Source organism: Nocardia brasiliensis IFM 10847 (assembly GCF_000710915.1).
Classification (GTDB): Bacteria; Actinomycetota; Actinomycetes; order Mycobacteriales; family Mycobacteriaceae; genus Nocardia; species Nocardia brasiliensis_A.
Genome location: NZ_BAUA01000046.1, coordinates 1 through 115,343 on the forward strand (window position 1 = coordinate 1; position 115,343 = coordinate 115,343).

Genomic DNA, 115,343 nt, shown 5'->3' on the forward strand with positions numbered 1-115,343 from the left:
CGCGCGCGGCGCAGATCGAGCACGCCCGCCACACCGCCGTCCAGGGACTGTGCTGCCATTTTCGCACGTAGTTCCCCGGGATCCACGCGTGCCGTAGTGTGCCCTGCCGCCTCGAAGCGTCGGTTGCGGCGCGATTGCGCGGCCACCGCGTTGACCGGAGGCTCGTCGTAGGCCATGCCGCCCGGGTGCGCCACGTGATAGGTGCAGCCACCGCGCGAGAGCCCGGTCTCGGCATCGATCAGGTCGAAGACCAGGGGCACGTCGACGGTGATCGACGGATGCAGCGAATTCGGCGGCTGCCACGCCCGATACCGCACCCCCGCCACCTGCACCCCGGCCTTGTCGGTGGCCAGCAGCGGGATCGGCATGCCGTTGCAGGTCACCACGAACCGTTCGCGATCCGCGCCGACCACCCGCACCTGCAACCGCTCCACCGACGAGTCGACGTAGCGCGCGGTACCCGCCGCGGTGGCCTGTTCGCCGAGGGTGTGCCACGGTTCGATGGCGCCGCGCAGTTCCAGTTCGACGTCGCCGAGCACGACCGTGCCGATGCGCGGAAAGCGGAACTCGGTGAACGGATCCAGCCAGCTGACGTCGAAATCGATACCGTGCGCTCGCAGGTCGGCGGCCACCTCCGCGATATCGGCGAGCACGAAATGCGGCAGCAGGTACCGGCCGTGCAGATTCGCGCCGTGCCGAATCAGCGGGGCGCGCAACGGTTGTGCCCAGAAGCGCGCGACCAGCCCGCGGACCAGCAGCGACTGCACCATCGCCATCTGGAAGTGCGGCGGCATCTCGAAACCGCGCAGTTCCACCAGACCCAGCCTCCCCCTGGCGGTTTCGGGACTGTAGAGCTTGTCGATGCAGAACTCGGCGCGATGGGTGTTGCCGGTGAGATCAGTGAGCAGGTGCCGCAGCGCGCGGTCGACGTGCCAAGGCGCGTGGAACCGGCCACCCGGTCGCGTGAGCCGGGCGATCTCGGCGAACGCGATCTCCAGTTCGTACAGCGCCTCCGCACGGCCTTCGTCCACCCGGGGCGCCTGCGAGGTCGGCCCCACGAAACGACCGGCGAACAGGTACGACAGCGCGGGATGGCGCTGCCAGTACGTGAGCATCGACACCAGCAGGTCCGGCCTGCGCAGCAGCGGCGAGCGAGCGGGCGTCGCGCCGCCCAGCGTGATGTGGTTGCCGCCGCCCGTGCCGCCGTGGGTGCCGTCGACCTCGAACGATTCGGTGCTCAACCGGGCCAGCCGGGCTTGCTCGTACAGCGTCGACAACAGGTCGGACTGCTCGGCGAAGGAGACCGTAGGCGGCACGTTCACTTCGATCACGCCCGGATCCGGGGTCACCGAGAGCGTGCGCAGCCTGGGATCGGCGGGTGGCGGGTAGCCCTCGAGCACCACCGGACGGTCGAGCGCGACCACGGCGGCTTCCACACGCCGGATCAGATCGAGGAAATCGTCGAGTTGTTCGGTGGGCGGCAGGAATACGTGCAGCCTTCCGTTGCGCACCTCGCCCACCAGGGCGGTGGTCGGTTCCCACGCGGCGGCCTGCACCACCGCGGGCGGCTCGGCGGGCGCCGGTGACCGCGGCCCGACGAACAGCGGGTCGGCATCGGGGCGCGGGCGCGGCGGATGCCAGGACACCGAGTCGAGCGGCAGGCGCAAACCCGCCGGAGAATCCCCGTCCGTCAACACGATTCGCCCCGCAGGCTGATCCGCGCACATCCCGCGGCGCAACCGCCAGTCGGCGCTCGCCCAGCCCGCGCCGTCGTCGCGGCGGTACAGCGACAGCACGTAGGCGGCCGGTTCGGTGACCGCGGCGTCGAGCCGCGCGAGCAACTCCGCCCGGGCCCGCACCGAGTCGTCGGCGGGAGCGATATCGTCCTGGGGTGCGACCGGAACACCGTGCGGCGCGCGGGCTTTCCCGGACAGTCGGAGCAGCGGATCCTCGTACGCGGGACGGACCTGGGTGTCCGGCAAGCCGAGACCGGCGGCGACGTGCGCGATCACCGCGCGTGCCGAATCGGGCCGCGCCGGACCATGCGCCCGCGGACGCATTCCCGCCTGCGCGTTGGCGGGCTGCACCGGCGACACCTGCGCTCCGGCAGCCTTTTCCCCTCCGGGCTCGACGGACTCGACTGACGTCGCAGACGTCACGGACGTCGCAGAGGCCACGGACGTCGCAGGCGTCGCGGAGGCCGCAGAGGCCACGGACGTCGCGGGCGTCGCGGAGGCCGCAGAGGCCACGGACGTCGCGGAGGCCGCGGGAGGCATAGGGGGTACGGGCGTCGCGGAGGCCGCGGGCGTCAAGGACGTCGCGGGGACCACGGACGTTGCGGGGACCACGGGGACCACGGGGACCACGGGGACGACGGGGACCACGGACGACAGTGCGGCATCGTCCACGCGGCGTTGTTCGCCCTCCGTTGAGTCGCTGCCGCCGTTCACCGAAACATTCGACAGCTCGGCATCATTCGCCAACGCGATGGCGCCCGTCCCGGAGGCCGAGGCACCGCCGGGGGCGGGCGCGTCCGGCTGTGGCCACGCGGTGCCGACCGGTGTCCACGGGTCGGCGAGCAGGTCCTGCCGCGTCCACAGCGGCGTCCCGTCTGCCTGCCAAGCCACCGCGATCTCCCAGCGCGGCAACGGTTCTCCCGGATACCACTTCCCCTGCCGGTACTGGGTCAAACCGGTCGGCGCGTAGATCCGCCGCAGTCGGTCGGCGAGGTCGACCGCACGTTCGCGCTTGTGCGCGCCGTCGGCCTCGGTGGTCCATTCGGGCGCGGTCTGGTCGTCGATGGAGACGAAGGTCGGTTCGCCGCCGACGGTCAAGCCCACCTCGGCGGCGGCCATCCGTGCGTCCAGCGCGGCACCCGATTGCTGGATCCGCTCCCACTGAGAGCTGGTGTAGGGCAAGGTGACCCGCGGATCCTCGTGGATACGCCGGACGGTGTTGCTGAAGTCCATGGTGGCGCCGGTGGGCCCGGTCGCGCCGGTGATCGGCGCGGCCGACATCGGGTGCGGCGTCGCCGCGAGCGGGATGTGGCCCTCACCGGCGAACAGGCCCGAGGTCGGATCGAGCCCGACCCAGCCCGCGCCGGGCAGGTACACCTCGGTCCAGGCGTGCAGATCGGTGAAGTCGGCCCGCGGGCCCGACGGGCCGTCCAACGACGGCATGTCCTGGGCCAGCTGCACCAGATAGCCGGACACGAACCGCGCCGCGAGCCCCAGCTCGCGCAGGATCGACACCAGCAGCCAGGCCGAATCACGACACGACCCGAGCGCGGCCCGCAGCGTCTGCTCGGGCGTCTGCACGCCCGGTTCCAGCCGGACGGTGTAGCCGACGTCGTGCCGCAAGGCCTGGTTGACCGAAACCAGGAAGTCGATGGTGCGCGGCTGCGCGGTGCTGGTGTGCGCGCGCACCCAGTCGCGGACCGGCGCACCTGGCCCCGACCCCGGCTCCGCCTCGTCCACCGGCCGCAGGTACGGCTCCAGATCCGCGATCAGGTCCGCGCCGTAGCGGAACGGGAAGTGCTCGGCGTAGTCCTCGATGAAGAAGTCGAACGGGTTGATCACCTCGAGGTCGGCGATCAGCCCGACGGTCACCGACAGTTCCCGCGCGGGCTCCGGAAAGACCAGCCGCGCAAGGAAATTGCCGAAGGCGTCCTGCTGCCAATTACAGAAATGCCCGGCCGGCGTCACCCGCATCGAGTAGGCTTCGATTTTGGTGCGGGAGTGCGGGGCCGGGCGCAGGCGCACCACATGCGGATGTACCTCGACCAGCCGGTCGAAGGTGTAGACGGTCCGGTGTTCGAGCGACACCTTGATGCCCATGCAGCAAGTTCACCACACCTGGCCGCGGCATGGACGTGGAGTTTCGGCGAGAGTCGCCGCACCGAGACCGCCGCGACACACGGCACCGACGTCCCCCGCCGCGCGGCTCGGGAGTGCTACACACGAGAAGACGGACCGATCTCAGCCCTTCGTCCCCGCTGCGAGGTAACCATGCGCGAGCTGGACTGTTCATGCTGCGAATCCGCGATCGACCACTGTCACGGCACCCTCGTCGTGCACTCGACCAGACGCACCGAATGCACCGAGGACGGCTGCGTCGATCTCGATTACGCCCGGCACACGTTCGTCGTCGACTGCGGCGACGTCGCGGGCGGCTGTCCCTGCGCGGAGCCCGACGTAGCCCGTCGCCGCGCCTGAGCAGACCCGTACCCTATTCGGGTGAGCTATGACCACGTGTTGTTGCCGTCCGGTGTCGCGTCATCGATCCCCGAGGTCGACGCTTACCTGAGCACCCAGCAGGGAGTGCAGGAGTCGGAGGTGGTCGCGCAGATCGCGACCGAGCTGAACAAACGCAACGACGAACTGCCCGCGGACGACAGCTTCCTCAGCAGTGCCCCGGTCGGCGGCGCCGCCACCGGCGCGGCTTTGCAGGTGTCGTGCCCCTACGACGCGATCGGCTTCGTGCGGCAGTTGATCTTCTCGGTCGCGACCCCGCTGGACTACGCGGTCTACGATCCGCAGCTGGCCTGGCTGATCGACCCGGCCGGGCACGTGCCGGCCACGGTCACCCACGGCGGCGCGGGCGAGTTCCCCTATTTGACGAAAACCCTGGCCGACCAATGGGTTTCCGAGCTGGCCCCGCCGAACCCCTACCTGGTGGTGGAGCGCGACGACCAGGTCTACATGCAGACCTACCGGGAGAAGACCGGTGCGTTCACCCTCGAATACCGGGACGGCTCGGCCGAGAAGCACTTCGGCACCACGGTGCTCGACGCCGCCACCGTCTCCGCGCTGATCTGGGACTGGGCCACCGACAATCGCGACCGCATGCAGACCCTGCCCTGGTCGCGCGTGGAGCTCTGACTACTGGTTCTGCACCGCGAGGCGGCCCGCCAGCGCAAGGAAGGAAGCACCGAACACGCGTCGCATCCAGGTGACCACCACCGGGCGGGTGATGACGTGGTTGCGCAGCGCGGCCGCGCAGACGCCGTAGATCGCGAACACGACGAACGTGGCCAGCATGAACACCGCGCTCAGTTCGAGCATGCGCGCCAGCGCGTTCGGTGAACCGTTGGGCACGAACTGCGGCAGGAACGCGAAGGCGAACAGGGTCAGCTTAGGGTTGAGCAGGTTGAGCAGCACCGCCGACACGATCACCTTGCGCGCCGACTGTCCCGTCTGCTCGGGCCCGTCCGGCACGGCGAGCGCGCCCTTGTCGCGGAACGTGCTCCACGCCATGTAGATCAGGTACGCGACACCGAAGTACTTCAAGGTCTGGAAGGCCATCGCGCTCGTGTTGAGCAGCGCGGCGAGTCCGGTGATCGCCGCGAGCAGGTGCGGGACGGTGCCGAGCGTGCAACCGAACGCCGCGACCAGGCTGGCCCGCGTGCCCCGGGAGAGCCCGGCCGCGAGGGTGTACAGCGCGCCGGTACCCGGGGTGACCACGATGACGAGCGTGGTCAGCAGGAATTCGATGCTCATTTCCGACACAGTAACCCGCGCCACAGCGAGCGCAACCCCCGGTGATTCGGGGCTGGACCCGCCGGTCACGGGCTGGATCGGCCGGCGGAAGACTAGAGCGCGCGGCGCCCCGACAGCGCGCGCCCCAGCGTCAGCTCGTCCGCGAATTCCAGGTCGCCGCCCATCGGCAGACCCGAGGCCAGCCTGGTCACGCTGAGCCCGGGGAAGTCGCGCAGCATGCGCACCAGGTAGGTGGCCGTCGCCTCGCCCTCGGTGTTCGGGTCGGTCGCGATGATCACCTCGCTGACGTCCACGCCGTCCTGCTGGTTTCCGATGCGCGCCAGCAGTTCCCGGATGCGCAGCTGGTCGGGCCCGATGCCGCTGAGCGGGTCGAGCGCACCGCCGAGCACGTGGTAACGCCCACGGAACTCCCGGGTGCGCTCGATGGCCTGCACGTCTTTCGGTTCCTCGACCACACAGATCATGGTGCGGTCCCGACGCGGGTCGGCGCAGATGCGGCACAGTTCGCCATCGGAGACGGTGCCGCAGGACACGCAGAACTGCACGCCGTCACGCACCTTCTGCAGGGCAGCCTGTAGCCGGTCGATCTCCGGCGGCTCCACCTGCAACAGATGAAAAGCGATGCGCTGCGCGCTCTTCGGACCGACGCCGGGCAGCTTGCCCAGCTCGTCGATCAGATCCTGAACCGGACCCTCGTACAACGGCTACGTCCTCTTCGCCTCTGCGGCGCTCGTCGTGGTGATCAGAAGTTCGGCAACCCGGGCATGCCGCCGCCCGAAAGCGGGCCGAGGCGCTCGGCCGCGAGCTGCTGGGCCGAGGCCATCGCGTTGTTCACCGCGCCGATCACCAAGTCCTGCAGCGTATCCACGTCCTCGGGATCCACCGCCTTCGGATCGATGGTGAGCGCGACGATCTCGCCGGTCGCCTTGACGGTCACCTTGACCAGCCCGTTGCCGGCCTGACCTTCGACTTCGGCCTCGGCGAGCTCGGCCTGGGCTTCCATCACTGCCTGCTGCATCTGCTGCGCCTGGGCGAGTAGCTGCTGCATGTCGAACTGACCACCGGGCTGCACGGCATGTCCTCTCTGAAGAAAGTGTCACTGATCAGCCTAGTGCCTGAGTGCGGGGCGGGCCGGAGCGCATGACAGGTAACAGGTTGGGTAGTTCCAGCTAAACCGGATCAAGATCGACCTAACATCGGAGGCAGGTCGGGAGACCGGTGCGGCAGTTCTGGAGAAAAGCTATGCACGCGATCCGAGCACGTTTCCTGAGCACGCTGGTGCTCTCGCTGGGGGTTCCCGGCATCTTCCTCGGCGTCGGCGGCCCGGTGGCCGCCGCCGATCCGGGTGTCACCGAGGCGGCCGCCGACTACGGCGGCGGCTGCGCCCTCTACCCGGACAACCGGGCCGCCACCATCGACGCCCTGCGTTTCCGCTGCGGACCCGAGCAGCAGGACGCGATCTTCCGGGACGCGCCGCGCGGGGCGGTGCCGACGGGCGTGAAAGACGGCTGGGTCACCAGACCGCCCTCGATCCAAGGCATTTCGTCCGCGTTCTGGATCGGCAAGATCTTCTACACCGGCCCGGACGGCGGCACCCTGACCAACCGCGTCACCGGCGCCGGCTACGAGGCCTGGCCCGCGTACGTGTACACCGCGCCCGCCCTGCTGGACGGCAACCCGGCCTGGGCACTGGACTACGCGCCCGCCCCGACCCCGCAGGTCTACGACGAGATCCGCGAGGTCACCCCCGGCGTGTGGTTCGGCTACTCCTGGTGGCGCGGCGGCGTGCAGACCACGATGCTGCTCACCTTCGTGCTGACCTGACCGATCCGGTACTGCTTGACTCTCCCCCCGCTGGAGGGTGTTCGCTGAAGGCATGACAGCGACCGTCGCCATCGGGGAGTTCGCCCGGCTGACGTACCTGACCGTGAAGACGCTCCGGTACTACCACGACATCGAACTGCTGGCGCCTGTCTCGATCGACACCGGCTCCGGGTACCGGCGCTATTCGATCGATCAGGTGCCTCAGGCGCACCTGATCCGCAGGCTGCGCCAGCTCGACATGCCGTTGCCCGAGATCAAGGCGGTGCTCGACGCGGCCGACGAGGACGCCCGCAACGCCGCGCTGCGCGCCCATCTCGAACGGATGGAAGCCGAACTGGCCCGGACCCGTGACGTGGTGGCGTCGCTGCGTTCGCTGCTGACCCCGCGCACACCGCTCGCGGTCGAATATCGCTCGGAACCCGCGTTCGCGGCACTGGCCGTCGCGGAGGTGGTCACCAGGACCGGCATCGGGCCGTGGTGCGAAGCATCGTTCACGCTGCTGCACCAGACACTCGGAGCGGCCGGGCTCGCGCCGGACGGTGTAGACGGAGCGACGTATTCGACGGAGTTCTTCGCCGACGACGTCGGCGAGGTGGTCGCCTTCGTTCCGATCCCCGCGGACGCCGAGATCGCACTGCCCGACCGGGTCTCGCGCATCGAGCTACCGGCGCGCCGGTTCGCCGTGGCCCGGCACGACGGACCGTTCGACGATTTCGACCGCACCTACGGCGCGCTGGGCAGCCATGTCGCCGAACACGACGAATCGCTCGACGAGCCGATCCGCGAGCGCTACCTGGTCTGCCCGGAGAGCACCGACGATCCCGACACCTATCGCACCGAAGTCTGCTGGCCGATCGGCCTGCTCTGAGAAAGTGGAGAAGCCCATGACACTGTCGCTCGCGAGCGTCACCATCGACTGCACCGACGCCGCGGCTCTCGCCGGATTCTGGTCCGAACTGCTGGCGGTCCCGGTCGACGACGAGGCCTCGGCCGAGTTCGCCACCGTCGGCCGCGCCGCGGGCCACGCGCCGATGCTGATGTTCCTGCGGGTCCCGGACAAGACGCCGGGCAAGAACGTGATCCACCTCGACCTGCTCGCCGAGGACTGGAAACAGCACGTCGAACGCGCGATCGGCCTCGGCGCCAAGCACATCGGCGACTTCGACGAGTACGGCCAGCAGTGGAGCACCCTGGCCGATCCGGAAGGCAACCTCTTCGACATCGGGGCCAAGTAGACCGAACAGACGACGGAGCCCGGCACCGCGAGGTGCCGGGCTCCGTTCGTCGGTGCCGGTGTGTGCGTCGGCGCCGGTGCGTCAGGCGAGTTCTTTCTGCAGGTTGCCGAGCACCTCGGCCTGGATCTTCTTCAGGCCCAGCGGCGCGAAGATCCCCTCGAAGATGCCCTTGACCCCGCCCGCCCCCTGCCAGGTGGTGCGCTGGGTGACCTGCGAGCCGGTGCCGTCCGGGGTCACCGTCCAGGTGGTGACCAGGGTGGAGTTCGAATCACGCTCGGTGACAATCGAATCGGACACCGTCACGACGGCGTGCACGTTGCGCGAACGCTTCTCGGTGGCCTGCAGCGTCCACTCGGCCACGGTGCCCGCGCCCTTGCCGCCTTCGACCACCTTGTAATCGCGGTAGTGCGCGGACAGAATGCGCGGCCGCACCGTCTCGTAGTCGGCGATGGCTTCGAGGGTGCGCTGCGGGTCCGCCGCAACGGCGATCGAACTGCTGGCGCTGACCTGTCCCACAATGAGCTCCTTGTCCGGGTACGGTAACTCGACCGGTGTACATCCTGCCCTGTAGCGGCCGCCACGCCGTATACCGGTGCAGCCGTGTGGCGAACTTCTCTACCCGGGCCGATATTCCGGTTCGCAACATATGCGTGACATTTCTCCCCGGACCCCGCCCTCGCGGTGGTCTGACAATGCGGTGCGTACTAGCGTCGAGGGGTGGCAGTGAGTCTGTTGGGCAAGGCCGGACGCGCGCCGGTCGCACGCGAATCCGGGTTTACCGCGCACCACGCTGGGGTCGAGCGACTCTTGGCGAGTTATCGCGCTATTCCCCGGAACGCAAATGTCCGTTTAGCGAAGAAAACCTCCAATCTCTTCCGAGCCAGAGCCAAGAACCCCGCGCCGGGACTCGACGTCTCCGGCCTCACCGGGGTCATCGCGGTCGACCCGGTCGCGAAGACCGCGGACGTGGCCGGCATGACCACCTACGAGGACCTGGTCGCGGCGACGCTGCCCTACGGCCTCGCGCCGTTCGTGGTGCCGCAACTCAAGACGATCACCCTGGGCGGCGCGGTAACCGGCCTCGGCATCGAGTCGACCTCGTTCCGCAACGGCCTGCCGCACGAGTCCGTGCTGGAGATGGACATCCTGACCGGCGCGGGCGAGATCATCACCGCCACGCCGGACAACGAGCACGCGGATCTGTTCCGCGGCTTCCCCAACTCCTACGGCACCCTGGGCTATTCGGTCCGGCTGAAGATCGAGCTGGAGACGGTGCAGCCCTTCGTGGCCATCCGGCACCTGCGCTTCCACGACCTGCGTGAGCTCGAGCGCACGCTCGCCGAGATCGTCATCGCGCGGTCCTACGACGGCGAGCGGGTGGACTACCTCGACGGCGTCGTCTTCACCGCAGACGAGAGCTATCTGACGCTGGGCCGGCAGACCGACGAGCCCGGCCCGGTCAGCGACTACACCGACATGGACATCTACTACCGGTCCATCCAGCACGACGACGCCGCCCCCAAGCGCGACCGGCTGACCATCCACGACTACCTGTGGCGCTGGGACACCGACTGGTTCTGGTGCTCGCGCGCCTTCGGCACGCAGAACCCGAAGATCCGCCGGTTCTGGCCGAAACGCTACCGGCGCAGCAGTTTCTACTGGAAGCTCATCGCGCTGGACCACAAGTTCGACATCGCCGACAAACTCGAGGCGCGCAAGGGCAACCCGCCGCGCGAACGGGTGGTCCAGGACATCGAGGTGCCGGTGGAACGCACCGCCGACTTCGTCGAATGGTTCCTGCGCGAGATCCCGATCGAGCCGATCTGGCTGTGCCCGCTGCGCCTGCGCGACACCGGCGACACCTCCGGCAGCACGGAACGCACCTGGCCGCTGTACCCGCTGGAGCCGAACCGGACCTACGTCAACGCCGGGTTCTGGTCGGCCGTGCCCACCGTCCCCGGCGAGCCGGAAGGAGCGGCCAACCGGGCGATCGAGCGCACCGTGACCGACTTCGACGGACATAAGTCGCTGTACTCGGATTCCTATTACGACAAAGATGAGTTCGCGGCGCTGTACGGCGGCAATACCTACACCGAACTGAAAAAACGCTACGACCCGGACCAGCGGCTGCTGGATTTGTATTCGAAGGCGGTGCAACGCAAATGACGACATTCAAGGACCGTTCTGACGTCTTAGCCGATCTCGGGACCAAACTCAGCATTGCCGAGATCTTCGAGACGCTGATCGAGGGCGAAGTCCCGATCCGGCTGACCGCCTACGACGGCAGCACGACCGGCCCGGCGGACTCGAAGTACCGACTCGACATCAAGACTCCGCGCGGCATCAACTACCTGGCGACCGCGCCCGGCGATCTCGGCATGGCGCGCGCCTACATCGCCGGCGACATGACCGCCGAGGGCGTGCACCCCGGCGACCCGTACGACATCTTGAAGGCGATGGACAGCCTGAAGTTCCGGCGTCCGTCCGCGCTGGCGCTGCTCGCCATCGCCCGCTCGCTCGGCTGGGAACGGCTCAAGCCGATCGCGCCGCCGCCACAGGAGACGCTGCCGCGCTGGCGCCGGATCGCACTGGAAGGCCTGCGGCACTCGAAGACTCGCGACGCCGAGGCCATCCACCACCACTACGACGTCTCGAACACCTTCTACGAGTACGTGCTCGGCCCCTCGATGACCTACACCTGTGCGTGTTACGAGAGCGAGGAGCAGACCCTCGAGCAGGCGCAGGAGAACAAGTATCGCCTGGTCTTCGACAAGCTGCGGCTGAAGGAAGGCGATCGGCTGCTCGACATCGGCTGCGGCTGGGGCGGCATGGTGCGCTACGCGGCCAAGCGCGGGGTCAAGGTGATCGGCGCGACGCTCTCGGCCGAGCAGGCCGAATGGGCTCAGGCCAAGATCGCCGAGCAGGGCCTGTCCGAGCTGGCCGAGGTGCGGCACTCCGACTACCGCGACATCCCGGAATCCGGCTTCGACGCCGTGTCCTCGATCGGCCTCACCGAGCACATCGGTGTGCACAACTACCCGTACTACTTCGAGTTCATCCAGAGCAAGCTGCGTGACGGCGGCCTGTTCCTGAACCACTGCATCACCCGCCCGGACAACACCAGGACCACCAAGGCGGGCGACTTCATCGACCGCTACGTGTTCCCCGACGGCGAACTGATCGGCTCCGGCCGGATCATCTCCGAGATCCAGAACGTCGGACTCGAAGTGCTGCACGAGGAGAACCTGCGCGAACACTACGCGCTCACCCTGCACGAATGGTGCAAGAACCTGGTGCAGAACTGGGATGCCTGCGTCGCCGAGGTCGGCGAGGGCACCGCCAAGGTGTGGGGCCTGTACATGGCCGGTTGCCGGCTCGGCTTCCAGCGCAACGTGGTTCAGCTGCACCAGGTCCTCGGCGTCAAGCTCCCGCCGGACGGCGCCTGGACCGTGCCGCTGCGCCCCTGGTGGACAGCTTGAGCGCGACGAAACTCCGCTGACGCGGGGATGAATTGCCCGCCCTAGTCCAGGAGTTCGTCCAGGAACCGGGCGGGCAGTTCTATGTCTCCGGTATGCGCTGCGGCGGAGGGCATTTCGGCGCGCAGCACGCGCAGGATGGACACCACGCCGGGCCCCGCGTCGAGCAGTGGCCTGGTCCAGCCGAGTTCGGCGCAGGTCGCGGCCGCGGGCAGGAGCAGGCCGGTGGCCTCGCCGACCCACCCGGAAGCGGCGAGACATTCGGCGAGCAACAGCGCCGCGTCCAATTCCGCACGCGGGCGGTGCTTGTCGACCATGCGGGCATGCAGGGCGCGTGATCGCCGCACCGCGCGATCGTCCGAGCCGAGGCTGCCTTCGGCCAGCAGCGTGCGGATGGCCGCGATCTCCTCGGCCTCGGCGGCGAGCACGGCGGCGCCGGTCATCCGGTGGCCTGGATGCAGTGCTCCCGCAGGTGCTTGCGCGGACTGGCCGTCGCGCTCCAGCTCGAGTCCGAGGCGCACCCGTTCGGCGCGGATATGCGCGCCGAGCCGGGTCAGCCGGTTGTCGGCGGCGATCCGCGCGCCCTCGTCGAGCCGGGCCGCGGCCGTGAACAGGTCGCCCAGTACCGCTTTCACCCGCGCGCCGACCACGAAGGTCGCGATGAGGAAGTCCACCGGGCCGACCCGGGCGACCAGCTGGTGGCTTTCGTCGAGCAGCTGGTCGGCCACGTCCAGATCGCCGCGGCGATAGTTCAATTCACCGAGCAGCGCTGCCGCGACCCGCACCGCGTGCGAGCGCGGGCCCGAGCGCGCCTTCGCGACCTCCCACGCTTCCTGGAAACACTGTGTCGCCGTGGCGATGTCGAGCTGCTCGTAGGCGGCCGCGCCGCGCCCGCACAGCCCGAACACCGCACCGAGCGGATCCTTGGACCGCGCATGATATTCCGCCGCCCAGTCCTGGATGGACCGCGCGCCGTCGAAGTCGAACTCGCACAACCGCACGAACGAGGTCAGATTCGCCGCGGTCGACACGGTCCAGGCGGGCAGATCCTGCGGGCTCTGCAGGCAGTCCGCGACCCGATCGAGCACGCCTTCGGTGCGGTCCCTGGCGATCTGATCGGCGGCGCCGAGCACGGCGGCCTGGCAGCGCTGCTGCTTGACGTCCTCGTCGGTGGCCGCGCCACGCGCGAGCAGATTCGACAATCGGCCCAGCGCCGTGCGCGCCGCACCGGACTGCTGCAGATTCACATTCGCCCGCGCCACCGCCATCAACAGCTTGGACCGCGAAGCCACCTGCTGCATCGGCAGTTTCGAGACCGTGCCGAGCAGCGTGGCCAGCCGAGACCGGTCGATGAGGTCCATGCCGCCGACCTCGAGCAGGTCCAGCGCCATCTTGAGGTCGGTGGCCGCCAGCGCGTGATCCACCGATTTGCGCAGCAGCTGGTGTTCGGCGTACCAGCGGGAAGCCTTGCGGTGCAGGGTTTTCGACTTCCCCGGCTGCGCGCGCTCCAAGCGGGCGCGCAGATGTTCGGCGAACAGCGGCTGCATCCGGAACCATTCCGGATCGTGCTCGATCCGGCGCAGGAACAGTTCCCGCTGCTCGGCCTGGATGAGCAGCTGTTCGGCGTCCTCGTCCTCCGACAGCGCCGAAGCCAGCGAACCGCACACCCGCTCGGTCACCGCGATCGACATCAGGAAGTCGAGCATCCTGGGTTCCAGTGTGTCCAGGACGTTTTCGGCGAGATACTCGCGAATGCCGTGATTACCCCCGGACAGTTGCGCGAGCAGCTGCACCGGATCGGTCTTGCCCCGCAGGGACAAGCTGACCAGCTGGATGGCGGCGGGCCAGCCGTCGGTGGTCCGATGGATCTCCGACACCTGGCTGTCGGTGAGCGCGAACCCGTGCCGCTGCACCAGGATCTCCCGAGTCTCCGCCGCGGTCAGGCGCAGTGCGGCGGAACCGATTTCGACCAATTCGTCGTGCACCCGCATCCGGCTGGTGGGTAAGCCGGACTGCTCCCGGCTGGTCACCACGAAGCGCAGATGGTGACAACCGTTGTCCAGCAACGCGTCCATCGCCCGGTGCGCGCCCGCGTCGGTGACCCGGTGCCAGTCGTCGACCACCACGACCAGGGTGCTGCCGCTCGCGTGGATCTCGTCGATCAGCGTGGAAATCACGAAAGCGGCTGCGTCGGCGGGCCTTTCCTCCAGCACCTGATCCAAGCCGGTGCCGATACCCGGGCGAACCCGGCGGATCGCCTGGATCAGATGGGCGAGAAACCAGATCTCGTTGTCGTCGCCGTGATCGACCCCGAGCCAGGCGACCGGGATACCGCGCTCGGTCAGGTCGGTACGCCACTGCGAAGCCACCGTGCTCTTGCCGAACCCGGCGGGTGCGTGGATCACGGCCAGCCTGCGCCTGCCGCCGGCCCGCAGCACGTCCAGCAGGCGCGACCGGGGCACCGGTTCCCGCGCCGGGGTCGGCGGCCGGAACTTCGTGGCGGCGGTGGGCGGAAGGGTCGGCGCCTGCCGTCCGCTTCCGGTGTGCTGAGAAGCCGCGGGCCGCAACGTCAACGGCCAACTGCGCCGGGCGGTCACCGCGGGCCGCGACGACGAGGTCTCCGCCGGACGATCGATCGGCTCGGGCGCGGCGACGGTTTCCAGCAACGCCATCTCGTCGGGCATGTGGTCGTGATCGCGCTGCACCGAACGCAACAGCTGGCCGAAGTCGTAGGCCGTCGTGGGGCGATCGGCGGGATCGGTCGCCATCGCGTGCTGGATCACCTCGGCCACGTCGGCGGGGATGTCGTGCTCGCGCAGATCGGGCACCGGCTGGGTGGTGATCCGCAGAAACTGCGCGACCACCTTCTCCCCCGCCTGCCGCTCGAACGCCGCATGGCCGGTGAGCAGTGCGAACAGCGTGGCCCCCAGGCCGTAGACGTCGGAGCGGATGGTCGGATCGTCGCCCTTGAGCACCTCCGGCGCGGTGAACGCGGGCGAGCCCGTGATCATGCTGCTGGAGGTCTGGAAACCGCCGGGGATGCGGGCGATCCCGAAATCGGTCAGTTGCGGTTCGCCGTAACCGCTGAGCAGCACGTTCGCCGGCTTCACGTCCCGGTGCAGGATCTGGGCCCGGTGCGCGCTCTCGATCGCGCCCGCGAGCTTCACCCCGGCCCGCAGCGAATCGGCCCAGGTGAGCGGGCCCTGATCGCGGATGACCTGCTCGAGCGAGCCGCGGGTGCAGTACGGCATCACGATGAACGGCAAACCGCTGGGCGTGACATCGACCTGCAAGATGTCGACGATGTTCGGGTGCCCGGACAACCGGCCCATGGCCTGTTCCTCGCGCAGGAAGCGCTCGCGGCTTTCCACCTCGATCTCCGAGGAGAGCACCTTCACCGCGACGACGCGCTCGAGCGTCCGCTGCACGCAGCGGTACACCACGCCGAATCCACCCCGGCCGATCTCCTTCGCCTCGGAGAGCCCCATCGTCTCCAGCTCGTCGGCGATGCCGAGCAGCGGGTGGCGCTGGGTGTCCGAGTCGGCAGGGGTCGAGTCGGGACCGACCTCTTCCGAACGCGTCCGTGGATTCATGTGACCACCTCGAACTCACATCGAATCGGCGTCACCGGCGACCAACTGGCGCGCCGACCGCGGACAGCACGAGAACCCTCGCGATGTCCGATATGTCTGCGCATACTCCAACGTAGCGCGGCCCGGCATCGGTCGGCAGAAGTTTCGAACCCGCATGATTTCCACCACCACCCTCCGGATAATTCTGCCCAGGTCAGTGCCACGCGGTGGGGACTCGCTTCCGATGCGCACAGAAACGAGAGCCGCTCCATTACATTCTGACCCCTGGCGTGGGGTGAAGCGCGGTCATCCGCTGGCGACCGGCGGCGCGCCGAACAGCTGCCGACGTGCACTCTGCATGAGTCGTCACGCACATCCCGTCACCCCCGCGCGCGTGTCAGCCGATCGACACGCGCGCGGTACGAGACCTTGCGCGGCACGCGCGCGAACCGGGCAGCGCCTAGCGGACGGCGAGGGCGATCAGCTGGGTGATCTGATTCGCTGCGAAGTTGTTGTCGCTCACCAGGACCAGGGTGCGCTCGCCGGAGGGCAGGCGCGGCCCCCAGGTCATGCCCTCGACATTGTCGATGGCGGGCAACCCGACGTCGGCCAGATCGACCAGCAGCCGCTTGGTCACCGGGCGGGCGTTGCCGATCGGGGCGTCGAGCACATTGGTCGCGCCGCCGAGATCGGCCTCGTAGATCCGGATCTTGTTGCCGACCCCGACCACGAAGGCCCGTTCGAGCACCAAGATCTTCGACGGATCGTAGAGATCGGCCGCGAGGATCGACGCGATGCCGTTACCGCCCTGGCCGGGCGTCGGCCTGGACTCGGCGAACACCGGCTCGAGCGGGTACACGTACTGGGCCAGCAGCGCGCCGGTCCTGGCCTGCACGGTCAGGCGGGCGGGCGCGCCCGCGGTCGTCGTCGGCTCCGGGCCGTCCTGCAGCAGCGGGGCCTCCACCGAGGTCACGAACAGCGCGCCGCCGGCGGCGAAGGTCGCGCCCTCCAGCACGCTGTTCTGACGCGGACCCGAATTCGGTTGCATCCGTTCGTTGTCCGGGATCGGCAGCTCGCCCGCGAAGCTGCCGTCGGTCCGGGACACCCGCACCGAGGGGTCGGCGAGCACGGTGGCGGTGCGCTCCCCCTCCTGTGTCCAGAAGTAGTTGCCGGTCCACGGATCGACCCGGATCTCCTCCGGATCCACCGACTTGGGACCGTAGGGTGCGCCGTTCGCGGCCAGCAGCGGGCGGGTGCCGGTAAAGCTCACCGGCCCCAGGCCGTCGGGGCCGACGGCGAAACGGGCGGTGTAGAAGCGCGCCGGATTCCGCTCCGAGCGGTCGTCGCTGATCAGCACGTAATCGCCGGTGCGCGAATCGAAGTCGATCCCGGACAGGCCGCCGACCGCGGTGCCCTGGAAAACCAGGTCGTTCGGTACCACCTGCGCGCCGAGCAGCCGCACGGACCCCGCGCCGGACCCGGCCTCCGTCTCGGGCACCGCCCGCGCGGCAGGCACCGCACCGAGCGCCACCGCCAGCGCCGCGATCACCAACGTCTGCCCGCGCACTACCCGTCGTCCCATTCGCATCACGCTAATCACCGCACGGTACCGGCGGGTGAACACCGCACAAACCGGCGAATTCCGTTATCGCGGTGGTCTTTCCGTCGCCTATTTGCGGTGCACCGGGCAACGCGGACCCGTCAAGCCCCGAAGACGGCGAAAGCCCGCCACCGCGAGTTGCGGTGGCGGGCTTTGCCATTCGTACTACTTGCGCAGCGAGGCCGGGACCTCGAAACGCTCGCCGTAGGTCTTGGCGAGGTAGTCGGCACGCTCGACGAACGCCGCCTGGCCACCCGGGTAGCCGACGACGAACTGGTGCACACCACCGGTCCAGGCCGGGAAACCGATGCCGAAGATCGAGCCGATGTTCGCGTCGGCGGTGGTCTCGAGCACGCCCTCGTCGAAGCACTTCTGGGTCTCGATCGCCTCCGCGAACAGCATGCGGTCGATCAGATCCTGCAGCGGCACGGTGAAGTCCGCCGTGGTCTTGAAGTGCTCACGCAGGCCCGGCCACAGACCGGTGCGCTTGCCGTTCTCGTCGTACTCGTAGAAGCCCGCCTTCTCCAGGCGACCCGGACGACCCTCGCCGACCATGTAGTCGATGACGTCCTGCGCCGGATGCCGCTTCTTGCCCATCGTGGTGTCGCCGTGCTCGGCGGCCTCGATGGTCTCCTTGGCGATCTTCTGCATGAGCTTCATGTTCAGCTCATCCGACAGCTGCAGCGGCGCGGCCGGGTAGCCCGCCTGCAGACCGGCCTGCTCGATGGTCGCGGGCTCGATGCCCTCGGTGAGCATGGCGATCGCCTCGTTGACGAAGGTGCCGATCACGCGCGAGGTGAAGAAGCCGCGGCTGTCGTTGACCACGATCGGGGTCTTCTTGATCGCGAGGGTGTAGTCGAACACCCGGGCCAGCGCCTCGGGCGAGGTCTTCTCACCCTTGATGATCTCCACCAGCGGCATCTTGTCGACCGGCGAGAAGAAGTGGATACCGATGAAGTCCTCTTCGCGCTTGACACCCTTGGCCAGGCCGGTGATCGGCAGGGTCGAGGTGTTCGAGCCGAGCAGCGCGTCGGGGGTGACGATGTCCTCGATCTCCTGGAACACCTTGTGCTTGAGCTCGGTGTTCTCGAAGACGGCCTCGATCACGAAGTCCACGCCGTCGAAATCCTTGGCATCGGCGGACGGGGTGATCCGGTCGAGCAGCGCCTTGGACTTCTCCTCCGTGGTCTTGCCGCGGGAGAGGGCCTTGGCCTCGATCTTCTCGGAGTAGTTCTTGCCGCGCTCGGCCGCCTCGATGCTGACGTCCTTCAGCACGACCTGGTAGCCCGCCTTGGCGGAGACGTAGGCGATGCCCGCGCCCATCATGCCGGCGCCGAGCACGCCGATCTTCTTGATGTCCTTCTTCGGTACGTCCTTCGGCCGCGAGCCACCGTTGTTGATGGACTGCAGGTCGAAGAAGAACGCCTGGATCATGTTCTTCGCGACCGGGCCGGTGAGCAGGTGCACGAAGTAGCGCGACTCGATCAGCGACGCGTTGTCGATGTCGACCTGCGAACCCTCGACCGCGGCGGCCATGATCGCCCGCGGGGCGGGCATGTTCGCGCCCTTGATCTGCTTGCGCAGGTTCGCCGGGAAGGCGGGCAGGTTGGCCGCGAAAGCAGGGCTGGACGGGGTGCCGCCGGGGATCTTGAAACCCTTGACGTCCCAGGGCTGCACGCCCTTGTCCGGGTTCGCCTTGATCCACGCCTTGGCGGCCGGAACCAGCTCTTCGACGGTGCCGACGACCTCGTTGACCAGGCCGATCTCCTTGGCCTTGGCCGGCTTGTTGCGCTGCCCCTGCAGCAGCACCTGCATCAGGGCGTTCTGCAGACCGAGCATGCGCACGGTGCGGATCACGCCGCCACCGGCGGGCAGCAGGCCCAGGGTGACCTCGGGCAGGCCGATCTGCGAACCCGGCACGTCGGCCGCGATCCGGTAGTGACAGGCCAGCGCGATCTCCAGGCCGCCGCCGAGCGCCGCGCCGTTGATGGCGGCGACGACCGGCTTGCCCAGGGTCTCCAGACGCCGCAGCGCGCCCTTGATGGTGCCGAGCTCGTCCATGACGCCCTGGCCGTCTTCCGGGCCGACCTTCATCATGTTCTTGAGGTCGCCGCCCGCGAAGAAGGTCTTCTTCGCCGAGGTGATCACCACGCCGGTGATGCTGTCCTTCTCGGCTTCGAGCCGCTCGACAGTCGCGGTCATCGACGACTTGTACAGCTCGTTCATCGTGTTGGCGCCCTGGTTCGGGTCGTCCATCGTCAGTACGACGATGCCGTCCGAATCCTGCTCCCAACCGATCATGTTGGTTTCGGTGCTGGTCACAGCTCTGTGTCTCCTTGTACTTTCAGCTGCCGGTTGGGATTAGACGCGCTCGATGATGGTCGCCACGCCCATGCCGCCGCCGATGCACAGGGTGATCAGGGCGTAGCGGCCGTTGCGGCGCTCCAGCTCGTCGACCATGGTGCCGGTGATCATCGCGCCGGTGGCACCCAGCGGGTGGCCCATGGCGATCGCGCCACCGTTGACGTTCAGCTTCTCGTCCGGGACGTTCAGGTCCTTCTGGAACTTCAGCACCACGGAGGCGAACGCCTCGTTGATCTCGACCAGGTCCATGTCTTCGATGGTCAGACCCGCCTTGGCCAGCGCCTTCTTGGCGGCCGGGGTGGGACCGGTGAGCATGATGGTCGAGTCGGCGCCACTGGTCGCGGTCGCGACGACGCGGGCCCGCGGGGTCAGACCGGAAGCCTTGCCCGCCTCCTCGGTGCCGACCAGCACCAGCGCGGCGCCGTCGACGATGCCCGAGCTGTTGCCGCCGTGGTGCACGTGGTTGATCTTCTCGACGAAGTAGAACTTCTGCAGCGCGACGGCGTCGAAGCCGCCCATCTCACCGATCACGGCGAAGGACGGGTTCAGCTTGGCCAGATCCTCGGACGTGGTGCCCGGACGCATGTGCTCGTCCTTGTCCAGCACGACGATGCCGTTCTGGTCCTTGACCGGGACGATCGACTTGGCGAAGTAGCCGCCGGTGGTGGCCTTGGCGGCCAGTTCCTGCGAGCGCACCGCGTAGGCGTCCACGTCCTCGCGGCTGAAGCCCTCGATGGTGGCGATCAGGTCGGCCGAAACACCCTGCGGCACAAAGTAAGTGTCATAGTTGGTGGCCGGGTCCAGCGCCCAGGCGCCGCCGTCGGAGCCCATCGCGACCCGGGACATGGACTCCACGCCACCGGCGATCACCAGATCGTCGAAGCCCGAGCGCACCTTCTGCGCGGCCAGGTTGACGGCCTCGAGGCCGGAGGCGCAGAAGCGGTTCAACTGGAAGCCGCCGACGGTGTCCGGCAGGCCGGACACGGTCACGGCGGTGCGGGCGATGTCCATGCCCTGGTCACCGACCGGGCTGACGACACCGAGGATGAGGTCGGAGATCCGATCCTCGTCGAGGTTGGGGAAACGGCCGCGCAGCTCCTGGATGAGACCAACAGTCAAGTCGATCGGCTTGACCGAATGCAGCGAGCCGTTCTTCTTGCCGCGGCCGCGCGGAGTGCGGATGGCCTCGTAAATGTAGGCCTCTGTGGTCATATCGGAGTGTTCCTTCCTTAAAGGTGCGGCGGCCGGACGTGGTCCGCCCGAGCGCTCTGTGCGCCTACCCCGCGCTATGCGGCGTAGGCGCGGGTAACCTCGCCGACCGGTCCTGCGACCGACCGTCCTGACGCTGTACAAAACGCGGCATGCGACGGCGGACGCAGGTTCCGATCGCCCATACGCCTGGGCTTACCATAGAACCTCGTCGTACCGGAGCTCACGGCCACCCGTTCATATTAGCGTGGCGTGCGAACTCCGGTTAACTTAACGTCGTGACGGCGGTGGTTGTCAACCACTCAGGCGTGTGGCCCCCAGCTCACTCTTCAGCAATTCGAGGGCGACCTCGTCGGGGTCGCGGCGATCCTCGGGCGCCACCGGCACCGCCGCGGCGCGGATCATCTCCTCTTCGTCCTCGGGGGTGTCGACGGGTACCGCTCGGTCGGCGGCCCAGCCGTCCCCGCTGCCTGTGTCACTGCCGGTCGGGGGCTGCGCCGATTCGGCCGGCGCACCGTCAAAAGGGCCGGGATCATCCGGTAGATCGGGGAAGTCCGGCGGCGGAATATCGTCGTCGCCGAACGACCGTGGCCGGTTCGCGGCCTTGTCCGCGGCGGCGTTCTTGGCCTGGCTCGGCCGGGAGAAACGCGGCGGCGCGGGCGCGTCCGAGCCCCGCCCGCCCGCGGCACCGGCCTCGCGACCGGCCGATTGACCCGCCGCCCGCTGCGGTTTCGCCTGACCCGTCGCCCGCTGCGCGGCCGCGGGCCGGGTCGCGGCGCCTCCGGCCTCCCAGCGCACATCCAGCTCACGCCCCAGCACCGCGCGCACCGCCGACCGCACCGCGTCCACGTTGCGCGGATCGGACAGTCGCTGCGCCAGCGGCGCATGCTGATGCGCGAACACGATGACATCGCCTTCGATCCGCGCCACCGAAGCCCCCGCCAGCATCGCCTGAACGGCGGCCCCGAACTCCCGCACCTTGGCCCGAATCTCCCCCCAAGAACTTTCCACCTCCCGCAACAGATCCCCGTCCTGCCCGGTCTGCGCGGCATCGGCTGCGGGTGCGGCGGATGCGGACTGCGCGCCTTGCTCGTTCGACGCAGCCTGCGCGGTAGGTGCTGATGCCTGCGCGGCGGCCGCGGTAGGCCCGGACTGCGCTGCGGATCCGCCCGGAGCGGTGGGTGCGCCGGATACGGACTGCGCGTTCGGCGCAGCCTGTGCGATAGGTCCTGATCCCTGCGCGGCGGCCGCGGACCGCACAGAGGGCCCGGACTGTTGTGCGGCCGATGCCGCCTGTGCGGCAGCTGCGGACTGCGGGTCATCCGCGGTGGGCACAGCCTCCGCATCCGATGCGGCATGCCCGCCGTGTGCGGCGGGACCGGACTGCGTAGTCGGCGCCCCCTGCGGGGCTGATGGCGGCTGCGCCGCGGGCCCGCCTTGCGCTACCGACGCGGCCGACTCGACGGGCGCACCCTGTGCGGTCGGCGCGGAGTGGCCAGCGGACGCGCCCTGTGCGGCCGGCGCGGCTTGGCCGGAGACCCCTTCTGCGGAGCCGGACCGCGCACCTGACCTGTGGGGTTCGACAGCCCCGCCAGGCTCCCCCTGGGCACCGTGCGAAGACGCATCGCGACTCTGTGCAGCAGCCGGCCCCTCGGCACTGCCGTCGATATCTGCCGGAACCGAGCCGGCACTCGTGACATCCGTCGAGTCGGCGACCGCGCCAGACGCGGTCGCAGCTTCGTACACCGCACCGCTCGAGTTCTCGCTTTCGGCACCACCGACGTCAGCGACCTCGCGCCCATCCGTCGCGCTCTGCGTAGACACCCCGTCGCGCGAACCCACCGACTCATGCGGTCCGGCAGCACCATTCGATGCGGTACCGCTGGGCGCACCGCTGTCGGTATCGGCGACCTCGCGCACGTCCGCAGCACCCTTGCCTGCGGCTTCGCGGCGGATGGCGGCGAGGGCTTCGGCGCCGCGGCGGCGGTTCGATTCGGGGCCGGAGCCGGGGGCGGGGATCGGGGCGGGGGCTGGAGCGCCGGCGGCGGGGGCGGGGGCGGCGCTTGCGGTAGGAGGCGCGGGCGGGACGGCTCCGCCGGCGAAGCCGCGCTCGAGGCGTTCCAGGCGTTGCAGGGTGGCCGATTCGGCGTCGGAGACCGAGGGCAGCAGCATGCGGGCGCAGACGACCTCGAGCAGCAGACGTGGGGAGGTCGCGCCGCGCATTTCGCCGAGGGCCTCGTGCAGCAGTTCGGCGTAGCGGGTGAGGGTGGCGGGCCCGAGCCGTTCGGCTTGGCCGCGCATGCGGTCGAGGACGTCGCCCGGCCCGGAGACCAGGCCGCGATCCACCGCGTCGGGGACGGCGCGCATCAGGATCAGGTCGCGCAACCGCTCGAGCAGGTCGACGGCGAAGCGGCGCGGATCGTGCCCGGCCTCGACCACTCGATCGACGGTGCCGAACAGCGCGGCGCCGTCGTCGGTGGCGAGCGCGCCGATCGCGTCGTCGATCAGCGCGACGTCGGTGACGCCGAGCAGCGAGACCGCCCTGGAGTAGGTGACGCCTTCGGGGCCGGCGCCGGCCAGCAACTGGTCGAGCACGCTGAGGCTGTCGCGGGGCGAACCGCCACCGGCGCGAATCACCAACGGGTACACCGCTTCTTCGACCGGCACCTGCTCCTGATCGCAGATCTTGCCGAGCAGGCCGCGCATGGTCGCGGGTGGCAGCAGCCGGAACGGGTAGTGGTGGGTGCGCGAGCGGATGGTGGGCAGCACCTTGTCCGGCTCGGTGGTGGCGAAGATGAAGATGAGGTGGGCGGGCGGCTCTTCGACGATTTTCAGCAGCGCGTTGAAGCCCGCCGTGGTGACCATGTGCGCCTCGTCGACGATGAACACTCGGTACCGGGATTCGGCGGGGGCGTAGAAAGCGCGGTCGCGCAGTTCCCTGGTGTCGTCGACACCGCCGTGGCTGGCGGCGTCGAGTTCGATCACGTCCAGGTTGCCCGGGCCGCCCGGACCGAGCGCGACGCAGGAGGGGCAGGTGCCGCACGGTGTGGACGTAGGCCCCTCGGCGCAGTTCAGGGAGCGCGCGAGGATGCGCGCCGACGATGTCTTACCGCAGCCGCGCGGCCCCGAGAACAGATAGGCATGACTGATCCGCCCGGTGTCGAGGGCGGTGCTCAGTGGGTCGGTGACGTGCTCCTGACCCACTACCTCAGCGAACGTTGCCGGTCGGTACTTCCGGTACAGAGCCACGGGCAGAGGTTACCGGCGTGCACCGACAAAGAACATTCCCGCTCGTCGTGGTGCTCGGCGCGGCGGAAACCCGACAGCGCAGCGCGATATATGTGATCTAACTCACAAGATTCCGTGACCCCCATTAGACCCCTTCGACCCACGATGAGATTGGCAACGTACCGGCAATCACGGACGCAATACCGGTCGCGACAGGGATACAACCGCCCAATTCCCCCAAGTAGACCGGAAAATAAGACTCATCCCCCGATTTACCGCAGGTTTATGGAGATAACGAAAGCGTCAACAAAGATGACATCGACGCAATCGCCTGGCTACCGTGGCAATCGGCAACTTCGGTAGCCAAACCTTCATCAGGTTGGTTGCCCCGGCCGGTCCCTCATCCCGACCGGGGCACAACCGAAGTGCACAGTTCAGCACCGCCAAGGTTCCAGCGCCACCGAGTGCCACGTCCATCGGAGGAACTGCTCACCGTGTCGCCCGACGACATCGCCGCCGCGTTGCTCGCCAGCACCGATTTCGCAGGCAATCGATCCGCCGTAGACCTGTTGAGCCGCGCGATCAGCCCACAGGACTTCGCGATCAAACGCGATTCGCTCCCGGTGACCGCCGCGGCCGATCCCGCCACCTCCACCGCCATCCTCGAACTGCTCGAGCGTGGCCAGGTGCCGACGATGGCGGCGATCCGCACCCTCACCGCACAGAACGAGATGCGCCGCGAGGCCGAACGCATCGAGCGCCTCGGCCGTCGCGCCCAGCGCAGCATCGACGATTTCGGCCGCGCGCTCGCCGTGTTGGCCGACGCGCACTGGACCGCGCACGGCATCGGCCCGACCCGGCGCGACGTGCTGTCCTCCGACGAGGTCATGTCGCTGATCCGAACCCGGATCGGCGATATCGCGCCCTCTGCCGTCAAACACCTGTGGCTGATCGAGCGCGCGCAGCGGGCCGGCTGGATCGCCTCGAACGCCAACGCCGGTTCGCTGTGCGCGGGCCGCCGGTTCCACGCCGATCAGTACGGCAACCGGGTGTCGTTGCGCCCGGTCAACATCATCGGCACCGCCGTGGCCGCCTACCTCGCGGACTACCGGACCGAGCACGGCCGCGCACCGCGCTGGTGCACCGTGGCCCAGGAGTTGCGCGACGACCGGGGCCGCCGGATCTTCCACAACACGGCCGACGCCCGGGCGCAGGAGCTCTGGCTGACCACCGCCGACTGGGTCGCGCTGGAGGACGAACTGCCCGTGCCCGGCAAGCGCGGTCAGCGCGCGATCGCCCGTAGATCCCGCGCGTCCTGAGCCCTACCGACTGGTAGCAAGAGCGGCCCCGATCCCACAGTGCGGTCGAAACATCCCATGTCCAGAACCGCTCGCAATACGCGGACCAGCGCATATCCGGTGGTGACCGTTCGGTAATTTCCTTGCAACGCATCCTGCGTGGAAGGAGCTACCGTGCCCACACCCCTCGATCCCGCGGCCACTGCCTGGCTGCTCGTCAGCACCGCCCTCGTGCTGCTGATGACCCCGGCGCTCGCGCTGTTCTACGGCGGCATGGTGCGCTCGACCGGCGTGCTCAACATGCTGATGATGAACTTCATCGCGATCCCGCTGGTGACCGTGGCCTGGCTGCTGCTCGGCTACAGCATGGCCTTCAGCGACGACGCGGGCGGCGGCCTGATCGGCAACCTGGACCACTTCGGCATGGCGAACATCGATCCGGGCACCGTGCGCGGCGCAGTGCCGGAACTGCTGTTCGCCACGTTCCAGCTGACCTTCGCGATCCTGACCGCGGCGCTGGTCAGCGGCGCCATCGCGGACCGGGCGAAGTTCGCCGCGTGGATGGTGTTCGTGCCGGTGTGGGCGCTGGCGGTGTACGCGCCGATCGCGCACTGGGTGTGGGGTCCGGACGGCTGGCTGGCCTCGTTCGGCGCGCTGGACTACGCGGGCGGTCTGGTCGTCGAAATCGCTTCGGGCGCTTCGGCACTCGCGTTGGCCCTGGTGCTCGGTCCACGCATCGGCTTCAAGACCGACGCGATGCGCCCGCACAACCTGCCCTTCGTGCTGCTCGGTGCGGGCCTGCTCTGGTTCGGCTGGTTCGGCTTCAACGCCGGCTCGGCGCTGTCCGCGAACGGCATTGCAGCAGCGGTCTTCTTGAACACGCTGGTGGCGGGCTGCCTCGGCATGCTCGGCTGGCTCGCGGTCGAGCAGATCCGCGACGGCAGGCCGACCACGTTCGGCGCGGCCTCCGGTGTGGTGGCCGGTCTGGTCGCGATCACTCCGTCCTGCGGTTCGGTGAACACGCTCGGCGCGCTGCTCGTCGGGCTCGCCGCGGGCGTGGTGTGCTCGTTCGCGGTCGGCTGGAAATTCAAAGCGGGCTATGACGATTCGCTCGACGTGGTGGGCGTGCACTTCGTCGGCGGCATCGTGGGCACGGTGCTGATCGGCCTGCTCGCCACCCAGGTGATGACCGGCGGCGTCGACGGCCTGTTCTTCGGTGGCGGTTTCGCCCAGCTCGGTAAGCAGTTGGTCGGCGTGCTCGTGGTCGCGGCCTACGCGTTCCTGGTGACGTTCGCGCTCGGCAAGCTCATCGACCGGGTCATCGGCTTCCGGGTGAGCAAGGAGGACGAGACGGCGGGCATCGACTTCGCGCTGCACGCCGAGACCGCCTACGCCGAGGGCGTGCACGGTCACGCGCCGCGCCGATTCGGCGAGGGCGGCCACTTCGGCCACGGCAATGCGAGTGACCGGGATCACTGACCCGGTACCGGCTCCCTCTGTCGGCGCCGGGTTAACGGCGTTACGCTAACGCCGTTACCTTACTGCGCCGAGCGAGGGAGCCGCGCATGCTGATTCGGATCGCACAGCTGGTCACGCGGTATCCACGCGCCATCCTGATCGCGGCCGCCGCGCTCGCGATCGCCTGCGGCGCGTTCGGCGCGACGGCGGCGTCGCACCTGAAATCCGCGGGCTTCACCTCGCCCGACGCCGACTCCTCCGAGGTCACCCGGCTGCTCGCGGACAATTTCGACGGCGCGGCACCCAACTACATCCTGTTGGTCAGTTCCGATGCGGGCGCCGACGCACCGGCGACCCGCGCCGTCGGCACCCGCCTGGTGGACGCGCTGCGGGCCCGCCCCGACGTCAAAGGCGTGCAGTCCTACTGGACCGCGCCGCCCGCTGTGGGCTCCGCACTGCGCAGCACCAGCGGCAAGGACGCGCTCGTGCTCGCCTATCTGACCGGCGACGACACCGAGGCGCAGCGCACCGCGGGCGAGCTCACCGAACAACTCGCGGGCAGCGCCGACGGCATCACCGTCCGCCAGAGCGGTATCGCGTCGGTCTTCCACGACGTGAACAAACAGATCACGCACGACCTCGCAGTGGCGGAGGGGGTGGCGATCCCGATCTCGCTGATCGTGCTGATCCTGGTGTTCGGCAGCGTGATCGCCGCCGCCCTGCCGCTCACGGTCGGCATCTTCGCGATCCTCGCCACACTGGCCATCCTGCGCATGTTCACACTGATCACCGACGTCTCCATCTACGCGCTGAACATGACGACGGCGATGGGTCTGGCGTTGGCGATCGACTACAGCCTGTTCATCGTCAGCCGGTACCGGGAGGAACTGGCCAACGGCCTCGATCCGGTGCGCGCCACCATCCGAGCGGTGCAGACCGCGGGCCGCACGGTGCTGTATTCCGCACTGACGGTGGCGCTTTCGATGTCCGTGCTGAGCATCTTCGACATCTACTTCCTGCGCTCGTTCGCCTATGCCGGTGTCGCCGTGGTCGTCGCGGCCGCGGCGGCGGCCATCGTGATCCTGCCCGCCGCGCTCGTGCTGCTCGGCCATCGGGTGAACGCACTGGATATCCGAATTCCGTTGCGCCGCATGTTCGGTCGCCCCGCGCCCGATCCGTTGAAGAGCCAAAAGCCGGAACAGAGCTGGTGGTACCGCACGGTGACCTGGGTGACCAGGCGTTCGGTACCGGTGGCCCTACTACTGGTCGCGCTGTTCTTGGCCCTCGGATCGCCTTTCCTCTCAGTGAAATTCGGCTATCCGGACGACCGCGTGCTGCCGACCTCGGCGGCGAGCCGTCAGGTCGGCGATGTGCTGCGGGCCGAGTTCCCGGCGGCCAACTCCGGCAACAACACCACGATCGTGTTGGACGGATACCACGGCGGCCCAGGGCCGATCGGCGAATATGCCACGGGTCTGTCTCGGGTGGACGGCGTGTCGGCGGTGTTGTCCAGCGCGGGCATCTACATCAAGGGCGCCCGGATGGCGAGCGGTCCGCCCGGAATGGCCAACAGCACCGGCGAATACGTGAGCGTAGCGACCCGGCCGGACCCGTTCTCTCCCGCAGGCAAGGCACAGCTGCTCGCGTTGCGTGACGTGCCCGCCCCCGGCCCGACCCTGTTCGGCGGTGCCGCCGCGGTGAATGCCGACGCCCTCGATTCGCTGAGCAAGCGGATGGTGCCCGCGGTCGCCCTCATCGCGCTCGCCACCTTCGTCGTGCTGTTCCTGTTCACCGGTAGCGTGCTGCTGCCACTGAAAGCCATTGTGCTCAACACGCTTTCGATGGCCGCCGCGTTCGGCGCGATGGTCTGGATCTTCCAGGACGGTCATCTGTCCGACCTGCTGGGGTTCACCGCGGTGGGCTATCTGACGCCGACCACCCCGATTCTGATGTTCTGCGTCGCATTCGGCATGTCGATGGACTACGAGGTGTTCCTGCTGTCACGGATCCGGGAGGAGTGGCTGGCCTCGGGCCGGGTCGTCGACGGCGTCGTCGTGCGCACCGCCGAGGACAACGTGCACGCCCTCGCGGTCGGCATCGCGCGGACCGGCCGGATCTACACGGCCGCGGCCGTGCTCATGGCCATCGTGATCGGCGCGATGATCACCTCGAAGGTGTCGTTCATCCAGTTGATGGGCCTCGGCCTGACCTTGACCGTGCTCGCCGACGCCACCCTGATCCGCACCATGCTCGCGCCCGCGCTGATGAAACTGATGGGCACCGCCAACTGGTGGGCGCCCAAGCCGCTGGCCCGGCTGCACGCCCGGATCGGCTTGCGCGAGGACAGCGATCCCACCGAACCCGTGCTGGCCGGGCACAAATGATCCGTGCCGGTCGATCCCGCTCGGCCCGCGGTGCCGGTGCTCAGCTACGAACCGAAATCCTGGACGCCGCAACAGAATTGCTGACGCGCACCGGCCACGCCGATGCGGTGTCGATCCGCGCGATCAGCCAGCGGGTCGGGGTCAGCGCGCCCTCGATCTACCGGCACTTCGCCGACAAGGACGAACTCATCGGAGCCGTCGTCGTGCAGGTTTTCGAGAATCTGGACGCCGCGATCGTGGCCGCGACCGATCCCGCCGCCACGCCGCTCAACCGGATGCAGCAGCAGGGGTTGGCCTACGTCCGGTTCGCGCGGGAACATCCGGAGCAGTACCGGCTGGCGACCCTGCCCACCGAATCGAGCAGTGCGATCGATCAGGTGATGACCAGCGGTGCGTTCCAGCACTTTTCGCAGACCGTGCAGGACTGCATGGACGCGGGCGTGTTCGCGCCCGGCGACACCCTGCCGGTCGTGCTCGACCTCTGGGCGGCCGCGCACGGCATCGCCTCGCTGCTGATCGCCAAACCGTTCATCCCGTGGGGCGATACCGAGGAGGTGGCCAATCGCGTGCTGCGCGCGGCGTGCATCGGCCACGTGGTGGTCGACCTGATCGGCGCGGATCCCGCGCCTGCGGACCTCATGGATTGGCTGGCCGGACAGCGCCGGTCGCCCTGACGTCGCCAGTTGGAATCTGCCTGCGTTATTCCCTCGTTCTCCTGCGCATTCTGCTCGATGCTTCGCCAGGAGAAACGCACATCGAGATCGAGGGAATGCAGTAGATGAGGATGAGGAAGCTGGCCGTGGTCGCCGCGTTGGTGACCACGGCGACCGGAGTGGCCGCGGGCACCTCCGTCGCCGCGCCCGAAACCGCCGCGGGCCCGGTGAATTTCACCGCGCGCACCACCGACACGTCATCGATCATCGAGACCGACGCCGGCTCGCTCGTGGCCGAAGACGGTGCCTTCAAGGTCAAGGCCGCCGACGGCACCACCGTGGCCGCCACCCCGCTGACGCTTCGCATCGACGAGTTCGAGTTCCCGATCGCCGCGCAGATCTCGCAGCGCACCGCGACGCTCACCCCGCAGCTCGACCAGGCGCACGCCGTCTACAAGCCGGTCGCGCTGCCGTTCGAGGACAAGGCGCCGTGGAAGAGCGAGTACGACCGTGAGCAGGCGGCCTGGAGCCGCTTGACCAGCACCATCAGCGCGGGCGCCACCATCGGCACCCTCGTCGGCGGCATCGGCGGCGCGGCCGTCGGCTGCGTGCTCGGCGGCATCGCCGGCGCCACCGTCGCCTCGGCCACCATCATCGGCCTGTTCGGCCCGTTCATCCCCGCGGCCGCCATCGGCTGCCTCGGCGGCATCATCGCCGTCGGCGCCCTCGGCACCGTCGCGGGCCAGATCTTCGTGACCGCTCCGGTCGCCATCGGTGCGGCGATTCAGTACTTCACCACGATCAATCAACCGTTCGTGGCCCCGCCGAAGTAGTCCACAACCGCTCCGAGAAGACCCCGCCCAGCCACGCTGAGCGGGGTTTTCTCGTAGCCGATGGACAAATCGACCACCGGCCACCCGGCACACCCTCGTGACCTGCGAAAACAGTGTGTGTGAGAACACAGCGGCAGTTTGAGGCTTGGTGAGTCGCGCCAACCGGTGTTAATTTCTTTTACATGTCTGCCAGCCGACCGACCGCCCTGCGGGTCACCTATGTGACCGCCGCGCTCGGGCTCCGGCTGCCCCTGACACGCGAACTGTGTTATCGCCCTTGCTGCAGCTGAGCAGCCTTTTCGGCTCGTTCACTGCCCAGTCGCCCACGTAGGCACGTCCCGCCCCGGTGCGGGACCTCGGCAAGGAATCTGCACTATGTCCCTCCCTACCCTTGAACGCTCCACCGCCAGGGTCGCCAACGGTCGCGTCCGGGTCCAGCGCCCAGTCGTCGCACCCGAACTGCGCATCGGCGACAACCCGGCGGCCGCGGTACTGCGCGCCGCGACCGGCGGCCCCGTCTCGCGCGACAATGCCGCGCGCACAACGGGTTTGAGCATCGCGACGGTCAACCGCCAGGTGTCCGCGCTGCTCGCCGCCGGTCTGCTGCGCGAACGGCCCGACCTGACGGCTTCGGGTGCGGTCGGACGCCCCCGGGTGCCCTTCGAGATCGATCACGAGGCGTACCTCACCCTCGGCATCCACGTCGGCGCCGCGGTGACCAAGATCGTGGCGGCCGACCTGCGCGGCCGCATCCTCGGCGGCCTGGCCATCGCCACCCCGCAGACCGGTCAAGAATTCGCGACCACCACCGTCGCCCGCAGCGCCAAGGCGTTCCTGCAACGCTGGCACCGGCGCAAGCCGCTCTGGGCCGGCGTCGCCATCGGCGGCCGGGTCGACCCGGTCTCCGGCGTGGTCGATCATCCCAAGCTGGAGTGGCAGGGCGCGCAGATCGGCGCCGTGCTCGGCGAGGTGCTGGAGCTGCCGGTCTCGGTGGCGCCGCACGTCGAGGCGATGGCGGCCTCGGAGTTGTTGCTGCCCACCATCGAATCGCGCGACGCGGCGGCCGGCCGCACCGCGGGCCCTGAACGCGGCAGCAGCCTCTACTTCTATGTCCGGGAAACCGCCGGTGTGGCAGTGACATTGGACGGTCGCGTGCACACCCCGAGCAACGGGCCCGGCTCCATCGCGCACTTGCCGACCGGCTCCGATGTGGAATGCACCTGCGGCAGGCGTGGCTGCCTCGAGGTCACCGTCGGCGACCGCTCGCTGCACTCGCGGGCCGTCGGACGCGGAATCATCCCGGCGCACAACGGAACCGCAGGCTCTACTATCGCCGATCTGTACCGGGCCGCCGAGGCCGGTTCCGAGCCGGCGCGCGAACTGCTCGCCGAGCGCGCCACCATCCTCGGCAACACCGTGGCGATGGTCCGGGACATGCTCAACCCCGACCGGGTGATCTTGGGCGGCCAGGCCTTCACCGGCTACCGCCCTGCGGTCGCGCACGTGGCCCGCGCCTTCAACCAGGGTTCCAGCCTGCCGCCCACCGATATCCGGATCAGCGGATTCGGCGGCAAGGTCCAGGAATTCGCCGCCGTGGTCACCTCGTTGAGCGTGCTCTACGCGGACCCGCTGGCGGCGATCCGGCGAACCACGCTGGCCGACTGAGGATTTCGGCCGCTCGTTTCCCGTCTCTCGGGTGTGGGAAACGAGCGGTCGCGCTCAGCGCTCCGGTGCGAACAAGCCCTCCAGCGCGGTGATGAAGAACGGGAAGTGCCCGGCGAAGCGCTGCAGGTTGCGGTCACGTTCGAAACCGCCGAACCAGTACAGCCCGGGCTGTGCGTCGGCAGACGGGTTGAGGTCGCGGAAGGCCCGGATCCAATTGTCGGCACGGCTGCCGATCACCATGAACGGCAACGCACGGGAGAACACCGTCTCCTGATCGATCGGCGGAACCTGTTCGCGGCGAGTCGCTTCCAGCCCGCGCTGCAGCGCGCGGATCTGCCCGGACAAGGCGAGACCGTGCGCGGTGCGCACCGGCAGATACTTCGGCAGCAGCACCGTGGCGATACCCGCGAGCGCGATCGCCACGCCGACCAGCGCATGTCCGGCGGTGAGCGCGAGCCCGATCGTGGCGGCGATACCCGCGACGATCAACGCACCGCCGAGCCAGCCGGCCAGCCCGGGCCGCCGCCGGTCGGCGAAGGTGCCGCGGGCGACCGCGTCGTCGAGCAGTGCGGTGCGCACCGGACCGGACTGCACCCGTCCGGGCGCGCGCAGCTCGGTCATCGTGACCGCGTCCGTGCCGTCGGGCAGCAGGGCCAGATAGACCGCTTTCTCGTAGCCGCGCAGCTGGTCGTCGGGCGTATTGACCCGGGTGATCCGCCAGTCGGTATCACTGAGCGGCTGCACCCGGATATAGCGGCGCACGGCGAGATCGACCACCGTAGCGGCGATGTCGACTGGGTCGACGTGCTCGTCCAGCAGCAGCCCGGCCTCGCCGGGCAGCACACCGTCGGGCGAGACGAACTGGACCCGTTCGCCCTCGCGCAGCAGCGGATCGAGGGTCTGCGAGCCCGTGCCCGCCGCGGCGTTCTGCCGCCGGGCGCGCAACGCGAAGGCGACCAGGCCGATCAGCGCGAGCACCAGCACACCGAACGCGACCAGCACCGGCGTGGTGAATGCGAACGGGCCCGCGGCGCTGTCGTCGCGCACGTCGGCATTGCTCGGCACCGTGTTCGGCGGCAACTGCAGGGTGAGGTCGATCGCGTCGCCCTTGTGCAGATCCGTCTGCTCCAGGTAGAGCACGCCGTCGACCTCGGTCTTCACATCGGCGCAGGCCCTGGTGTTGCCGGGCGGGCCGAGTTTGCAGTCCACGATGCCCATTTCGAAGCTGGGACTGATCAACGTGGCGCTGATCGCGGCGATATCGCTGCGCATCACCCCGATCCAGTTGAACACCTGGCTGCCCGGGGCATCGCTGACCAGGTTGTGCACCGAGTAGGTGAAGGTCGACGTACCGGGCTTGGCCTCGATGGTGAACTGGTCGTTGGCGACCGTCGCGGTGCCCGCGCCCTTGGTGTCGACGTCGGTGACCTTGAAGCGGCGCTCGACATCGTCGCGCACCTGCAGCCGCAGCGGCAGCGACATCTGGAACGTGCCGTCCGGCGGCACCTCGACCTGCTCGACCACCTCGAGCACGCCGTCGCGGTTCAGCTTCAGATCGGCGGTGATGGTCACACCGCTCGGGGCGGGCTCCGGGTGCGCCGCCGGGGCCGTCGCGAACAATCCCGCGGACGCGAGTAGCAGCGCGCCTAGGGCGGCCCCCCGAAAAGTCAGCATGGCAGCCTACTTTAGACAGCTTGCTATTCTGCGTCATCGGCTGTCGGCGATCACTGAGACGAGGGGGTACGGGGGCGTGACACAACCACCGTACGGATACGGGCCGGTTCCGCCTGGTGGGCGACCGGTTCCGCCCCCGCCCGGCTACGGCCCACCCCCGGGGCAAGGTCAGCCGCCGCCCGGCTACGGTCCGCCACCGGGCTACGGTCCGCCACCCGGATACGGTGCGCCACCGGGCTATGCCCAGCCGGGATACGGTCCGCCGCCGGGTTATTCGGCACCGCCCGGCTACGGTCCGCCGCCCGGCTACCGCGCACCGGCGCCGCCGCCGATGCCGTACGGCCCGCCCGGCCGTCCCCCGTACCCGCCGCGCCGGCGCTCCGGTGGCGGCGGCGCGTGGATCGCGCTGCTGGTCGTCGTGGTGTTCCTGGTGGTGGGCGGCTTGGTCCGCAACGCGATCTCGGTCGGCCGCAACGACAGCAGCCCGTCGACGGTCACGCCGAGCCTCACCTTCTCCCCCGACGGTTCGACCGGCCCGGCCGAGACCGGCGCGAACCCGCTGCTCGCCGACCCGAGCGCGACGCTGATCCCGGCCCGCTGCCCGTACTCGCCGTGGGGCACCCAGGTGGATGCCGCGCGCAAGTTCTTCGAGAGTGCCGCGTCATGCCTGGAGGCGGCCTGGAAACCGGTGCTGCAGAAGGCGAATCTGCCGTTCCAGCCGCCGACGCTGAACGTGAGCGCCACCACCACCGGTATCACCACCCCGTGCACCGGCACCACCAGTAATTTCGCTGCCTTCTACTGCCCGGCCAACAAGACCATCTACATGCCGGTCAGTCAGCTGCAGACCGATTTCTTCAAGGACAACTGGGTGGTCTACCTGTCGGTCTTCGCGCACGAGTACGGCCACCACATCCAGGCCATGTCCGGGATTCTGCGCAAAGCCAACAGCGAGCGCGCCGACGCGGGTCCGCGCAGCACCCGCGGCCTCGAACTGTCGCGCCGAGTCGAGTTGCAGGCCAACTGCTTCGACGGCATGTACATCGCGTCCTCGTCCGGCGGCGGTTCGCTGACCAACTCGCAACTGAATGTCGCCCGCAAGGACGCCTACGGACGCGGCGACCAGGCGGGCGACATGCGTGACCACGGCACCGCCGAGAACGGTGGCCAGTGGTTCGAGACCGGACTGGACAAGAACCGTGCCGCGCAATGCAATACGTTCACGGCACCGGCGAGTTCGGTCAACTAGCGCAGGCTCACGCGCCGTCGGCTAGGGGCGGCTGGAGGGGCCGGGCGTAGGTGTACTCGGGCGCGACGGTGATCACGTCGCAGATCTGGACTAGCTGTTCGGGCACGCCCCCCTCGAAATGCGCTGCGCCGGGGACGATTACCGCGTCCACCCCGAGTCGCTGCGCCACCGTGGTCAATCTGTGCAGCACGTCGTCGGTTTCCGCACCGAAGACCACGGTCTTCGCCAGGTCGTACCCGAATCGCTGGGCCAGGCTCCGGATCAAAACCTCGTCCCACTGCTGCCGGGCACCGGATACATCGCGGCGCAGATATCCGATCGCCGCCGGTCGTCGCCTCATCGAAACCACTCCTTTCCGCCCAGAACAATCCCGGTAGACCACAGTCCCCGGCAATGCCCGTTCGCTGCCAGTTCCCCGCCACTGGCTCGGAGCGGCCCGGCCTACTTCTTGGCGGCGGCCTTCGCCTGCTTCTTGAATTCCCGCACCTGGGCCAGGGTTTCGGCGTCGGTGACGTCGGCGACCGAACGGCGCGATCCTTCGTCACCGTAGGCGCCCGCGGCTTCGCGCCAGCCCGCCGGCTGGACACCGCGCTGCTTGCCGAGCAGGGACAGGAAGATCTTCGCCTTCTGCTCCCCGAAACCGGGCAGGTCCTTCAATCGGCGCAAGACCTCCTTCCCGTCCGGCTTGTCCTTCTTCCACAGGTTCTCGGTCCTGCCGTCGTAGTTCTCGATGATGTAGCGGGCGAGGTCCTGGGCGCGGCGCGCCATCGAGCGGCCGTACCGGTGGATGGCGGGCGGGGTGGCGCAGAGGTCTTCGAACTCCTGCTGATCGGCCTCGGCGATGCGGTGGATATCGAAGCCGCCCATCCGGTCGGCGATCTTCTTCGGGCCGCGGAACGCGTGCTCCATCGGATATTGCTGATCGAGCAGCATGCCGAGCAGGGTGGCGAAGTGGTCCTCGGTCAATAGCTCGTCCGCCTCGACATCCTGTGCCAGGCAAAGCTTGCGACTCATCGCCGTTCCTTCCCACCGTTACCGAAACTGCTCGGACGGCTCGATCATCTCATTAGTGCCGACGGCCCGGGCGCACACTGTTCATCGCACGCGCACCCACCCGTTAGTGAGTCAGGTCACAGGGGTGCAGTGCGGGGTAATACGGCCGCGCGTAGGCTCCAGCGCATGCCTCAGACGACGGCAGTACCTACATCGGCGCCCCACACGACGGGGTCCGCCAGAGATGGAAACGGGAGCATGGACACCTACACGTTGCGCCCGGATCGGTTCGACCGAGCAGGCCAGGACCAGCTCGTAGACGTACGCGATCTGCAAGCCGCACTGCCCGGAATCCGCAGGTTGCGGACCTGGGCCCAGGACGCGCTCGCGCTGCGTCCCGGCGAACGCGCGGTCGACATCGGCTCCGGCACCGGGTCGGAGGTGCTGGCCTTCGCGGACGCGGTCGGTGCGGACGGTATCGCGGTCGGCGTCGAGCCCGACCCGAACCTGCTCGCCTCCGCCGAACGCCGGGCGGCCCAGGCCGGCTCGATCGCCAAGTTCCATTCCGGCGATGCCTACGGCCTGCCGTTCGGCGCGGACAGCTTCGACGCCGCGCTGTGCGAGCGGGTGTTCCAGCACCTGACCGCCCCCGCCCGCGCCGCCAACGAGATCGCGCGCGTGCTGCGGCCCGGCGGCCGGGTCGTGGTGGTGGACAGCGACTGGGGCACGGCGATCGTGCATCCGGGCGAACGGTCGGTGGTACGCGAGGTGATCGACACACTGGTCTCCGCGACCACGAACCCGTTCTCCGGCCGCAGGCTGCCCGGTCAGCTGACCAAGGCGGGGCTCGTGATCGACGAGATCGGCTCGCACGCCCTGGTGCAGGACCGCACCGTGGGCGCGGGCTCGCTGGTCAACCGCATTTCGGCGATGGCGGTGGCGCGCGGCGTGATCACCGAGGAACAGCGCGATCGGCTGCTCGAGGATCTCGAGGCGGGCGCGGCCAGCGGCGACATCCACCTGTCGGTGACCATGTTCGCGGTGCTCGCGCACAAGCCCGAATAAGCGCACAGCGGGGCGCGTACCGCAGTACGCGCCCCGCTGTTCGGGCTACTTGCCGAGCAGCTTCTCGGTGGCCGCGAGCAGCACGCAGGTGGCCAGGCCGTCCATCGCCTTTTCCAGCTCCGGCAGCTTCGGGAAGCTCGGCGCGATCCGAATGTTCTTGTCCTCCGGGTCATTCCGCAACGGGAACGCCGAACCCGCGGCGGTGAGCGCGATACCCGCGTCCTTCGCCAGCGCGATCACCCGGCTCGCGGTGCCCTCCAGCACGTCGAGGCTGACGAAGTAGCCGCCCTTCGGCTCGGTCCAGGACGCCACCTTCGAGGCGCCCAGCCGGTCCTCCAGAATCCGCAGTACCGCCGCGAATTTCGGCTCCAGGATCGCGCGATGCTTCTGCATGTGCGCGCGCACGCCCTCGGCGTTGCCGAAGAACCGCACGTGCCGCAGCTGGTTGATCTTGTCCGGGCCGATCGACTTCTTCGACAGGTGCTGCAGATACCAGTCCAGGTTCGCCGTCGAAGCGCCCAGGAAACTCACTCCGCCGCCGGCGAAGGTGATCTTCGAGGTGGACGCGAACACCAAGGGCCGGTTGGGGTTTCCGGCCGCGGCGGCGAGACCGAGCACGTCGAGCACCGGGGCCGCGGTATCGGTCAGCGGGTGCACGGCGTAGGCGTTGTCCCAGATCAACCGGAAGTCCGGCGCCGCGGTCGGCATCGAAACCAGTTCCCGGACAACCTCTTCGGAGTAGTTGATGCCGCTCGGGTTGGCGTAGTTCGGCACCACCCACATGCCCTTGATCTGCGGGTCGTGCGCCACCAGCGCGGCGACGGCGTGCGCGTCCGGGCCGTCGGGACCGAGGGGCAGCGGGATCATCTCGAAGCCGAGCGTCTCGGTGATCGAGAAATGCCGGTCGTAGCCGGGGCTCGGGCACAGGAACTTCAGCTTCTCCTCCGCGGCCCACCGGCGCTCGGAGTCGTTGGTGCCGTGCAGCATCGCGAACGCCAGCACGTCGTGCATCAGCTCGAGGCTGGCGTTGTTGCCGGCGATCAGGTTGTCCACCGGGATGCCGAGCAGTTCGCCGAAGATCGCGCGCAGTTCCGGAAGACCCTGCAGGCCGCCGTAATTGCGGCAGTCGGTGCCCGCGGCGTCGCGGTAGTCGCCCTCGCCGGGCAGGGCGAGCAGGGCGGCGGACAGGTCGAGTTGTTCCGGAGAGGGTTTTCCGCGCGTCAGGTCCAGCGTGAGCTTCTCGGTCTTGAGCGTCGCGTAGTTCGCGTTCTGAGTCTCGTGCTCGGACACGAGTTCCTCGTGGCTCATCAAACCGATCTGCGTTTGCCGGGGCATCCTGGGCAGCCTTTCGAAGCTTGCGGGGACGTGGGGTGTCGGCCGGACGATGTGCGGCGGCCGGGCATTCGATCCGTCTGGCGCGTGCGCAGACGAACCGTGTTCACGTTACCCGTGTGTTGCTCGGAATTGGAGGCGTTATCCGACAGCCGGACGAGGTCCGTGCGCAGCCCCGAAAATATAAGGGGACCCCGCGCACCCGGCAGAGCCCATTGACCCTTGCTGCCTTCCGGCCCTGGGGGAGTTCACAGGATGCGCGCCGCGCGGGATCCGTCGGCCAGTGTAGCCGCTCCCGCGCCCACCGTGGTCCCCCGGGGTCGGCGAACCCGCCGAAAACAGCCCCAACAGGCACTTCCGCCCTCCCGCCGCCCCCATTTGGCGTCCGGCCTCCCCCTACCGGTATGCTGCTCCACGGAGGATTCGCCTAGTGGCCTATGGCGCTCGCCTGGAACGCGGGTTGGGTTAACGCCCTCAGGGGTTCAAATCCCCTATCCTCCGCCATCGAATGGCCCTGACCAGCCCACGCTGGTCAGGGCCATTCGTTTTGTCTTCTACATATTTGGTGACGGATGTGTTCATGGGCGTCGTCCGTCTGTCCGCCGAACTTCCCACCGTCCGTCAGGCACCACAGGCACATCAGGATGAGCCCCCGCGGTTGCTCAGACAACACGCGCTCTCCAATACCTCCCGGCATCATCGACAGGCACCTTGACCACACACCCACAGCAGGCTGGCGGTCCTGGTCCGCCACGGTCCAGCCGAGGCGCGGAGCTTCCGCGCCGAAGCCCGGAACGAGGCCGGCTCCTCGGCACTGCCGACCATCCACGACACCTTCACCGGGATCATCGACAGTATGACCAAGGTCGAGCCAGGTACCCGGCGTCGCTGCCGGCGGGTGCTGGTCCATGACATCGAGCCGTTCTCCGGAGCCAAGTCTTCGGTGACAGTATTCTTCGAGACGGTGATCGGACGCTGGATCAACCACCTCGCCGAGAACGTCGGCAACGCCGCGGAAACCATTGCGAACAAGCACGGTGTGCTCTTCGGCATCCCCGAGAGGCTCGCGCGCCGGGGCGTGACGCCGTCCAACTCGTGCGAACAGACTGGGCGTGCATCGTGACGGTGCTGGTCACCCTGCGCGGCAACTCGGCCTCCGGTAAGTCAACGGTCGCCGCCGCTGTCCAGCGGCGCTTCGAGCGGAGCAGGTGTGCGGTGGTGCCCCAGGACGTGGTGCGCCGACAGATGCTGCGCGAGTCCGACGAGCCGGGTGCCTTCAACGTCGAGCTGATCGCGCAGATCGCTCAGGCGTGTCTGACCAGCGGTCGCGTGGTGATCGTCGAGGGCATCCTCGACGCGCACCGGTACGGGCCGATGCTCAGTCACCTGACCACCGAGGCTCCCCGCTCGCTGCACTACGGATTCGATCTCACCCTGGCCGAGACCAGGGCACGCCACGCCGGGCGCCCACAGGCCGCGACGATCCCCGAGCAGATGCTGGCGCAGTGGTACCACGGCTGGCAGCCGCTACCCGGCATCGACGAGGTTCGCATCGACGCCACATGGACCTGCGAGCAGATCGTCGACCGGATCTACAGCGACGTCGTCACCGCACAGCAGCATCGCTAACGCGTTGCCGATTACCTTATCCGCGCGCAGGATTCGTGGTTATCGCCTGAAAGACACAGTCATCGTTCAGGTCGTGCTCATCGCGTCGTACCGATCGCAATTCGATTGTTGACGATCAGCCGTAAGCCTTCTGCCTTGCCAGATGGGTCATGCCGATCGTCTTGCCCCACTGGTTGCTTCCCTCGTGACCAACCCTTCCGGCCCTGCCGCAATTCTCACGCGATAGGGGAAGCAACCGTGTAAACCAGTCTGATGCTGGACTCCCAACTTTGAAACCCGGTTCTCGGTAGCACTTTTCCTTCCAACGTCGGCTGCGCCTCGCCGATGCCGTCGACGTTGCCCACATAAAAATAGGCTTGACCGCCCGAAACGGATATCAAGGAGCTCGGCATACAGGCGATCTCGATGCCGTAACCTGCGGAAGAATTTACGCGCGGAACCGATCCCACAATAGTACGAACCTTTGGCCCGTGCATTTTCTCGGTTGATATTCTCAGGTCGAGATCTTGTTCGACAACAAGCAGCCCTGTGTTTCCTTCGTCAATCTGAAGCGCGGTGCGCAGGTCCAGAAGCATGCCGACCGACGAAATATGAGACATATAGCGAACATCTATAATGCACGCTTCCAGCAGCAGATCCTCGGTAGTGAGCGGATTCCATTGAATTACTTCTGGACTGCGGCCATGGTCGCCCGAAAGGAGCGATTCGAGTCGTACCACCCGAGCTTCGTTATCACCGATCAACTGAACCTACCTAGGTGAGAGTTCAATGTGAGCGTATGGATCGAAATTTGAGCTAGGGGATCGGATACTCGAAACCCCATAACCGTTCCTGTTCACAGCGCGAAGGCGAGTAGGACGTTGCCGGGCATTCCGGTGGTGATCTGGCGGCCGTAGCCGGAGTTGGTGAACAGCATGCCGTTGGCGATCACGGCGCCGTGGCCGTTGATGCCGCCGCCGACGCCGGGGACGCCGTTCACGGTGTGGAAGAAGCGGGCGGTGTTGTATTCCCAGAGGATGGCGCCGGTGTCGGCGGCGAAGGCGCGCATCTTGCCGTCCATGCTGCCTTCGAAGACCAGGCCGGGGGTGGTGGAGACGGCGTTCGGCATGGCGAGCTGGCACAGCGGCAGCATCGGCAGCGGTGGTGGGTCGAACAGGCAGCCGTGCGCGGGATTCGGCGTGCTCCAGAGGACGTCGCCGGTTGCCGGATGCAACGCGAACAGCGTGCCCGGCGTGCCCTGATACGTGGCGACGTACAGCCGTCGGCCGTCGTAGCTGGCACCCCACTGGATACCTTGCAGCGACTCCGAACCCGGGATGGGCAGCACCGGGACCGGCGTATTCAACCTGGTCTGCCAGATGATCTCGCCGGTGACGGCGTCGAGTAGATGGAACACCCCGCTCTTCTGCCCGGCGCCGACGACCAGCCGGTCTCCGATCTCGAAAATATTGGGCTGCGAACCGAAGTCGAAATCGTGGCCGGGATCCGGGCAGTTGCCGCCTGGCGGCGGATACGTGCAGCGGCCGTTCCACGGCGCGTCCCCCGGCGTCATCCGGCGCACCCAGCGGGTGGTCCCGGTGTCGAGATCGAGGGCGCCGATCGCTTCCGCCCCTTCGGGATAGCCGGTGTAGGGGTTGCCCGCGGTGTAGTACAGCGTGCGCGACTCCGGGTGAATCGTGGGCGACGACCACACCGGCGCACCGCTGGGCGCAAACGGCGGCGACCCGCTCGGCGTCGGCTCCGCCGGCGGGATGGTGTAGTGCTGCCATCGGATGCCACCGGTCGCGGCGTCGAGCGCCGCCACACTGCCGCGGAAAGTGCAGCACGGGTAATTGTCGAGGGTGGCACTGCCGAGTTCCTGGCTGGAGACGCCGACGTAGATGTGACCGTCGAAGGCCAGCGGCGAACCGGTGATGATCGCCAACCGGTGCGCGTCCAACTGGCGGACCCAGCGCAGGGCGCCGGACTGCGCGTCGAGCGCCCACATCCTGGCCGAGTTGTCACCGAAGAACACCATCCCGTCCATGACCGCGGGCCCGTTGCGCAGCCCATAGGTCGGCAGGTTTCCGCCGAGCGGCGTCTCGGCTCGGAACGACCACCGTGTCGCGCCGGTGTTCGCGTCCAACGCATAGAACGTCCCGTTGCGGCCGCCGACATAGACGGTGCCGTCCACCACGGCCGGCTGACTGGACGCGGCGATCGTGTCGGGAAACGCGAAGGCCCACTTCAGTTTCAGCGATCCCACCGTGGCCGGGGTCAACGCGGTCTCGTGCGGGTTGTAGCGCGAACCCGCGAGATCGAACTGCCACATCGGCCAGTCACCGTCGGCGCTGTCGGCGCCAGCAGGCGGCGCCCCGATCAACAGCAGCACAGCCGCGCTGATCAAGACCGTCAGGCGCAGCCGCGCACCCCTGCGAACCCTGACCCCGCAGCCGGCAACGATCTTCCAATCCATAACCGAGCCCCCGTCCCTTGACGACCACCAAGCGCCGCCGAAGTGTGACCCGAGTTACATTACGCGCCACCGACCGTCGCCGTCGCCACTCGATTCCACCAACCGAAACGCCTCGGGGTCTCTCGTGCTGCGAGTCTCCACAGTTGCCCGAGACCGTCCAGCCCTGCACGCGGAGTGCAGCAATCGCGCTCCTACGGCTTCAACTGTCGGGGACACGCGAGGCGGGATGACGACGCCGACGCGCATTGCGATGGGGGTACATGAGGCAGGCAGTCTCAGGTAATGCCAGGTCAATCCGCATCTTTGCTGGTAAAGCGGCGATCTTCGTAGGTGGAGTCGTGCAACCTTCGGCGTGAATCGACATCAATCCGTCCGAGACGGACTATTGCCGGGGAGCAAACACCGGGGTAGGTTCGGCTCAGATGTGAGTCGGTGCGGTCTCACAATTGGTTAGGGAGATGGCCGTGTTGACGAAGTGGTCTCGGCGGTTGGTTGTGCTGGCGGTGGCGATCACGGCGTCGGCGGCGACGTTGCACGCCGGTGTCGCGGCGGGTGCGCCGGAGAGGGCGGTGCCGGTTCCGGTGCAGCCGGCCGCGCCGGTTCCGGTGCCGCCGGAACTCGATCCAGGGTTCTACCGCCCGCCCGCCGAGGTGGTCGCGGCGAAGGCGCCGGGTGAGATCATCGCGGCGCGGCAGGTCAATGTCGCGAACGCGGGGCTGATTCCGGTCAATGTCGACGCTTGGCAGGTGTCGTACCGGTCGAACAACAGCCGCGACGAGCCCATCCCCGCCGTCGCGACGGTGCTGAAGCCGCGCGGGTCGGCGCCGGACAAGCTGGTCTCGATGCAGATCGCCGAGGACTCGCTGGCTGCGTATTGCTCGCCGTCGTACGCGGTGCAGCAATGGTCGCTGGCCACCTTCGTCGGGCAGATCGTCGCCCCGCTCGAATTCGTCATCGCGCAGGGCGCGCTGCAACAGGGTTGGGGCGTGGTCATTCCCGATCACCAGGGCCCGGACAGCGCGTTCGCGGCCGGACCGCTGGCCGGCCGGATCACCCTCGACGGAATAAGGGCCGCACGGGATTTCGGCCCCATGCGACTGACACCGGACGCCCGCATCGGCATGTACGGCTACTCCGGCGGCGCGATCGCGACCGGGCACGCCGCCGAGCTGAAGCAGACCTACGCACCCGAACTCAACATCGTCGCCGCCGCAGAGGGCGGCGTGCCCGCCGATTTCGGTGCGGCGCTGGAGAACGGCAACGGCCAATTGTGGGCGGGCATGATCATGGGCGCCGTGCTCGGCATCGGACGCGAGTATCCGGAGTTCGGCGCGCTGCTCAACCGGGACCTGGATCCGCTCGGTCAGGTGCTGTCCGTGGTCAAGGGCGGCCTGTGCGTGCAGTACAACACCGGCCTGTTCCCCTTCGCGAATCTGAAAGGGATGCTGCGAGTTCCGGAAGGCGACCCGATGCGCAACCCCGTGGTGCGCGACACCCTGGACAAGACCCGCATGGGTAAAGCAGTGCCCGACATGCCGATGTTCATCTACCAAGCCAACCCGGACGAACTGATTCCGGTCGGCCCGGTCAACACCCTGGTGGACACCTACTGCCAGAGCCCGAGCGCGCAGGTCCAATACGTGCGTGAACATCTCGGCGAGCATGTGACCACGGAGGTTTCGGGCGTCGCGACCGCGCTGCTCTGGCTGCGCGACCGACTCGACGGCAAACCGGCCGCCCCCGGTTGCAGCACCTCCGATGCGGGCTTCATGGCCTTGAATCCCGAGGGCTTGGCGCTGCTCGCGCAGACCTTCGGCGAGACCGTGGCCTCGTTCTTCGGCAAGCCGATCGGCGTCAAATAGGCACACAGCACGCTACACGTGCAAAATCGAACCGGCCGTTGCTTCCAACGGCCGGTCTCGGTAACCCTCGGGTCCAGTACGCACTACGCGTCCGGACTGTGAGGAGGCGGTCATGCCCGACCACGAACACTGGTACCTGGTCTACGAGCGCGACGTGCTCGGCGAACCCGGCAGGCCCTGGCCGACCCGCCCGCGATCCAGACCGCAGGTCGAGGAAACGACCCGCTCCGCTTCCCGACTCCGGATCCTCCGCACACTACTGTCCCGCCACCGTACCGAAGAGTGAAGCGCCCCCGAACCTTTCGCGTTACCGCTGTGGTCGTCACCGACCAGACCTTTGAACGCGCAGCCCGCGATCATGGGGCCGGGGTTTCGAAGCGCAGGGGCAGGGTGAGTGGGCCGGTAGGGCCCAGGGTGGGGCCGGGTCGGCTGGGGGCGGCGAGAACCGGGTGCGGGAGCCGACGGGCCAGAATCGGGAGGGCTTCGGCGATCTCGGCGCGGGCCAGGGGTGCGCCGAGGCAATAGTGGATACCGCCGCCGAACATGAGGTGTGGTGCGGGTCTGGTTGCGGTGATATCGAATTCGGCGGTACCGAATACGGCGGGATCGGTATTCGCGGCATTGGTGAGCATGTTGATGAAGCTGCCCGCCGGAATGGTGAGATCCTCGAATTCGATGGTCTCGTCGGTCATCCGCCAGATCGTGTTCACCGCAGGCGCGACCCGCATGATCTCCTCGACCGCCCGAGGTGCGATCGAGGGATCCTCGGCCAGCAGCCGCCACTGCTCCGGATACTCGAGGAAGGTCTGCATCGCCAGGCCGATTTGCTGGCGGGTGGTGTCCTGTCCCGCGAAGAGCAGCGCACTCGTCATCGAGCGCAATTCGATCGGTGAAAGACGGTCGCCCGCTTGCTCGGCCGCGATGAGGTCGGTCAGCAGATCATCGGACGGGGTGGTGCGGCGCTGCTCGATCAGTTCATCAATCGCTTCGTGCAATGCCGCCAGGGCGGTCTCGATCCGATCGAGATTCGCGACCGCGGAAACACTGAACATCAAACCGATTTCGCTCGGCAGGCGGCGGAAGTCCTCCCATCGTTCACGTGGCACACCCAGCAGCTCACACAGAATCCGTGCCGGATAACGGTCGGCGAAGTCCGCCATGAACTCACACTCGCCCGCCGCGGCGATCGGTTCGACGAGTTCCGCTGTGACGGAACGCATTACCGGTCGCAACCGGTCCACTGCGGCCCGGTTGAACGCCTTGCTCACCAATTGCCGCAATCGGGTGTGATCGGCGCCTTCGACGCTCGGCAGCACCGAGCCGATCCAATCCACCGCGGGCCCGGTGGTAATTCCCTGCGCGGCCAGGGATTCCACGCCACCCCAGCGCACACGGCGGTCCGCGAGCAAGGCCGCGGCCTCGCGATGCCGCAACACCGCGAACCCGATCGGCGTGCGGGCGTACCAGTTCGCGGCGCGGGCGGCGGCGACCTCCGCTGAATCCGGCCGGAACGCCGGATCGAGCACATTCAACTCGACGACTCCGCCCGCGGAGCCCACCTCGTGTCCGGCCATCGACATCCGAAATCACCCTTCCCACCGGAACGGTCCACCTCCCGGGACCTGGTGCAAAGGACGCTACGGACGGCCGCGGGCCCGGCCTATCGCAGATTTCTCGTATTTCCTAGTCGCGCCCGTACAGCAGGCCGGTGAGCTGGCGTCTGCTGCGGATGCCGGTCTTGGCGAAGATCGCGGTGAGATGGGCCTGCACGGTCAGCGGCGAGATGAACAGCCGTTCGGCGATCTCGCCGGTACTGCAGCCCTGGACGACCAGCTCGAGGACTTCCCGTTCGCGTGCGGTGAGCCCGAAGGCGGCGTAGAGCAGCGGCGCGACGACGCCGGGATGCGCGGCCTGCAGGACCAGCGCGACCTGGGTATCGGTGGCCGACGCGTGCAGCGACACCCACCGCCCGGTGCTCCCGCGCACGCGGGCCGATGCTTCCTGTTCGGTACGCGCCCGCTCGGCCAGGGCGAGCACCGCGAACGGCAGTGCGTCGTCGGCCGAGCCCAGTTCGGCCAGCCAGGACCGCGCGGGTTGGGAGATCGAGCGGATCTGCCCCGCCGCATCCAGCACCAGCACGCCGGGCCACCGCAGCTCGTTGCCGGGCGCCGAACGCGCGAGCACGCCCGCGGTGCGCAAACCGCGGCCGAGCACGGCGGCGAGATCGTGCGCGAAATCGCGTTCGTCGGTGGTGAAGTCGTGCGGCCGCTCCCGGAACAGCGAGATATTGCCCCAGCAGGCACCGTCGATAACCAGCGCGGTGCGCAGCTCGCCGGTCATGTTGTTGGGGCGCAACAGTTCTCGATATCGAATGCTGCGATCCAGCTGTCCACCGGTCTCTTCGCTCAGCACCCCGCTGTGCCGTTCGCCGAGCGCCAGGGCGACGAAGGAGTTGTAGTCGTCGGGCAGGTACGCGAACCGAGCCACCTCCGCATCGGGCGGCGGCATATCGAACGATCGGTAGCCCGTCTCGACCATGCTGTCCGGGTCGGTGGTGTGCCAGCAGCCGGAGTCGTGCGGCACCGCCGCGGCCAGCAGCACCGCCGCCTCATCGATCAGATCGGCCGTGCTCAGGCTCGCCGCGGCCAGCCCGAGCATCCGCTCATACGTTCGCTCCCGGAGGCGACTGCTCACCTCCCCAGTGTCGCGCGCAACCCTCGCGCAGCCAACCCCTTATCGACCTCAGCGGATGGCCGCCACCAACGCGTCGGTGACCGAGCGCCAGATCACGCCCGCTTCGAGGAAGCCCGCTTCACGCAATTCGGTGAGATGCCATTCGACGGGATGCGTCTCGCCGGTGACGTGGGTGCTCAGAATTTCCCGGCTGGCGGCGACGTCGGCGGCGAGCTGCGGGTCGGCGGCCGCGGCCACCCACCAATCCGCCCAATCCAGCGTGCCGGCCTCGGTGACCCGCTGCTGATGCGCCTGCTGCACCGCCTCGTCCAGAGCGTTCAGCAACGGTGTGCCGGGGTCGGGCATGTGGTCGGCGTTGAGGAAGATGCCGCCGGGACGGAGCAGTTTGCCGAGGTCACCGTAGAGACGGACCAGCGGTTCGGCCTTCAGCCAGTGCAGCGCCGTCGCGGTCACGATCGCGTCGAACGGTTCGTCGGGCAGCTGCGACATCCAGTCCGGCGACTTGATGTCGGCGGTCACGAACGTCATCCGGGTGTCGTCCGCGAAGGTGCCGCGCGCGATGGCGAGCAGGGCCGGATCCCGATCGATGCCGACCGAGGTCGCCTCGGGCAGCCGCGCGAACAGCCGCCTGCTGATGGTCGCGGTGCCGCAGGCCAGGTCGAGCACCCGCGGCGCCGGTCCGGCCACGGCCTCGACCATGTCGAGCATCACCCGGAACCGCTCCTCGCGGTCGGGCAGGTAGAACTCTTGCTGCCGGTCCCAGCTTTCCTGCCACTGCTCCCAATCCATGACGCCTCCGAATGAGTAGGAACTGTCATCGCGTATGCGCTCGGCAATTGCGCTGTGCCGGAATATGCGGAGAATCACGGCGGGCGATCAGGGCACTGTTTTCCGGGAGACAAGCAGCCGAGGGAACGATACCCGCTGGACACCGGGATATTGATGAACGACGGCAGGGGCCGATTCCGGAAACAATCGCCGGAATCAGCGCTCGGTCAGCTGAAAGCGGGTCAGGCGGGTTCGATGCGGAACACCGCGATCCGCTCGGCCGCCTCGGCCAGGACCGCCGGGCTCGCCTCCGCGACCAGTCCGGTCTTCACGAACCATTCGTCCAACCGCGCCGGGCCGTTCGCGATATGGTCACTTAGCAGCGTACGACGTTCCGCCACAGGCAATTCCACCATCCGCACCGCCGAAGAACGCCGGCCACGGGACAACGTGACGGTGGACGCCGCGCGAACATTGGCCACCCAAGCGGACTTCCCGTAGGCCTGGAACACGTAACGCTCGCCGGCGATCGGGAGCACGGACAGCGGAACGGTCCGCAGTGCGCCGGTGCGACGGCCGGGGACCGTCAGAATATGCATGTCGCTGAACGAGATTCCCAGTTTCTGCAGCAGCTTTACCAGGCTGTTGAGTTTGTTGATCCGACGACGGAGCCGCACGGGGTCCTGAGCCATGCCGTCCACAATAGTGCCGATGCGGCGCCGTCGGTGGCCAGGACCGCGCGCTGCTGTCACGATGGTGGACAGTCCGGGGAAGGGGAGAAATGCGAATTCTGGTGCTCGGCGGTGCGGGACAGATGGGGCGGGTCACCGCTGCGGTCCTCGCCGGTGACGACGCGGTCGAGCGTGTGGTGGTGACCGACCTCGACGAACGCAACGCACGCGCCGTCGCGGATCGGTTGGGGCCCAAGGTATCCGGCATCGGCCTCGACGTACTGGACGAGATCGCGCTGGCCACTGCGCTGCGGGACTGCGATCTGGTGGCCAACGCGGTCGGGCCGTTCTTCCGGTTCGGCGTGCCGATCCTGACCGCGGCGATCGCGGCGGGCCGCGACTACGTCGACATCTGTGACGACTGGGAACCGACCCTGCAGATGCTCGAGTTGGACGACGCGGCACAGCAGGCCGGGATCACCGCGCTGGTGGGCATGGGCGCGAGTCCGGGCATCGCAAACCTGTTGGCGTGCACCGCAGCCCGCGAACTCGACACCGTGGACGACATCATCACCGGGTGGAACATTGCCGGCTCCACGCCACCGGCGGCCACCCCCGGCACCCCGAACGCGGCTGTCGCACACGGGATCCACCAGATCACCGGCACGATCCGGGTGCTGCGCAACGGCAGGATGGTCGATCGGCCCGCGTTGGAACAGCGCAGGTTCCACTACCCGGGCATCGGTCCCGCGCGCGGCTGGACCTTCGGTCATCCGGAGGCGGTCACGCTGCACCGCGGCCATCCGCACGCGCGGGAGAACGTCAACCTCGTGATCGGTCAGCGTTGGACCATCGCGTTGCTCGCGGCCCTGCGCTACAGCGTGGATCACCGGCTCCTCTCGGCGAACGGCGCTGCCCGCATCGTCGAAGCGGTGGAACGACGCGCGCCCGCGCGCCCGGCGAGCGTCCTGCGCCCGGGTGCGCCACCGCCGATGTTCGCGGTGCTCAGCGGCACCCGCGCCGGGGTCCCCGCTACCGCCGCGACCGCATTGGGGCAGGTCCCCGGCCTGTCGATGGCCGAGATCACGGGCGTCCCGCTGGCCGTCGCCGCGCGTATGCTGCCCGCCTCGCCCGGTGTGCACACCCCGGAATCCCTGCTCGACCCGGACGCCTTCTTCGCCGCACTCGCCCCGCACTGCCTCGGTGCGCCCGCGCCGCACGCCATGACGATCACCACGCGCTCGTGGGTCGACGATCACACCAATACCGAAAGTCTTTCCGCGGCTTTGCTCACCGCACTCTTGGTGCCGCCACGGCCGTCGGCGTAGCGGTTGTTGCGGATGCGTGGCGCCGCGCCGCGCAGTACTGTCCAGCGCGGCAGACCCGCCGCCGACCGACTCGGAACCCGGTTCTCCTGACCTCGGCGCGGCCGCAGTGCAAACGATTGGCGCCCCATGACCACCCCACCGCACGCCCCGCAGCACCCGCCGGCGAACCGGCCGCCGCGACTACCGACCTGGCTGTGGGTGCTGCTCATCGTGGTGACGCTCGTGGTCGGCGGCGGCGTGGCCACGGCCGCCGTCGTGGCCTCGAAGGACGCGAGCGGTTCCGCCACCGCCGCACAGGCGACGTCGCAGGCCGCCCGCCCGACGACGGCGCCGCCCACCGGAACCCCCACTGGGCTGCCCACCGACCCGAAAAGGGTGCGCTACGAGGTCATCTCGTCGACCGGAACGGTGCCGCGGCTGCACTACATCGACGACGGGGGTCCGCATTCGGAGACCAAGGTCGCCTCGCCGTGGTCCAAGGAGGTGCTGACCTTGCAGAAAGACGTGCTGCTGACGCTGACGGCACAGGGCGGCAAGGACGACGACCTGATCTGCCGCATCACCGTCGACGGCACGGTGCGCACCGAACGGGCGGCGAAGGCACCGCAGGCCAACGCCATCTGCACGCTCGATTGACCTGCCGACGGACCGCGCACACCGGTGCGTGCGCGGTCCGATTCGCTATGTCAAGTACACCGGCAACGTGCGGTGGCCGTTGGAGATGAAACTGCCCACCGGTTCCAGTTCGGCCGGGTCCACGGCGAACCTGAGCTTCGGGAACCGCTCGAACAGCGCGGGCAAGGCGATCGTGGCCTCGAGCCGAGCCAGCGGCGCGCCGATGCAGTGATGCGCGCCGTGGCCGAAGGACAGGTGCTCCTTGTTCACCCGGTGCACATCGAAGGTGTCGGCCGTCGCGCCGTGCACCTGCGGGTCGCGGCCCGCGCCCGCGTAGGACGCGAGAATGGCCTCCCCCTTGGGGATTCGGATCTCGCCGAGCTCGATGTCCTCGACCGCGTAGCGCAGCGGCAGGTGCGCTACCGGCGCCTCGTAACGCAGCGTCTCCTCCACCAGATCCGACCAGGGCACCCGGCCGGCCAGCACGTCGGCGCGCTGGTCATCGTGCGTCAGCAGCGCGAAGATCGCCTGATCGAGCAGGTTCACCGTGGTCTCGTGCCCGGCGTTGATCACCAGCATCAGTGTGTCGACGAGTTCCTTCTCGACGAGTTGCGAACCGTCCTCGTCGCGGGTGGCGATCAGCACGCTGGTCACGTCGTCGCCGGGCGTGGCCCTGCGGTACGCGACCAATTCGCTGATCAGACCGTACATCTCGAGGTAGTTGGCCTGGGCCTGCTCGGCGGTGAACGAGGAGTCGAAGAAGCCGTCGACGCATTTGTGCAGGCTGGGGCCGAGATGTTCGGGCACACCCATCATCTCGGTGATCACCTTGATCGGCACCGGATACGCAAAACGCGCACGCAGATCGACCGATTCGCCCGGCGGTGTCGCCGCGAGCGCGTCGATCAGCGTGGTGGTGATCTCCTCGATGCGCGGGCGCAGAGCGGTGCTGCGCCGATGCGTGAACGCGGGCGAGACCAGTCGGCGCAGCCGGCGGTGGTCGGTGCCGTAGGCAGTGAACATGTTGTCCACCGCGACCCACGGCAACAGCGGCCAGGCCTCGGTGATCTCCCCGTTGATGAACGAAGACCAGTGCCTGCGCGGATCCTTGGAGACGCGCGGATCGGCCAGCAGGGTCTTGAGCAGGACGGCATCGGTCACCGACCACGCGGGCACGCCGCCGGGTAATGCCACCAAGGCGACTGGTCCACGCGCGCGAATCCTGGCGGATTCGCCCTGGATGTCGACACCCGTCGTGTCCAGGACCAGTGGTTCGTGCTCCATCGGACGCTCCTTACATCATGTTCAACGGAGGGGACTTGGGGAAAATGACCGGAAGCGCCGCCAGCGCGCGGTGGAAAGGCCCGGGCCGCCAGCTCAATTCGGAGACAGGGACGGCGAGCTGCATCTCGGGAAGCGCGTCCAGCAGCTGATCGATGGCGTCCTGCACCACCAGGTACGCGACGGATTTCGCGGGGCACGCATGCGGCCCCGCGCTCCAGGCGAGGTGCGAGCGGTTACCGGTACGGTCCCCGCCGCGAATCTCCGGATCGTTGTTGCACCCCGCGAGGCTGATCAGCACCGGCTGATGCGCGGGCAGCCAGTTGTTGTCGATCAGGATCGGCTGGCGCGGATAGGACGTGCAGAAGTTCGCCATCGGCGGATCGTTGAACAGCACCTCGTCCAGCGCGTCCCGGGTGGACAGGCTGCCGCCGAGCACATCGCCGCCGAAACGATCGTCGGTGACCATCAGCAGCAGCGTGTTGATGATCAGGTTCTGCTGCGGTTCGATACCCGCCCCGTAGAAGCTGATCAGCTGCGACAGCATCTCCACATCGTCCAGCTCGGCCGGATGGTGCGCCAGCCGGGAGGTGACGTCGTCACCGGGTTCGGCCCGGCGCAGCTGGATCAGCTCCATCAGCGCCTCGCTGAGCATCTGCATGCCTTGCGCGGCATTGACGGTGTCGAAGAGCGCGGCCATCCCGGTCGCCACCCGCTGGCCCAATTCCGCCGAGCAGCCGACCATTTGGTTGAGCACCTCGAACACGAGCGGAAAGGCGTACTGGGTCACCAGATCCGCGGAGCCCGCCTGACAGAACGTGTTGATCAGCGGGATCGCGATCTGCTCGACGGTGGAATGCAGTGCGTGCAGGTCGATTCCGTCGATGGCCGCCGTGTAGGCGTGCCGGTAGCGGGCATGCGCCGCACCGCTGTTGCGCAGCGCGTTCGGGTACCACTCCATCATCGGCTTGACCGGCGAGTCCTCGGGGATATTCTGCTGCCAGGTGCGCGGGTCGGCCGGAAAATGCTCCGGGTCGTTCAGGATGCGCAGCGCGGTTTGATAGCCGACCACGAGGGTCGCCGGGACGCCCGGCGCCACCTCGATCGGCACCAAAGAGCCGTAGCGCTCACGCATCTCGGCGTAGGCGCGGTGCGGGTCGGCGGCGAACTCGGCGGTGTGCAGCAGCACCCGGGGGCCGTCGGTGTCGATCGGCGATCCGTGCTGCACCGGGCAGGCGCCCGGCAGTGCGGGGGTGGTGGCTGCGGTGTTCTGCGACGTGGTCAAAACAGTGAGCTCCATACGATGTAAGGCCGGTCACGCACCTCGGTCACATGCGGCGGAAAGGTCAGAGGTGTATCAGGTTCCAGCCGACCATAAGTGACTATATGTGGATGATGCACATCGAGGGACGGAACCAGGTGTGGCGAAGGTGGATTCGCCGTGGTCACCGCACAGTTATTGCCCAGCACCCGTTTTCGATCGGGATAGTGCTCGGTTTGCCGAAGTTCAGGAAGCGGTCCCGGCCCACCGCGGGTCGCGGCCGGTGACAGCGACGATTCGATCGATCAGGGCGGCATCCTCGGAGGTGTCCACGGCGGGTCCCCACAGTTGCGGGATCGGAGCCTTCGGCACGAAATCGACTACGTGGTCCAGGCACGCCCGCAAGGTCGCGGTGGGCAACTCCAGCGGGCGACCGGTCGCCCTGGCCAGGTCCCAGCCGTGCACCACGAGTTCGGTGAGCACGATCCTGCCCCAAACCTCGTTCGGCAGTGCCACATCCGGGGACAGCGCCGTTGTGCCCTGCCAGGCTTCGGGTGAGTCCCAGGCCAGCGTCAGCGCGTCGACCAGCTCGGCTGTCTCGCGACGGCGTGCGGCGTCGACAACGGTCGGGATGCCGGCGGGATCATCCGGCCGATCGGAATCCTTGCGCGCCATCGCCGCGAACCCGACCGCAACCTCACGGATATGCCCGATCAGTTGCGCGACGGTGTACTCACTGCACGGCGTAGGCCGGTCCAGCTGCTCGTCCGTGGTGGCGTTCAGGAGCTCGATCACGGTGGCACCGGCCGGTTTCAGGTCGAGCACGATGGTCCTCCTCCGGGTCGCCGCGGGCAGGGGCCCTCTTCCGTGCAGACGATGCGGCGCACCGGAATTAATCGGTGCCGGAGTCAGTCGACCTTGTAGAGCCAGATGTCCGGGACAGCCGGTTCACCTGTCGCGGTCCAGCGATAAGTGCGCGCCAAACCGGTGCCGTCGTAGTTGTGCAGGTAGGTGAGAAGTTTCGGCCTGGTGTCCTGGCCCGCGGCGATGCCCTTCAGCACGATGGTGGTCAGGTCGTAGGCTTCGGCGGAGCCAGGGCCCGGGAGCTGACCGTTGAGTGCCTCGTAGTCGGCGGCGAACCGGCCGACCACCGGCGCACAGGAACAGGAGATCAGCGCACCCGCCGCCGAATCACCCGCCGCGGCAACGAAGTCTGCGGTCACGGTGCTTTCGGCGGAGACGAAAGGTGCCGTGACACCCGCTCCGCGCAGCTGTCGCAGCAGTTCGGCGGCTTCTTCGTACCGTCCCGAATAAAAGACCGCGTCGGGTCGCGCGGCGGCGATATCCGCCACCACGGTGGCGAAACCGCGGTCACCCCTGGAGATTTCCGCACCACACTGCGCGTCGGCTGCGGCGCCGATGCCGGCGACGACGCTGCCCGCCAAACTCCTGCCGTACCCCGACTTGTCCTCGACCACGCAGATCTTGCGGAAATGCGCGGTGCCGACCAGGTACTTCGCCAATGCCGCGCCCTGCACGTCATCGGCGGCCAGAGCGCGGAAGAAGCTGAACCAGCCGTTGGTGGACAGCGTCGGGTCGGTGGCCGACGGAGTCAGGAACGGTAGTCCAGCGTTGTCGAAAACCGCGCCTACGGTGCGGATTTCATCGGAGATCATCGGTCCGATCAGCGCGACTGTCGACTGGTCCTGCACGATCCGTCCCGCCGTCAGCGCCGCCGCACCGCCCGCGGTGTCGACCTCTCGCACCGTGACCGTGCACCCCGGATTCGCTCTTGTGAACCGGTCCACCGCCAATTCGACGGCACCGTAGGTATAACGGCCCGGCCCGGTGGGCCCGGTCGCCGCGATAGTGACGGGCGCGCAGGTCGCCTTGCCGTCACCGGCAGGGTCGGCGGCCGTTGCCGGCTTGGGCAGTTGCCGGCCCTGCACATCGATCTGTGCCAGCGGCGCAACGGTTCTCGGCGCACCGCTGGTCCCCGGCGCGATCGCACCGGCCCACTCGATGGCCGCGGTGGCACCGCCAGGAGTTTTATGCCCGCCATCGAACCCGCCGAAAGCCCACACCGCCCCCACCACCGCCGCGGTGGCGACCACGAGCACGGAGCCACCGATGCCCGTCCGCCGCAGTGCGCGACTCGCCACGGGTCGTGCGGGTCCGAACTCGTTCGAGGACGACGTATCCGACGTCTGTCGCGGGGGACCCGAACGTGCGGATCCAGCTGGGATGTCCTGCGGTTCCGGGACGGCCGCGGCGTCAGCGGCCACCACGTCAGCCGCCGTCGCTTCAGCCGCGGGACCGGGTCGCGTGTCACGCGCTCGCGACGCTGGAGACGCGTTCTCGGACAGCGGCGCCGGCCATTCGGCGGGACGGGTTTCTGGATGTGAGCCTAGCGCTGATGCAATCCGAGTTTCTGGAAGCGTCGGTCCAGATTCCTCGCGAGGCCCAGGTATCGCCGAGGTTGAGGCGTCCGCTGGCTTCGCTGTTCGAGTTTCCGCCTGCACGTCGCCTGCTGACCGCGTTGCGGGCGAACCGGCTTGTCGCTGTGGCGATTCCGCGGGCCGCACCCAGGCCTGCGGGGTGGTCGGCGGAGCCGAGAGTTCGTTCACCGCAGGGTCGGAGATGGCGTGCAGAGCAGCGGTGGCGAACTCGGTACAGGAGGCGAACCGTTCGTCAGGGGTCTTCGCCAATGCCTTGGCCAGCACCGCGTTCAGCGCGGGCGGCAAGCCTGGACGCCGGTCGCCGACCGCGGGCGGCGACTGTTGCAGATGACCCGCGATCAAGCCCGCCGGACTGTCCGCGACGAACGGAGCCGTGCCGGTCAGGAGCCAGAACAGCGTGCAGGCCAACGCGTATTGGTCGGATCGGTGGTCGACGGGGGCGGCGGACAACTGTTCCGGGGACGCGTACGCCAGTGTCGCGGCGAACATTCCGGTGCGGGTCAACTGCTGGGACTCGTCGCGCAGGCGCGCGATGCCGAAGTCCGTCAACAGGATTCGTTCGTCCTGCCCCGCCGTCGCCCTGGCCAGCAGGATGTTCGCCGGTTTCACGTCACGATGCAGCACCCCGACGGCGTGCGCGTAGTCGAGGGCCTTGGCGGTCTCGGCGACGATCTGGATCGCTCGCCGCGGCGCCAGCGAGCGCGGGTCGAGCGCGCCCGCGTCGGTGCCGTCCACATACTGCATCGAGATCCAGCGCGTGTCGTCGTCGATACCGCGGTCGTACACCGCCACGATGTTCGGATGGTCCAGCCGCGCGACCAGCTCCGCCTCACGCTCGAACCGCGCCAGCATCTCTTTGTCGGCATGCAGGTTCGAACTGAGCAGTTTCAACGCGATCCGGCGCGGCAGTCGCGGATGCCGCGCAAGATACACCGACCCCATCCCGCCCCGGCCCAGCCGGCGCTCCACCACGTACCCGGCGAAGATCTCACCAGCGCGCAGCATTCCGTCCTCTCCCACCCAGGGTCCCCCGACCACCGGCCCGGTCATCGTAGCCTGCGAATATCCCGTGGTCCCCGCACCGACGCAGCAGTCCCCCGGCCCCACCCAGCCCCCGTCCGCCGCATGCGGACGCCATGCCACGAACCCCGCACACCCACACCGCAATCCGACGTTCATACCCGCAACACGGATCCCCCTCCGCCGCGCACCTGACCGACGCGGACCCGAACTTGTGCACAGCCGTCCACAGCCCGACCCGGGGAGCGCGGCTGGTGCGACGCGACGAACGGATACCGCGACGGAAATCCGTTGACCGCGCCGTCGCTGATCGTGGAGGCTCGCGGTTGTGCACAGGAATCCACAGGTGGTGGGGCTCGAGCCGTTGACAGAGGGAAATCTGCCGCTGTTGCTGGCGGCTGCCGTCACGGATGCCGATCCGCTCGAGGTGATGCCACCGGTAGCCGGGGCGACCGGCTGGGACGCGGTCAGTGAGCAGGCGTTCCTCGACTTCCATCGAGGTCGCGCGCTGCGACCGGACGCACCCGTCGAGTACACGTATGTGATCACCGTGGACGGTCGGGCGGTCGGGGCCGCGCGGCTGGAGCCGGGCGAACACGGGGTCGAAGCGGGCGTGTGGATCGGCCGCTCCCAGCGCGGGCGAGGCGTCGGCAAAGCCGTCGCCGAACAGCTGCGCGCGGCCGCCGCCGCAATAGGCGCGCGGCGCATCCACGCGGTCACCAAGGTCGACAACACGGCGGCCCGAAGGCTGTTGGCTGCCGCGACACCCGCCATCGATGGCGACACCGTCACCGCGACAGTGGATCTCGGCTGAACCCGACGGTGCACGAACCGGGTCGAGTTCACACCGCCACCTCTGAATGGCGTGCGGGCGGTTGTGCACAGGCGGCATGCCAGGCGATCTGGCGCGGACGACTGGGATCGGCCCCTGCGTGCAAGTCGGGATCCACCACCCCTACCAGCAGGCATCGCGATCTCTGCCAGGAAGAGTCCGCCGTCTCATCAGGAAGAGGTCCGGCGCAGCCATTGCCGGCGGAGAACACGACCTTGCGCCCAGCGGCTGCGTGGTCGGCATCTCGACGGTCATGCACACCACGCGCGCGATGTCCTGATCGATGGGTACCGCCGTTACCTGCGCTCGAGCGCGGTTACCTACGGCCACCATGTACGTCGATCGAGTTCCAGCGCTTGTCTACACAGCCGCCGAGCGGAATCGCTGCGCTCCACAGAGGTTGTGCACAGTTCACACAGGGACTCGCCGTGTGACCCGCCGGTGTCTCGTGCCGCAGGCATGTGAGGTCGGCATGAGCTCCGTGGCAGAGTGGATGCGGTGACCGGAATCGACTGGAACCACAACAGTTTCTACCACCGGCTCCTGCTGCGTCAGTTACCGAAGAACATGTCCCGTGTGCTCGATGTAGGTTGCGGGGCGGGCGCATTCGCCGTTGTGCTGGCACGGCACGCCGAGCGGGTCGACGCGCTCGATCGATCCCCGGTGATGATCGAGGCCGCGAAACAGGTCGTACCCGCAAACGTCACCTGCGTCCTCGGCGACATCCTGGAACAGCAGTTCCCGCCCGCGACCTACGACGCGATCGTCTCCATAAGCACGCTGCACCACCTGCCCCTCGATGAAGTGCTACCGGACCTGGCCGACGCACTGCGCCCCGGCGGTGTGCTCGCCGCCGTCGCGCTGCCCCGCACCGACCTGCCCCGCGAGTTGCCCACAGAATTCCTTGCCGCACTGGGGCACCGCGTACTCGGCGGCACCTTCGCACTACTGCGCAAACTGGGGCTCGGCGACCGGCACGCCCTCGATCCCACCCACGCCGACATGCCGGTCCGCCTCGATCCACCCTTGACCACCCGGCAGGTACGCGAACAAGTACGCACTTTGCTCCCCGGCGCACAAGTCCGCCGCCGCCTCTTCTGGCGCTACTCCTTGGTCTGGCACAAACCACACATGTAGGCCGACTGCGGTCCGGGGCCCGAACGCACAGCCCGAACCTGGACAGTTGATCACCAGGTAATGATGGCGCGGCGCTCGACCGATGCCGCCACCATTACCTGGTGATCAATCGGCCGATTCCTCTTTCAAGCTGCGCGTGACCTCGTCCAGGGCGGCTCGGAGCAGTTCCGTGTAGACGTCGAGGTCCGGGATGGTCGCTTGGTCGGCGTGGATGGAGACGGTGATGGTGTCGCCGAGGCCGTGCACACCGTGGGTTAGGTGCATGACGGAGCCGATGGCGGGGAAACCGGCGGTCCAGCGGACGCGGCCGCCGCCGAAGGCGAGGTTTGCGGGGCCGCGGTGCACGCTGGAGACCACGGTGTGGCCGGCGATGGACTCGGGGACGACGTCGAGCGGATAGCGGGCGATATCGCGGCGGAGCAGGGGTGCGGGGACCACCTCGGTGACCCGATCCTGCGCGGTGAGCAACGGATGTTGCGCGCGGACGCGGCGGTCGCGCAGCGTCGCCGCGATCTTGTCGGCGCGTTCCCGCAGGTCTGCGACGTCGGCACTCAGGTCGACGCTGAGACTGCGATAGTTGTTGTGCGCCTGCGCTTTCGCAGTATCCGACAGCGCCATCGGCACCTGTGCGCCGAGCCGACGCACCTGTTCACCGTGGGATTCGAGGTAGCGGTCCAGCGCCAGGGACACCGCGGTCAGCACGACGACGGTGACCGTCCGCCCCGGGATGCGCAACGCCGACGCCGCATACACGAGCATCCGAACACCATGCACCGCATCACCGCTTGCCACTATGCGGTTGACCCGGCTCGGCACGAAACCCGCTCCGGGCTGCGGTAATTCACCCGCGGCGGTCAGGTCCGCGAGTTCCCGCTGCGCCTGGAACGCTCCGTATCCGCGATACGCCGTCCGCACCATTCGAATCGGCAGCCACGGCACCGCGATCGCCGCGTCCACCCAGCGTGCGGACACCCACGACGCAAGGGCCGTCCGCGCATCCGAACGAGCCGCAGCTCCGGAACAGACGGCCTCCCGCAGCCTGTCCGCCACACCGCGTCCAGCAGACGTGCGTTGCGGACGAAAGGACTGATAGCCCCGAATTCCGTTCTCGGCCAGATGAACCGGTAAGCGAAGCACGGCTGCGGCCGCGCCCCTGGCTTTCCGGATAACCGGCGGGCCACTGGCAGCCTCCGCCGCAGCGAACAGCTCTCGCGCGATCTCGGCAGCGCGCCGACCATCGGCCAGCGCATGGGACATCTGCAGCACCACCACCAGCGCAGGCCCATGCGCGACCGGTGGCGCTCCCCCGAAGTCCGCCGCACGTTCCCGATCCCCGAAGCCGGCGATTCCCCGAAAGATGTGCAATTGCCAGGGATGCACACCGGCATCGAGCACGCTGCCGACCAACTCCCCCAGCGCCGCTTCGAGATGCCGCCGATCCGGCTGTGCCAGTTGGTGTTCTATGACCTGCTCCGCATCGAACTCGGCGGGCTCCCAGTACGGATAGTCGAGGTCGCGCGGTACATCCCGGGCCCGGACTCGCAGAGCGTCGATGGTCGCGACACGATCGGCGATATCCGCACGGAGTCGCTCGAACGAATGCCCGGCATCGTCGAAGCAGTACAGCAGGAACAGGTCGTTACGGGTGCGGCCCGCCAGCCAGTACATCGTCGCGTCCTGCGGGGCCATCCGTCGCACCGTCCGACAGTAACGAAACCGCCGGACCGCCGCTCTCCCGCGTCCGGAACCGCGCTGCCAGGACCCCTGGAAGTACAAATGAAGAAGCCCGAATCGAACTTGACATAAAATTCACGAATTGTTTGACAGCACAAGGCGATACCCACTTTTCGCACGCGCAAACGACCGTCCGGCCGCGATCTTGGCCCAACTGCGCCGAAACCCGGAAAACCGCACGGTATCGCCCTGTTCGCCGGTCCGCGACGCCTTCGAATGATCTTGATTTACAAGATCATCCGGGAAAACCATCGATTCGGGCACGATCCGTTGCTACCGTCTGTAGTAGAAGCAAATCACTTCTCGTGGGCGGGGTGTCGGATATGGCAACTCAACTTGGTAACAAGGTCAGCGCACAGGCGGACTCCGCCGACGAGCGATATCGCGCCGCCGCGTTCCTGAAGCGGTCGATCAACAAGGTCTTCCCGACCCACTGGTCGTTCCTGCTCGGCGAGATCGCGCTGTACAGCTTCATCATTCTGCTGCTGTCGGGCATCTACCTGACCCTCTACTTCGACCCGTCGATGACCGAGGTCGTCTACGACGGGTCCTATCAGCCGCTACGCGGTGTCACCATGTCGCGAGCGTACGAGACGGCGCTCAACATCTCCTTCGAGGTGCGCGGCGGCCTGTTCGTCCGGCAGGTCCACCATTGGGCCGCACTGCTTTTCGCGGCATCGATCATCGTGCACCTGTTCCGCGTGTTCTTCACCGGCGCGTTCCGCAAGCCGCGTGAGGCGAACTGGGTGATCGGCTCGCTGCTGCTGATCCTGGCCATGTTCGAGGGCTACTTCGGCTACTCGCTGCCCGACGATCTGCTCTCCGGCACCGGCCTGCGCGCCGCGTTCTCGTCCATCACCTTGGGCATGCCGATCATCGGCACCTGGCTGCACTGGTTGATGTTCGGTGGCGACTACCCGGGCACCATCATCATTCCGCGCCTGTTCATCGCGCACGTGCTGCTGTTCCCCGGCATCATGCTCGCGTTGATCGCCGCGCACATCGCGCTCGTCTGGTACCAGAAGCACACCCAGTACCCCGGCCCGGGTCGCACCGAGAAGAACGTGATCGGCGCCCGTATCGTCCCCGTGTTCTCGCTGGATCAGGGTGCGTTCTTCGCCTTCACGCTCGGCATCGTCGCGATCATGAGCGGCGTCTTCCAGATCAACGCGATCTGGACCATGGGTCCCTACAACCCCGCACAGATCTCCGCGGGCTCACAGCCGGACTTCTACATGATGTGGACCGACGGCATGATGCGTCTGATCCCGCCGTGGGAGCTGTATCTGGGCCGCTACACGGTGCCCGCGCCGGTCTGGGGCGCACTGCTCATGGGCGTGGTGTTCACGGTGCTGATCACCTACCCGTGGATCGAGAAACGGCTCACCCGCGACACCGCGGCGCACCACAACCTGCTGCAGCGTCCGCGTGACGTGCCGGTGCGCACCGCGATCGGCGCGATGGCGATCGCCTTCTACGTGGTGCTCACGCTGTCCTGCGTGAACGACATCGTCGCCTACAAATTCGACATCTCGCTGAACGCGACCACCTGGACCGGCCGGATCGGCCTGCTCCTGCTGCCGCCGCTGGCCTACTTCGTCGCCTACCGCGTCTGCCTCGGCTTGCAGCGCAGCGACCGGGCAGTGCTGGAGCACGGCGTGGAGACCGGCGTGATCAAGCGCCTGCCGCACGGCGAGTACATCGAGATCCACCAGCCGCTGGGCCCGGTCGACGAGCACGGCCACCCGATCCCGCTGGAATACCAGGGCGCACCGGTCCCCAAGAAGATGAGCAAGCTCGGCCTGGCCGGCAAACCCGGCACCGGCAGCTTCCTGCGGGCCGACCCCTGGCAGGAGTCGGAGCGCAATCACGAAACCGACCACGCCGAAGAGCGCAAGCAACTCGCTGTGCTGCGCGATTACCAGGAACGAGATCAGCGCAACGGCAATGGTTCCCACGGAAACGGTTCGCCCGATAGCTGACCTAGTCTGCGGCTTGTTTTGATTTCCATAAAGTGAGCTGGTCGTTTGTGGCAGCCACCTCGGGGTGCTCGGGCCCCAGCAGCCGCAAACGATCACGCAGAAGTTCCGCGAAACCAGTTACAGCCGCCGCTACGTCGCCGCTTCGTCCGCGCCATGCCGCAAGGTTATGGCGCGCCCGGAGCGTGTCGGGGTGATCGGGTCCTTGAACCCGGAGTCGGTCGGCGAGCAGCGCTGCATACCCGGCGACCGCCCCCGCCACATCGCCACTCTCGCCCCGCCACGCGGCAAGATTTCCGCGCGCGGCGAGAGTGTCGAGATGGTCGGGTCCGATCAGCTTCGGCAGGTCGTGCACTAGCGAATCCAATTCGCGCACAGCTTCTTCAAGGTGCCCTTCGCGCGCACGCAGATTCGCGAGATTCTGACGGGTGTTCAAAGTCAGAAGTGAGTCCGGCCCGAACACCCGGATACAGTCGGCAAGCACCGCCTCCAGTCCTTGGATCGCTCCGGCCCGGTTACCGCTCAACCCCTGCCAATACGAGAGGTTGCGCCGCGTCGCCAACGTATCCAGATCATCGGGTCCAAGGATTCGCAAACTATCCACAAGCAACTGCTCATATTCAGCCACGGCTGCGGCTACGTCGCCGCTTTCACCGCGCCAGTCGGCCAGATCGTCTCGGACGTCGAGAGTATCCGGGTGGTCCGGCCCCAGCACTCGCACACAGTCCACGAGCAGTCGCTCGAATTCTCGAACAGCTTCGTCGACACCACCACAGCTTCCCCGCCAATGCGCCAAACAGCCTCGGATCAGCAAGATCTCGACCTCATCGGAGCCGATCGATGCCGAACTCTCGGCCAGCAGGCTCTCGAAACCTGCCACGGCAGCAGACAAATCGCCGGATTCCCCTAGCCAATGAGCGAGATGGAATCGGGCGGTGCGGCAATCGGGATGTACCGATCCGAGCGTCTCCACGAAAAGCGGAAGCCACGCGGACCACATGTCTCGGTTATCACTGGCCCGCACGGTCTCCGAAGTGGCAAGCAGTTGCACGGCTGCCTCGGAATCTCCACAGGCCAAATGATGGCGGACGCCCGCGGCGCGGGCGTACTCCGCCGTGGGACCGCCACTTGCCGCGAGTATCGCGGTCGAGATCGCTCGATGCGCAGCGGTCTCCGACACGCCCAGCCGGGCGGCTTCCTTCTGCGTGGAGTCCACAAAGTCTTGATGGCTCAGCCCCAGCATCTCATGCCCGGTTCCCGAGTTGCCCCTGCTGACCAGGACCCCGAACTCGACCACGATGTCACGTATGTCCCGAACAGGGAGCTGGTGGCCGAGCACAGCCACAGCATCGTGCAACAGCTCGACAGGCAATATCGGACCCGAACCCGCGGCGGCGAGAACGGCCAGCACCGCCGCGATCACGCTGATCGGCGCAGGCGCACTCGGCCCGAGCGCGCAACGGATCCGTTCCTCGAGCAACCCCGTGAGGCCACCGTCTGCGACAACCTCGAGAACGCGGTCGTCGCTGATCTCGTTCAGCAGCCGGGCGAGCAGCCAACCACCGGCATCGGTCTGCTGCAACAACTCGGCGACTCGTTGTTCCCGGAGCGGATCGCTTCGACGCTCACGCGTCGCGATCGATCGGACGATTTCTCCTGCCGTAGGTGGACGCAGCTCGACGCGGTGCATATCCGCGAAGGTGGGCAGTTCGTCGATACCGGTCCCGGAACGGATCCCGACGATGAGCCTCACGTGCGCAAGCTCCGCTCGACCCACGAGGTCCGCGATGGCACTCACGATCAGCTGCCGCACACCGGGTTCGGCCTGGTCGATCCCATCGATCACGAGATTGACCGGCTCCCAATTCGATTCGATGCGTGCCAACGGTTCGAGCACCAACAGATCGAACACATCAGCGGTCTCATCGTCTGCGCCGGCGGCCATGACGGCCGCGGCAACGGAAGCAAAGCCGTCCACGCGACGGCGCATCTGGTCGTGCAACTCTCGTGCAAGCGATTCGATCGAGCTGGCCGCCGAGACGAACGCCGCCGCCGCGATGTACTCGGAGGTGAACCGGGGCCGCGCCAGAGAGGTGGGGCGGATCAACAACGACATCAGCGTCGATTTGCCGGACCCCGCCGGACCGACCACCCCGCGCAATCGATGGGAGCCATCGTTCACGATCTCGGCGAGATGGCGCCGCATGGTCTCGGTGATGAGCAGGCCGTTAGTGAGCTGATCCACCAAACCGGCTGTGGGCCTTCCCCACACCGCATCGTTTCGGCGCGCCGCGTTGGGAACCAACCACAGGCCTGGATCGCCCCCGTAAGCGACGCCGAGATGCCCGGGGATTTGCCGAGTGCACTCGAGTTCCAACGGATCGAGCAGGTCTGCAGGCAAGAGATTCTCCCCACGCAAGGGCAGACCTCGATCGAAGACCGACACCGTGGTTCGAGTGAAACACCCGCCGTACGCAGCGTCGTCGCCGGTCGCCACCAGCAACTCGATCCGTCGCGCGGACAACTCGATCCGATCGGTCAAGTGCCGGGCCGCACCACTCAGACTCTGCTGTGTCTCACAGGCGTCGATCAGCACGATCAATCCGTCGACGGCATGTCTGTCCAACTGCTCGCTCAGCACCTGAACAACGTGCAGCGCGGTATCGGACTCCGGGTGCAACGGGGAGTCATGCGCGAGAAGAAAGAAGTTACCGCCACCGGTAGCCACGCCATGTCCGATAAAACTCACCAGTAGCGCGGCCTGCCGCTGGGCGGCGAGGGCGAAGGCAGCTTTGACCTCTGCCACCAACTCGAGAGTCGTCGGGTTCAGCAGTGGCCCGTCGGTGCTGCGCGCAGATTCCCACTCACCCAACGTCGTCAAACGGGAATGCAGGTCAGTGGCTAGTTGTAATGGAAAGCCCAACTCGCCCAGAGCTTTACACTCAGACCCAACGACGAGCGCAAGCCTCCCACCCATGGTACGAAGATACCGGGCCGCCTACCCTTTGATGCCAGGATCGAGCCGAAACGAACGTCCGAGGAATGAACACCGAGGTTGCCTCAAGCCGACAAGGACCCGAGGCAGATACGGAGCCGGAAGTTCAGATGCCCCTGAAGTCTCCCGTCAAGATCCCACCGAGGAACGCGTCCCACTCACGCGGAGTGAAGGCGAGTACCGGACCGCGTCCAAGTGCCTTGGTGTCGCGAACGGCCACATTGCCACCATCGAGGAAGGCGACTTCGACACATGCCCCGTCGGGTCCACTAAAGCTACTCTTACGCCAAACAGCGCCCGTCAGATCAACTTTCACGGCACTAGCTCCTTCGCCTGCGTCGAGAACGAGAATTACCTGACATGATTCCGCTCGCACCGGACACTCACAGGGGCCACCGCATGCGTTTAATGCGCAGTGTTGGCACGCGGTTTCCACGGTGCGACATCATCACCCCGTACTACTAGGTGCAAACACCATTCTCAAGGGCTGCCCCCGCGACTAGACCTTAGCAGGTCTATCGAAAGTTTGCCCACTTCTTGCTGTTTCAAACATTCGCATCTGCCACGTTTGCGAAGATTAACAGTTGCGGAAACATTGCCAGCTCATAGCGAGCATTCCCGTCGGCGCTCTTCGGGTAACTTTTGATCGGATGTAATTGCTCCGTGATCCGTCAAAAGTTCTTTCTTTGGACAACGTCTCATCGACGACATCGCCGGCACCGGGCATGATGGAAGGCATGGTTGACCGCGATCGCGACGATGCAGGTCGCGCCCGGAACTCTCGTCCGCGAGACCGGTTGGGGCGCCCACTGCCGTCCGGAAGTGTCGGAGTTGCCCGAATTCCCGATGATCTTGAATTACCCCCGCAGCAAACACTCATCTTCGCTCAGCAACTGCTGGACGATGGTTTGGCATTCAACGCGCACGAGGTATTAGAGGCCGCGTGGAAGAACGGACCGTTCGCCGAACGGATGCTGTGGCAGGCTCTCGCACAGCTCGCTGTCGGTGTCACACACATCCAGCGCGGTAATCCGAAGGGCGCGCGCACCCTGCTGACCCGCGCGGTGACCCGTCTGACCGAGTTCCGGCCCGAGGATGAGGCCGACGCGCCGTACGGCATCGACCGCGCCGGGCTCGTCGCCTACGCCGAGGCGCTGCTCGCCGCCGTCGACGCGCAACGTCCGATCGCACCCGAGGAGCTCAAGCCGCGGCTGTGCGGCTGACCTCTACGATGGCGTGCGTGCCCACGTCGTTGCTGACACATCGGGCTCGTGTCTGAACCGGGCGCGGGCCGTTACGCCCCGAGCCCGTCCGGCGATCTGCACGTGGGCAACCTGCGCACCGCCCTACTCGCTTGGGCCTTCGCCCGATCGACCGGGCGCGATTTCCTGATCCGGGTCGAGGATCTCGACCGGGTCCGCCCGGGCGCCGAGGAACGACAGCTGGCCGATCTGGCCGCGATCGGACTGGACTGGGACGGCCCGGTGGTCCGGCAATCCGAGCGGCGCCCGCTCTACGAGGCCGCGATCGATCGGCTCACCGCCGCCGGGCGCACCTACGAATGTTTCTGCACGCGAAGAGAAATACAGCAGGCGGTGACGGCCCCGCACGGCCCGATGGGCGCCTACCCGGGTACCTGCCGCACGCTGACCGCGCAGGCACGAGCGGCGTTCCTGGCCGAAGGACGATCGGCCGCGTCGCGGCTACGGTCCACGGCGACCGAATTCGAGATCGTCGACGAACTGCACGGGCGCTACCGCGGCGCGGTGGACGACGTGGTGCTGCGGCGCGGCGACGGCGTTCCCGCGTACAACCTCGCGGTGGTGGTCGACGATGCGGCGCAGGGCGTCGATCAAGTGGTGCGCGGAGACGACCTGCTCTCCTCCACACCGCGCCAGGCCTACCTGGCGACGCTGCTCGAGTTGCCGGTCCCGCGCTACGCCCACGTCCCGCTCGTGCTCAATACCGAGGGCAAGCGGCTTGCCAAACGGGACGGCGCGGTGACCCTCGCGGACCAGCTGGCCCTCGGCAACACGCCCGAACAGATAGTGGCGGCGATCGCCGCCTCGCTCGGCTACGCGGCGACCTCGTCGGCAGAGCTCCTCGACAGTTTCGACCCGGCACATCTGCCGCGCGAACCGTGGATACTCGACGGGAATGGGTTGTTGCAACGCAGTCGATGTCCGTAACGTACGCATTCGTCCAACTACTGATCACTCGACGAGGACAAACAACTATGACAAGCGGTGGGTACGACCCCAACCAGTATCCGCAGGGCGGGCAGCCGTATGGGCAGCCGTACCCGCAAGGCGGCCAGCAATATCCGCAAGGCGGTCAGCAGTATCCGCAGGGCGGCCAACAGTTCCCCCAGGGCGGTCAGCCGCAGTACGGTCAGCAGCCGCAATACGGTCAGCAGCCCCAGTACGGCCAGCAGCCGCAATACGGTCAGCAGCCGCAATACGGCCAGCAGCCGCAGGATGCGTACGGCCAGTACCCGCAGCAACCGGGCGGCTTCAACAACTACGGCGGCCAGCCGGGTGACCTCGGCACCCGCATCGGCGCGCGTGTCATCGACGCCCTCATCCTCTATATCCCGTACTTCATCATCTACATCCTGGTGAAGAACAGCCTCGGCCTGACCATCGGCCTCGGCCTGCTCTGGACCCTGGTTCAGCTCGGCTACTTCGTCGGCATGGAGACCTCGCAGGGCACCACGCTCGGCAAAAAGGTGCTCGGCCTGAAGGTGCTCGCGCCCGGCGGCGCGGCCAAGATCGATCCGGTCACCTCGCTGAAGCGCAACGTGTTCGTCGCGGCGAACATCATCCCGTGCGTCGGCGGTCTGGTCTCGCTGGTGCTCGCCATCTACATCATGGTCACCATCTCGCAGGACCCGAACAAGCAGGGCTGGCACGACAAGTTCGCCGGCGGCACCCAGGTCGTCAAGGCCTGACGCCGATCGGCCGCAGTACGCGAGCAGGGGCGCACCCGATATCCGGGTGCGCCCCTGACGTTTTCGCGGGTCAGGCTCCGCTGACCCCCGCGATGATCACCACGACGAACCACAGGACGGCGAGCACGATCATGCCGACGCCGATCCAGATGCCGGCCAGCGCCATGCCGCGGCCTTCCTGACCGGTCTGCTTGATCTGGCCCAGCGCGACGACGCCGAGGATGATGCCGACGATCGAGCCGATACCGCAGGTGAAGAATCCGACCAGCGAGGAGATCAGCGCGCCGATCGCCATGCCGTTGGTGCCCTGCTGCTGCGGCACCCCGTACGGCTGATACGCGGGCTGGTACCCGTAGTTCGGCTGCGGCTGGCCATAGGGCTGGGCCGGCTGCTGATACCCCGGCTGGTACTGCGGTTGCGGCGGGGGTGTCATCGGCTGGGCGGGCTGCTGCGGGTATTGCGGCGCCGACGGGTATCCGGATGGTTGCTCAGCGTTCGGGTATTGCGGAACCGAGCTGGACGCCCCCGATTCCGGCGACACGCCTTGGCCACCGTACTGCTTCCACCATTCGTCGGAATCGCCGGGATTCGTCATTGCTACAGGGTATTCCACAACCTGGTTGGATGAAGCCCGTGAGTCAGCTCAATGAAACCGAAGTCCCAGAACCTGGGCGCCCCGCACCGGAACATGCGGCATTTGCCCAGGTGGCGCGGGGGTACTACACACCGATCGTGGCGTTGTTCACGGCGACCCTGATCATCTCCAATATCTGCGCGACCAAGGGCGTGCAGTTCTTCACCGACCACTCGGTGAAAATCGGCCCGATCGAGGTGCTGCCGATCAGCACCGACGGCGCCTGGTTCCTGTTCCCCCTCGCCTACATCCTCGGCGATGTCCTCAGCGAGATCTACGGCTTCAAATCGGCCCGCCGGGCGATCTACTACGGCTTCGGCGTCCTGCTGCTGACCGTGGTGTGCTTCAAGATCGCGATCGAGTTGCCCGCCGCGAGCTTCTACGAGAATCAGGACGCGTTCCGCACCGTCATCGGCACCACGCCCCAGCTCGTCGCCGCCGGCCTGGCCGGCTACTTCGTCGGCGAGATGCTGAACTCCGCGACGCTGGTGCTGATCAAGGAAAAGACCAAGGAAAAGCACCTGTGGGCGCGGCTGATCGGTTCCACCGTGGTCGGCGAATTCGGTGACACCCTGATCTTCTGCTCGATCGCCGCCACCGCCATCGGCATCGACTCGTGGAGCCAGTTCGTCAACTACGTGATCGTCGGCTTCCTCTGGAAGACCCTCGCCGAGGTCATCGTGCTGCCGATCACCTATCGCGTGATCGCCTGGCTGAAGAAGCACGAGCCGACGTACGCGCCCAGCGAGAACTCCGCACTACTCAGCTGATTCGTCCTCGGCCGCGGTCGGGTGCACGTTATGGCGTCGCGATGCGCCCTTTCCAGCGGCCGAGGGTTTCAGCCTTGTGCTCGTCGAAATATCCGCCCTCGATGCTGGCGCGGATGCGGTCGACGAGCCGGATCGTGTAGCGCTCGTTGTGGATCGTGCAGAGCGTGGCCGCGAGGATTTCCTTCGCCTTGAACAGATGGTGCAGGTAGGCCCGCGTGTAGTTGGCGCAGGTGTAGCAGTCGCAGGTCTCGTCGATGGGCGTGAAATCGCGGCGGAAGCGCGCGGTGTTGATATTGAACCGGCCCTCGGCCACGTAGATGGCGGCGTTGCGCGCGACCCGGGACGGATTCACGCAGTCGAAGGTGTCGGCCCCGTTCTCCACGGCGGTGAAGATGTCCTCGGGCTCGCTGATGCCGAGCATGTGCCGCGGCTTGTCCTCGGGCAGCTCATCGCAGCACCAGCCGACGATGGTGCCCAGGTTGTGCTTCTCCAGCGCGCCGCCGATGCCGTAGCCGTCGAAACCTGTGCCGCCGCTACCGCGGATCGCCTCCAGTTCGCGACAGGCCTTGCGCCGCAGGTCTTCGTACTGCGCGCCCTGGATCACCGCGAACAGCGCCTGGTACGGGCGGTGCGTGCGGGCCGCGGTCAGCCGCTCGTGCTCGTCGATGCAGCGCTGCGCCCACTCGTGCGTGCGCTGCAACGACTTCTCTTGGTAGCCGCGGGTATTGAGCAGCGTGGTGAGCTCGTCGAAGGCGAACATGATGTCGGCGCCCAGCTCGTGCTGGATGCCCATCGACACCTCGGGGGTGAACCGGTGCTTCGAACCGTCCAGGTGCGAGCGGAAGGTGACACCGTCGTCGTCGACGGTGGCCAGCCGCTCCTTGCCCTTCGCGATCACGTCGTCGCTGCGGACGTCGACCGCCTCCATCGCGAGCACCTTCTTGAACCCGACGCCCAGCGACATCACCTGGAAGCCGCCGCTGTCGGTGAAGGTCGGACCCGGCCAGTTCATGAACTTGCTCAGCCCACCGGCCTCGTCCACGATGTCGGATCCCGGCTGCAGGTACAGGTGGTAGGCGTTGGCCAGCAGCGCCTGTGCCCCGATCTCCCGCATCGTTTCCGGCAGCACGGCTTTCACCGTCGCCTTGGTGCCCACCGGAATGAACGCGGGCGTGGCGATCTCCCCGTGCGGCGTGCTGATCACACCCGAGCGGCCGTGCCGCCCGTCGAGGCGATTACCGACGGTGAACGAGAAGTTTCCGGGATCAGACACCCCGACATCCTCCCAGGTGCGCGCACCCCCGCTGATTCCCCGCACCCGTTCTGTGCCGACGCACCCGTTGCCGCAGGGCAGAGCGGGTGCGTGAGCACAGAACGGGTGCGGGAATCGACGGGGCAGACGCGAGCGCGCCGCACAGCGGAGGTGTCTGTCGTGCGGCGCGCTCGATGGACTACGCGTCGGCGGCGGCCGCCGCGAACTGCGCGTTGTACAGGCGGTAGTACGGTCCGCGTTCCTCGAGCAGGCGCTCGTGCGTGCCGTGTTCGACGATGCGGCCCGCCTCCATGACGACGATCAGGTCGGCGTCGCGGATGGTGGACAGACGGTGCGCGATCACGAAGCTGGTGCGATCGCGGCGCAGGGCCGCGGTCGCGTGCTGCACCAGCAGTTCGGTGCGGGTGTCGACCGAGCTGGTCGCCTCGTCCAGGATCAGGATGGACGGCTTCGCGAGGAACGCCCGCGCGATGGTGATCAGCTGCTTCTCGCCGGCGCTGACGCCGGAACCCTCCTCATCGATGATCGTGTCGTAGCCCTCGGGCAACGCGTGCACGAACCGGTCGACGTAGGCCGCGCGGGCCGCGGCGAGGATGTCTTCCTCGCTGGCGGTCGGGCTGCCGTAGGCGATGTTCTCCCGGATGGTTCCCTTGAACAACCAGGTGTCCTGCAACACCATGCCGATCCGGGAACGCAGGTGATCGCGGGTGATCCGGGTGATGTCGACACCGTCGATGGTGATGGTGCCGGAGTCCAGTTCGTAGAACCGCATCAGCAGGTTCACCAGCGTGGTCTTGCCCGCGCCGGTCGGGCCGACGATGGCGATCACGTGCCCGGGCTCGGCGATCAGCGAAAGCCGTTCGATCACCGGCTTTTCCGGTTCGTAGCGGAAGGAGATGCCCTCGAACTCGACCTCGCCGCGATCCACCGGACGAACGTCGGGCTGCTCCGGATCGGGGCTCTCCTCCTCGGCGTCGAGGATCTCGAAGATCCGTTCGGCCGAAGCGACACCGGACTGCAGCAGGTTGGCCATCGCGCCGATCTGGGTGAGCGGCTGGCTGAACTGACGCGAGTACTGGATGAATGCCTGCACCTCGCCGAGCGAGAGCTGACCGGTCGCGACCCGCAGGCCGCCGACCAGCGCCACCAGCACGAAGTTCACGTTCCCGAGGAACATGATCGCGGGCATGATCAGGCCGGAGATGAACTGCGCCTTGAAACTCGACTGGTAGAGCTGCTCGTTGCGCTCGTCGAACTCCTGCCCGACCTCGCGGCTGCGGCCGAACGCGGTGACGATCTCGTGACCGGTGTAGGCCTCCTCGACCTGAGCGTTTACCACGCCGGTGTACTTCCACTGGTCCACGAAATGCGGCTTGGACCGCTTGGCGATCTGCGCGGTGACGATGATCGCCGCGGGCACCGTGAGCAGCGCGATCAGGGCGAGCAGCCAGGAGATCCAGAACATCATGCCGAGGATGCCGATCACGGTGAACACCGAGACGATCAGCTGGCTCATGGTCTGCTGCAGGCTCTGCGACACGTTGTCCACGTCGTTGGTGACCCGGCTGAGCACGTCGCCGCGCGGCTGAGAGTCGAAGTAGCGCAGCGGGAGCCGATGGATCTTGTCTTCGATGTCGCTGCGCAGCCGCTTCACCGTCCGGTTGATCACGATGTTCAGCAGGAAGGCCTGCAGCCAGCCGAACAGTGCCGCGCCGATGTACAGCGCGAGCACCACCATGAGCACCCGGCCGACCGCGTCGAAATCGACGCCGACGCCCGGCACCACATCCATCGAACTCAACATGTCGGCGAAAGTGCTGTCACCCCTGGACCGCAGGAACTCGACCGCCTGCTCCTTGGTGGTGCCCGGCGGGAACTTCAGCTGCTTACCGACGACCCCGTCGAAGACCAGGTTGGTGGCTTTGCCGAGCATGTACGGTCCGAGGGTGTTCAGCACCACCGAGGCGATGGCGAGCACGACGACGGCCCAGACGTACTTCTTCTCCGGTGCGAGCCTGCGCAGCAGGCGCTTCAGTGACGGTCCGAACGATTTCGCCTTGGCGTCCGGCGCACCCGGACCGGGCATTCCTGGCCTCATCGAACCTCCTCCGCGCTCAGCTGGGATGCGACGATCTCCTGATATTCCTTGCAGTCGCGCATCAGCTGCTCATGGCTGCCGACGCCGGCCATCTCGCCGTCTTCGAGCACCACGATCTGGTCCGCGTCGCGAATGGTCGTGATGCGCTGGGCCACGATGATGACCGAGGCGTCCTTGGTCACCGGGCGCAGCGCGTCGCGCAATCGCGCGTCGGTCGCCACGTCGAGCGCGGAAAACGAGTCGTCGAACAGGTAGACGCGCGGCGCCTTCACCAGCGCCCGCGCGATCGCGAGCCGCTGGCGCTGGCCGCCCGACACCGTGGTGCCACCCTGCGCGATCGGAGTTTCCAAGCCCTGCGGCATCTCTCGCACGAAGTCGGCGGCCTGCGCGATCTCCAGACAGCGCCACAGTTCCTCGTCGGTGGCATCGGGGTTGCCGTAGCGCAGATTGCTGGCGACCGTTCCGGAGAACAGGTACGCCTTCTGCGGAATCAACCCGACCTGCGCACGCAGCAGTTCCAGATCGACGTGCCGCACATCGGTGCCGCCGAGGTACACCGCACCGTCGGTGACGTCCATCAACCGCGGAATGAGGTTGAGCAGCGTGGTCTTACCGGAACCGGTCGAGCCGACGATCGCGGTCGTGGTGCCCGGTTTCACGTGGAAGCGAATGGCTTTGAGCACCGGCTTCTCCGCGCCCGGGAAGGCGAACTCGGCGAACTGGAATTCGACGTCGGCCGGGTCACCCGCGAACGGCTGCGGCAGTTTCGGTGGCACGACCGACGATTCGGTCTCGAGCACCTCGCCGATCCGGTCGGCCGAGACCGCGGCGCGCGGCGCCATCATGGCCAGGAACGAGGCCATCATGACGGCCATCAGGATCTGCATGATGTAGGACAGCATCGCGGTGAGCGAGCCGATCTGCATGGTGCCCTCGTCGACGGCCTTGCCGCCGAACCAGATCACCGCGACCGCGGTCAGGTTGCTGATCAGCATCACCGTCGGGAACATCAACGCCATCAGCCTGCCCACGCGCAGCGCGGTCTCGGTGAGTTCATTGTTGGCGACGCCGAAACGCCAGGTCTCCTGGCGTTCCCGGACGAAAGCGCGAACCACCCGGATGCCGGTGATCTGTTCGCGCAGTACCCGGTTCACCTCGTCGATGCGGGTCTGCATGTCCCGGAAGCCGGGCACCATCCGGCTGATGATGAAGGCCATCGACAGGCCGAGCACCGGCACCGCGATGAGCAGCAGCCAGGACAGGCTGAAGTCCTCGCGCAGCGCCATGATGATGCCGCCGATGCACATGATCGGGGCCATCACCAGGATGGTCGCTGACATCGCGATGAGCAGCTGCACCTGCTGAATGTCGTTGGTGTTGCGGGTGATCAGCGACGGTGCGCCGAACATGCCGACTTCGCGCGCGGAAAAGGTGCCGACCCGGTGCAGCAGCGCGCCGCGCAGGTCGCGGCCCGCGCTCATCGCCGCCAGCGCGCCGAGATACACCGAGCAGGCCGAGGCGACGATCTGCACGCCGGTAACCGCGAGCATGCGCAGTCCGGTGCTCCAGATGTAGCCGATATCGCCCTTGGTCACGCCGTTGTCGATGAGGTCGGCGTTGAGGCTCGGTAGATACAGCATCGCGATCACCGAGATCAACTGCAGCACAACGACCCCGGCCAGCTGCGTGCGATAGGGGGCCAGGTAGGTACGAAGCAGTCGGATCAGCATGATGGACCGCAGGTTACCCGGCTGCCGTGACGCGCGTCACGATGACTCCTGACCAGCATGAATACCCTCCCGTCGGGGCGCTTTTCGCGCCTAAGGTGGTGACGTGCAGCGGCTATTTCGCTCGTTCTAATCCAGCCGGCGCCGATCCCCGAGTCAGCGGATGCTAGGTCTGATTCAGCGGACGCTCTCTGCGCGCCCATGCGCCCGCGTCTTCGGTGAGCGCATCAATGAACCCAGGCAGCCTATCGTCGGCTATGTCATCGATCGACACGTTTTCCAGTACCGCACGAATATTCACGCGCAGCGCAATCCAGACCCGTTGTAGAGATTCGGCAGCGCCAGAATAGGTCACGTCCTCCGGACGCTCACCACGCACCGACGCGAGCGGTCCCTCGATCGCGCGGATCACGTCGGCGATGGAGATCTCCGCAGCCGGGCGGGCCAGCCAGTAGCCGCCGTCGGGCCCGCGCCTGCTGATCACGAGTTCGGCGCGGCGCAGGTCGCTGAGCACGGTCTCGAGCACCTTGGGCGGGATGCCCTGCGCGGTCGCGATCGCGTCCGCCTTGACGACCGGCGCCGCCGGTACGACGGGGGCGAGCCCGGACGGGGCCTGACTCAGCTGCGATGCGCGGGCGATCTCGAGCAACGTCCGCACCGCGTAGTCGACCTTCGCGGTGATGTGCACAGCGACTCCTGGCGATGTACGGCGTTTCCGGTCAAGTAGCTGCAATCTACGCGCAATCTCGCGCGGTGAGTACGCACGTCGCCGCGTCCAGCAACGTGGCTTCCACCAGGCCGTCGTCGGCGCCGGGCGCGAACTCCTTGGACATCAACGCGACCCCGAGCATCGCGAGCGCCGCGCTGGCGCGCAGCTTGGCTTCGTCGGTCGGGTCCGGACCGGCCAGCCATTCGCGCAGCGCCTGGTCGTCGTCGACGAGATCGGGATGCCGGTCGGCGACCGCGTTGACGATCGTCACGGTGTCGCGCAGCACCAGCGCGCCGGCGTCGCGGTGCGACACCATGCCGCGCAGGTAGTTCCGCAGCACGTCCCGAATGGTGTCCGGGTCGTGCGGTCGCTGCTCGATGTCGACCACGACCGAGCGCAGGTGGTCGATGATCGGATCGATGATGGCGTGCAGCAATTCGAGCTTGGAAGCGTAGTGATAGTAGAGCGATGCCTTTGTGATTCCCACCGCATCGGCGACCTCACGCAGACTCGTCTGCTCGAATCCTTTGTCGCCGAATAGCTTCACCGCGGCATCGCGGATCGCGGATTTAGTGCCCCGACCAGCGACAATGCCGTCGGGGGTGGAACGGGCAGCCATCGGATGATCCTCTCACCACTAGTGCGCCGGGCTAACCATGCCGGAGAAATTGAGGTTGTACCTCCGCTTATCGCTCGGATAGTCTACCTACCGCACGGTAGGCAGAAAGCGTCAGTGGAGGCGGGGACGGCAGGGCAACCCCGCGAGTAGCTGTCTCCGGCTCTGAATTCATCACGCCTCAGCACCGCTAGGAGACCCTTCGTGTCCGTGTATCTATACAGATGGGGGAAGTTCGCCTTCCGCCGGAAATGGATCGTGCTACCTGTCTGGCTGCTGCTGTTCTTGCTGCTCGGCGGCCTCGGCGCGCAGTTGAGCAAGCCGATGAGCAATGACTTCAGCATGCCGGATCTGCCCTCGGCACGCGCCAACGACATTCTGGACAAGCACTTTCCGGGCGCTTCGGCCGCCTTCAAATTCGACGCGGTCACCGGCACCTATGTGATCGGCGCGCCCGCGGGACAGAAACTCACCGACCCGGCCAACCGCGCCGCGCTCGACGCGTTCATCGCCAAGCTCGGCGAACTCGACATCGTCGATCACAGCAAGCCGGTCATGAATCCGGTCGAGGCGGCCGAGAAGATGGGCTGCCTGGCCAACCCCGACCCCGCGACCTGCAGCGGCGCACCGCTGAACGTGCTCAGCAAGACCGCGCCCGACTCGGTCGCGGTGCTGAACGTGCCGTTCACCATCAAGAAGTTCACCGACGTCACCGACAAGGAGCGCGACGCCGCGTACGCCGTGGCCTCCGACGCGCGCAATGCCGGGCTCGATGTCGAGATGAGCGGCTCGATCGCGATGAAGCAGCAGGCGCCCAGCGGCAAGTCCGAGATGATCGGCATGGGCGTGGCGCTGATCGTGATGATCGTGGCGTTCGGTGCGATCGTCGCCGCCTTCGTGCCGATCGTGACCGCGATCGTGGGCCTCGGTGCGGCCACCTCGCTGATCATGCTGGGCACCTCGGCGATCGAGATCCCGAGCTTCACCACCTTCCTCGCCTCGATGATCGGCATCGCGCTGTCCATCGACTACGCGCTGTTCATCGTCTCCCGTTACAAACACGAACTCGCAGTACAGGATTCGCCCGAAGAAGCCGCGGGCACGGCGCTCGGCACCGCGGGTTCGGCGGTGGTGTTCGCCGGCCTGACGGTGATCATCGCGCTCGCCGGGTTGAGCATCGTCGGCGTGCAGTTCCTGACCTTCATGGGTCTGGGTGGCGCCATCGCCGCCGGCTTCGCGGTGCTCACCGCGATCACGCTGATGCCCGCGCTGCTCGGCGCGTTCGGCCGGTTCCTGTTCAAACCGAAGCTGCCGCTCGTCGCCAAGCACGACCCCGAAGACGACAACTCGGTCACCATGGGCATGCGCTTCGGCCGGTTGATCGGCAAGGCGCCGTGGGTCGCGTTGATCCTGAGCGTCGTGGTGCTCGGTGCGCTCGCCGCACCGGCCGCCGGACTGAACCTCGGCCTGCCCGGTGACGACAGCCAGCCGAAGACCTCGACCATCCGCAAGGCCTACGAGCTGCGTACCGCCGGGTTCGGCGAGGGCAGCAACGGCGTGCTGAACGTGGCGGCCGACCTGTCCGACGTGCCGGTCGAGGTCCGCGAGACCGCGGTCAAGGCGTTGCGGGACAAGCTCGCCGCCTACCCGGGCATGGACTACGTGACCGCACCGAAGTGGAGCGAGGACAAACAGGGCGTGCTGCTCGACGGCGTGCCGAAGTCCGGTCCGAACAACCAGGCCACCAAGGATCTGGTCAGCGACGCCCGCGACGCGGAAGCACAGCTGAAAGCCGAATTCGGGGTGGAGTACGGCATCACGGGCAGCACGGCGATCTACGCCGATGTCGACCACGTGCTGCTCGGCAAGATCGTGCCGTACCTGGCGATCGTCGCCGGCGCCGCGTTCGTGCTGCTGATCCTGGTGTTCCGCTCGATCCTGGTGCCGCTGACCGCGGCGCTCGGCTTCCTGCTCTCGATGGCGGCCACCTTCGGCGCCACGGTGCTGATCTTCCAGCAGGGCAAGTTCGGCCTGATCGAGGACCCGCATCCGCTGGTCAGCTTCCTGCCGATCATGTTGATCGGCTTGGTGTTCGGCCTCGCGATGGACTACCAGGTGTTCCTGGTGACCCGCATGCGCGAGGAGTTCGTCAAGGGCAAGTCCCCGACCGAGGCGGTCGTCGCCGGTTACCACCACGGTGCCCGCGTGGTGACCTCGGCCGCGGTCATCATGATCTCGGTGTTCGGCTCGTTCCTGCTGGAAACCGACGTGACGGCGAAGTCGTTCGGCTTCGCGCTGGCGGCCGGCGTGCTGTTCGACGCCTTCATCGTCCGGATGATCCTGATCCCGTCGCTGCTGGTGCTGATGGGCAAGTGGGGCTGGTGGATGCCGAAGTGGCTGGACCGGATCCTGCCCGATATCGACGTGGAGGGTACGAAGCTGCGCGAACTGCAGCAGCGCTCGGCCGTCCCGGCGAAGGAACCGGTCGCCGTCAGCTGACCTGGCCCGATTCGGCCCCGCATGCGAATTTCGCGTGCGGGGCCGAGTCATATCCAGCGCCGGTTCTTGATCTTGTGACTGGTCCGCAGCAGACTCAGAAGAAGTTCGACTCTCCAGCTCGGTAGTTCCGCGGGCGCTGTCGGCCCGCGCGCTTGTCGCTCGATCCGATCCGGCACGACCCGATCACCGCGAGGAGAACCCTGTGTCCGTGTATCTATACCGGTGGGGAAAGTTCGCCTTCCGGCACAAGTGGCTGGTACTGCCCATCTGGATCGCCCTGTTCCTGGTGCTCGGCGGGCTCGGCACCCAGCTGAAGGAGCCGATGAGCGACGACTTCAGCATGCCGAACCTGCCCTCGGAACGGGCGACGCAGATTCTCGACCAGCACTTCCCCGGCATGTCGGCGGCCTTCAAATTCGACGCCGTCACGGGAACCTACGTGATCGGCGCACCACCCGGGCAGAAGCTCACCGACCCGGTCAATCGGCAGTCCATCGACGCGCTGCTGGACAAGCTGAACCAACTCGACATCGTCGACCACAGCAAGCCGATCACCAATCCGATCACGGCCACCGAGCAGCTGGGCTGCCTGGTCGCCCAGCCGGACCCGGCCAAATGCAGCGGCGCCCCGTTGAACGTGCTCAACAAGACCGAGCCCGAGACCGTCGCCTTCTTCAGCGTCCCGTTCACCATCAAGGAATTCACCGAGATCACCGCCGACAATCGCAAGGCGGCCTACGACGTGGCCGATCAGGCGCGCGCCGCCGGGTTGACGGTGGAGCTGAGCGGCACGATCGCGATGGAGCAGCAGGCGCCCAGCGGCAAGTCCGAACTCATCGGCATGGCCGTGGCGCTGGTCGTGATGATCGTGGCGTTCGGCGCGATCGTCGCCGCCTTCGTGCCGATCATCACCGCGATCGTCGGGCTCAGCGCCGCCACCTCGCTGATCTTCCTCGGCACCGCGTTCCTGTCGATCCCGAGCTTCACCACCTTCCTCGCCTCGATGATCGGCATCGCGCTGTCCATCGACTACGCGCTGTTCATCGTCTCGCGCTACAAACACGAACTCGCAGTACAGGATTCACCCGAAGAAGCGGCCGGAACCGCACTCGGCACCGCCGGATCAGCGGTGGTGTTCGCCGGGCTGACGGTCATCATCGCCTTGGTCGGGCTGGCCATCGTCGGCGTTCGATTCCTGACCTTCATGGGTCTCGGCGGCGCGGTCGCCGCCGGGTTCGCGGTGCTCACCGCGATCACGCTGATGCCCGCGCTGCTCGGCGCGTTCGGCCGGTTCCTGTTCAAGCCGAAGCTGCCGCTCATCGCCCAGCACGACCCGGAAGACGACGACTCGGTCACCAACGGCATGCGCTTCGCCCAGCTCATCGGCAAGGCGCCCGCGGTGGCGCTGATCCTGAGCGTGGTGGTGCTCGGCCTGCTCGCCCTGCCCGCGGTGCACATGAATCTCGGGCTCCCCGGCGAGGACAGCATGCCGAAGACCTCGACCGTCCGGAAGGCCTACGAGCTGCGCACGTCCGGGTTCGGCGAGGGCAGCAACGGCGTACTGCAGATCGCGGTCGATCTCACCGGCGTGGCACCGGACAGGCGCACCGACGCGTTGAACTCGTTGCGCTCGGAGCTGACCTCGTATCCGGATATGGACTACGTGACCGAACCGCAGCTGAGCCAGGACGGGCAGGGCGCGCTGATCAACGGCGTACCCAAGTCGGGCCCGAACGACCAGACCACCAAGGACCTGGTCCGGGACGCGCGCGACGCCGAGGGCAGGCTCGATGCCGAATACGGGATGAAGTACGGCATCACCGGGACCACCGCGATCTACGCCGATATCGACCATGTGCTGCTCAGCAAGATCGTGCCGTACATGGCCATTGTCGCGGGCGCGGCGTTCGTGCTGCTGATCCTGGTCTTCCGCTCGATCCTGGTGCCGCTCACCGGCGCGCTGGGGTTCCTGCTCTCCATGGCGGCCACCTTCGGTGCGACCGTGCTGATCTTCCAGGAGGGCAAGCTCGGCCTGATCCAGGACCCGCGGGCGATCGTCAGCTTCCTGCCGATCATGTTGATCGGCTTGGTGTTCGGACTCGCGATGGACTACCAGGTGTTCCTGGTGACCCGGATGCGCGAGGAATACGTGCACGGCAAGCCGCCCAAGGAGGCGATGATCAGCGGCTACCACCACGGCGCGCGGGTGGTCACCTCCGCCGCGATCATCATGATCTCGGTGTTCGGCTCGTTCCTGCTGGAGGCCGATGTCACCGCGAAGATGATGGGTTTCGCGCTCGCGGCGGGCGTGCTGTTCGACGCGTTCCTGGTCCGGATGGTGCTGATTCCGTCGCTGCTCGCGTTGCTGGGCAAGTGGGCGTGGTGGATGCCGGCCTGGCTGGACAAGATCGTGCCGGATATCGATGTGGAAGGCGCCAAACTGTTCGCGTTACGCGGGCAAGAGCACCCGAGCACCACGAAACAGCCGGTCGGCTGATCGATCCGAAACGCGCCCCCATCCGCGCACCGGGTGGGGGCGCGCCGGCGCGCTACTGACTGGGTTCGGGCAGGACGCAGTCCGACACCTTCGGATTCACGCCGAAGTAGTTGAGCGGGCCGGCGATGGTGGTGACGGCGATCGTGCCCCAGCCCGCGCAATTCGTCGGGCCACTCTGGAAATAGTGGCGCTGGCCCGCGGCCAGCAGGCCGATGACCAACCAGATGAGCAACAGCGTGCTGAACAGGCGAGTACCCGTACGACGGGAGCCCCGTGTACGGATATCGCGGGTGTCGCGGGTGTCTCGGTCGCGCATGGCATCGCTTCCTTCCGTGCTCCCCACCTGGAGATACCCGGGCGCGACCCACTTATGCTGGGCTTTTCCTATTGACTCGGCTGCGGCACGTTGCAGTCGGGCACCTTCGGGTTCACCCCGACGTAGTTGAGCGGGCCCGCGAGCACGGTGAGCGCTATGTTGCCGAAGCCCGCACAGTTGATCGGGCCGCTGTCGAAGTAATGGCGCTGGCCCGCGGCGATCACGCCGATCACGAACCAGAGCACGACGATCACGCTTCCAAGTCTCATTACTGCCTCGTTCGTCGGCGCATCTCGAGCAACGTCATTATCTGGTGGTCGGCCGCGACGCGCCCAACACGACAGGACGGTCTGTTGTGTCGCCGAGACGCGGCCGACCTCGCACCCGGAGACCGGATGCGAGGTCGTCGCCGCAGGGTCCGGCCGGTGCGCGCCGGCTCAGTGGATCACGGTCGGTGGATTACGGACTCGGTTGCGGCACATTGCAATCGTCGACCTTCGGGTTCACGCCCATGTAGTTGAGCGGGCCCGCGATCACCGTGACCGCGATCGTGCCGAAGCCCGCGCAGTTCACCGGGCCGCTGTCGAAGTAGTCCCGCTGGGCCGCGGCGATGACGCCGATCAGCAACCAGATCAAGACAATAATGCTTCCGATTCTCATATTTCTCTCGCTCATCGGTCTCGAGCGGACAGTTCGACGGCGCATACGGCATCTCGTCCTTCCCGCAACTTGCTACCCGGCGTATACCCCGGTTCGCCCGAAATATCCGCTCCGCCCGAACTATTGCTCGCCGGCTCGATCCCGCAGGCGCGTCCCGCCTTTCGGCGCAGGTCAGCGGGGGTTCAGGCGCGGCGATCCGGTGACGGGGGAACACGCATGGCACGCGGTTCCACGCGGCAGCAGGATGCGGCGCCGGGGCCGTCGCACCCCTGTGCCGGACCCTTTCAGCAGGGCGCGCCACCGCCGCGCGGCGTCGACCTGGACGGGCACACCGTCGTGCTGCGACCGAATCCGCCAAAAGACAGGTGACTTTTCCATAGCGGGCCGCACCGCGCACCGATCGATGAGAATGAGTCGATGGACGAAAAGTGGCGGCAATTCGGCGAGCACTTGATTTCCTCCCCCGGCCAGTTGTCGAGCGAAATTCGGCGAAAGATCAGGCAACGCACCGCCATCGGTGACAGCGCCGGCGATATTCCGGCCGAACTGGCCGCCTTCGCCGATCTGGTCGCGCAGCACTCGTACCGATCCACCGCGGACACCATCGCCGGACTCACCGCGGCGGGACACAACGACGACCAGATCTTCGAGGCCGCGGCCCTCGCGGCCTACGGCGCGGCCGATCGGCGGCTACGTGCGGCCCGGCGCGCCTGGGAAGGACACTGAAATGTGGCTCGGCGCAGTCGAATCCGGACATGACCGGGTAACGCGGACCGTGCTCGGGGGCATCCGGCGGTCCAGCCGAATGGAACCGCCCGCGGTGCTCAAACTCCTGTTCTACCGGCATCGCTTCTTCGGCACGCCCCTGTCGGACATGTTCCAGCAGTCGTTGCGCGGTCCGTCGTTCTGGACCGTGGCCGAACGCGAAATCTTCGCCACCGCAACGTCGGAGGCGAACGAATGCCCGTTCTGCTACTCCGCGCATCACGCGATCGCGGGCGCCTACATCGACATCGGCGTGGTGGATGGCGCGCTGACCGGCAACGGGGACTCGCCCCTGCGCCCCGAAGCGCAGGCGATGATCGAATTCCTGCGGCGGATGACCCGCGATCCCGACGGCCTGACGCCGGCCGATGCCGACAAGGTGCGGCAGGCGGGCGTCTCGGCCGAAGCCTTCGAAGAGGCCGTCTGGGTGGGCACGTTCTTCAACGTGATCAACCGGATGCTGAACACCTTCGGCGCCCCGGCACTGGACGAGCGCGGATCCCGGGTCGGCGCCCGATTCATCAAATCCTTCGGTTACCGGGTTCCGGCGCCGATTAGGCTCTTCTCACGCGGTACCTGAACCGCCTGGATCGCCCGTATGCCCACCTGTCCGAGGAGGTAGCACGATGCGTAGGTCCATTGCTCGAATTATCGTGAGTGGTGTCGCTCTGACCGCCTTCGGCGCGGTGCTCGCGGTACCGGCCACCGCCGACGTGGCCGATGTCAGCGTCGCCGTCGGCGCCGAAGGTCTGCTGACCGGGTGCCGGTACACGGTCACGGCGGGGGTCACCGACGCGGTGATTGCGCCGGGTTCGGTGTTCTTCGTACTATCCGGCGGGGTCGTTCCCGGCAACGGGGAACGCATCCCCGGCGAGGCCGTGCACCACCCGGAGAACAACACGGTCACCGCAACCTGGACGCCGACGCGCGTCGGCCGCCAGAACCTCGTCGCCATCCAGAGCGAGCCCGGCCGCTACACCTCGACCAAGTTCACCTCCATCGAGGTGATCGGCACCGGACTCGACACCGGAAGTTCCTGTCAGCGCATCTCCTGACGGTAGTCAGCGGAAGTCGGCGACGTGATCGGCCGCCCACTGCGCGTAGGTGCGGGCGGGCGGTCCGGTGACCTGCTCCACCGTGGTGGTCGACGGCCCCGGTGTCTCGACCGTCGCGGCCGGGCCCGCCAGCACGAAGTCGGCGTATTCCGTTGGTGGCCAGGTCATTTCCCGCCTGGCCCGTTCGGGCGTGATCTCTTCCCAGGAATCTGCGTACGTTCACCGATTACGGCTTCACCGAACGCATCGTCGAACCGACCATCCCACCCCCCGGGTCACCTACGCGCTGACACCGATGGGCGCCGAATTGGCCGAGCAGCTGCACGGTCTGCTCACCTGGGTCGGTGCGCACGCGGAGAGCATCGTGCGATCCCGCTCCGATGGATCGAGCGCGGCGGCAGGTGGTTGAGTCATGCAGGATGCGTTCGTTAGGCGTCGTACGCGATGGCCTTGAAAGCTGCCGCGCCGCGCGCCGCGCGCCGCTCCGAGAAGCCTTCTGCTGCAACTGGATCAAAGTTCTTAGTGGCTTTTGCGGTATCAGATGGGGCAGGCTCAGCCGCCGGTTGCGCGTGCAGACCGTCACCCGCGGAAATCCGAGTCATGGTAGTTGCTCGGACTATTCGGGCGGCAGGCCCAGGAAGGAGCGAGCCCCGGCCTGGCGCGACGTAGGACGGAATGCCGCGTGCCTACTCGCCGCCACGACATCGTTGTGGCAGCGGGTAAGAATATGCGGGTTACGCAGCGCCGCAACCCCTGCCGATCGGTGGGCGAACTGCACCACCTCGAGTGCCGCGTCGACCGCCGCACCCACCGCCATCGACACCTCGGCCTGCACCGCGGGCGGCACCGCCCCGGCAACGGCGCTCTGCCACAGGAATTCGGTGCGTTCGAACAGGTAGGCGCGTGCTGCACCGAGTCGCGTCAGCATGGTGCCCAGGTGATCTTGGAAGACCGGGTCCTCAGCGAGCGAATGCCGTTGCCCGGAGGGAACTCTGGTCGAGGACAGCAGACGGAGTTCGTCGAGGGCCCGGGCCGCGACGCCGAGCGGTACCGCGGCCAACAGCGATCCCAACGCGAAGAACGGGATCGCCGCGAGCGGATCCGCCGACCAGCGGGGTGCGCCGAACAACGTCGTCGACCGATGCATCGGCACGGTGAGCCGCTCCGCCGCGACGTCGTGACTGCCGGTCGCGCGCAACCCGAGCACATCCCAGTTGCGGATGATGCGGGCCTGGTTCGCAGGGAAGAACGCGACGCGCGCGCCGGGTGCGCCGCCGTCGGCCGATACGACCTGAATGCCGCCGAGAAACCAAGTCGCGGCAGTGCATCCGCTGGCGAACGGCCACCGGCCGGACACCTCGAAGTCGTCACCGTGCTGTCGAGCCTGGCCCAGCGGCGGGAAACCGCCTGCAATCACGAGGTTTTCGGAGTCGGCCGCAATGATCCGCGCCTCTCGTTCAGCGACGCCGGACAGCAGCGACGCGCCCGCGTTCGCCACCGCCGTGCACCATCCGGTCGAGCCGTCGGCGAACGCGAGCCGCTCGACGATGGCCACGATCAGAGGCAGCGGGGTGCCCGATCCACCCAATTCCGAAGGCAGACAGAGCCGATAGAGGCCCGCCCGGCGCGCTGCCCGAACCACCTCGTCCGGCAGTCGGTCTCGGTCGATCGGCTCGTCGGCCAGCGCCCTGGCCAGCTCGGCCACCTCCGCAGTCGCAGTCAGCGCCGGGTCGTCTATCGGCGGCGATGTCGCTACGCTCATTTCACTATCCCCTTAGGTTAGTCAATATACCTGTAGGGTGACGGTCGTGGAGGACGATGTCAAGGGTTCGCGCCCCTACCGGTCCCCGAAACGCGCGGAGCAGGCGGCCGCCACGCGCGCGGAGATCGTCGCGGCGGCGCATCGACTGTTCGTCGCCGAGGGCTACGTGCGCACGACCCTCGCCGATATCGCGGCAGCCGCGGGTGTCGCCGTGCCCACCGTCAAACTCGCCTTCGGCAACAAGCGGTCGGTGCTGCTCGCGGCGTGGGACCGAGCGGTCAAAAGCGGACCCGACCCACGGCCGGTCACCGAGCAGGAATGGTTCCAAGAAATACTCGCCGCACCGGACGCGCACCAGCATCTGCGGCTGCAGGCCACCCATTCGCGGGCAGTGAAAGGCAGAATCGCGCCCTTGCTCGAGGTCATCCGGGCCGCCGCGGCCGCGGACGCCGATATCGACGCGCTGTGGACGAAGATGCAGGACGAGTTCCGCGAGAATCAGCGTCAGACCATCAAAGCGCTACAGCGGAAAGGAAACCTGCGCCGCGGACTCAACGAGGAGACGGCGACAGACCTGCTGTACACCCTCAACCATCCGACGGTTTACAGCATGCTCGTCGGGCAATTGGGGTGGCCGGGGGAGAAATACGATAAATGGTTGGCAGACACGCTGATCGAGCAATTACTCGAGCCGAGATCGGCAGACGAGCGAAGGTGAAGTCCCTCGCTGCCGAGGGACTTCGCTTTCGGAGCCGAGGGGGTGCATGCTTGCAGAGCCGCACCGACTTCACGGGCGGGTGGCATGGACCGCCCACAGGGTGTAGCGGTCCATGGCGTGCCGCTCGATCTTAACTTCCGTGAAATGTGCTGCGCGACAAAGGTTTGCGAAGGCTTCGGCTTGTTCTCCGGTCCATCCGTGGCTGCTCAGGCCGGTGGCGTCGGCCTGCACCGCCCGCTCGACCGTGAGGAATCGGCCGCCGGGTTGCAGCGCGCGGTACGCCTCGGCCAGGCCCCCGGTGACATCGGGCCAGTGATGCACGGTGGCCACTGCCCACGCCACGGTGACCGCGCCGTCGGGCAGCGGGAGATTCTCCGCGACTCCTGTTGCCCAGCGAATTGTTTTCCCGCGCACAAAGACTCGGGCCAGGCGCAGCATCGAAGCGGACGGATCGATGCCGGTCACCCGTGCCCCGCGGCGCGCGGCCGCCTGCACCGCGCCGCCGGGCCCGCATCCGATATCCAGGACATGGTCGGCCTCGGTCACCTCGGCCAAGTCCGCCACGAGGCGGGCACGGCGACGACCCAGCGCGAGCATGACGAATCCCATTGCGAGGCCGATCGGTCCGGCGAAACCGCGGTGGTCGGCGTGATGGTTGACGACGGGAGCCAGTGGGGCATTCATGGTGGGTCTCCTCGGAAGTGGTTGTCTCCCGCCACCTTGCAGGTTCAAGTCGACTTGAAGTCAAATAGTGGGATGGATCTGATCCCGATCGGTCAGGCCGCGGCGATACTCGGCATGACCACGTCGGCACTGCGCTACTACGACGAACGCGGCTTGGTGTGCCCGACCACCCGCACCGGCGGCAAACGGATGTACAACACCGACCAGATGCGCCGCCTCGCCTTCATCAAGGTCGCGCAAAGCCTCGGCTTGCCGCTGGACACCGCCGGCGCCGTCCTCGACGCCCCCAGTCCCGAATGGCGCGACCTGCTCGCCCAGCAGATCACCGACCTCGACCGAGTCATCACCCAAGCCCGAACCGCCCAAACCTTCCTCACCCACGCCCTGCACTGCCCCGCCGACCACCCCGCCCGCGACTGCCCCACCATGCGCACCGCCCTGGACCAACTCCTGGCCGGCACCCCACTCTCCCAACTCACCGCCGAAACCCCCTGACCCCCGTTTCGGCATAGTGGAGGTATGGCTACTGCTACCTGGAACGGCACTGTCATCGCGCAGAGCGACAAGACCGAGGTCGTCGAAGGAAACCACTACTTCCCCATCGACTCGGTCAAGACCGACCTGCTGAGGGACTCCGACACGCACACCATCTGCCCGTGGAAAGGCACCGCCAGCTACTACACCATCGAAGTCGACGGCGAACGCAACGAAGACGCCGCCTGGTACTACCCCGAAACCAAGGACGCCGCCAAAAACATCAAGGGCTACGTCGCCTTCTGGCGCGGCGTCCAGATCGAAGACTGACCAACGAAGGAGCCCCGCAGGCCTCGGTCAGCGGGCTCGCTTCGCAGAACAAGAAGCCCCGCACCTGTCGGAACAGGGCGGGGCTTTGGCGGTGGCGGAGGGATTTGAACCCTCGGAGGGGGGTTACCCCTCACACGCTTTCGAGGCGTGCTCCTTAGGCCGCTCGGACACGCCACCGCCGACAACCATACCGGACCCTGGGCTGATCGTTAAATCCGCAGGGAGAGGGGGTGGGGGGTCAGCGTTGGGTGTGGAAGAAGGTGGTCAGGAGGGTGGTGCAGTCGGACTCGAGGATGCCGCCGCGGACCTGCGGGCGGTGGTTGAGGCGTTGGTCACGCACCACGTCCCAGAGCGAGCCGACGGCACCGGTCTTGGGTTCCCATGCGCCGAAGAGGAGCCGGGACACCCGAGCGAGTACCAGGGCGCCCGCGCACATGGTGCACGGCTCGAGGGTGACGGCGAGGGTGGCGCCTTCCAGACGCCAGCCATCGCCGTGCACCTCGGCCGCGCGACGCAGCGCCAGGACCTCGGCGTGCGCGGTGGGATCACCGAGCGCCTCCCTGGCGTTCGCCGCGCGGGCGAGTTCCCTTCCGGTGGAATCGAATACGACGGCACCGACGGGGACGTCGCGGGGGTCCGCGGCGGCGGCCGCGGCGATCGCGGCGCGCACCATGTCGGTATCGGAAGGGAAGTCCGCGCCCACGTCAGCGCGGCAGCTTGTCCAGCACCGCCGAGAGTTCGTCGGCGAAGCCGAGCCGTTGGGCGATCATGCCGAGCTGTTCGTCCGGGTAGAGGTCGGTTTCGGCGAGGATGACGCTCAGCACCGGTTCGGGCAGACCCAGATCGGCGAGCACGCCGAGGTCGCCCTCCTCCCACGGCTCGATGTCGTCGAGCTCGTCGGGGTCGATGTCGGGGATTTCCACGTTCAGTGCTTCGAGCACGTCGGCGGCGATGTCGTAATCAATGGCGGCCGTCGCGTCCGATACCAGCATCCTGGTGCCACTCGGCGCGGGGCGAACCACGATGAAGAACTCGTCGTCGATGTCGAGCAGGCCGAATACCGCACCCGAGCTGCGCAAAGCCTTCAGTTCGTTTTCCGCTGCGGACAAATCGGTGAGTGCCGCCTGGCTCAGCGGGCTGCACCGCCATTTGCCGTCTTCGCGGACAACCGCCACTGCGAACCCTTCTACGTCGTCGTAATCGTCCGACGTCGCCCTATTCGTGCCCGAGCGCTGTGCTGCCATGGCCGCAACGGTAGTCTGCTCGAGCGGAAATGTTGAAGTCGTATGCGAATCTGTTGGGGTGACTGCTGCCCCGAAAGCCTCCGTTTGTGTCCTCGGAACCGGTTTGATCGGCGGTTCTCTGCTGCGTGCCGCGGTCGCGGCCGGCTATGACGCTTGGGGTTTCAACCGTTCGGCGACCGGCGCGGGCGCGGCGCGGGCCGACGGATTCGATGTCACCGAAGACCTGCCCGCCGCACTCGCCAGAGCCGCTGCGGCCGACGCGCTGCTGGTTCTCGCGGTGCCGATGCCCGCGGTCGGGCCGCTGCTCTCCGCGGTCGCGACGTTCGCGCCGCACTGCGCGCTGACCGACGTGGTGAGTGTCAAAGGCCCGGTCGCGGCGGCGGTGCGCAAGGAAGGACTGGCGACCCGCTACGTCGGCGGCCATCCGATGGCGGGCACGGCCGAATCCGGCTGGGCCGCTACCGATCCCGATCTTTTCCGGGACGCCGTCTGGGCGGTCGGCGTGGACGAGGGCACCCGGGCCGAACCGTGGACCAGGGTGACCCGGTTGGCCCTGGACTGCGGCGCGGTGGTCGTGCCGGTGGTCGCCGACGAGCACGACCGCGCGGTGGCCAGGATCTCGCATCTGCCGCATGTGCTGGCCGAGGCGCTGGCGGTGGCCGGTGCGGCAGGCGGCGATCTCGCGTTGGGTCTGGCGGCCGGTTCTTTCCGCGACGGCACCCGGGTCGCGGGCACCGCACCCGATCTGGTGCGTGCCATTTGTGAACCGAATTCCGGCGCGCTGCTCGACGTGCTCGAGGAAACGCTCACGCTGCTCGGCGCGGCCCGCGACACACTGCGCGCCGACAATTCCCTGGCCGAGCTGGTCGAGGCGGGACACGACGCCAGGCAACGCTACGAAACCGCGCAACGCTGGGAAATCACCGATATCCGCCCCGGCGACCACAATTGGCTGGCGAAGTTGCGCGACGCGGGACAACGCGGCGGCGTCATCACGCAACTGGACTAGTGCCGCGTCCAGGAAGGCATCGAATTTCCTGGACTTCGGATTATCAGATGCGTTCGGCCAGGCCCGGGTAGTCGAGCAGGAAACCGTCGGCATCGACGGTGACGGTCGCGCTGGACACCGGCGACAGCACACTGATGCCGTCGGCCGCCGCGCTGTAGGTCAGGCTGGCTTCCTGGACGAGCAGGTCCGGCAGCCGCACATAGACCACCGGCACCTGCACATCGTGCACCGCGTGCTGCAGGTCGAAGCGCCGGATCGGCAGCGTATTGAAGAACGGACTGAGCACCACGTCCACGTCCAGCGCGCCCGCGAAGGTGGAGCGGACGTGGCTGCCGCCCGCGTCCACCAGCCAGTAGTTCTCCTCGTCCCGGGCGATGGAAGCGTGCCGCTCGCCCGCGGCCGTGGTGGTGCGCAGCGAGAGGCGTTTGGTGGCGCCGCTCTCGTCGGTCACCAGGTCGTAGGACGCGCTGAAGGCCGGGTGGTCGTCGCACGCGCCGCCGATCATGCGACCGGCGGCGCGGATACGGTTGCCGTTGAGGGTCACGCGCACCGATTCCATCCGGGACGCGTTGTGCGCGCGCCAGGTGAGAATCGCCGGCCAACGGGAGGCCGGTGGCGTCTCGTTGCCAGTGGCTTGGCTCTCGGAGGCTGGGATCGTCACATCTCTACCGTAAGCGACGCCAGGCCGTTGCCCGCACCACACCGGGCCCGCATCACACCAACGACTCGCGCCACGCCGCGTGCAGGCTGGCGAACTTGCCGGTGCCCGCGATCAGCTCATCCGGGGTGCCGTCCTCGGCGACGCGGCCCGATTCCAGCACCAGCACCCGGTCGGCGATGGCCACCGTGGACAACCGGTGCGCGATGATGATCGCGGTGCGGTCGCGCAGCACCGTCTCCAGTGCCCGCTGCACCAGCCGCTCGCCCGGGATGTCGAGGCTGGACGTGGCCTCGTCCAGCACGATCACCGCCGGGTCGGCGAGGAACACCCGGGCGAAGGCGACCAGCTGCCGCTGGCCCGCGGACAACCGGCCACCGCGCTTGCGCACGTCGGTGTCGAAACCCTCCGGCAGCGCCTGCACGAACTCGTACAGGCCGACCGCGCGGGCCGCCGCGAACACCTCCGCGTCGGACGCGTCGGGCCGGCCGAGCCGGATGTTGTCGGCCACCGAACCGGAGAACAGGTAGGACTCCTGGGTGACCATCACGACATTGCGGCGCAGGTCGGTGTCGGTGATCCGGCGCAGGTCGATCCCGTCGAGGGTGACCGTGCCGCTGGACGGGTCGTAGAACCGGGTCAGCAGCTTGGCCAGGGTCGACTTGCCCGCACCGGTGGCACCGACCAGAGCGACGACCTGTCCCGCGGGGATATCGAGAGTGAACTCCGGCAGCACCTCACGCTCGCCGTAGCCGAACGACACCCGGTCCATCCGGACCGCGCCGGTGGCCTTGGTCAGCGGCACCGGCTCGGCGGGTTCGCGCACCGAGGGTTCTTCCTCGAGCACGCCGGAGATCTTCTCCAGCGCCGCCGCGGCGGACTGGTACGAGTTGAACACCTGCGCGAGTTCGTCGAGTGGACCGTAGAACTCGTTGAGGTACAACAGGTATGCCGCGAGCACGCCGAGCGCGAGGTTGCCCTCGATCACCAGCCAGGCGCCCACCACGATGATGACCACCCGGGTGATGTTGCCGATCGCCCTGGTGAGCCCCGCGTAATCGCCCATGCCGCGCATGGCGGCGGTGGTCGCCCGCTGGAACTCGGCGTCCTCGTGTGCCAGCACCGACTCGTTGCGCTGCTCGCGGCGGAACGTCTGCACCGCGCGCATGCCGCCCATCGACTCGACGAACTGCACCACCACCTTCGCGATGGCACCGCGGGTCCGGCGGTATCCGGCGCGCTGCCTGCGCTGCGCCCAGCGGGTGACGAGCACCAGCGGCACGAAGCCGAGCAGCACGATCGCGGCCAGCGTCAGGTTCAGGTAGATCAGCAGCACCGCGATGGTGAGCACCGAAAGGATCGCGCTGAGCGCCTGATTCAGCGCGCTCTCCAGCAGCTCCTGCAGCGTCTCGATGTCACCGGTGAGCCGCGCGACCACCTTGCCGGAGGTGTACTTCTCGTGGAAGGCGACGCTGAGCCGCTGCATGTGCGTGAACGAGCGCACCCGCAGGTCGAACAGGACGCTCTGGCTCAGCCGGCCGGACACGCGCAGGAACAGGAACGTGGTCGCGACCCCGAGCAGGACCGCGCCGAGATACCCGCCGACCGTCCACGCCAGTGGGGTCCAATTGCCTTTGCGCCCTTCGCTGATGCCGGTGTCGAGGCCGTGCGCGACGAACAGCGGCGCCGAAACCATCGCGGCGTTGTCCACCACGATGAGCACCAGCGCCAGCGCCGCCAGCTTGCGGTACGGCCGGATCAGGTCGAGCAGCAGCCGCCGGGATCGACCGGCCAGCACCAGGTTTCCGGCCTGGGTGACCTCCTTGTCCTCGCTCGCGATGCCGCGCCAGTCGGCGGCCTCGTCCCGCGGGGTCACGGACGAATCCGCCTCCGGTGCCGCGTCTTTCGACGTGACGGTTTCCGTACTCATTGCTGCTCACCTCCCATCAGTTCGCGATAACGGCTGCTGCTGCGCAGCAGCTGGTCATGGGTGCCCTCGGCGACGATCCGGCCCTCGGCGAGCACCGCGACCCGGTCGGCCAGCGCCGCCGTCGACGGCCGGTGCGCGACGAGCAGGGTGGTCGCGCCGGTCAGCACCGTGCGCAGCCGCTCCTGCACCCGTTCCTCGGTCTCCACGTCCAGCGCGGACAGCGGGTCGTCGAGCACCATGATTCGGCTGCGGCGGTATTCACCCGCCCCGTCGGCTCCGCCTCCTACCGTCCCCCGGTATTCACCCACCCCGTCGGCTCCGCCTCCTACCGTCCCCCGGTATTCACCCTCGAGCGCACCCGCCCCGCTCAGCACGGCGCGGGCCAGCGCGAGCCGCTGGCGCTGGCCGCCGGACAGGCTCAGGCCCTGCTCGCCGATCCTGGTGTCCAAGCCCCAGGGCAGTTCGTCCACGAACTCGCTCGCCTGGGCGACGTCGAGCGCGCGGCGCACATCGGCGTCGGTGGCCGACGGGTCGCCCAGCGCGACGTTCTCCCGCACACTCGCCGAGAACAGCACCGGCTCCTCGAAGGCCACCGAGACCAGCGACCGCAGATCGGCCAGCCGCATGTCCGCGATGTCGATGCCGTCGATGGTGATCGCGCCGCCGGTGACGTCGTAGAGCCGCGGGATCAGGTTGAGCAGCGCGGTCTTGCCGCTGCCGGTCGCGCCGACCAGCGCGACCGTCTCGCCCGGACGAATCCTGAGCGAAACGTCGTGCAGTACTTCTGCCTTCGCGTCGGGGAAGGCGAATTTCACGCCTTCCAAACGCAGTTCGCCGACGATCTGCTCGGGCAGCTCGACCGGATCGGCCGGGTCGGTGATGTCCACCGGGGTATCGATGATCTCCCAGTAGCGGTCACCCGCGGTGCGCGCGTCGTTCCACTCGGCGAGCAGGAAGCCGGTCCAGATGATCGGCCACTGCAGGAAATTCGCCAGCGTGATGCCGGCGACCAGGGTGCCGAGCGTCATCGTGCCCTGCACCACCGACCAGGCGCCGAAACCGAGCGCGAACACGATGGCCAGCTGCGGCATGCCGGTCATGGCCGACCACAACCGGGCGTCCAGCCGGACCTTGTACAGCTCGGTCTGCTGCAACTCGCGCGACTGCGCGCGGAACCGGCCGCCGAAGAACCCACCGCGGCCGAACGCCTTGAGCACCCGCACGCCCTGCGCCGATTCCTCGGCGGTGGTCGCCAGGTCACCCGCCTGATCCTGCGAGCGGCGCGACGCCTTGGCGTACTCCCGCTCGAACCGAACGGCAATGTAGGTCAACGGGATCGAGATGATCAAGAAGAGCAGGCCGATCTGCCAGTTCAACCACAGCAGGGCGAGCAGGCCGACCGGGATCAGCACCATGTGCAGGATCAGGAACGGACCGGCGAACGCGACGAACCGGCGCATGGTGGCCATGTCGTCGACCGCGCGGGACAGCAGCTGACCCGACTCCCACGCGTCGTGCCGTCCGATCGCCAGCGTCTGCAGCTTGCGAAAGATCTTGGCGCGCATGGTGATCTCGAACTCGGTGGCCGGCTTCGCGACCAGCCAGCGCCGCCCCCACACCCCAGCGGCGTCCAGCAGACCGAGCACGAGCACGAGCAGCGCGGGCCACAGCGCCCCGCCGAAGTCCTTCCTGGCGATCGGTCCGTCGACGATTCGCGCGATCACCAGTGGAATGGCGATCGCGGTCAGCGACGAGAGGATCGCGAGCACGGTCGCGCCGAGCAGCGCGCGCCGGTGCGGACGCACATACGGCCAGAACCGCCGCAGCGAATCCAGGCGGCCCGGCGTCGACGACGCGGGCCGCTGCGGTCTGTCGGCCTCCGGATCGGCTGCCGCGACGTCCAGTGCGACTGACATAGCTCCCCCTAGAGGTCTGTGGCTGGCGATGGAAAGAGACGGGACGCCCGCTGATGATCGCATCGGGGTCCGACAATCCAGGGTGGCATCAACATCCCCATCAGCCAACCGATTTTCCGGGCCGGCCGATCCCCGCACGTCGGCATTCGTGCTGGATATCACCCCTGCCGCACACCTCGTCGCCGTCATGAATCCAGTCAACAACCCGAAGTAACCTCGAGGTCAAGAAAGACCGGCCGGGCCGCTGTCCGTGGTGGACAGCGGCCCGGCCGGTCGGGGTGTGGCGCGGCGGGTTAGCGGACGCCCGCGCTTTCGGCCTCGCGCTCCTGCGGTGCGTCCGGGAACGCCTGCTGCTGGTATCCGCCGCGCAGTGTGCCGTCCAGGTACGCGGCGCGGCAGGCGCGCCGCGCGATCTTGCCGCTCGACGTGCGCGGGATGGAACCCGCGGGCACGAGCAGCACATCCCGCACCGTGACGCCGTGCCGCTGCGAGACGGCCGCGCGCACGACATCGGCGACCGGCTGGGTCTCGAGTTTGCCCGCACCGGTATTGCGTTCGGCGACGATGACCAACTGCTCGGAGGTGTCGTCGGCGTCGAACCGGAGCCCGGAGTGGCTGTTCTTGTCGAAGACCAGCGCGGGCAGTTCGTTGGCCGGCACCGAGAACGCGGCGACGAAACCCGGTCGCAGCGCGGTACTGGACTCCTGCGCGGAGAACTCCAGATCCTGCGGGTAGTGATTGCGGCCGTCGACGATCACCAGGTCCTTGACCCGGCCGGTGATGTAGAGCTCGCCGTCGAGGTAGGCGCCGTAGTCGCCGGTGCGCATCCAGTTCGCGTCCTCGGCGGTACCGGTCGCGTGACTGCCCTCGGGCAGCCGGGCGGTCAGCTTGGCGCGGAAGGTGGCGGCCGTCTCCTCCGGACGCCCCCAGTAGCCGATGCCCATGTTCTCGCCGTGCAGCCAGATCTCGCCGACCTCGCCGTCGGCCCGCTCCACCCCGGTGCTCGGATCGACGATCGTGGCCCACTGCGACAGCGCGACATAGCCGCAGGAGACCTGCGCGATCGAGTTCTCCGCGCCCTCCTCGACCTCGACCATTCGGCCCGAATTCAGTTGCGCGCGATCGACGTACACGACCCGCGCCTCGTCCTCGGCCTTGGTCGCCGAGACGAACAACGTCGCCTCGGCCATGCCGTAGCAGGGTTTGATCGTCGTCTTCGGCAGCCCGTACGGGGCGAACGCCTCGTTGAATTTCTTCATCGACGACACCGAAACCGGTTCACTGCCGTTGATCAGGCCGATCACATTCGACAGATCGAGTTCCTCGCCCGGCTTCGGCTTACCGCGGGCCGCCGCGTGTTCGAACGCGAAATTCGGTGCGGCGGCGAAGGTTCCGGCGCCGTCCGAGGCGGCGGCCAGTTCTTTGATCCAGCGGTACGGCCGCCGGACGAACGCGCTCGGCGACATGATGGTGATGAATCCGCCGCCCACCGTCGGCAGGATCACGCAGAGCAGGCCCATATCGTGGAACAGCGGCAACCAGGTGACGCCGCGGGAATTCTCGGTGACGCCGATGGCGTCGATCATCTGCAGCAGGTTGGTGCCCACCGCGCGGTGCGTGATCTCCACGCCCGCGGGCGTTCTGGTGGAACCGGAGGTGTATTGCAGATAGGCCACGCTGTCGATATTGATATCCGGCCGCACCCAGGTCGCGCCGACGCTGTCCGGAATCGCTTCCACCGCAATGATTCGCGGCCGCTGCGGCGCGGGCAGATGCCGGAAGAAGTTCCGCACGCCCCCGGCCGCGGAGCCGACTGTGAGAATCGCCGCGGGCGTGCAGTCGCCGAGCACCGCGGTGAGCCGATCGGTATGCCCCTGCTCCTCCGGATCGAACAGCGGCACCGCGATATTGCCCGCGTAGACCGCCGCGAAGATGGACACGACATAGTCGAGCCCCTGCGGCGCCAGAATCGCCACCCGGTCACCCGGCTCGGTCACCTGCTGCAAGCGGGCTGCGACGGCACGCAATCGGACGCCGAACTGCCGCCAGGTCAGCTCGTGGTACTCACCGTCGCGTTCCCGCGAATAGTCGATATAGCGGTAAGCGAGGTCGTCGCCGTTCTCCGCACTGTGTTTGTCGACGAAGTCGATGAGGGTCTTGTCACCGCGGATCTTGATATTGCCCTGGTCATCCAAATAGTCGTCGAAAGTCTCGTCGATCATCGCCTTATCCTTTTGCCAAAGCACGCACTCAGGCCGTGCAGTTACACCGAACACAGGTCGATAACGAAGCGTCGGGAAGGCTAGCAGGTGCGCCGCCTTCCGTCGCTCAGTACCGCCCGAAGGCGATCGCCACGTTGTGCCCTCCGAAACCGAAGGAGTTGTTCACGGCGTAATCGATCCGCCCTGCCCTGGCTTGGCCTTTGACGACGTCGAGGTCGATTTCCGGGTCCTGATTGTCCAAATTCAGTGTGGGCGGCACGATCCCGTCGCGAATGGACAGCACGGTGAGCACCGATTCGAGCGCGCCGACCGCGCCGATCGAATGGCCGAGCGCCGACTTGGGCGCGTACACCGAGGTGTGATTGCCGACCGCGGCCGCGATGGCCTTCGCCTCGGCGGTATCGCCGATCGGGGTCGCGGTGGCGTGCGCGTTCACGTGCGTGATGTCGCGCTTGGACAGCCCGGCCTTCTCGATCGCCTTGGTCATCGCGCGCGCGGCGCCCTTGCCCTCGAGCTCGGGCGCGACCAGATGGAACGCGTCGGAGGTGATGCCCGCGCCCATGATGCGCGCGTGAATCGTCGCGCCGCGCGCCTTCGCGTGCTCCTCGGTCTCGATCACCATCATCGCGCCGGCCTCGCCGAAGACGAACCCGTCACGGTCCTTGTCGAACGGACGCGAGGCGTTCTTCGGGGCGTCGTTGCGGGTGCTCATCGCGCGCATCATGGTGAACGCCGCGATCGGCACGGCCTGAATCGAACCCTCGACGCCCCCGGTGACCACCATGTCCGCGTCGCCCATGACGATCATCTGCCAGGCGTTGGCGATCGCCTCGGAACCGGAGGAGCACGCCGACACCGGAGTCACCACACCCGCTCGCGCGCCCAGCTCCACGCCGACGCAGGCGGCCGAACCGTTCGGCATGATCCGCTGGATGGTCAGCGGCGAAACCTTGCGGTAGCCACCGTGTTCCAGCCGGTCCCTGGCCCCGACCAGGTATTCGCTGCCGCCGATGCCGGTACCGATGGACACGCCGAGCCGGTCCTTGTCGACCTCGGGGCTGCCCGCGTTGCGCCACACCTCGCGGCACAGCACGGTCGCCATCTGCTCCACGTAGGACAGGTTGCGCACCTCGTTACGGGTGAGGCAGTCCGAGGGCGAGACCTTCAGGTGCCCGCCGATGCGCACCGGCAGCTCGAACTGGTCGATGAAGGTGTCTTCCAGGACGTCGATGCCGCTCTCCCCGTTGAGCAGGCCTTTCCAGGTCGAATCGACGTCACCGGCGATCGACGTGGTCGCCGCCAGGCTGGTGACGACCACGTTGGGAAAGCTCCTGTTTTTCGAAGGTATCTGCATGTTCGCTCACTTTCCCTAGCGTGACGACTAAGAAATCTGCCGAGCCGAAAACCTGGTGGAGCAATGGCATTTCGTCCGCGGACGCGCCGGAGAAACCGGGGCGGCATCCGCGCGGAGCACGCATGAACGCAGGCAGAACGCCCGCCGAGCCTGTCATCAGGGCCGCACGTGATCGGCCGATGAGCATTATCGAGGAGCAGCAGACCGATCATCTTGCTGACACGCGGACCGTACCAGGCGCGCCACCACCGGCGCTGTCCGCTGCCCGTCATCGCGTTGTTCGCGGACGGTGCCGGGCAACTCGAGTAACCTGCTACCCCGGGCACGGGGCGCGAGGTCGGCGCGACCCGGCCACCGAGGCGAGGAAGGACGGTCGGTGACGGGCGCGCGGATGGTCGGGCTGTTCGCCGGGATCGGCGGGCTCGAGCTCGGTCTCGGGCACAACGGCTGGCAGACCGAGCTGCTGTGCGAGATCGATGCCGGCGCGCAAGGCGTGCTGGCCGCGCGGTTTCCCGACGTGCCACTGCATTCCGACATCACCACGCTGCGCGCGATCCCCGCGGGCACCGAGCTGGTCGCCGCCGGGTTTCCCTGCCAGGATCTGTCCCAGGCCGGCCGCACCGCGGGCATCACCGGGAAACGCTCCGGACTGGTCGACGAGGTGTTCCGGTTGGTGCGGCGCAAACGCGGGCCGCGCTGGCTGTTGATCGAGAACGTGCCGTTCATGCTGCAACTCGGCCGGGGTGCGGCGATGCGGCACATCACGGCGGCGTTGGAGGAGCTCGGCTACACCTGGGCTTACCGGGTGGTGGACGCGCGTGCGTTCGGCCTGCCACAGCGGCGTCAGCGGGTGCTGATGCTCGCCTCGCGCACCGAGGACCCGCGCGGGGTGCTGTTCGGCGACGACGCCGGGCCGCGCATCGTCGGCGACGCCGACCACGACCCGTGCGGTTTCTACTGGACCGAAGGCGTCCGTGGCCTGGGCTGGGCGGTGAACGCGGTACCGACGCTCAAGGGCGGCTCGGCCTTGGGGATCGCCAGCCCGCCCGCCGTACGGCTGCCCTCCGGCGAGATCGTCACGCCCGGACTGGTGGATGTGGAACGGCTGCAAGGCTTCGATCCCGAATGGACCGCGCCCGCCGCGGACGTGCCCGGGGTGCGCAAAGGACATCGGTGGAAGCTGGTCGGCAACGCGGTGAGCGTCCGAATGGCCGACTGGGTGGGCTCGCGGCTCAGCGCACCACTGGACCCCATCCCGGGCGATCAGCCGCTACCACCCGGAACACCGTGGCCCACCGCGGCCTGGGGTCACAACGGCGTCGCCTATCGGGTGCCGGTCTCCACCTGGCCCGTGCACGAACGCTACGAGGACCTGCGGAACTACCTCACCGACTCCCGCCTCCTGTCCGCCCGCGCCACCGCCGGCTTCCTCCGCCGCACCACCATGGGCAGCCTCCGCTTCCCGCCAGGCTTCCTCGACGACGTGGAAAGCCACCTCCACCGCATGGGCGGCTGGGCCGCATGAGCTGCGATCCGGCAGACAGGCACGCACCGACCAGTCCACCGCCGGACAACCCACCCACAAACGTCACCCCCGAGCCCGCGGAGCACGCCGAACCAAGGAGGGCAGCCACCCACGCGGACAGCGGATCGCGCCGCACGGGAAATCGCACGCCGCGCGGGGAATCGCCGAACGACACGCGCGCGGGGAGCGAATCAGTGCGCGCGAGAGGGCGTCCGATCACGGATGCGGCGACGAGTGCGCGGATGGCGCGGCAGCGGCGCAGCGGTACCAAACCGGAGCTGGCGTTGCGCAAGGAATTACATCGACGGGGGCTGCGGTACTTCGTCGATCGGGCGCCGATCCGCGGACAGCGGCGACGAGCCGACCTGGTGTTTCCCCGGCTGCGCGTCGCGGTCTACGTGGACGGCTGTTTCTGGCATCGGTGCCCGCAGCACGCCACCGATCCTCGCAACAACGGCGAGTGGTGGGCCGCGAAACTGGCCGGGAACGTGGCGCGCGATCGCGCGACGGACGCCGCGCTGACCGAAGCGGGCTGGCAGGTCATCCGCGTGTGGGAACACGAGGACGCGGTCGCCGCAGCGGACCGGGTCCAAGCGGCACTGCGCAGCTGAACGCCGGGGCATCGAGCGCGGCGCCGTAGCTCCAGGACTTTTCAAGATCAGGGGGAACTGGTGGCGGTGGCTTCTCGGACGATGCCGCCATGAGTTCCCCCTGATCTTGGTCACTCGGCGGGCGCACGCGCCATCGTGCCGTCGGCCCACGCGGCCGCCGCCCATCACGAGGCGCAGCGGCAGGCGACGCGGCGAAGTCAGGTGACGAGGGTTGCCAGCGGGCGGTGACCCTAGGAGGACTAGCGGTTGCGGACTCGGACGAGGGTGCGGGGCGCGTGGGCGGCCACGTAGCTCGACGCCACCATTACGGACATCACCGCGAGGGCGGCGGCGGCTGTTGCGTAGCCGATCATGGGAACCTCCTTGGGAACGCTTCCCTGCCCAGAGTGGCCACCGAACCTGACAAGAGCCTGTGTATCGCTTGGCAATGCCGTGTGACAGCCGAGACACGCTGGCCTACCGTTGGTCATCGGTCCAGCGGCAGGCAGGAGAATGGTTTCCGTGACTGGTAGCCGGAAGATCGCCGAACGGCGCGTGCGGGTGGCGTCCTTGGTGATCGCGGCGGCCATCCTGATCGCGGGACTCTGCTATTCGTCGTGGGTGCTCGAGTTTTTCCTGAAGCTCGACATCGACCCCGTCAACTCGTTCCTCAGCGAACTGGACGCCGAAGGCAAGCCCTACCGGCAGGTGTTCGCGACCGCCGACAAGATCGTCGGCGCACTGCTGATCCCCGCCGCGATCGGCGGTCTACTGCTGTTCCCCCGGCGCCGGCTCACCACCGTCGGCTGGGTCGCCCTGTTCTGTTTCGGTGCCGCCACCATTGCCGATGTGCTGTTGCCGTTGCGCGATTGCGCGAAGGGCGACACCACGTGCGGCGGGGGCGGCAGCGAGTTGTTCCCGCAGCTGCACCAGCCGCACGCACTGTCCAGCACCATCGCGGTGACGTCGATCGCGGTCGCGACGTTCGCGTTCAGCCTGGCCGCTTTCCGCTACCACCGCTGGCGGATCCTGCGCGAGTTCGGCCTCGTGGTTCTCGTGCTCGGGTCGGCGGCCACTGTCTGGATGCTGGTTGCCGATAACTTGCCCGGCAACTATGCCTTGGGCATCGCCCAGCGCATCCAGGTCAGCTCGATGTCACTGTGGCTGATCACGCTGGCCGCCGCGGTGATCCTGGAGGGCCGGGAATGGACCGACCCGGACCCCGGCGAAGCTACTTCACCGTCACCTTGACCGTGTGGGTCCCGGTCTTCGCCGGCAACTTGGTGGTGTCGACGAAGAGGATCTCCCCGCTGTCCTGCACGCCGTTCGGCAGCGTCTTCGGCTTCAGCCCGAAGGGCGGCTGTTCGCCGGTGCTCGCGGCCAGGCCGAAGTCGCTGTCGTTGGCGATGTAGAGCGTCTTGCCGCCGTCCGTGGTGGCGACGCCCTCGATCTTGTCGTGGCCGAAGAACTTTCCGTTCGCGTCGAGTTCTCTCACCAGGGCGCCGAGATCGAGATTCTTCGGCTTGGCCGCCGGGGTGATGCCGGCCTTGGTGAGCGCGGTGACGCCCTCCGCGGTGGTGACCGAACCGACCAGCGCCTCCAGCGACTTGCCGTCGACCTGCAAGCCGCGCTCCGGGTCATACTGCGCGCCGGGCACTTTCGCGTCCGGACCGACATCGGTCGCGGCGGCGATGTCGACCGTCCACAGCTTCTTGTCACCCTTCGGCGCCAGATTCCCGTCGCGCTCATCGACCAGGAACGTGGTGGCACTGAGCGCGGTGATCTCCGAGTCGGCGACCTTGGTGCTCTTCGGGTTCTCCAGCGGGACCACGAATTCCTTCAGCGCCTTCGTCTTCAGATCGACGGTGACGATACGGGTCAGCGGAACCTCCTTCGCGGAGCCGCTGAGGCCGGGAGTGTTGAGCGCGCTCTGCATCAGGCCGACGAGGGTGCTGCCGTCGGGGGTGACCGTCAGGCCCTCCATACCCTGGTTCGGCGTGCGCAGCGAAAGTTCCTTGGGCAGCCCGGAACCCGGGGCGAGCCGTTCGATCTCGGCGCCCTTGGCATCGAAATGCACCAGGAACGGACCGTATTCGTCGGACACCCAGAAGGTGCCGTCGGGCAGTGCGACCAAACCCTCCGGATCGAGGCCGTGATCGGTGGGCGGCAAGACGTTTCCGGTGAGGTCTTTGATCGTCTCGCCGGTGCTCGCGGCCACATCGACCTGACCGTTGAACGGGACGCCGGCCTTGGTGTGCAGCTCGATCGTGGATTGCAGCACCGCGCGCGTGCCCACCAACTTGAATCGGCCGATCTTCGGCACGAAAGCCGGTGTCGGCGAGAGCTTCTCGTTCTTGCCGGGACCGTCCACATTCGGCCCGCGGTCGGTCAGGCCGTAGAACTCGTCCGTGCTGCCCGGCACCGGCGTCCATGCCGAGCCGAACCCGCTGCCCTGCACCGTCGTTCCGCCGAACTCGCCGAGCGCCGCAATGTCGGTGGTGTACAGGCGAACCGCGTCGGTGGTGGTCACTTCGAACGTGTCGTCACCGGTGTAGCCGGGGTTCGGCGTGTACACGAGCGCACCGTCGACGCGACGGCCGAGTGTGCCGTGCGCCGGGTCGGCGAGTCCGACGGCGGCACTGCCGCCTGTCTTGGCGAGCAGGTCATCCAGCGAGATCACCAGCGGCTGCCCGGCGGTCGCGGTGAAATCCACCCCGTTGCCGGAACTGGAGCAGCTTGCGGCCAGCACACCGGCACAGAGGACGGCAACGGCGGTGACGCGAGGACGAGATCGATCTTTCACCCGGAATGCCTACCGCGCCGATCCGAAATCTGGACGACGCGCGGGTGACAACTCGGTGCCGGTTTCGGCTCAGCTAACCCCGGAAAAAGCCGATGACCGTGCCGATCGCGCCGTGCGATGCTGTCGCCATGACTGCTCGCGTGAACATCGCCTCCGGCTCCGAATTCGAAGATCTCGTCGGCTACAGCCGCGCCGTCCGGATCGGCGACACCGTCGCGGTGAGTGGCACCACCGCCTCGGTCAGCGGCGGCACCGCGGTCGGCGGTGACGATATCGGCGAACAGACGCGCGAGGTGCTGCGCCGCATCGCCAGTGCACTCACCGAGGCCGGGGCGAGCCTGTCCGACGTGGTGCGCACCCGCATCTTCGTCACCGATATCTCGCGCTGGGCCGAGGTCGGCAGGGTGCACGCCGAGGTGTTCGGCGAGATCCGTCCCGCCACCTCGATGTACGAGATCAGCGCGCTGATCACGCCCGCGCTGCTGGTCGAGATCGAAGCGGACGCGATCATCGGCGGATAGCCCCGCCGTTGTTTTTCGGCGGGCCGCGAGCGCGGTCGCTAGGGTCGCAACTGTGACCAGCGACGCTGAGCAATCCCCAGTTTCACTCGACGTACTCGCCGAGGCGACCGACCGTCTCCTCGACACCATCCGCAAGCTGAGCGACGACGACCTGACCGGCCCGTCGCTACTGCCGGGCTGGACCCGCGGCCATGTGCTCGCCCATCTCGCGCGCAATGCCGACAGCGTGCTCAACCTGCTGCTGTGGGCGCACACCGGCGTGGAGATCCCGCAGTACGCCAGCATGTTCCTGCGCGACTTCGATATCGAGGCCGGCGCGCCGCGACCGCTGGACGCGCAGCTCGCCGACAACGAGGCCGCGGCGAAACGCTGGGCGGCAGTGGCGAATTCACTGACCGATGCGGCCTGGCACGCCGAAGTGCGTACCCGGCAAGGCCGTCCGATTCCGGCCACCGAGGTGCGCTGGATGCGCCTGCAAGAGGTGGAGATCCACCACGTCGACCTCAATGCCGGGTGCTCGCCCGCCGATTGGCCCGCATCGTTCGTCGCGCGCATTCTGGCGCAGGCCACGGTCGACATGAACCGGCTCACCGCCGCGGCGACCACACCCACGCCCGCGTTCGAGATCCGCGCCACCGACACCGACTTCGTCGGCTTGGTCGGCACCGGCACTGCGTCGGACACCATCACCGGCACTGCCGCCGCGCTGGCCGCCTGGCTGCTCGGCCGCTCCGCCGGCGGTGATCTGTCCGGCGACCTGCCGACTCTGCCGGACTGGAAGTAGCTGCTGGACAAGCGATCACCAGGTAACGGTGGCGGCGGCCGCTCGATCGAGGCCGCCACCGTTATCCGGTGATCATGCGATCAGGCCCGATGGAAGTGTTCCACTGCCTCCTGCACACGAAGTCCCGCCGCGAAGTCCGCGAGGGTCGAGGCTTCGCCGCGGATGGCGGCGGCGAACGCGGTCAGGCGCGTGTGCTCGGTACCCCGTGGATCATCCAGGGCGTGTTCCTGCCAAGCGGCGCCGGTGCTGACCTCGAGGCAGGACCAGTCCGTGATCCGATAGGAACGCTTGGTGCCGTAGAGGATCCACTCGTAGGTTTCCGGCGCGGCCGCGACCAATCCGGTGATCGTGACCGGGACCGCACCCGCGGTGTACAGCCCGTGCGCGCTGAGTTCGGCCGCCGCGCCGTAGGCGATTCGGGTATGCGCCGGCGTCAGCGGCCCCAGCAGCCGGTCGGTCAGGAAGAGAAAGTGCGAACCGACCTCGCGCAGTAGTCCGCCCTGTTCACGACCCGCGACCCAGCGGGCGTCGCGCTGGAAGGCGCGCGGCCATTCCGGAAACGTGAAACGCATATCCACAGCGACGATTTCGCCCGCTTCGCCGTTGTGCACGGCTCGCGTCACCGCGACGGCCGCCGCGCGATCGGACAAGGTGAAATTGAGTGCGTTCACCGCACCGGTTTCCGCCGCGACCCGCACCATGTCCGCGCCGTCGGCGAGCCGCGCCGCGAGCGGCTTTTCCGAGAACACCGCTTTGCCTGCGTTCATGGGTGCTGCGCGCCATGGGCGTCGCGCTCGGCGCTCGGCCGAGATCGCATAGGACGCATGCGTATTCGGCGGGGCCGCGATATAGATCGCGGTCAGCCGTTCATCCTCGACCAGCGCCGCGGGATCAGGTCCGACCGCGAGATCGGGATACTGCGCGCGAATCCGTTCGACCGTCGCCGCGTCGGGATCAGCCGCCGCGACGACGTCGAACTCCGGATGCCGGTGCGACACTTCGAGCATCTCGGTGCCCATCACGCCGAGACCGATGATGCCCAGGCGGATGCGAGAATCGTTGACCATCTCGCCAGCCTGGACGGCATTAACGGCCGGGGCAAGCGGGTGCGGGACGGGAAAATAAAGTTCAGCGCGACGGTAGCGTCGGTCAGCGGAAGGTTTCGTACAGTCGCGCGTCGACCAGGATGCCGAAATGGCCGGTAATGAACTCATTGCATTCGGCGTGCGGATGGGTCTGGGTGGCATCCATTTCCGGGTGCGGACCCGCGTATGCGTGCCGCTGGCTCGACTGCCGGTAGGGGCCGATCCCCGGGTTGCGGCCGATCGAAATGCCGATGCAGTCCGCTTCCACCGTGAAGAATCCATCGCCTCCGGGACAGAAGCCCGTCGCGCCGGTCAACGTGCGATCGAGCGTGCAGTCTCGCGGTTCCGCGGCCGCGGGACCAGCGGTGACGATGGCCGAGGCCACCGCTGCCGCGAGCAAGGTGGACCCACTGATGAAACGAACCCAGCTGCCTGTCATTCGAATCTCCTTTTCTACGGGTACCGCGTCAACCTAGCGAAGCCCCGCCTTCGAAGTATTTCGAGAGCGGGGCTTTGCTGGATGAGCGATGGGGGTGTTCAGACGGCGGCTCCCAAACCTGTGGCGATCAGCGCGGGGATCATGTACATCAGCGGGAACGGAATGTGCGCATAGGCACGAGCTTTGATGTTGGTGATCACCGCTCCACCGAAGTAGAGCACGATCCCGATAGTAGCGGCGATTCCGATCGCGGGAAAGATCAATCCGGCGACAAGTCCCACGGCGCCAGCGGCTTTGGTGACGCCCAACCAGGTCCACCACGACTGCGGCACGCCGTATTGCACCAGCGGGTCCACCACCCAGGCGGCGCGGAACGAGTGCGCGCCTCACCCTTCCCCGCTGAAGTCGCGGCGGACGAAATTGGGACGGATGTCGAGATCGGGTGGGTCGTAATAGCGGTGGAAAGTCGGGGTCAGGCCGGAAGACAGCGGTGGGTTGATCCAACTCCAATCGGTAGGACAGGCGCGGCCCGCGGCCTTTTCCCGTTCGACGTGATCGCAGAACTGTTTTGCCACCGTGTGATGGTCGACAACGTACACACCCGCCTTACGGAAGCTGTAGAGGACCGCGCGGTTGAGCTCGACGAGAGCCAGATCGCGCCACAGGTTGCGCTCGGATCTGGTGTCCAGGCACATCATTTCGGCGATGAGCGGCAGCATGTTGTACCGCGTGGTGTCGCTGAGGTTGCGCGCGCCGATCTCCGCGCCCAGGTACCAGCCGTTGAACGGGGCGAACGGATAGGTGACACCGCCGATTTCGAGATTCATGTTGGAGACGGCGGGGACCGCGTGCCAGCGCAGGCCGAGGCCGGCGAACCACTCGAACTCCGGATGCTCCAACTCGACCTCGCGCGCCAGTTCGGGCGGGACGTCGAACCAGCGGATCGGTTCGTCGGGCGTGCTGATCAGCAACGGCAGAATGTCGAAAGGTGTTCGCGCGCCGCGCCACCCGAGTTTCGTCGCGAACTCGGTGAGCGTGATGTTGGCGGCGTCACCGGTGACCGTGCCGTCGCCGTTGCGGTACCCCGCGTACCGGATGAGCTGCGGGCTGACGATGCGGAACTCCCGCCCGTCGGCCTGGCGCGGCGGGCCCACGGTGATCATCGACTGAATGGCACCGCCGTTGGTGGCGACCCGCAGGTGCTCCCAGCAGACCTCGGCCAGGTCGCGCGCGGATCGCACCTGCCGGGCGTCGAGCAATTTCAGTGAGCGCCAATGTTTTCGGCCGACGCAGCGGGCATGGTTACGCCACGCGAGCTTGGCTCCGATCAGGATTTCCTCGGCGGTTTGCAGATAGCAACCGGTCTGTTCCAGGTGGTGCAGCACGGTGCGGCGGCGCTGTGCCGGTAGGTGCGCCAGCTCGGGCATGCGGAAGAATTCGTCGCACTCACGCAGCCTGCGCTTCAGATCGTTGCTGAAAGGCTGTGTGTCAGCGGTGGTTTCGAGCGGTGACGCGGGTAACACAGGGTTCACGGTTTTCTCCGGTCGGGCATAGGTACTGCGGTGAAACAGACAATTTCGAGCAGGAGAATTCGCGCAGGCGCGCAGCCGATGCCGCCTACCCAGGCGGTCCGCGCAGACGGATCGGCACGCTGATGCCGCGAAATAGCTTCAGCCGCACAGCCACACCCATGTCCACTCTCATTCACGCCCGGAAAAGGCCCGGACAGTAGCGTACGGCGGGTGTGCTGGCAGTGTGCCCGGATTTGCTCGATTTGCCACGTCGGCCCAAGTCGGCGATTAATTCACACTGTCGAGCCTGGTTGACATAGTGATCTAGACGACACTCCTACTCGACCCCGCCGACCTCGGTGCTGCGACCTGGCCTGCGCAGTGCGCTTCGGCTATGGGCAAAGACGCTGGCAGTAACGCCACACTCGGCACAACCCGATAAACGTGGCCCTGGTCACACATTATCGACAATCGCTATGGCTTCCGGGGCGAACCGGGCGTTTCTGGCAGGATGGTTCGCATGCTGTCTCGGCGTGGGGTGCGGCGCTGGGTGTCCAGCGTCATGGTCAGCGTGGCACTGGTTTCCGGTGCCGCGACGTTCGGCGCTCCGCAGGTGTGGGCCGAACCCGGGGACCCCCAGCAGCCCAGTACCGGTTCTTCCGATGGCCCGGCTCCGGCCCCGGCCACGACGGAACGACCCGCCAGGCCGCGGATCGACCGGATCGAGCCGATCAATGACCGGTGGCTACGGGTATTCGTCGCCTCCCCCGCCATGAGCCGCACCGTCGAGGTGCAGGTGCTGCTGCCGCGGGACACGTCGCACCCGCGACCCACCATCTACATGCTCGACGGCCGCGAGGCGAATCCAACCACCAACAACTGGACCGAAAAGGGCCACGCCGACAAGTTCTTCGAGGACAAAGACGTCAACGTCGTGCTCACCGTCGGCGGCCCCGCCAGCTTCTACACCGATTGGCAGCAACCGGATCCGGTGCTCGGCACCAACAAGTGGGAGACCTTCTTGACCCGCGAGCTGCCGCCGCTGATCGACGCGAAATTCCAAGGCAACGGGCGCAATGCGGTGATGGGAGTCTCGATGGGCGCCGAAGCCGCCATGATGCTGGCGTTCCGGCAGCCACAGTTGTACACGGCGGTCGCGGCGCACAGCGGCTGCTTCTCGATGGGCACCGACCTCGGTCAGGCCCAAGCCAGGGCAGTCGTCGCCACCTATAAAGGCGAGCCGGACAACATGTTCGGCGCACAGGAGGACCCCGCCTGGCTCGACCACGACGTCACGTTGCACGCGGAAGCGTTGCGCGGCAAGACGATCTACATGTCCGTGGGCAGCGGCCTGCCCGGCGTCCACGACGTGCCGGGCGAACCCGACGTCGACCTGCCCACCGCGATCACCTTCGGCGGCCCGCTGGAGGCGGCGACCAACGTCTGCACCCGCCGCCTCACCGATCGGCTGCGCGGCCTCGACATCCCGGTGACCGCGCACTTCCGGGCGACCGGCACCCACGCGTGGCCCTACTGGGCCGACGAGTTGGTGCGGTCGTGGCCGGTCATCTCGGGCGCGCTCGGGGTCTAGCCCAGGAAGCGCGCCACCACCGCGGGATCGGTGGCGAAGCTGAGGAACAGATCGTTCTCGTGCGGGTCGCCGGTGGTGACCCGCACGCCATCGGTGCCGTAGGGACGCACCAGCACACCCGCCTCCGCGCTCGCCTCACCGTATTCGGCGCTGCGCGCGCCGAGCGGCAACCACACGAAGTTCGTTTCACTGGGCGGCACCTGGTAGCCGGCGGCGAGCAGGGCCTCGCGCATCCGATTCCGTTCGAGCACCAGCGCCTCGGTGCGGTCCAGCAATTCGTGCCGCGCCTCCAGCGAGGCGATCGCCGCCGCCTGCGCGAGCCGGTTCACGCTGAACGGGATGTGCACCTTGTTCAGCGCTGTGATCACCGCCGGATCGCCCACCGCGTAGCCCACGCGCAGGCCGGCGAGCCCATAGGCCTTCGAGAAGGTCCGCAGTACAAGGACATTCGGCCGGGTGCGGCCCAGTTCGATGCCGTTCGGGTAATCCTGCGGCGCGAGCCGCATGTACTCGAAATACGCCTCGTCGAGCACGATCAGGATGTGGGCGGGCACCGAATCGAGGAAGCGGGTCAGTGCGGCCTGGCCGACCGCGGTACCGGTCGGGTTGTTCGGGTTGCAGACGAAGATGAGTTTGGTGCGCTCGGTGATCGCCGCGTGCAGAGCGTCCAGATCGTGCACCAGGTCCGGGGTGAGCGGCACCTGCACGGCGGTCGCGTTGCCTACCTTGGTGACGATCGGATACGCCTCGAACGAGCGCCAGGCGAACAGCACCTCGTCGGAGGGGGAGTCGCAGGTGATCTGCACCAGTTCCTGGCACAGCGCCACGCTGCCGCAGCCGACTGCGATGTTGGCCTGCTCGACATCCAGGAAATCGGCGAGCGCGGCCCGCAATTCGACGGCCTGGTTGTCGGGGTACCGGTTGGCCAGCTCGGCCGCCTCCGCGATGGCCTTGGCCGCCGAAGGCAGCGGGCCGAAGGTGGTTTCGTTGCTGGCGAGTTTGACCGCGCCGGGATGGCTGCGGCCTGGGACATACGCCGGAATCGCATCGAGGTCCGGCCGGGTTGACGCTGTCACCCCCCAACCATATGTCGCGAAGTCATGGGATCTTCTGGGTATCACGCACAAAGCCGGGCTTGCGTACCGAAAAATATGCGGCCGACAGGCTCTCAGCAGCAATTTCTACCGCAGCGCACGAAGTCGCCCTACCCTGGTTTCATGTCGGGCACTTACAACGACCTTGCCCCTTTACGCGGTGACGAGCAGGCACCCGAGCACAGAGCCGCGCCCGCGCATCCGTCCACCGACACCCAGGTGCCCATCATCGTGGTGGAGCCCGAAGGCAACGCGCGCGGCGGCATCGTGATGCTGCACGAGTCCCGCGAGTTCACCGGCGCGCTGCTCGCCCTGATGAGCGCTTTGGCCTCCGAAGGCTGGACCGTGGTGGCGCCCAACCTCTTTCACCGGACCGGGCACGAACCGGCGCAGGAGGTGTTCGGCGACGAACTCTTCGACGACTTCGACGCCTGCTTCGACTGGCTGACCCGGCGCGGCGTCTTCCCCGACACCATCGGCGTGCTCGGCTTCGACACCGCGGGCACCGCCGCGTTCCTCGTCGCCACCAACCGCCCGGTCGGCGCCGCCGTCAGCGTCGCCGCCCCCGGCATCGTCGAGCCACTCACCGAACAGGCCGACGCGCTGGTCCGGGTAGCTCCGAGTCTGCAAGCCCCGTGGCTCGGGCTGTTCGGTGCCGACGACCCGGCCACGCCGCCCGCCGAGGTCGAACGGCTCCGCGACGCGACCGGCCGGGCCGCCGTCGCCAGCCTGGTCGTCAGCTATCCGGGACTGCGGCACCGGGCCGACCATCCCGACGTCGACGACGACAGCACCCTGGTCGATTCACAGACCCGCATTTTCGACTGGTTCGACAGCAACTTACGCTGATAACCAGCCGTTTTGCGATCTGGACAGCAGCTCCTGTAACCTTCATGCTCGGCGGTTCGAAAGGACCGGTGCCCTCGAAGAGAAGGCTCCAGGAGGCGTGCCAGAGCGGCCGAATGGGACTCACTGCTAATGAGTTGTCCCTTCACGGGGACCGGAGGTTCAAATCCTCTCGCCTCCGCCACACCCGGGTAACCGGGTACACAACTGAATACCCATGCGGCTGTAGCTCAACGGATAGAGCATCTGACTACGGATCAGAAGGTTAGGGGTTCGAATCCCTTCAGCCGCACAATTCGGAACAGCCCCTCCACGCGGAGGGGCTGTTTTGTTGTCGGGGCGATCGTGCACACCCTCGGTGCGAGTCGCGCACTGTGCGGATTCCAAGGCGCTCGGCTCGGCGCGGTTTGCCCTCGTTGCTCCGGTTTCGGGAGCGGTAGTCGGAGGCCGGTGGCGTGGTCACGAGAAGCGTTCGGGGCGAAGGCTTTTCGTCTCGTGATTGGTCATGGATAGGCCGATGGCAGCTGTTGCCCGCGGCGATGTCTTTCCGGTTCACCCCGCCCGCTGGAACACGTTTCAGATAGCGTGCTGGGCGGATGCGGCGCAGCCGCAGGCCTGTGTAGAACTGGGAGATCAGGGGGAACTATCCATGGTCAGAGCTATTTCGAGCATGCGCCGGTTCGGGCTCGGCGCCGCGGTCGCCGCGGCGGTCACCGTGCTCGCCGCACCCACCGCTGCCGCGGCCGAAGCCCGGCTGACGATGACCTCCGACAATGGCACCTACTCCGTGTGGTCGACCTATGCGTTGACGATCACGGTCGACCCGGCGATGGAAGGGACGGCCACTTTCTGCTACAACGTCGATCGCATAATCAACTGCCTGAAGCCGGTCACGTCGACGAACGGCACCGCGACCGTGCAATGGATGCCGGTCAAGCAGGGCACGTATGAACTCGAGGCCAAGTACGTCTACACCGATCCGAAGGGCCCGAACGGTAGCTACGGACTGCGTGACTACAAGACGATCAAGGTCTACTGCCCGGGGCATCAAGGGCAGTCATGGGATTGCTCGCGCCGCCCCTGAACTCGAACAGCCCCTCGCGACGGAGGGGCTGTTTGCTGTCTGGACACCGGCGGCGGTAACGGGAGTTTGCGGTTTGCCGATCTTCCGGCGAATGGGACGTTCACAGCTGCATCGGGAGGAGCGGAATGAAGAACTGGGTCGCGGGGATTGTGACGGCGATCGGGCTCGGGGCGGGGTTATCGCTGGCCGGCGGCGGTGCGGCGAGTGCCGCGCCGGAAGGTTGCGGGGTTGATCGTGGCGTGACGGCCGCGACATCGAACTGTGCGGGCGGAGACGGGGTGCATCGCGCCGGGGTGCGCTGCGCGGGCATCATGCCGTTGATCGCCGGGCCGGTGGTGATCCCCTTCCCGGGGCAGTGGTCGGCACCGGGGCCGACGGTGGCGCCGGGTACACCGTCGACCGCCACCTGCGCGGGTGCGCCGATGGAGTTCGGCATCGTGATCGACGCGTGGGCCGATTGCGGGACACCACATCCGCAGTGGAGCCACTACATCGACTGGCGGCGTTGCTGAGCCCCACCCCTCGAAAGGGTCTGTAGGACGGGACTATTCGGGCCAGGTACCGGTGAGGGACTGATAGCCGGTGGCGCCCGCGCGATCGATGGCCGCTTTGACCAAGCCGAAGATCGCGCCTTGCAGGGCGGCGGCGAGCAGCACTTCACGCCAGGTGTGGTTGCGCGCGGTGGCGGTGGGAGCTTGATCCTCGCCGCTCACGGCGCGCCACACCCGGATGAACGCCGCGTTGGCCGCCAGTCCGCCAACTATGCTCACCAGCATGCCTAGCGGCTTGTAGAGAGTTTTCACGCCTGCCGCCTCCGCACGATCCACCACACCAGCACTGCCGCGAACGCCGCCGCCACGGCGACCGGAACGGGCTGACGCCGGGCGAAGCCGGCCGCTTGCCTGCCACCGGAGACCACGGAATCGGGAGTCGCGGCCTCGGCCCGGTCCGCCAATCGGCGGGCCTCGTTCTTGGCCTGGTCCGCGGCGATGCCGGCGACCTCCTTCGCCTCCGACGCCTTGCGGGCCACGAGTTCCTCTGCCTGCGCGGTCTTTTCAGCCGCGGCGGTCTTCGCGTTGTCGGCCACCGAGGCCGCCTTCGCGCGGGCGTTGTCGGCGGTATCGTGCAACTTGTCCTTGGTCCGCGCTTTGACGTCGAGTTTGTCGGTGAGCTCCGAAACCGTTTGGCCCAGTTGCTCTCTCGTCTCGTCCCGGTCTTGGCGCAGCGCTTCCTCGTCGATCGGCCCGCTCACGATCGGATCCTCGGCCTTGGCGCGCTTCGAGTCGCTCATGAGTGGCTCCCGTGCTTGATGGTTTCGATGTCCTGTTTGACGCCCGCGGCGGCTTCCTGCGGCACCGGCGGAACCGCGCGCTCGACGTCCTTCTTGCCGAGCACCGCGAACAGCGCGGCAGCGATCAGCAGCACCGCGCCGACGATCAACGCCGCCGCCCACCCGGGCAGCGGAATCGCCAACGCGAAAACGGCAGCCGCGACCAGCGCCGCGCCGCCGTAGAGGCCGAGCAGTGCGCCGAGCCCGGCGAGCCCGGCGCCCCGGCCGAGCATCTTGCCCTTCTGCTGCACCTCCAGCCGGGCCAGCTGAAGCTCGTCCCGCACCAGCCTGCTCACCTGCTCGGTGGCGTCGTTGACCAGCTCTGCCACGGACCGGGTGTCACCCGGCGCTCCGGTATGCGTTTCTGTCATGGTGAGACCTCCCAGTCGACGGCCGGGTACCCGGGGTATGGGGAGGCAAACTCGCCTACCTCGAAGCCGCCCGATTCGCTGTGCGGGGTGTCGATCCCTCGAATGTCCGTCGAATGACCGGCGGTGCGCCGAGCTCAGCTGCGGGATGATGGCCTCCATGAGCATGGCGGAGGACGCTGCTCGGCGTAGGCGCGAACTCGGCAATGAAGCGCGCGACACCGAGGAAGCCGGTCGAGGGTTTTGGTGCGCACTGGCAGAGCAGGCGGATGAATTCTCGAACACGGTCACTACGACCGGCGTCCAAACGAACTGGGAGTACCCGAAAGGACTGTTCCGATCCAGATACGGATGGCGAGTCCCTTTGGGCTACCCCAATGAACTGCGCGTCAAGGCCGATGGTGACTGGGAGATCGTCCAGCCTGCCGTTGGTGAGAGCGGCGAGTCGAAGATGGGCTCGAAGGCCAAAGGGCTTCTCCGCGCGCCCATCCCGTCGACGTTCGCGAGCCTCCCTGCACTCGGCGACATTCGTAAGGCGCTGGTCGACTTCATCGCAAGCCGTAGCCAGCAGGGCTGAGAGATAACTCTGAACTCTTGATCAGAGCGATCGGCGTTAAAGGATAAGGGTCCAACCTTTGATCTCGGAGCTTCTCATCGAGGGTTAGCACGACAAGGTTTGATGAGAGCCTGGCTTGTCAAAGGATAGGGACTATCACGCAGAGGGCGGAGCAGGCCTGCGACGCCCGTCGAGACGACGTTGTTCTACTGCGTCGGCGAAGTCGGGATGCGCGGAGACGGTCAGGTGCTCGGCGGAATCTGTCAGCCAGACGTCTGCGAAATACCCGGATCGGGACCAGGTGACGATGGCGACGGCCAGGGCAATGGGGAAGCAGCCTGGGACGACGGCGAAGGCCAGGGGGAGGTAGAGCTGGTCGAGGTGGAGTAGGCGGGCGGCCGCGATCACGGCGAAAGCAAGGACGATGGCGAGCACCGCCAGCAGGGCGAACCGCCGGAATCTCCTGACCTCGTAGCGGCAGTACTCGCACGCCGGACATGCGAATCGAAGCAGCGCGTCCGGCCCGCGTGACTCACGGGGCTGCCATGGCCAGCGCATAGACCGTAGGAAGGAGCGCACAGTCGGTAGTTCGGAGCCCGGGCCGTTGGTACGCACTGTGTAAGAACGCGTTTCGACAGCGGGTAGACCGTGCTCACTGCAAAGGTCGGGCAGGTCTTCAGCCAGAATCAGTTCGAGGGGAGCGGACGTGAGAACCGGAGTCCACTGCGGGTTCACCACCGTCTCGAACAGCACTCGCCGCCGGCCGCTCACTGCCGCCAGACCTGCAACGCGTCACGCATGGAACTCCCCCTTGGTGGCGCGCCGCACCTTCGGATGGCTGAAGGTGCGGCGGGGCCGCTGAGCGGAGACGGAGGGATTTGAACCCCCGGTCGCTCTCGCGACGCTCGCTTTCAAGTCGAATATCCGAGGTCCGCTCGTCGTCTGCTGACGTCCGCTCCCCTACGTGAAGTGCCGAAACGCTTCCGTGGGGGTCCCGTCGTGTCCGGGGTCGTATG

Annotated in this window: 101 protein-coding genes, 4 tRNA genes, 1 other RNA gene and 3 pseudogenes; 50 read left to right on the top strand and 59 right to left on the bottom strand. The window is 67.5% G+C overall.

What is annotated here, in order from left to right:
* Positions 1–2,015 (bottom strand): annotated as a pseudogene (locus tag NBRGI_RS50070) (transglutaminase family protein); the annotation flags it as partial.
* 528 nt (positions 2,016–2,543) lie between these two features.
* A pseudogene (locus tag NBRGI_RS50075) lies at positions 2,544–3,836 on the bottom strand (transglutaminase family protein); the annotation flags it as partial.
* A 171-nt stretch (positions 3,837–4,007) separates the two neighbouring features.
* Here NBRGI_RS50075 and NBRGI_RS09595 point away from each other — a divergent pair.
* Both NBRGI_RS09595 and NBRGI_RS09600 read left to right on the top strand, forming a co-directional pair.
* Positions 4,008–4,214, top strand: coding sequence for a hypothetical protein (locus NBRGI_RS09595; protein ID WP_029894658.1), 207 nt, complete (start codon positions 4,008–4,010; stop codon positions 4,212–4,214).
* A 21-nt stretch (positions 4,215–4,235) separates the two neighbouring features.
* A complete protein-coding gene (locus tag NBRGI_RS09600; protein WP_014981116.1) occupies positions 4,236–4,880 on the top strand; it encodes a hypothetical protein in 645 nt (214 codons plus the stop codon).
* Here NBRGI_RS09600 and NBRGI_RS09605 read toward each other — a convergent pair whose 3' ends face one another.
* The 3 genes from NBRGI_RS09605 to NBRGI_RS09615 all read right to left on the bottom strand — a co-directional run bounded on the left by NBRGI_RS09605 (position 4,881) and on the right by NBRGI_RS09615 (position 6,570).
* The gene (locus NBRGI_RS09605) at positions 4,881–5,498 is read right to left on the bottom strand and encodes a LysE family translocator (protein ID WP_029894660.1); all 618 of its coding nucleotides are present in this window, start codon (positions 5,496–5,498) and stop codon (positions 4,881–4,883) included.
* Positions 5,499–5,590: 92 nt separating this feature from the next.
* On the bottom strand, positions 5,591–6,199 hold the full coding sequence (recR, locus tag NBRGI_RS09610) for a recombination mediator RecR (protein ID WP_014981114.1): 609 nt from the start codon (positions 6,197–6,199) through the stop codon (positions 5,591–5,593).
* 41 nt (positions 6,200–6,240) lie between these two features.
* On the bottom strand, positions 6,241–6,570 hold the full coding sequence (locus NBRGI_RS09615) for a YbaB/EbfC family nucleoid-associated protein (RefSeq protein WP_081868726.1): 330 nt from the start codon (positions 6,568–6,570) through the stop codon (positions 6,241–6,243).
* A 170-nt stretch (positions 6,571–6,740) separates the two neighbouring features.
* Here NBRGI_RS09615 and NBRGI_RS09620 point away from each other — a divergent pair, with 170 nt between their 5' ends.
* The 3 genes from NBRGI_RS09620 to NBRGI_RS09630 are packed head-to-tail and all read left to right on the top strand — an operon-like array spanning position 6,741 to position 8,557.
* Positions 6,741–7,322 (top strand): hypothetical protein, encoded by a 582-nt coding sequence (locus NBRGI_RS09620; RefSeq protein ID WP_029894665.1) that lies wholly within the window; start codon positions 6,741–6,743, stop codon positions 7,320–7,322.
* Positions 7,323–7,374: 52 nt separating this feature from the next.
* Positions 7,375–8,190 (top strand): MerR family transcriptional regulator, encoded by an 816-nt coding sequence (locus tag NBRGI_RS09625; RefSeq protein ID WP_029894667.1) that lies wholly within the window; start codon positions 7,375–7,377, stop codon positions 8,188–8,190.
* A gap of 16 nt (positions 8,191–8,206) precedes the next feature.
* A complete protein-coding gene (locus tag NBRGI_RS09630; protein WP_029894669.1) occupies positions 8,207–8,557 on the top strand; it encodes a VOC family protein in 351 nt (116 codons plus the stop codon).
* Between the two features lie 81 nt (positions 8,558–8,638).
* Here NBRGI_RS09630 and NBRGI_RS09635 read toward each other — a convergent pair whose 3' ends face one another.
* Positions 8,639–9,073, bottom strand: a complete 435-nt coding sequence (locus tag NBRGI_RS09635; RefSeq protein WP_029894671.1) for an SRPBCC family protein — start codon at positions 9,071–9,073, stop codon at positions 8,639–8,641.
* Between the two features lie 207 nt (positions 9,074–9,280).
* Here NBRGI_RS09635 and NBRGI_RS09640 point away from each other — a divergent pair, with 207 nt between their 5' ends.
* The gene (locus NBRGI_RS09640) at positions 9,281–10,723 is read left to right on the top strand and encodes an FAD-binding oxidoreductase (protein WP_029894673.1); all 1,443 of its coding nucleotides are present in this window, start codon (positions 9,281–9,283) and stop codon (positions 10,721–10,723) included.
* On the top strand, positions 10,720–12,036 hold the full coding sequence (locus NBRGI_RS09645; RefSeq protein WP_029894676.1) for a class I SAM-dependent methyltransferase: 1,317 nt from the start codon (positions 10,720–10,722) through the stop codon (positions 12,034–12,036). Before NBRGI_RS09640 ends, NBRGI_RS09645 begins: the two co-directional genes overlap by 4 nt.
* A 41-nt stretch (positions 12,037–12,077) precedes the next feature.
* Here the strand turns inward: NBRGI_RS09645 and NBRGI_RS09650 are convergent, their stop codons facing one another.
* The 5 genes from NBRGI_RS09650 to NBRGI_RS09670 all read right to left on the bottom strand — a co-directional run bounded on the left by NBRGI_RS09650 (position 12,078) and on the right by NBRGI_RS09670 (position 24,027).
* Complete coding sequence (locus NBRGI_RS09650; protein ID WP_029894678.1) at positions 12,078–15,626, bottom strand: serine/threonine-protein kinase; 3,549 nt, start codon at positions 15,624–15,626, stop codon at positions 12,078–12,080.
* A 439-nt stretch (positions 15,627–16,065) separates the two neighbouring features.
* Complete coding sequence (locus NBRGI_RS09655) at positions 16,066–17,187, bottom strand: esterase-like activity of phytase family protein (RefSeq protein WP_029894680.1); 1,122 nt, start codon at positions 17,185–17,187, stop codon at positions 16,066–16,068.
* 183 nt (positions 17,188–17,370) lie between these two features.
* Entirely contained in the window at positions 17,371–19,506 is a 2,136-nt protein-coding gene (locus NBRGI_RS09660) for a 3-hydroxyacyl-CoA dehydrogenase NAD-binding domain-containing protein (protein ID WP_029894682.1), read from the bottom strand.
* Between the two features lie 60 nt (positions 19,507–19,566).
* Positions 19,567–20,781 (bottom strand): acetyl-CoA C-acetyltransferase, encoded by a 1,215-nt coding sequence (locus NBRGI_RS09665; protein WP_029894684.1) that lies wholly within the window; start codon positions 20,779–20,781, stop codon positions 19,567–19,569.
* A 291-nt stretch (positions 20,782–21,072) separates the two neighbouring features.
* A complete protein-coding gene (locus NBRGI_RS09670) occupies positions 21,073–24,027 on the bottom strand; it encodes a DNA polymerase III subunit gamma and tau (RefSeq protein WP_036558248.1) in 2,955 nt (984 codons plus the stop codon).
* A gap of 443 nt (positions 24,028–24,470) precedes the next feature.
* Between NBRGI_RS09670 and NBRGI_RS09675 the strand changes: the two genes are divergently transcribed.
* The 6 genes from NBRGI_RS09675 to NBRGI_RS09700 all read left to right on the top strand — a co-directional run bounded on the left by NBRGI_RS09675 (position 24,471) and on the right by NBRGI_RS09700 (position 32,297).
* On the top strand, positions 24,471–25,325 hold the full coding sequence (locus tag NBRGI_RS09675) for a hypothetical protein (RefSeq protein ID WP_235210899.1): 855 nt from the start codon (positions 24,471–24,473) through the stop codon (positions 25,323–25,325).
* A 219-nt stretch (positions 25,326–25,544) separates the two neighbouring features.
* Positions 25,545–26,783 (top strand): ammonium transporter, encoded by a 1,239-nt coding sequence (locus tag NBRGI_RS09680; RefSeq protein WP_228833006.1) that lies wholly within the window; start codon positions 25,545–25,547, stop codon positions 26,781–26,783.
* Positions 26,784–26,869: 86 nt separating this feature from the next.
* Positions 26,870–29,146 (top strand): MMPL family transporter, encoded by a 2,277-nt coding sequence (locus NBRGI_RS09685; RefSeq protein ID WP_029894689.1) that lies wholly within the window; start codon positions 26,870–26,872, stop codon positions 29,144–29,146.
* Positions 29,143–29,820: a TetR/AcrR family transcriptional regulator gene (locus NBRGI_RS09690; RefSeq protein ID WP_036558251.1), complete on the top strand. Its 678-nt coding sequence runs from the start codon at positions 29,143–29,145 to the stop codon at positions 29,818–29,820. The genes NBRGI_RS09685 and NBRGI_RS09690 overlap by 4 nt, the downstream gene beginning before the upstream one ends.
* Positions 29,821–29,924: 104 nt before the next feature.
* Entirely contained in the window at positions 29,925–30,632 is a 708-nt protein-coding gene (locus NBRGI_RS09695; protein ID WP_029894691.1) for a hypothetical protein, read from the top strand.
* 375 nt (positions 30,633–31,007) lie between these two features.
* A complete protein-coding gene (locus NBRGI_RS09700) occupies positions 31,008–32,297 on the top strand; it encodes an ROK family transcriptional regulator (protein WP_029894692.1) in 1,290 nt (429 codons plus the stop codon).
* A gap of 54 nt (positions 32,298–32,351) precedes the next feature.
* On the opposite strand, the gene NBRGI_RS09705 is transcribed toward NBRGI_RS09700, so the two are convergent.
* Entirely contained in the window at positions 32,352–33,971 is a 1,620-nt protein-coding gene (locus NBRGI_RS09705; protein ID WP_029894693.1) for a DUF2207 family protein, read from the bottom strand.
* A 76-nt stretch (positions 33,972–34,047) separates the two neighbouring features.
* On the opposite strand from NBRGI_RS09705, the gene NBRGI_RS09710 reads away from it, so the two are divergent.
* Complete coding sequence (locus NBRGI_RS09710; RefSeq protein ID WP_235210900.1) at positions 34,048–35,220, top strand: neutral zinc metallopeptidase; 1,173 nt, start codon at positions 34,048–34,050, stop codon at positions 35,218–35,220.
* 7 nt (positions 35,221–35,227) lie between these two features.
* Here the strand turns inward: NBRGI_RS09710 and NBRGI_RS09715 are convergent, their stop codons facing one another.
* A complete protein-coding gene (locus NBRGI_RS09715; protein ID WP_029894694.1) occupies positions 35,228–35,560 on the bottom strand; it encodes a hypothetical protein in 333 nt (110 codons plus the stop codon).
* Positions 35,561–35,661: 101 nt separating this feature from the next.
* On the bottom strand, positions 35,662–36,234 hold the full coding sequence (locus NBRGI_RS09720) for an HhH-GPD-type base excision DNA repair protein (protein ID WP_014981092.1): 573 nt from the start codon (positions 36,232–36,234) through the stop codon (positions 35,662–35,664).
* Positions 36,235–36,471: 237 nt separating this feature from the next.
* Here NBRGI_RS09720 and NBRGI_RS09725 point away from each other — a divergent pair, with 237 nt between their 5' ends.
* On the top strand, positions 36,472–37,278 hold the full coding sequence (locus NBRGI_RS09725) for a methyltransferase domain-containing protein (protein WP_029894695.1): 807 nt from the start codon (positions 36,472–36,474) through the stop codon (positions 37,276–37,278).
* A gap of 45 nt (positions 37,279–37,323) precedes the next feature.
* Here NBRGI_RS09725 and NBRGI_RS09730 read toward each other — a convergent pair whose 3' ends face one another.
* The gene (locus tag NBRGI_RS09730; RefSeq protein WP_029894696.1) at positions 37,324–38,613 is read right to left on the bottom strand and encodes an aminotransferase class I/II-fold pyridoxal phosphate-dependent enzyme; all 1,290 of its coding nucleotides are present in this window, start codon (positions 38,611–38,613) and stop codon (positions 37,324–37,326) included.
* A gap of 180 nt (positions 38,614–38,793) precedes the next feature.
* Positions 38,794–38,888, bottom strand: an RNA gene (ffs, locus tag NBRGI_RS45855) — signal recognition particle sRNA small type.
* 138 nt (positions 38,889–39,026) lie between these two features.
* Here ffs and NBRGI_RS09735 point away from each other — a divergent pair.
* The 3 genes from NBRGI_RS09735 to NBRGI_RS09745 all read left to right on the top strand — a co-directional run bounded on the left by NBRGI_RS09735 (position 39,027) and on the right by NBRGI_RS09745 (position 40,239).
* Positions 39,027–39,114 (top strand) — tRNA-Ser (locus NBRGI_RS09735).
* A 352-nt stretch (positions 39,115–39,466) separates the two neighbouring features.
* Entirely contained in the window at positions 39,467–39,733 is a 267-nt protein-coding gene (locus NBRGI_RS48095) for a hypothetical protein (protein WP_029894697.1), read from the top strand.
* Positions 39,706–40,239 carry an AAA family ATPase gene (locus NBRGI_RS09745; RefSeq protein WP_158439842.1) on the top strand — a complete coding sequence of 178 codons (534 nt, stop codon included), beginning with the start codon at positions 39,706–39,708 and terminating at the stop codon, positions 40,237–40,239. The genes NBRGI_RS48095 and NBRGI_RS09745 overlap by 28 nt, the downstream gene beginning before the upstream one ends.
* Before the next feature lie 215 nt (positions 40,240–40,454).
* Here the strand turns inward: NBRGI_RS09745 and NBRGI_RS47355 are convergent, their stop codons facing one another.
* Positions 40,455–40,982: a hypothetical protein gene (locus tag NBRGI_RS47355; protein WP_148310758.1), complete on the bottom strand. Its 528-nt coding sequence runs from the start codon at positions 40,980–40,982 to the stop codon at positions 40,455–40,457.
* 92 nt (positions 40,983–41,074) lie between these two features.
* Positions 41,075–42,694 (bottom strand): outer membrane protein assembly factor BamB family protein, encoded by a 1,620-nt coding sequence (locus tag NBRGI_RS09750; protein ID WP_051727627.1) that lies wholly within the window; start codon positions 42,692–42,694, stop codon positions 41,075–41,077.
* 467 nt (positions 42,695–43,161) lie between these two features.
* Between NBRGI_RS09750 and NBRGI_RS09755 the strand changes: the two genes are divergently transcribed.
* Together NBRGI_RS09755 and NBRGI_RS48100 are read left to right on the top strand one after the other, a co-directional pair.
* Positions 43,162–44,556 (top strand): lipase family protein, encoded by a 1,395-nt coding sequence (locus NBRGI_RS09755; RefSeq protein ID WP_370627713.1) that lies wholly within the window; start codon positions 43,162–43,164, stop codon positions 44,554–44,556.
* 112 nt (positions 44,557–44,668) lie between these two features.
* Entirely contained in the window at positions 44,669–44,842 is a 174-nt protein-coding gene (locus NBRGI_RS48100; RefSeq protein WP_158439844.1) for a hypothetical protein, read from the top strand.
* A gap of 70 nt (positions 44,843–44,912) precedes the next feature.
* Here NBRGI_RS48100 and NBRGI_RS09765 read toward each other — a convergent pair whose 3' ends face one another.
* The 4 genes from NBRGI_RS09765 to NBRGI_RS09780 all read right to left on the bottom strand — a co-directional run bounded on the left by NBRGI_RS09765 (position 44,913) and on the right by NBRGI_RS09780 (position 48,770).
* Positions 44,913–46,136, bottom strand: a complete 1,224-nt coding sequence (locus NBRGI_RS09765) for a cytochrome P450 (protein WP_081877980.1) — start codon at positions 46,134–46,136, stop codon at positions 44,913–44,915.
* Between the two features lie 103 nt (positions 46,137–46,239).
* Positions 46,240–47,250, bottom strand: coding sequence for a helix-turn-helix transcriptional regulator (locus NBRGI_RS09770; RefSeq protein ID WP_148310759.1), 1,011 nt, complete (start codon positions 47,248–47,250; stop codon positions 46,240–46,242).
* Between the two features lie 48 nt (positions 47,251–47,298).
* Positions 47,299–48,039, bottom strand: coding sequence for a class I SAM-dependent methyltransferase (locus NBRGI_RS09775; RefSeq protein ID WP_029894703.1), 741 nt, complete (start codon positions 48,037–48,039; stop codon positions 47,299–47,301).
* Positions 48,040–48,260: 221 nt separating this feature from the next.
* Positions 48,261–48,770 carry a nitroreductase/quinone reductase family protein gene (locus NBRGI_RS09780; protein WP_235210901.1) on the bottom strand — a complete coding sequence of 170 codons (510 nt, stop codon included), beginning with the start codon at positions 48,768–48,770 and terminating at the stop codon, positions 48,261–48,263.
* A gap of 29 nt (positions 48,771–48,799) precedes the next feature.
* On the opposite strand from NBRGI_RS09780, the gene NBRGI_RS09785 reads away from it, so the two are divergent.
* Complete coding sequence (locus NBRGI_RS09785; protein ID WP_029894705.1) at positions 48,800–50,017, top strand: saccharopine dehydrogenase family protein; 1,218 nt, start codon at positions 48,800–48,802, stop codon at positions 50,015–50,017.
* A gap of 126 nt (positions 50,018–50,143) precedes the next feature.
* Positions 50,144–50,653 carry an MmpS family transport accessory protein gene (locus NBRGI_RS45055; protein WP_051727629.1) on the top strand — a complete coding sequence of 170 codons (510 nt, stop codon included), beginning with the start codon at positions 50,144–50,146 and terminating at the stop codon, positions 50,651–50,653.
* A gap of 45 nt (positions 50,654–50,698) precedes the next feature.
* Here the strand turns inward: NBRGI_RS45055 and NBRGI_RS09795 are convergent, their stop codons facing one another.
* From NBRGI_RS09795 to NBRGI_RS49020, 4 genes are all read right to left on the bottom strand, one after another.
* Positions 50,699–51,916, bottom strand: coding sequence for a cytochrome P450 family protein (locus NBRGI_RS09795; RefSeq protein ID WP_029894707.1), 1,218 nt, complete (start codon positions 51,914–51,916; stop codon positions 50,699–50,701).
* A gap of 10 nt (positions 51,917–51,926) precedes the next feature.
* Entirely contained in the window at positions 51,927–53,213 is a 1,287-nt protein-coding gene (locus tag NBRGI_RS09800; protein WP_051727630.1) for a cytochrome P450, read from the bottom strand.
* A gap of 207 nt (positions 53,214–53,420) precedes the next feature.
* Positions 53,421–53,999 carry a TIGR03086 family metal-binding protein gene (locus NBRGI_RS09805; RefSeq protein ID WP_029894709.1) on the bottom strand — a complete coding sequence of 193 codons (579 nt, stop codon included), beginning with the start codon at positions 53,997–53,999 and terminating at the stop codon, positions 53,421–53,423.
* A gap of 83 nt (positions 54,000–54,082) precedes the next feature.
* On the bottom strand, positions 54,083–56,653 hold the full coding sequence (locus NBRGI_RS49020) for a bifunctional serine/threonine-protein kinase/ABC transporter substrate-binding protein (RefSeq protein ID WP_235210902.1): 2,571 nt from the start codon (positions 56,651–56,653) through the stop codon (positions 54,083–54,085).
* Between the two features lie 328 nt (positions 56,654–56,981).
* Here NBRGI_RS49020 and NBRGI_RS09820 point away from each other — a divergent pair, with 328 nt between their 5' ends.
* Together NBRGI_RS09820 and NBRGI_RS09825 are read left to right on the top strand one after the other, a co-directional pair.
* Positions 56,982–57,467 carry a GNAT family N-acetyltransferase gene (locus NBRGI_RS09820; protein WP_235210903.1) on the top strand — a complete coding sequence of 162 codons (486 nt, stop codon included), beginning with the start codon at positions 56,982–56,984 and terminating at the stop codon, positions 57,465–57,467.
* Between the two features lie 516 nt (positions 57,468–57,983).
* Positions 57,984–58,622, top strand: coding sequence for a class I SAM-dependent methyltransferase (locus tag NBRGI_RS09825; protein ID WP_235210904.1), 639 nt, complete (start codon positions 57,984–57,986; stop codon positions 58,620–58,622).
* A 105-nt stretch (positions 58,623–58,727) separates the two neighbouring features.
* On the opposite strand, the gene NBRGI_RS45060 is transcribed toward NBRGI_RS09825, so the two are convergent.
* Complete coding sequence (locus NBRGI_RS45060; protein WP_051727631.1) at positions 58,728–60,311, bottom strand: WS/DGAT domain-containing protein; 1,584 nt, start codon at positions 60,309–60,311, stop codon at positions 58,728–58,730.
* A gap of 368 nt (positions 60,312–60,679) precedes the next feature.
* On the opposite strand from NBRGI_RS45060, the gene qcrB reads away from it, so the two are divergent.
* Complete coding sequence (gene qcrB / locus NBRGI_RS09835; protein ID WP_029894720.1) at positions 60,680–62,338, top strand: cytochrome bc1 complex cytochrome b subunit; 1,659 nt, start codon at positions 60,680–60,682, stop codon at positions 62,336–62,338.
* Position 62,339: 1 nt separating this feature from the next.
* Here the strand turns inward: qcrB and NBRGI_RS45065 are convergent, their stop codons facing one another.
* Complete coding sequence (locus tag NBRGI_RS45065; protein ID WP_158439846.1) at positions 62,340–65,141, bottom strand: tetratricopeptide repeat protein; 2,802 nt, start codon at positions 65,139–65,141, stop codon at positions 62,340–62,342.
* Between the two features lie 295 nt (positions 65,142–65,436).
* Positions 65,437–65,766: a DUF397 domain-containing protein gene (locus NBRGI_RS49860; RefSeq protein ID WP_324192126.1), complete on the bottom strand. Its 330-nt coding sequence runs from the start codon at positions 65,764–65,766 to the stop codon at positions 65,437–65,439.
* A gap of 301 nt (positions 65,767–66,067) precedes the next feature.
* Between NBRGI_RS49860 and NBRGI_RS09845 the strand changes: the two genes are divergently transcribed.
* The 3 genes from NBRGI_RS09845 to NBRGI_RS09855 are packed head-to-tail and all read left to right on the top strand — an operon-like array spanning position 66,068 to position 68,280.
* Positions 66,068–66,553 (top strand): DUF309 domain-containing protein, encoded by a 486-nt coding sequence (locus NBRGI_RS09845; protein WP_029894724.1) that lies wholly within the window; start codon positions 66,068–66,070, stop codon positions 66,551–66,553.
* Between the two features lie 48 nt (positions 66,554–66,601).
* On the top strand, positions 66,602–67,519 hold the full coding sequence (gluQRS, locus tag NBRGI_RS09850; protein WP_029894726.1) for a tRNA glutamyl-Q(34) synthetase GluQRS: 918 nt from the start codon (positions 66,602–66,604) through the stop codon (positions 67,517–67,519).
* 47 nt (positions 67,520–67,566) lie between these two features.
* Positions 67,567–68,280, top strand: a complete 714-nt coding sequence (locus tag NBRGI_RS09855) for an RDD family protein (protein WP_029894727.1) — start codon at positions 67,567–67,569, stop codon at positions 68,278–68,280.
* Positions 68,281–68,350: 70 nt separating this feature from the next.
* Here NBRGI_RS09855 and NBRGI_RS09860 read toward each other — a convergent pair whose 3' ends face one another.
* The gene (locus NBRGI_RS09860) at positions 68,351–68,875 is read right to left on the bottom strand and encodes a DUF4190 domain-containing protein (protein WP_029894729.1); all 525 of its coding nucleotides are present in this window, start codon (positions 68,873–68,875) and stop codon (positions 68,351–68,353) included.
* Between the two features lie 29 nt (positions 68,876–68,904).
* On the opposite strand from NBRGI_RS09860, the gene NBRGI_RS09865 reads away from it, so the two are divergent.
* Positions 68,905–69,684, top strand: a complete 780-nt coding sequence (locus NBRGI_RS09865) for a queuosine precursor transporter (RefSeq protein WP_029894731.1) — start codon at positions 68,905–68,907, stop codon at positions 69,682–69,684.
* A gap of 28 nt (positions 69,685–69,712) precedes the next feature.
* Here NBRGI_RS09865 and tgt read toward each other — a convergent pair whose 3' ends face one another.
* The 5 genes from tgt to NBRGI_RS09890 form a co-directional block, all read right to left on the bottom strand.
* On the bottom strand, positions 69,713–70,957 hold the full coding sequence (gene tgt / locus NBRGI_RS09870; protein WP_029894733.1) for a tRNA guanosine(34) transglycosylase Tgt: 1,245 nt from the start codon (positions 70,955–70,957) through the stop codon (positions 69,713–69,715).
* Positions 70,958–71,135: 178 nt separating this feature from the next.
* Positions 71,136–73,055 carry an ABC transporter ATP-binding protein gene (locus NBRGI_RS09875; protein WP_029894735.1) on the bottom strand — a complete coding sequence of 640 codons (1,920 nt, stop codon included), beginning with the start codon at positions 73,053–73,055 and terminating at the stop codon, positions 71,136–71,138.
* Positions 73,052–74,785, bottom strand: coding sequence for an ABC transporter ATP-binding protein (locus NBRGI_RS09880; protein ID WP_029894737.1), 1,734 nt, complete (start codon positions 74,783–74,785; stop codon positions 73,052–73,054). Before NBRGI_RS09880 ends, NBRGI_RS09875 begins: the two co-directional genes overlap by 4 nt.
* Before the next feature lie 163 nt (positions 74,786–74,948).
* Positions 74,949–75,470 (bottom strand): RrF2 family transcriptional regulator, encoded by a 522-nt coding sequence (locus NBRGI_RS09885; protein ID WP_029894739.1) that lies wholly within the window; start codon positions 75,468–75,470, stop codon positions 74,949–74,951.
* 46 nt (positions 75,471–75,516) lie between these two features.
* Complete coding sequence (locus NBRGI_RS09890) at positions 75,517–76,110, bottom strand: TetR/AcrR family transcriptional regulator (protein WP_029894741.1); 594 nt, start codon at positions 76,108–76,110, stop codon at positions 75,517–75,519.
* A gap of 201 nt (positions 76,111–76,311) precedes the next feature.
* Between NBRGI_RS09890 and NBRGI_RS09895 the strand changes: the two genes are divergently transcribed.
* Together NBRGI_RS09895 and NBRGI_RS09900 are read left to right on the top strand one after the other, a co-directional pair.
* On the top strand, positions 76,312–78,606 hold the full coding sequence (locus NBRGI_RS09895; protein WP_029894743.1) for an MMPL family transporter: 2,295 nt from the start codon (positions 76,312–76,314) through the stop codon (positions 78,604–78,606).
* A 202-nt stretch (positions 78,607–78,808) separates the two neighbouring features.
* The gene (locus NBRGI_RS09900) at positions 78,809–81,103 is read left to right on the top strand and encodes an MMPL family transporter (protein ID WP_029894745.1); all 2,295 of its coding nucleotides are present in this window, start codon (positions 78,809–78,811) and stop codon (positions 81,101–81,103) included.
* 52 nt (positions 81,104–81,155) lie between these two features.
* Here the strand turns inward: NBRGI_RS09900 and NBRGI_RS09905 are convergent, their stop codons facing one another.
* From NBRGI_RS09905 to NBRGI_RS09915, 3 genes are all read right to left on the bottom strand, one after another.
* Positions 81,156–81,419, bottom strand: coding sequence for a hypothetical protein (locus tag NBRGI_RS09905; protein WP_226887552.1), 264 nt, complete (start codon positions 81,417–81,419; stop codon positions 81,156–81,158).
* 68 nt (positions 81,420–81,487) lie between these two features.
* Entirely contained in the window at positions 81,488–81,688 is a 201-nt protein-coding gene (locus NBRGI_RS09910) for a hypothetical protein (protein WP_029894749.1), read from the bottom strand.
* Between the two features lie 190 nt (positions 81,689–81,878).
* Complete coding sequence (locus NBRGI_RS09915; RefSeq protein ID WP_029894752.1) at positions 81,879–82,079, bottom strand: hypothetical protein; 201 nt, start codon at positions 82,077–82,079, stop codon at positions 81,879–81,881.
* A 417-nt stretch (positions 82,080–82,496) separates the two neighbouring features.
* On the opposite strand from NBRGI_RS09915, the gene NBRGI_RS09920 reads away from it, so the two are divergent.
* The 3 genes from NBRGI_RS09920 to NBRGI_RS09930 all read left to right on the top strand — a co-directional run bounded on the left by NBRGI_RS09920 (position 82,497) and on the right by NBRGI_RS09930 (position 83,899).
* Complete coding sequence (locus NBRGI_RS09920) at positions 82,497–82,805, top strand: hypothetical protein (RefSeq protein WP_029894754.1); 309 nt, start codon at positions 82,497–82,499, stop codon at positions 82,803–82,805.
* A 1-nt stretch (position 82,806) separates the two neighbouring features.
* A complete protein-coding gene (locus NBRGI_RS45070) occupies positions 82,807–83,424 on the top strand; it encodes a carboxymuconolactone decarboxylase family protein (RefSeq protein ID WP_051727633.1) in 618 nt (205 codons plus the stop codon).
* Between the two features lie 73 nt (positions 83,425–83,497).
* A complete protein-coding gene (locus NBRGI_RS09930; protein WP_029894757.1) occupies positions 83,498–83,899 on the top strand; it encodes a hypothetical protein in 402 nt (133 codons plus the stop codon).
* 6 nt (positions 83,900–83,905) lie between these two features.
* On the opposite strand, the gene NBRGI_RS46285 is transcribed toward NBRGI_RS09930, so the two are convergent.
* A complete protein-coding gene (locus tag NBRGI_RS46285; protein WP_162836665.1) occupies positions 83,906–84,067 on the bottom strand; it encodes a hypothetical protein in 162 nt (53 codons plus the stop codon).
* 448 nt (positions 84,068–84,515) lie between these two features.
* On the bottom strand, positions 84,516–85,661 hold the full coding sequence (locus NBRGI_RS09945) for an acyl-CoA dehydrogenase family protein (RefSeq protein WP_081877982.1): 1,146 nt from the start codon (positions 85,659–85,661) through the stop codon (positions 84,516–84,518).
* A 46-nt stretch (positions 85,662–85,707) separates the two neighbouring features.
* Between NBRGI_RS09945 and NBRGI_RS09950 the strand changes: the two genes are divergently transcribed.
* On the top strand, positions 85,708–86,379 hold the full coding sequence (locus tag NBRGI_RS09950) for a TetR/AcrR family transcriptional regulator (RefSeq protein WP_051727634.1): 672 nt from the start codon (positions 85,708–85,710) through the stop codon (positions 86,377–86,379).
* 69 nt (positions 86,380–86,448) lie between these two features.
* On the opposite strand, the gene NBRGI_RS09955 is transcribed toward NBRGI_RS09950, so the two are convergent.
* Positions 86,449–87,063 carry a class I SAM-dependent methyltransferase gene (locus NBRGI_RS09955; RefSeq protein WP_029894763.1) on the bottom strand — a complete coding sequence of 205 codons (615 nt, stop codon included), beginning with the start codon at positions 87,061–87,063 and terminating at the stop codon, positions 86,449–86,451.
* 72 nt (positions 87,064–87,135) lie between these two features.
* Between NBRGI_RS09955 and NBRGI_RS49595 the strand changes: the two genes are divergently transcribed.
* Together NBRGI_RS49595 and NBRGI_RS09965 are read left to right on the top strand one after the other, a co-directional pair.
* A complete protein-coding gene (locus NBRGI_RS49595) occupies positions 87,136–87,558 on the top strand; it encodes a helix-turn-helix domain-containing protein (protein ID WP_029894764.1) in 423 nt (140 codons plus the stop codon).
* A gap of 24 nt (positions 87,559–87,582) precedes the next feature.
* Positions 87,583–87,867 carry a DUF427 domain-containing protein gene (locus NBRGI_RS09965; protein ID WP_029894766.1) on the top strand — a complete coding sequence of 95 codons (285 nt, stop codon included), beginning with the start codon at positions 87,583–87,585 and terminating at the stop codon, positions 87,865–87,867.
* An 86-nt stretch (positions 87,868–87,953) separates the two neighbouring features.
* Here the strand turns inward: NBRGI_RS09965 and NBRGI_RS09970 are convergent.
* The 3 genes from NBRGI_RS09970 to NBRGI_RS09980 form a co-directional block, all read right to left on the bottom strand.
* Positions 87,954–88,044: transfer RNA gene (locus tag NBRGI_RS09970), tRNA-Ser, on the bottom strand.
* Positions 88,045–88,105: 61 nt separating this feature from the next.
* Positions 88,106–88,540, bottom strand: coding sequence for a nucleoside deaminase (locus NBRGI_RS09975; RefSeq protein WP_029894767.1), 435 nt, complete (start codon positions 88,538–88,540; stop codon positions 88,106–88,108).
* Between the two features lie 31 nt (positions 88,541–88,571).
* Entirely contained in the window at positions 88,572–89,111 is a 540-nt protein-coding gene (locus tag NBRGI_RS09980; RefSeq protein ID WP_029894770.1) for a tRNA adenosine deaminase-associated protein, read from the bottom strand.
* On the opposite strand from NBRGI_RS09980, the gene NBRGI_RS09985 reads away from it, so the two are divergent.
* Positions 89,110–90,120 (top strand): prephenate dehydrogenase, encoded by a 1,011-nt coding sequence (locus NBRGI_RS09985; protein WP_200882146.1) that lies wholly within the window; start codon positions 89,110–89,112, stop codon positions 90,118–90,120. The genes NBRGI_RS09980 and NBRGI_RS09985 overlap by 2 nt on opposite strands.
* A 43-nt stretch (positions 90,121–90,163) precedes the next feature.
* Here NBRGI_RS09985 and NBRGI_RS09990 read toward each other — a convergent pair whose 3' ends face one another.
* From NBRGI_RS09990 to NBRGI_RS10010, 5 genes are all read right to left on the bottom strand, one after another.
* A complete protein-coding gene (locus tag NBRGI_RS09990; RefSeq protein ID WP_014981038.1) occupies positions 90,164–90,781 on the bottom strand; it encodes a putative glycolipid-binding domain-containing protein in 618 nt (205 codons plus the stop codon).
* Positions 90,782–90,833: 52 nt separating this feature from the next.
* Positions 90,834–92,708 carry an ABC transporter ATP-binding protein gene (locus NBRGI_RS09995; RefSeq protein WP_029894775.1) on the bottom strand — a complete coding sequence of 625 codons (1,875 nt, stop codon included), beginning with the start codon at positions 92,706–92,708 and terminating at the stop codon, positions 90,834–90,836.
* Complete coding sequence (locus tag NBRGI_RS10000; RefSeq protein WP_029894777.1) at positions 92,705–94,624, bottom strand: ABC transporter ATP-binding protein; 1,920 nt, start codon at positions 94,622–94,624, stop codon at positions 92,705–92,707. Before NBRGI_RS10000 ends, NBRGI_RS09995 begins: the two co-directional genes overlap by 4 nt.
* A gap of 293 nt (positions 94,625–94,917) precedes the next feature.
* Positions 94,918–96,846 (bottom strand): long-chain-fatty-acid--AMP ligase FadD32, encoded by a 1,929-nt coding sequence (fadD32, locus tag NBRGI_RS10005; RefSeq protein WP_029894779.1) that lies wholly within the window; start codon positions 96,844–96,846, stop codon positions 94,918–94,920.
* 106 nt (positions 96,847–96,952) lie between these two features.
* Positions 96,953–98,200 carry a KasA/KasB family beta-ketoacyl-ACP synthase gene (locus NBRGI_RS10010; RefSeq protein WP_029894781.1) on the bottom strand — a complete coding sequence of 416 codons (1,248 nt, stop codon included), beginning with the start codon at positions 98,198–98,200 and terminating at the stop codon, positions 96,953–96,955.
* A 391-nt stretch (positions 98,201–98,591) separates the two neighbouring features.
* Between NBRGI_RS10010 and NBRGI_RS10020 the strand changes: the two genes are divergently transcribed.
* The 3 genes from NBRGI_RS10020 (at position 98,592) to NBRGI_RS10030 (ending at position 101,566) form a co-directional block, all read left to right on the top strand.
* Positions 98,592–99,725, top strand: a complete 1,134-nt coding sequence (locus tag NBRGI_RS10020; protein WP_029894784.1) for a DNA cytosine methyltransferase — start codon at positions 98,592–98,594, stop codon at positions 99,723–99,725.
* Positions 99,726–99,919: 194 nt separating this feature from the next.
* Positions 99,920–100,336 carry a very short patch repair endonuclease gene (locus NBRGI_RS10025; protein ID WP_081877984.1) on the top strand — a complete coding sequence of 139 codons (417 nt, stop codon included), beginning with the start codon at positions 99,920–99,922 and terminating at the stop codon, positions 100,334–100,336.
* Between the two features lie 492 nt (positions 100,337–100,828).
* Entirely contained in the window at positions 100,829–101,566 is a 738-nt protein-coding gene (locus NBRGI_RS10030) for a DUF998 domain-containing protein (protein WP_051727635.1), read from the top strand.
* Here NBRGI_RS10030 and NBRGI_RS10035 read toward each other — a convergent pair.
* The gene (locus NBRGI_RS10035) at positions 101,547–103,118 is read right to left on the bottom strand and encodes an esterase-like activity of phytase family protein (protein WP_029894790.1); all 1,572 of its coding nucleotides are present in this window, start codon (positions 103,116–103,118) and stop codon (positions 101,547–101,549) included. The two genes, NBRGI_RS10030 and NBRGI_RS10035, sit on opposite strands and share 20 nt — an antisense overlap.
* Before the next feature lie 128 nt (positions 103,119–103,246).
* Here NBRGI_RS10035 and NBRGI_RS10040 point away from each other — a divergent pair, with 128 nt between their 5' ends.
* Positions 103,247–103,639, top strand: coding sequence for a RidA family protein (locus NBRGI_RS10040; protein ID WP_029894791.1), 393 nt, complete (start codon positions 103,247–103,249; stop codon positions 103,637–103,639).
* Between the two features lie 52 nt (positions 103,640–103,691).
* Positions 103,692–104,423 (top strand): maleylpyruvate isomerase family mycothiol-dependent enzyme, encoded by a 732-nt coding sequence (locus tag NBRGI_RS10045; RefSeq protein WP_029894793.1) that lies wholly within the window; start codon positions 103,692–103,694, stop codon positions 104,421–104,423.
* 80 nt (positions 104,424–104,503) lie between these two features.
* On the opposite strand, the gene NBRGI_RS10050 is transcribed toward NBRGI_RS10045, so the two are convergent.
* The 4 genes and pseudogenes from NBRGI_RS10050 to NBRGI_RS10065 all read right to left on the bottom strand — a co-directional run bounded on the left by NBRGI_RS10050 (position 104,504) and on the right by NBRGI_RS10065 (position 107,413).
* Entirely contained in the window at positions 104,504–105,490 is a 987-nt protein-coding gene (locus NBRGI_RS10050; RefSeq protein ID WP_029894795.1) for a Gfo/Idh/MocA family protein, read from the bottom strand.
* Between the two features lie 82 nt (positions 105,491–105,572).
* Positions 105,573–105,947: a hypothetical protein gene (locus tag NBRGI_RS10055; RefSeq protein WP_029894797.1), complete on the bottom strand. Its 375-nt coding sequence runs from the start codon at positions 105,945–105,947 to the stop codon at positions 105,573–105,575.
* 98 nt (positions 105,948–106,045) lie between these two features.
* Positions 106,046–106,318, bottom strand: a pseudogene (locus NBRGI_RS10060) (DoxX family protein); the annotation flags it as partial.
* 15 nt (positions 106,319–106,333) lie between these two features.
* Complete coding sequence (locus NBRGI_RS10065) at positions 106,334–107,413, bottom strand: nitric oxide synthase oxygenase (RefSeq protein WP_148310766.1); 1,080 nt, start codon at positions 107,411–107,413, stop codon at positions 106,334–106,336.
* Positions 107,414–107,978: 565 nt separating this feature from the next.
* On the opposite strand from NBRGI_RS10065, the gene NBRGI_RS10070 reads away from it, so the two are divergent.
* The gene (locus NBRGI_RS10070; RefSeq protein WP_029894803.1) at positions 107,979–109,049 is read left to right on the top strand and encodes an alpha/beta hydrolase; all 1,071 of its coding nucleotides are present in this window, start codon (positions 107,979–107,981) and stop codon (positions 109,047–109,049) included.
* Here the strand turns inward: NBRGI_RS10070 and hisC are convergent.
* On the bottom strand, positions 109,046–110,125 hold the full coding sequence (gene hisC / locus NBRGI_RS10075) for a histidinol-phosphate transaminase (protein WP_029894805.1): 1,080 nt from the start codon (positions 110,123–110,125) through the stop codon (positions 109,046–109,048). The genes NBRGI_RS10070 and hisC overlap by 4 nt on opposite strands.
* Positions 110,126–110,266: 141 nt before the next feature.
* Here hisC and NBRGI_RS10080 point away from each other — a divergent pair, with 141 nt between their 5' ends.
* The 5 genes from NBRGI_RS10080 (at position 110,267) to NBRGI_RS47365 (ending at position 112,585) form a co-directional block, all read left to right on the top strand.
* Entirely contained in the window at positions 110,267–110,992 is a 726-nt protein-coding gene (locus NBRGI_RS10080; RefSeq protein WP_029894806.1) for a dienelactone hydrolase family protein, read from the top strand.
* A gap of 91 nt (positions 110,993–111,083) precedes the next feature.
* Positions 111,084–111,173 (top strand) — tRNA-Ser (locus NBRGI_RS10085).
* Between the two features lie 35 nt (positions 111,174–111,208).
* Positions 111,209–111,281: transfer RNA gene (locus NBRGI_RS10090), tRNA-Arg, on the top strand.
* Positions 111,282–111,638: 357 nt separating this feature from the next.
* On the top strand, positions 111,639–112,073 hold the full coding sequence (locus NBRGI_RS10095; protein ID WP_148310762.1) for a hypothetical protein: 435 nt from the start codon (positions 111,639–111,641) through the stop codon (positions 112,071–112,073).
* Between the two features lie 125 nt (positions 112,074–112,198).
* Positions 112,199–112,585 carry a hypothetical protein gene (locus tag NBRGI_RS47365; protein WP_148310763.1) on the top strand — a complete coding sequence of 129 codons (387 nt, stop codon included), beginning with the start codon at positions 112,199–112,201 and terminating at the stop codon, positions 112,583–112,585.
* Between the two features lie 33 nt (positions 112,586–112,618).
* Here NBRGI_RS47365 and NBRGI_RS10110 read toward each other — a convergent pair whose 3' ends face one another.
* Genes NBRGI_RS10110 through NBRGI_RS10120 form a run of 3 tightly spaced genes read right to left on the bottom strand, consistent with a single transcriptional unit; the run spans position 112,619 to position 113,774 of the window.
* Positions 112,619–112,876 carry a DUF4235 domain-containing protein gene (locus NBRGI_RS10110; RefSeq protein WP_014981019.1) on the bottom strand — a complete coding sequence of 86 codons (258 nt, stop codon included), beginning with the start codon at positions 112,874–112,876 and terminating at the stop codon, positions 112,619–112,621.
* Positions 112,873–113,364, bottom strand: a complete 492-nt coding sequence (locus NBRGI_RS45075) for a DUF3618 domain-containing protein (RefSeq protein WP_051727637.1) — start codon at positions 113,362–113,364, stop codon at positions 112,873–112,875. Before NBRGI_RS45075 ends, NBRGI_RS10110 begins: the two co-directional genes overlap by 4 nt.
* Complete coding sequence (locus NBRGI_RS10120) at positions 113,361–113,774, bottom strand: phage holin family protein (protein ID WP_029894816.1); 414 nt, start codon at positions 113,772–113,774, stop codon at positions 113,361–113,363. Before NBRGI_RS10120 ends, NBRGI_RS45075 begins: the two co-directional genes overlap by 4 nt.
* 157 nt (positions 113,775–113,931) lie before the next feature.
* On the opposite strand from NBRGI_RS10120, the gene NBRGI_RS10125 reads away from it, so the two are divergent.
* Entirely contained in the window at positions 113,932–114,348 is a 417-nt protein-coding gene (locus NBRGI_RS10125; protein ID WP_148310764.1) for a hypothetical protein, read from the top strand.
* A 135-nt stretch (positions 114,349–114,483) separates the two neighbouring features.
* Here NBRGI_RS10125 and NBRGI_RS10130 read toward each other — a convergent pair whose 3' ends face one another.
* A complete protein-coding gene (locus NBRGI_RS10130) occupies positions 114,484–114,885 on the bottom strand; it encodes a hypothetical protein (protein ID WP_029894820.1) in 402 nt (133 codons plus the stop codon).
* Between the last annotated feature and the right edge of the window lie 458 nt (positions 114,886–115,343).

Coding starts and splice junctions, on each gene's coding strand:
- NBRGI_RS10080 (WP_029894806.1), top strand. CDS start 110,267: ATGTCGGGCACTTACAACGACCTTGCCCCTTTACGCGGTGACGAGCAG.
- NBRGI_RS10125 (WP_148310764.1), top strand. CDS start 113,932: ATGAGCATGGCGGAGGACGCTGCTCGGCGTAGGCGCGAACTCGGCAAT.
- NBRGI_RS09795 (WP_029894707.1), bottom strand. CDS start 51,916: ATGGAGCACGAACCACTGGTCCTGGACACGACGGGTGTCGACATCCAG.
- NBRGI_RS45055 (WP_051727629.1), top strand. CDS start 50,144: ATGACCACCCCACCGCACGCCCCGCAGCACCCGCCGGCGAACCGGCCG.
- NBRGI_RS09650 (WP_029894678.1), bottom strand. CDS start 15,626: ATGAATCCACGGACGCGTTCGGAAGAGGTCGGTCCCGACTCGACCCCT.
- NBRGI_RS10050 (WP_029894795.1), bottom strand. CDS start 105,490: ATGGTCAACGATTCTCGCATCCGCCTGGGCATCATCGGTCTCGGCGTG.
- NBRGI_RS46285 (WP_162836665.1), bottom strand. CDS start 84,067: ATGACCTGGCCACCAACGGAATACGCCGACTTCGTGCTGGCGGGCCCG.
- NBRGI_RS09725 (WP_029894695.1), top strand. CDS start 36,472: ATGGACACCTACACGTTGCGCCCGGATCGGTTCGACCGAGCAGGCCAG.
- NBRGI_RS10070 (WP_029894803.1), top strand. CDS start 107,979: ATGCTGTCTCGGCGTGGGGTGCGGCGCTGGGTGTCCAGCGTCATGGTC.
- NBRGI_RS09620 (WP_029894665.1), top strand. CDS start 6,741: ATGCACGCGATCCGAGCACGTTTCCTGAGCACGCTGGTGCTCTCGCTG.
- NBRGI_RS10130 (WP_029894820.1), bottom strand. CDS start 114,885: ATGCGCTGGCCATGGCAGCCCCGTGAGTCACGCGGGCCGGACGCGCTG.
- NBRGI_RS45075 (WP_051727637.1), bottom strand. CDS start 113,364: ATGAGCGACTCGAAGCGCGCCAAGGCCGAGGATCCGATCGTGAGCGGG.
- fadD32 (WP_029894779.1), bottom strand. CDS start 96,846: ATGATCGACGAGACTTTCGACGACTATTTGGATGACCAGGGCAATATC.
- NBRGI_RS09945 (WP_081877982.1), bottom strand. CDS start 85,661: ATGAGCGTAGCGACATCGCCGCCGATAGACGACCCGGCGCTGACTGCG.
- NBRGI_RS09720 (WP_014981092.1), bottom strand. CDS start 36,234: ATGAGTCGCAAGCTTTGCCTGGCACAGGATGTCGAGGCGGACGAGCTA.
- NBRGI_RS09680 (WP_228833006.1), top strand. CDS start 25,545: ATGACCCCGGCGCTCGCGCTGTTCTACGGCGGCATGGTGCGCTCGACC.
- NBRGI_RS09985 (WP_200882146.1), top strand. CDS start 89,110: ATGGCCGCAACGGTAGTCTGCTCGAGCGGAAATGTTGAAGTCGTATGC.
- NBRGI_RS09595 (WP_029894658.1), top strand. CDS start 4,008: ATGCGCGAGCTGGACTGTTCATGCTGCGAATCCGCGATCGACCACTGT.
- NBRGI_RS09800 (WP_051727630.1), bottom strand. CDS start 53,213: ATGGAGCTCACTGTTTTGACCACGTCGCAGAACACCGCAGCCACCACC.
- NBRGI_RS09965 (WP_029894766.1), top strand. CDS start 87,583: ATGGCTACTGCTACCTGGAACGGCACTGTCATCGCGCAGAGCGACAAG.
- NBRGI_RS09975 (WP_029894767.1), bottom strand. CDS start 88,540: ATGGTGCGCGCCGCGATCGCCGCGGCCGCCGCCGCGGACCCCCGCGAC.
- NBRGI_RS09685 (WP_029894689.1), top strand. CDS start 26,870: ATGCTGATTCGGATCGCACAGCTGGTCACGCGGTATCCACGCGCCATC.
- NBRGI_RS09855 (WP_029894727.1), top strand. CDS start 67,567: ATGACAAGCGGTGGGTACGACCCCAACCAGTATCCGCAGGGCGGGCAG.
- NBRGI_RS09785 (WP_029894705.1), top strand. CDS start 48,800: ATGCGAATTCTGGTGCTCGGCGGTGCGGGACAGATGGGGCGGGTCACC.
- NBRGI_RS10040 (WP_029894791.1), top strand. CDS start 103,247: ATGACTGCTCGCGTGAACATCGCCTCCGGCTCCGAATTCGAAGATCTC.
- NBRGI_RS10030 (WP_051727635.1), top strand. CDS start 100,829: ATGGTTTCCGTGACTGGTAGCCGGAAGATCGCCGAACGGCGCGTGCGG.
- NBRGI_RS09700 (WP_029894692.1), top strand. CDS start 31,008: ATGTCCCTCCCTACCCTTGAACGCTCCACCGCCAGGGTCGCCAACGGT.
- NBRGI_RS45070 (WP_051727633.1), top strand. CDS start 82,807: ATGTGGCTCGGCGCAGTCGAATCCGGACATGACCGGGTAACGCGGACC.
- NBRGI_RS10000 (WP_029894777.1), bottom strand. CDS start 94,624: ATGTCAGTCGCACTGGACGTCGCGGCAGCCGATCCGGAGGCCGACAGA.
- NBRGI_RS09860 (WP_029894729.1), bottom strand. CDS start 68,875: ATGACGAATCCCGGCGATTCCGACGAATGGTGGAAGCAGTACGGTGGC.
- NBRGI_RS09910 (WP_029894749.1), bottom strand. CDS start 81,688: ATGAGACTTGGAAGCGTGATCGTCGTGCTCTGGTTCGTGATCGGCGTG.
- NBRGI_RS09865 (WP_029894731.1), top strand. CDS start 68,905: ATGAAGCCCGTGAGTCAGCTCAATGAAACCGAAGTCCCAGAACCTGGG.
- NBRGI_RS48095 (WP_029894697.1), top strand. CDS start 39,467: ATGACCAAGGTCGAGCCAGGTACCCGGCGTCGCTGCCGGCGGGTGCTG.
- NBRGI_RS09690 (WP_036558251.1), top strand. CDS start 29,143: ATGATCCGTGCCGGTCGATCCCGCTCGGCCCGCGGTGCCGGTGCTCAG.
- NBRGI_RS09775 (WP_029894703.1), bottom strand. CDS start 48,039: ATGGATTGGGAGCAGTGGCAGGAAAGCTGGGACCGGCAGCAAGAGTTC.
- NBRGI_RS09845 (WP_029894724.1), top strand. CDS start 66,068: ATGGTTGACCGCGATCGCGACGATGCAGGTCGCGCCCGGAACTCTCGT.
- NBRGI_RS09955 (WP_029894763.1), bottom strand. CDS start 87,063: ATGAATGCCCCACTGGCTCCCGTCGTCAACCATCACGCCGACCACCGC.
- NBRGI_RS09630 (WP_029894669.1), top strand. CDS start 8,207: ATGACACTGTCGCTCGCGAGCGTCACCATCGACTGCACCGACGCCGCG.
- NBRGI_RS09915 (WP_029894752.1), bottom strand. CDS start 82,079: ATGAGAATCGGAAGCATTATTGTCTTGATCTGGTTGCTGATCGGCGTC.
- NBRGI_RS09880 (WP_029894737.1), bottom strand. CDS start 74,785: ATGCTGATCCGACTGCTTCGTACCTACCTGGCCCCCTATCGCACGCAG.
- NBRGI_RS09715 (WP_029894694.1), bottom strand. CDS start 35,560: ATGAGGCGACGACCGGCGGCGATCGGATATCTGCGCCGCGATGTATCC.
- NBRGI_RS10010 (WP_029894781.1), bottom strand. CDS start 98,200: ATGCAGATACCTTCGAAAAACAGGAGCTTTCCCAACGTGGTCGTCACC.
- NBRGI_RS09605 (WP_029894660.1), bottom strand. CDS start 5,498: ATGAGCATCGAATTCCTGCTGACCACGCTCGTCATCGTGGTCACCCCG.
- NBRGI_RS10020 (WP_029894784.1), top strand. CDS start 98,592: ATGGTCGGGCTGTTCGCCGGGATCGGCGGGCTCGAGCTCGGTCTCGGG.
- NBRGI_RS09920 (WP_029894754.1), top strand. CDS start 82,497: ATGGACGAAAAGTGGCGGCAATTCGGCGAGCACTTGATTTCCTCCCCC.
- NBRGI_RS09890 (WP_029894741.1), bottom strand. CDS start 76,110: ATGGCTGCCCGTTCCACCCCCGACGGCATTGTCGCTGGTCGGGGCACT.
- NBRGI_RS09655 (WP_029894680.1), bottom strand. CDS start 17,187: ATGGGACGACGGGTAGTGCGCGGGCAGACGTTGGTGATCGCGGCGCTG.
- NBRGI_RS10120 (WP_029894816.1), bottom strand. CDS start 113,774: ATGACAGAAACGCATACCGGAGCGCCGGGTGACACCCGGTCCGTGGCA.
- NBRGI_RS09750 (WP_051727627.1), bottom strand. CDS start 42,694: ATGGATTGGAAGATCGTTGCCGGCTGCGGGGTCAGGGTTCGCAGGGGT.
- NBRGI_RS09765 (WP_081877980.1), bottom strand. CDS start 46,136: ATGTCGATGGCCGGACACGAGGTGGGCTCCGCGGGCGGAGTCGTCGAG.
- NBRGI_RS09995 (WP_029894775.1), bottom strand. CDS start 92,708: ATGAGTACGGAAACCGTCACGTCGAAAGACGCGGCACCGGAGGCGGAT.
- NBRGI_RS09695 (WP_029894691.1), top strand. CDS start 29,925: ATGAGGATGAGGAAGCTGGCCGTGGTCGCCGCGTTGGTGACCACGGCG.
- NBRGI_RS09645 (WP_029894676.1), top strand. CDS start 10,720: ATGACGACATTCAAGGACCGTTCTGACGTCTTAGCCGATCTCGGGACC.
- NBRGI_RS09665 (WP_029894684.1), bottom strand. CDS start 20,781: ATGACCACAGAGGCCTACATTTACGAGGCCATCCGCACTCCGCGCGGC.
- NBRGI_RS48100 (WP_158439844.1), top strand. CDS start 44,669: ATGCCCGACCACGAACACTGGTACCTGGTCTACGAGCGCGACGTGCTC.
- NBRGI_RS49595 (WP_029894764.1), top strand. CDS start 87,136: ATGGATCTGATCCCGATCGGTCAGGCCGCGGCGATACTCGGCATGACC.
- NBRGI_RS45060 (WP_051727631.1), bottom strand. CDS start 60,311: ATGGCCCCGCAGGACGCGACGATGTACTGGCTGGCGGGCCGCACCCGT.
- NBRGI_RS09905 (WP_226887552.1), bottom strand. CDS start 81,419: ATGCGCGACCGAGACACCCGCGACACCCGCGATATCCGTACACGGGGC.
- NBRGI_RS09875 (WP_029894735.1), bottom strand. CDS start 73,055: ATGAGGCCAGGAATGCCCGGTCCGGGTGCGCCGGACGCCAAGGCGAAA.
- NBRGI_RS09705 (WP_029894693.1), bottom strand. CDS start 33,971: ATGCTGACTTTTCGGGGGGCCGCCCTAGGCGCGCTGCTACTCGCGTCC.
- NBRGI_RS10095 (WP_148310762.1), top strand. CDS start 111,639: ATGGTCAGAGCTATTTCGAGCATGCGCCGGTTCGGGCTCGGCGCCGCG.
- NBRGI_RS09660 (WP_029894682.1), bottom strand. CDS start 19,506: ATGATCGGTTGGGAGCAGGATTCGGACGGCATCGTCGTACTGACGATG.
- qcrB (WP_029894720.1), top strand. CDS start 60,680: ATGGCAACTCAACTTGGTAACAAGGTCAGCGCACAGGCGGACTCCGCC.
- NBRGI_RS09625 (WP_029894667.1), top strand. CDS start 7,375: ATGACAGCGACCGTCGCCATCGGGGAGTTCGCCCGGCTGACGTACCTG.
- NBRGI_RS47365 (WP_148310763.1), top strand. CDS start 112,199: ATGAAGAACTGGGTCGCGGGGATTGTGACGGCGATCGGGCTCGGGGCG.
- NBRGI_RS10055 (WP_029894797.1), bottom strand. CDS start 105,947: ATGACAGGCAGCTGGGTTCGTTTCATCAGTGGGTCCACCTTGCTCGCG.
- NBRGI_RS09730 (WP_029894696.1), bottom strand. CDS start 38,613: ATGCCCCGGCAAACGCAGATCGGTTTGATGAGCCACGAGGAACTCGTG.
- NBRGI_RS09980 (WP_029894770.1), bottom strand. CDS start 89,111: ATGGCAGCACAGCGCTCGGGCACGAATAGGGCGACGTCGGACGATTAC.